This window comes from Methylogaea oryzae, assembly GCF_019669985.1.
Classification (GTDB): Bacteria; Pseudomonadota; Gammaproteobacteria; order Methylococcales; family Methylococcaceae; genus Methylogaea; species Methylogaea oryzae.
The window spans coordinates 3,898,268-4,013,610 of sequence record NZ_AP019782.1 but is presented as its reverse complement, the minus strand read 5'-3'; the positions used below and the strand labels follow the sequence as shown (position 1 = coordinate 4,013,610).

Genomic DNA, 115,343 nt, shown 5'->3' with positions numbered 1-115,343 from the left:
CCAGGACGACCGGCGTGTTGGTTTCGGAACGGCTCATGAAGTGTTCGCTAACGGTGGAATAACGCGCTAGTTTACCGGCAAGCGACCGGGGAATTAAGCCGAACTTGCGGAACCGGCCCCGTCGGCGCCATCCCGGCGTTGCAATAGTTCGCCGAACGCAGCCGCCGGCAACGGCTTGGCGAACAGATAGCCCTGTCCGTAATCGCAGCCCGCCGCGGCCAACAGCCGGCGCTGCTCGTCGGTCTCCACCCCTTCCGCCACCACCTTGAGCCCAAGCCTGTGGGCCATGACGACGATGGCCTCGCACAAGGCGATGTCTTCGCCGTCCGGCGCCAAATTACGAACGAACGATTGATCGATCTTCAAATAATCGATATCGAATTTCTTAAGGTAGGACAACGACGAGTAACCGGTACCGAAATCGTCGATGGCGATCTGAAGGCCCGCCTCCCGGAACGCCAGCAGCTTATCGCCGCCGCCTTCCATCAGCAGTCCCTCGGTGATTTCCACCACGATGCTTTCGCCCGGCAAATCCAGCTCCCGCAAAAACTCGATCCACGCCGGGTGCATGTCTTGATCGCTGCGGAATTGCGCCGGCGACTTGTTGACGCTGATCTGGAACGCCGGATCGTGCGCGGCGCGCCACGCCGCCGCTTGGCGCGCCGCCTCGCGAAACACCCAATCGCCGATCTCCACGATGAGTCCCGTCTCCTCGGCGATGGGAATGAACGCCGCGGGGCTGACCAAACCGCAGCGGGGGTTGTGCCAACGAATCAACGCTTCCGCCTTGACCACCCGGCCGTTGGCCATATCCACGATGGGCTGGTAATAGACCTCGAATTGCCCCGCCGAAAGGGCTCCCCGCAAATCCGCCGCCAACTGGCCCCGGATTTTCGCCGCCTCCTGCATGAAGCGGGTGAAATAGCGATAACGGCCGCGTCCCTCGGCTTTGGCCGCGTACATGGCCTGGTCGGCGTTCTTAAGCAGCGTATCCACGTCGTCGGCGTCGTCCGGATAGATGGTGATGCCGAGACTGGCCGACACATACACGCGCTCCTGTCCCAATTGGAACGGTTCCGACAGGGTCCGGAGAATGTCCTGGGCGATCAGGTCGATGCCCGCGACCTTGTCGCAGCCGCCCAAAATCACGGTAAATTCATCGCCGCCCAAACGGGCCACGGTGTCCGACGCCCGCACATCGCCCACCAAACGCCCCGCCACCTGCGTCAGCAACTCGTCTCCCATGGCGTGGCCCAGCGTGTCGTTGACCTCCTTGAAGTGGTCCAGATCAAGGAAAAACAGCACCAAGGGCAGGCCGTCGCGCGCGGCCAGCTTCATTTCCTGCGCCAGCCGGTCCTGGAACATGCGGCGGTTCGGCAGGCCGGTGAGGAAATCGAAATTGGCCTGCTTCCAAATCAACTCGTCCGACGCCTTCTTCTCCGAAATATCGGTGAACAACGCCACCCGGCGATGAATTTCGCCGTCTTCGCCGACGATGGTGTTGATGGTGAGCCATTCCGCGTACAACTCGCCGTTCTTGCGCCGGTTCCAAATCTCCCCCTGCCACTGGCCGGTGGATTGGATCGCCTCCCACATGGCCCGATAAAACGCCGCATCGTGCAGGCCGGAACTGAGAATTTTCGGGTTTTTCCCCAACACCTCCTGCGCCGAGTAACCGGTAACTTGGGTAAAGGCCGGATTGACGGACAGTATCGTTCCCTCCCCGTCGGTCACCACCATGGCTTCGCTGCTGTGCTCGTACACCAACGACGCCAAGCGCATGGATTCCTCCGCCTGCTTGCGCGTGCTGATATCGCGCCAGGTACAGTAGAGCGCCGGAGCATCGTCCAGCGTGAACGCCGACAACGTCACCTCCGCGGGGAACGTGCTGCCGTCCCGGCGGCAATGCGTCCACTCGAACCGATTGATGCCCTCTTCGCGCGCGATGGCCAACATGCGGTCAGCCTTGGTTTGGGAATCCTCCCCGTCAGGTTGTTTCGCCGGCGAAAGCTCGGCCGGGCGGCGACTCAGCACCGTCTCCTTGTCGGGATAATCCAGTATCTCCACAGCGGCCTGGTTGCATTGCACGAACCGTCCGTCCTGAATGATCCACAACGGGTCCGGCGAGGACTCGAACAGGGTACGAAACCGCTGATCGCTCTGCCGCAGCAGCGCATCCGCGCGCTTGCGTTCGCTGATATCGCGGATGAACGCGCAGAACTCCTCCGAGCCGGCCTCGCCGACGGCGGTGATCGCCAATTCGATGAAAAATTCGTGCCCCTGCCGATGCAGCGCGGCCACCTCGATGCGGGTATTGAGGATCGGCCCCACCGCCGTCGCCAAGTAAGTCTCCAATCCCTGGACATGGTCGTCGCGAGCGCCGGGCGGGATGATGGTCTCGTGCAGCAGCCGGCCTACGGCCTCCTCCCGGGTCCAGCCGAAAATCGACTGCGCGTGGTCGTTCCATCCGATGATGCGGCCGGCCGCGTCCATTTGCACCACCGCATCCAGCGCCGTATCGATGATCGCGCGCAGCGTCGCCTCGTGGCGCCGCATCGCCAGCTCCGCCGTTTTACGCTGGGTGATATCCTGCGCGATGCCGCGCATGCGAACCGCATTGCCGTCTCGATCGAATTCCGCCGAGCCGGCCGATCGTATCCAGCGTTCCCTGCCGTCGCTTCCGGTAATTCGATATTCGACCTCGTAGGGTCCGCGGCCTTCGATATGAGCCTGGGTCGCCTCCAGCACCAAGCGCCGGTCGTCCGGATGCACCACGGACAAAAAATCCTTCCAACTCGGATTCACCAGCGGCGGGAAACCCAAAACCTGCGTAACGGCGTCCGACCAAATCTGCCGGCCGAAAACGAGATCCGCCTCCCAAGTGCCGATGCCGCCGTAGACATGGCTCCTGGTCAGCCTTTCCTGGCTCTCCGCCAGCGCCACCTGGACCTGCTTACGTTCCGTCACGTCCTGCACGAAACCGTGCCACAAAACGGAACCGTCCGGCTCGCGAATCGGCATGGACTGAGCTTCCAGCCATACCTCGCCTTTGCGGGGATGGGCGATGCGCCACTCCTCGTGCCAAGCGGTGAGCGAACGGGCCGATTCGCCGATACCGTCCAACAGCCCCGCCACATCGTCGGGGTGCGCTATGGCGAACAGCGCACCGGCATCCTCGGCCACCGATTCCCGCGAAACCCCCATGACGTCCTCCAACGCCTGGCTGGCGAACGGCAAGCTGGTGCTCCCATCGGGCCGCCGGCGAAAGGAATAAATCACGCCCGGGACGCTGGCGGCTATGGCCTGCAGCTGGGTCCGCTCCGCCAAGATTTCCCGCAAGCGCAGCTGCCGCCAATGCAGGCGTAGCAATACGCCCACCACGCCGATGGCCAGCAACGCGAAAACGACGCTGACGACAAACAACCGTTCGATGTCGCCGTAAACCTCGTCGCGGTCGATTTTCGCCACCAACAGCCACGGCGTTCCGCCGACGGGGCGGGCGGCCGCGATCACCGGAACGCCCCGGTGATCGCGGCCCTCGTACACGCCGGGACCGTGCAATATCGCCTGGGCGGCGGGCAACTCGCTTAGAACCAAGGGCAGCCGCAAACTGAGCGGCGGCGCTTGCCCGTGGCGCAGGGTGTTGAGAAACACCACCTCCCCACCCTCGCGCCGAACGATGAGGGTTTCCGCGCTAGCGCTGCGCCGCGGCCAGGATTGCACCAGCGGGAACAGCTCGTCGGCGGGATTCATGGTATAGAACAAATATCCCAGCGGCTCCACCTGTCGCGCATCGCCGTCCCGTATAGCCGCGACGAAATGCATCGCCACCGGCCCCCCCTGGGCTTCCAGATGCAAATCGACGAAAACGGCATCCGTCCGCTCCGCCGCCTGGCGCATCAACTTCGGAAAATCGTCGTCGCTGGAGCCGCCGAGTCCGGTGGAAAGCAACGGCTCCCCGTCGGGGCTGAACAGCGCGATGCCGGCGGCGTGAAAGTCGCGGGAAGTGCGCAAAGTCGCCAAGCGCTGCACCAGACGCCGTTCCATGACGGCATCGGGCGTATGCCGCCATTGGCGCACCGCATCGACGAAAAAAGGCATGCGAGCCAAATCGGCGGCCCGTTGGCGGTGTTCTTCGATCCATTCCGCCGTCTGTTTCGACTTGAATTCCGCCACAGCGTCCAATTCATCGCGCAACTGCGACTTCAGCGTGCCGGATACGTGGTGGAACGTCACTCCGGCCACGCCGACTATCACCCCGCAGAGGGCCAACAGCAGTAGCACCGGCCGCCAACCGACCTTCGGACCTCCTCCCACCGGCCAAAGCCCCGGCACTAACGCGCCTCCACTTTGCTGGCGCCGCAGCGGACGCAGCGGTAGACGGACATCAAGCGCCCCTGGCGCACCTCGAACGGTTTGTTTTTATCCACCTCCCATTTGTGGAAGCCGCTGGCGCATAGCCCACGGCCGGCGTGCTTTTCCGACGCCTTGGGCCGCTTGAAACGTATGACCTCCCCCACGGCTACAGCCAATCCTTGCGGCGGAAATATCCCACCATGCCGATCATGACCACCACCATCACCGTCACCACCGCCGGATAGCCGTATCGCCAACCCAGTTCCGGCATGTTCCAAGGACTGGCGCGGTCGAAATTCATGCCGTACAAGCCGGCGATAAAGGTCAGCGGCATGAACGTGGTGGCGATCACCGTGAGGATGCGCATGTTCTCGTTGAGCCGGTTGCTGACGCTGGAGAGATACACGTCCAACATGCTGGCGGCCATATCGCGGTAAGCTTCCAGCAGCTCCATGATGTGGATGGTGTGGTCGTAGCAGTCGCGCAGATAAAGCTTGATGCCCGGCTGGATGAGGCGATCCTCTTCCCGCAGCAATACGTTCAATACTTCCCGGTGCGGCCACAACATGCGCCGCAGCAACAGCAATTCGCGCTTCAAACGGTGAATGTCGTTGAGTGTGCCCTGGCCGGGGTTTTCCAACAATTCGTCCTCCAGGTCCTCAATGCGCTCGCCCAGGATTTCCAGCAAGGGGAAACCTTCGTCGATCACCACGTCGATGAGGGCGTAGTACAAATAGTCCGCCGTGCGCTGGTTGAAACCGCCGTTGCTCGCACCGCGCAGGCGCCGTCGAATGGGCTCGAATGGGTCGCCCTCGCCCTGGTGGAAACTGATGACCAGCCGCTCCAGCAAAAACAGGCTGACCTGCTCCATGGACAACTCGCCATCGCGCCAAACCGGCCGGCCCATGATGACGAAAAACTGCCCGTCGTACACCTCGGCCTTGGGACGCTGGCCGCTGTTGAGCACGTCCTCCAGCGCCAAACCGTGCAAGCCGAACGCCTCGCCCAAAGCATGCAGCAATTCGGGTTCGGGGGTGCCCTGCACGTGTATCCAACTGGCCTTGCTGTCGGACGTATGGCTGATGCAATCGGCCAAGCTGGCGTCCGGCAGCTCGGTGATGCGGTCCTCGTCGTAGTCCAGCAGCGAAATACGCAACGGCCGCTGTTCGGACGTCCGCGTCACCGCGGTCAGCGTGCCGGGGGTGGTGCCGGGCGGATGATAGCGCTTGGTGAACAATCCCATTTTCAACGGTCCTTGCCTCAGCCGATTTCCGCCAACAAGCGTTCAGCCATGCTCGCCGCCTGCTGGCCGTAGCCGCCGCCGAACAAATTGAGGTGGTTGAGTATGTGGTAAAGGTTGTAAAGGGTCTTGCGCACGGCATACCCCGCATCCAGCGGCCACGCATCCCGATAGGCGGCGTAGAAAGCCGGGCCGAAGCCGCCGAACAATTCCGTCATGGCCAAGTCCGCCTCACGGTCGCCGTAATAACAAGCGGGATCGAAAATCACCGGCCGGCCGTCGGCGTCCGCCGCGTAATTGCCGCCCCATAAATCGCCGTGCAACAGGGAAGGCTGCGGGCGATAACCGCCGAACAAGGCCGGCAAACCGGCGATTAAACGCTCGCCCAGTTGCTGCAAACGACCGCCGTGGCCCTGCTCGGCCGCCAAGCGCAACTGGAATCCCAGCCGCTTATCCGCCCAAAATTCGATCCAATCCTCGCCGGCGGCGTTGGGCTGCGGCGTGGAGCCGATGGTGTTGTCGCGTCCCCAGCCGAAATAAGGCCGGCGGACGCGGTGCAGTTCCGCCAACTGTTCGCCCAGCTTGCGGTCCGCCGCGCCGCCGCCGGAACGCAACTCCAGATATTCCAGCACCAGGAACGCACTGCCGCCGGCCACGCCGTGGCAAACCGCCGTCGGAACCTTAACGGCGCCGCTAGCGGCCAGTTCGGCCAAGCCCTCGGCTTCGGCGGCGAACATATCGGCCAAAGCCCCGTCGTTGAGCTTGACGAAATAATCGCGCTCCTCGCCCCGCAAACGCCAAGCCTGGTTGATGCAACCGCCGCCGGCCGATTGCCGGCCCCTGGCTTTAAAGCGAGGATCGCTGCCGCGTATGGCTTGCTCGATGTCGTTCCACATGATGATCGTTAAGGTTGCGTTATCGCCATTGTATGCTCAAAGCTTCAGCAGAAACGGCGGCCAGCGGCCGACTAGAATTAAACTGTCGCAGCATCATTATCCACACCGAGGGCATGATCATGGCCACACTGACATTCTGGGGCGCGGCGCAACAGGTTACCGGCTCCTGCCATTTGCTGGAAACCAGCCACGGCCGGCTGTTGCTGGATTGCGGCATGTTCCAAGGGGAGCCGGCCACCGAACAGCTCAATCACCGGTCTTTTCCTTTCGACCCCCGCGCCATCGACGCGGTGGTGTTGTCCCATGCTCACCTGGATCACTCGGGCTTGCTGCCCAAGCTGGCAGCGGAGGGCTTCAGCGGACCCGTCTACCTTACCGGCCCCAGCTACGACCTGGTGGAACTGATGTTGAAGGACGCGGCCTTTCTGGAAATGAAGGACACCGTCTGGGAGAACAAGCGCCTGGAACGGGCCGGCAAGCCGCTGGTGGAACCCCTCTATACCCTGGAAGACGTGGAGCGGCTGCTGGGCCAGCGGCAGGCGCTGGATTACGAGCAACCGACCGAAGTGCTGCCCGGCGTCACGCTGCGTTTCCGCCAGGCCGGCCACATTCTCGGCGCCGCCTTTGTCGAACTCACTGTCAACGAAGGCAAACATCCGCGCACCCTGGTGTTTTCCGGCGACCTGGGCAATCGATTTTCCCCCCTCATGCAAGACCCGCAAGCGCCGCCCCACGCGGACATGCTGCTGCTGGAGTCCACCTACGGCGACCGCGATCATCGCTCGCTGAACGATACCCTGGAGGAGTTCCGCTCCATCCTGGCGGCCGCCCACGCCAAAGGCGGCAACGTGCTGATCCCGTCTTTCGCCGTGGGCCGCGCCCAAGACTTGATCTACTGGCTGGGCAAGTTCCACCGGGAAGGCGCGCTGCCGCAGCACAACGTGTTCCTCGACAGCCCCATGGCCATCACCGCCACGGCCATCTACCTGCGCCACCGCAAGCACTTCAACCACGACGACGCCGAATTCGACCGCGCCATCGCCCAGGGCTGGCGGGCGTGGCTGCCGCAGCTGACCTATTCGGAAACCACCGAGGACTCCATGGCCCTCAACCGGGTGGACGGCGGCGCCATCATCATCGCCGGCAGCGGCATGTGCACCGGCGGACGCATCCGCCACCACCTCAAGTACAACCTTTGGAAAAAAGACACCCACGTGGTCATCGCCGGATTCCAGCCCAACGGCACCCTGGGCCGCAAGTTGGTGGACGGTGCCAAGCGGGTCACCATCCTTGGCTCGGAAATCGCCGTGAAAGCCCATATCCACACCCTGGGCGGATTTTCCGCCCATGCCGGCCAAACCCAATTGTTGCAATGGGCCAAGGCTTTCCCCGGCGCGAAGCCGGCGCTGCATCTGGTGCACGGCGAACCGGAAGCCATGCAAACGCTACAACAGCGTTTTGCCGAAACCGATTGGCAGGCGAACATCGCCGCGCCGGGACAGACGGTCAAGCTGTGAGCGCCGGCGGCGTCAAGCGGAAAGCCCCGCCAACGCCTGCCGTAACCATCCTCCCACCACGCCGGCCCAATCGGCCGGCGCGGCGCGGTAAGCAGCCGCCAAAGCCAACAACAAAAATACCGTACCGCTGATGCGGTGCAGCAAAGTCAGGGGCAACCGCTGCAATACCGAGCTGCCGGCCCACACCCCGAGGGCGGAAGTAAAAGCCAAAGCCAAAGTCGCCCCCAGCCAAACCGGCGCGGGCGGTGCGGTGCTGCTGAAGCCGGCCACCGCCAGTTGCGTCTTGTCGCCGAATTCCGCCACCACGATGAGCAGGAAGGTGGTGGCGAACAAGCTGTGGCCGCTCCGCTCCGCCTTCACGCCCTCGTCCTCTTCCTCGTCGTCGCCGATCAGCAGCGCATGGATGCCGAACACGCCGAACAATACCGCCACGGCGCAAGCCACCCACTGTTGCGGCACCCAGGCCGCCACCACCGCACCGAACACCACCGCCGCCAAATTGAGCAGCGCAAACGCCGCAATGGCCCCCAGCAGCACCGGCCAGGGCCGGTAACGGGCCGCCAGGGTCATGCAAACCAACTGGCTTTTGTCGCCGATTTCGGCGGCGGCGATCAGCAGGAAAGCTGTGCCGGTGGTGGTGGACCACTGCAGCAAATCGCCGCCGGACAGCCAGGAAGACGGAAGGAAGGATAAATCCATGGAAAAAATCGGGATCGGTTAGTCCCCCTCACCTTGAAGGGAAAAGCGGGCGAGGGGAACCGGTGGATGGCAGTTCAGCGAATGGCGTTGTCCAGCATCATCATGATGATGAACCCGCCCATGATGGCGAAAGTCGCGGCGCGGGTGTCCTTGCGGGTGTGGATCTCCGGGATGATTTCGTCGCAGATGACGAACAGCATGGCGCCGGCGGCGAATCCCATGCCGAAGGGCAGCAGCGGCTTAAACACCGTCACGGCGGCCACGCCCAGCAAGCCGCCGATGGGCTCTACCAAGCCGGTCAGGGTCGCCACCCACACCGCTTTGCGCCGGTCGTAGCCCAACCCCGCCAAAGGCAGAGCCACCGCCAGCCCTTCCGGAATATTCTGCAAACCGATGGCGATCGCCAGGATGGCGCCGTTGCGCCAGTCTTCCGCGCCAAAGCTCACGCCGACCGCCAACCCTTCCGGAAAATTGTGGATGGTGATGGCGATGACGAACAGCCAGATCTTGCGCAGGGAACGGCTGCGTTCCGGCGGCACCATGACACCGACGTGGTCGTGGGGCAACCACTGGTCGGCATAGTGCAAAAACAAAATGCCGATCATCATGCCGAACGCCATGGCGTAAATGCCCTTGCCCGGCCACAGCAGATTGCCGTAGTCGATACCCGGCACCACCAGGGAAAACGCCGTGGCCGCCAACATCACGCCGGCCGCGCCGCCCAGCATGATGCTGAGCAATTTGTCGGAAATTTCCTTGAAGAACAGCGTCGGCAGAGCGCCCAAGCCGGTGGCAGAGCCCGCCAGCAAGCTGGCGATCAAGCCCAGCAGCACCATGCGGTTGTACGCATACATCAAGCCGAAAACAAACAACACCGCCGTCGTCGCCGCCGCGATAGCCACCACCTTTTGCCGATCCTCCGGCAGGCTGCGGAAAGCCTTGTATGCGGGGTGCCGATGCAATGCGGATTGCGAATGCTTAATCAGGCGATGGGCTTTATCGTAAAGCTCGGGCAGTGACATGGCCGATCCTTATAAACGTTGAGGAAATATCCAAGGAGCTTAGCACCACAACTCCCGTGGCGGAATATCGGGACACGCGAACCATAACGCCCTGGTCTATGATGTGCGCCATCCCCTTCGCGAAGGACGCCATGGAACTCCTGCACGACGCCGCCAAGCTGTTGCTGCCCTTGGTCATCATCATGGATCCCCTGGGCAACCTGACGTTTTTCCTGCTGTTCACCCAGGATCAGGACGACCCCACCCGCCGCCGCACCGCCCTCATCGCCGCGGCCGGCGCCGGCGCGATCCTGCTGTTGTTCAGCTTCAGCGGCGAAGCGCTGCTGCAATTCTTCGCCATCGGCCTACCCGCCTTCCAGCTGTCCGGCGGCCTCATCCTGTTGATTCACGCCCTGCAAATGCTGCATCTGATTCCCCAGGGCATCAAAACCACCAGCGAAGAGCAGGAAGAAGGCATCGCCAAGGAAAACGTCGGCTTGGTGCCCCTGGCAACGCCCCTGCTGGCCGGCCCTGGCGCCGTCACCGCCGTGCTGGTATGGCGCCAACAGGCGGCGGAATTCCACGATTTGGTATTACTGAACGGCGCGATCATAGCGGCCTGTATCCTGACCTATTTAGTTTTCGCCTCGGCCCGCCGCCTGCGCGAACTGTTGGGCGTCGGCGGCATCCGCGTCGCCACCCGCTTGATGGGATTGTTGCTGGCGGTAATCGCCGTGCAGTTCATGGTGAATGGGGTACAGGCGCTGCGCTAGCCGCTGCAATGAAAAAGGCCAGCCCGAAGGCTGGCCTTTCGTCCGCGCAGTCGAACCAGGCTCAATCGTCCAACTGCTGGATGCCGTCCAGAAACCAAGTGGGCTGGCGGCTGGCCTTGGAGCGGATGAAGTGCCACACCTCGCGCACCTGCTTGGGCCTTTCGTCGTCGCTTTCGCGCATCAGCACGTCGAACAACACGGAAGCTTCCCGGTCGTTATCCCGCTCGCGCACTTCCAGCAACTCGGCTTCCAGTTTCAACAACTCCGTGCGGTTTTCTCCTTGCCGGGCACGGTATTGATCCTGGATTTCGGCAAACACCCTATCGGTAGCCAAACCGCGGATTTCAGCCAAATCGCCCTGGTCCCAGGAAGTTTGCAAATGGCGATAAGCGGATTTGGCGCCTTCCAAAAATCCCGCCGCATCGAAATCGGCCGGAACGGACGGCTTGGCGCTGGCGGCGCTGTAAACCGACGCTTCGGCGGGCCCCTTGCGGGACAAAATATCCGTATCGAAACCGGCCGGGCCGCCGCCCTCGTCGACTTGGCGCTGATAGCCGGCCACCGGCTGCGGCTGACCGCGGCGCGCGGCGAGCAATTTGAAAGCCAGGAACGCCAGGCCGCCGAACAGCAGGATATCCAGCGGGTTGATGCCGTGGAACCCGCCGCCGAACAGCATCGCCCCCAACAGTCCGCCCATGGCAAGTCCGCCGAGCATGCCCATCAGGCCGCTGCGCTTGCCCGCCGCTTGAGCGGGATTAGGCGCCGGCGCGGCCGTAGGCGCCGTATGCTGCGGCGCGGGGCTAGCGGCCGGCGCTTCGGCGGGACGCTTGTACGGCATGTTGTAAGAAGGTTTGCTGCCGAACGACTTACCGCCGCCGAAGCGCGCGGCTTCCGCGGTTCCGGTCAACGCCAGTATCGAAGACACGGTCAAGGCGATGATAAAAAACTTTAATTTGTTGCTCATAGGACTTCGCTCAATAATGACAATAGGCAACGAAAGGCCACTCTACACCAATGCGCAGCCGAATGTCACCGCAGGCCACCCCCTGTCGTATCGGCCCAGACTGCCTTCCCAACACCGTCCCGATTGCGCCTTGACAAGCCGTGGAGCGTCCAGCAGAGTTGTTTAACATAGGCCATGGCATTCCGACCGTCGCGGCAAACGAGGCGTAATTATTCGCCGTTCACCGGTCGGCACAAATCCGCTAGTCAAGCATGAACACAATCGTTGGCGTCATCGTACTCTTCGGCAGCATCATCGGCGGTTTTATCGGCGAAGGCGGCAACCTGCTCGCGGTCGTCCAGCCCTACGAAGTATTGATCATCGGCGGAGCTGCCGGCGGCGCTTTCATCGTCACGAACCCGTTTTACATCATTAAACAGGTGATGGGTAAGTTGGGGGTGTTGATCAAAGGTTCCAAGTACAAGAAACAACTTTACATGGACAGCCTGGCCATGCTGTTCGAGTTGCTGAACAAAGCCCGCATGCAAGGCCTGCTGGCCCTGGAGTCGGACATCGAAGACCCGGCCAACAGCCCTATTTTCACTAAATACCCCCAGCTGACCTCCGACCACCATATTCTGGATTTCATTTCGGACTATTTGCGCTTGATGGTGTCCGGCACCATGAACCCCATCGAAATCGAGAGCTTGATGGACGTGGAACTGGAAACCCACCACCACGAATCGGCGCTTCCTTCGGAAGCCTTGGGCAAGGTGGCCGACGGCCTGCCCGCCTTCGGCATCGTGGCGGCCGTGCTGGGCATCGTGATCACGATGGGCTCCCTCGGCGGCGACACCGCATCCATCGGCCACCACGTCGCGGCCGCCTTGGTGGGAACTTTCATGGGCATTTTGCTGGCTTACGGCGTTTTTGCCCCAATGGCCGGCGCGCTAGGGCACGAGGCGCGGGAAGAAGGCCAGTATTTCATCTGCCTGAAAACCACGATCCTGGCTTCGCTGCAGGGCTACGCACCGCAAATCGCCATCGAGTTCGGCCGCAAAACCATTTACGCTTCGGAACGGCCCGGATTCCTCGAGTTGGAGGAATACGTGAAAAACGCCAAAGCCTCTTCCTCCGCTTCATCCTGACATAAAGGCAGCCCGTGGAAGGCCAACCGATAGTCGTAAAACGCGTCAAAAAAGTCGTCCACGGCGCCCATGGAGGATCCTGGAAAGTCGCCTTCGCCGACTTCGTCACCGCGCTGATGGCCTTTTTCATGGTGATGTGGCTGACCAGCTCCACCACGCCGGAACAAAAGGCGGCCATCTCCAAATATTTCAACGATCCTTACGGCGTCGGCTCCAACACCGCCGCCGGCGAAGGCGCCGGCGGCGCGAGCACCAATATGATTCCCGCCAGCGGCCAATTGGGCACCGCGAGCAGCGTCATCCAACTGGAAGCCGCCAAAGAAAACCCCGACGACACCGAGACGCCCAACGAAACCATGGCGAAGGCGATCGAGCAACAGCGGCTGGAGGAATTGAAAAGCGAGCTGCAAAACGAAATTCGCGCCAGCCAAGCCTTAGCGCCGTTCAAGGATCAATTGCTCATCGACATTACGCCGGAAGGGTTGCGCATACAAATCGTCGATAAAGAAAACCGCCCCATGTTCGCGATGGGCAGTTCCACGCTGGAGTCGTACACCCGCGCCATACTTCGTGAGCTGGCCGGCACCATCGCCAAAGTACCCAACCGCATCAGCATCAGCGGCCATACCGACTCGACGCCTTTCCTTTCCAATGCGGGCTACAGCAACTGGGAACTGTCGTCCGATCGGGCCAACGCGGCGCGGCGGGAATTATTGAGCGGCGGCTTGCCGGAAAACAAAGTCGCCCGCGTCGTCGGCGTGTCTTCCTCCATTCCTTACGACAAAACCAACTCGCTCAATCCCATCAACCGGCGCATCAACATCATCGTCATGACCAAGGAAGCGGAAGAAGCCGCCTTGAAAAGCGAAGAAGCCACCGCGCCAAAGCGCCAATAACAACGGCTACCGAAAATACGCTGAAAAACAAAGGGGGAAGCGGTTAGCCGCTTCCCCCTTCGTCGTTTAAGGCGATTCGCCCCGCGCTTAGTCGATCACGTTGTGGCCGCGCTTGCGCATGCAAGTTCTGTAGGCGTTCTTGTAATCCTCGTCGGAACTAACGCCTTTGTAGGCGCCGCCGCCGATACCGCCCGCCGCCGCACCCAAAGCTGCGCCGGTGCCCGGGCTGCCCACGACAGCCCCCATGGCCGCACCGGCGGCGGCGCCGACCAAACCGCCCACCGCCGCACCGGTGGCCGTGCTTTTCACGCCGCCGCCAGACGCTTGTTTGGCCAACGCCTTGCAGTCCTGCATATCACCGGTGAGATGTTGCGCATTGGGATCGTTATACGTATCCACCGTCGGCGTATACCCGCCATATTCGGCGCAACCGGTCACACCCAACGCGGCTACAGCCACGATCACCGTAGAACACTTTCTTAACATGGTTGCTTACCTCTTAGCTCTAGGACAAAAAACGGTCGTTCTTAAGCATTGCCAAAAACGACACACAATGCAAGCCGTCTGGAGCCTGTTGAAAACAGGTCGTCAACGGCGTGTATAAACGCTTGGACAAAACATTGGACGGTTCCATGAACACTTCGTCCACAGTCCTCCACAGACTTGTGCACAACTTTGCGACAGCGTCACAAGCCTTGTCTCATCTAGCCTCCAACGGTCTGTGCACAGAATGGGGCTTCCTTAATCAATATAAAATTTCTTTGAAAGTATTTACATTGATTAAGCGCTCATTTTTCGCAAGGTCTTTCCCTCGACCGCCGATTCCACTCGTTTAGTCGAAAAATAAGCTTGAAATTTTTCCGGGATTTTTTTCCAGCGCCCGATGGTAGAAATTCCGTCGCCAGCAATGCCTCTCATGCGGAACCGAAAAATGGTCGGAAATCCTGTTGAGAAAACGCCGTTTTACCTGTGTATCGACCGCCTGAAATCGCTTGCCGGTGTTTTCCGCACAAAGAATCCACACCCTTCCACAACTTTATGCACAGCTTTGCACGCCAGCTGCAGGAAGCGTGGTTCTAAGAACCGAAGGCGATCATACACAGGAGGCGCTTTGCCTTATAAATATAAAAATTCTCTAAAACCATTTAAATTTATTTAAGCCGCCGGACCTTGATCCTCAGCGCTTCCAGCAAGCCGGATCCGCTTTCCCCGCCATACCGCAAGCGCAGATAAATGTCAGTAATTTCATGTGCTTGGCTAGCAAGCCGCGGCAAGTGTCGCGCTATCCTGGCGGCGTAGGCTTGCGGGCCTTCGCTGGAACGACGGGGCAGCCCCAGGCGATCCAGCTTTTTGCAAAAGCGTTGATAACTGCGCAGAGCGGGATCCCGTGTTTGCAGGCGCTCGCTTCGCCATAAGCTCCAAGCGAAAGGGGCGGAAACGCCCAATAGCGCCAGAGACAGCCAGCCGAGCGTCTTCGGCCAATGGCCGCCGTTCAGCCATTGCAGCGCTTTTTCGCGGGCGTTGTGGTCGTAGCCCAGCACCCAGCGATGCCAGCCGTGATCCACATTGGCCCAAAGGGTTTTGGCCGGAAGCACCCATGGCGCCAGGGAGAAGCCGTTGGAATCCGATTCCACGCCGCGTCCGCCATCGACCGAGACGACTTCCGCGACCACCGGTCTTTCCACCCTTTCCGGCGCCACGGCGGCGGTGGGATCCACTCGCACCCAACCGCTACCGTTCAACCAGACTTCGGCCCAGGCGTGAGCATCGCTTTGCCTGACTTCGAGGAACTCCCCCACATCGTTCCACAACCCGCCTTGATAACCGGTAACCACGCGGGCCGGTATGCCGGCTAGGCGCATCAGTACCGCGAATGACGTGGCGTAGTGTTCGCAAAAGCCGCGCCGCGTTTCCAGCAGGAAGCGCTCCACCGGCCGCTCGGTCAACAGCGGAGGATGTAAGGTGTAATGGAAGTCGTTGTCGTGAAAATACGCCAAGGCTTGTCGAACCACCTGGGCGTCGTCGCGGCCTTCGCGCCACTGGGCGACCAGACGATGCAGCGCTTCCGAGCTTTCCTTGGGCAATTGCAGTCCCAGGCGTTTTTCGGCGGCACTCAATTCCGGGTAGCGAAAGTCCGTATAGGAACGCAAGCGCAGCAAGCGCCGGTCGTTGACGGGATTTTTGGCGAGCAGCACGAAGTCGCCGCTCAAATGGCCATCGGCAGGGAATTGCTGCGGCAGATCCAAGGCCAGCAGCCAGTTGCGGCCATGGGGTTCCAGCACCACGGAATAATCCACAGCCGTTCCGGAATAGGCTGCCGCCGCATTGGACAGCGGCGGAAGTTCGCGCATTTCCCAGCGACGCCCGTCGGTCCACCAAAATACCGGGCCGCGCCAGTACAGGCGGTTTTGCGGCGGCGGAGCGCCGTTGAAATTGACTCGGAAAGCCACCGCGTCGGATAGCCCCAGCTGGTTGATGCTGCCCGGTTCCAGTCGATCGCTCAATCCGCTGGTGGCGGTTTTGTCCTGGGGCAGGTTCCACAACGGCCCCGGCAAGCGCGGCGCCAGCACGAACAGCAGCGCGGCCAGTGGCAGAGCCTGCGCCGCCAACGCGGCGCTTTGGCGCAACCGTAGCGGCAACGGCACGGCGGCTTTGCCGCAATGCATGCCGATCAATACGGCCGTCAGCATAACGACCACGGCCACCAAGTAGGCGGCCATGGGAATGGCTTGGCTGAACAGGAACTGGGTCAGGGCCAATAAATAAGCCGCTGCGACAACCACGTACCAATCCCGGCGATCATGCATTTCGAGCAATTTGAGCCCGACGCCGGCCAACAACAACGCGGAACCGGCGCTTTTGCCGAAGATACCGCCGGACTGTTGCCAAACCATCGCTGCGGCGGCCAGGGCCGCGCTTATCAGCAGTTTTTTGCCCGGCAGCAGCGCCGGCCGGTCAATGGCCAGGTAGCGATAGGCCAGCATGAGGTAAAACAGCGCCACCGGCCCGTAGGCCAAATTGGCGGCGTGGGGTAGCCCGGCTAAAGCCAGCGCCGCAATGAGCTCCCGCATTTGGGACGCCGGCGGGATGCGCTTGGGCTCGTTCATCGTTGGAATAGCGCCAGAGCTTCCAGGCAGGCGGCTTGGTGGGCGAGGCCGCGATCCGGCGATATTTCCCGGTTTGGCAGGCGCAAGCCGTAAACCTGGCCGCTATGTTCCGCGTCCAGCACCCAGCGGCATAGACGGCTGAGCTTGGCCTCCACGCCGTCGTCCGTCGCCGCATTCCAATCCAGCCAAAGTTGTTTCTGTCCGCCGTGGCGGTAAACGCGCGTCAGCATGCCGCGACCTTGGGCGTAGCTTTTCCAATGCACGCGTTTCGGAGCATCGCCCGCTTGATAGGCGCGAAAGCCGCTGAAATCGTCCCCACCGTCGTTGCTGCCGGGATCGTCCCCGCCCGATGCAAACGGCAGTGGCTCGGCGGTGGAAGCGGGCGCGGGATATACCAAGCCGTTCCAGTCGAAGGCGAGGCGGCTCCAAACGCGGAACAGTCCCAACGGATAACGGCTTTCCACCACCACAGCGCCTGGATTGCACCGCCCCCTTTGCCGGGGGCGCAGGGTCAGCACCACGGCGTCATCGCCTGCCGGCAACGACAGTTCTTGGCTTACGCCTTCTTTAAAGCCGATTTGCAACGCGAAGCGGGGGCGTTGTCGGGAATCGCCGAGCAGCAGGGTGAACGGCAGTTCTTCTCCTAGAAACGCCGCGCCGGCTTTGCCGGGCTTAAGAACCAGGCCCGCCAGATTGCGCTGGCCATGGACCGCCGAGATCAGCGCCATGGCGGCCAGCAGAAAAGCCAGCAGGAAACTGAGGTTGTTGTTGTAGTTGGTGGCGACTAGCAGGAATAGCAGGATCAGGCCGGCGAAGCTCCAGCCCCAACGGTTGGGAAAGACGTAGATATTGCGCTGGCCCAGCGTCAGCGGCGCGGAAGACGGCTTGCGGCGGCGGGCGAATGGATACCGTGGCAACCGCACCGGAACCGCCTAGGGGATGGCGACGTTTTCCAGCAGCGGAGCCACCCTGTCCGCCGCCGAGCCGCCGTAACCCTTGCTGCGGCGCAGGCGGTGGCCGGCGACGGCTGGCAACAAGGTTTGCAAGTCCTCCGGCAGCACCATGTCGCGTTTCTCCAAAAACGCCCAGGCGCGCGCCGCCGCCAGCAGCGCCAAGCCGGCGCGCGGCGAAAGTCCGTATTCGTACTCGCCGCTGTGGCGGGTGTAGCTTATCAGCGCCTGCAGATAGTCCAGCAGCGCGTCGGATACGTGGATCGCGGCGGCGGCCTCTTGCAAGCCGGTCAGTTGTTCCGGCCCCATGCAAGGCGGCGTGTGCCGCAACAAACTGCGGCGATCTTCGCCTTTCAACAGGGCGCGCTCGGCGCTTTGGTCGGGAAACCCGAGGCCGATGCACATGAGGAAGCGATCCAGCTGGGATTCCGGTAAGGGGAACGTGCCGATCTGCGACAGCGGATTTTGCGTGGCGATAACGAAAAACGGCGTGGGCAAGGGATAAGTGCAGCGCTCCACCGTCACTTGCTTTTCCTCCATGGCCTCCAGCAGGGCGCTTTGCGACTTGGGCGTGGCGCGGTTGATTTCGTCCGCCAGCAGCACTTGGCTGAACACCGCGCCGGGGTGGAAAGTGAAGGTCTGCTTGGCCGCGTCGAAGACGGTGCTGCCGAGAATGTCGGCCGGCAACAGGTCGCTGGTGAATTGCACCCTTTGGTATTGCAGCCCGAGCAAATGGGCCAGGCTGTGGGCCAGGGTGGTCTTGCCGACGCCGGGCACGTCCTCGATGAGCAAATGGCCGCGGGCCAGCAGGCAACACATGGCCAGCTTGATCTGGGCCGGCTTGCCCAGCACGATACGGCCGGCAGCGGAGAAGAAGGAATCGAGCAGGCTGTGCATGGCGTCGTGAGTCGATAAGGGCGACTATGGTAGAGTAATACTAGCGAATTCGCGGGCATCCGACCCGGATCCACCCCTCTCTTCCCGGAACACCAAGCCGTATATGCAGTACCCCACCCCATACGATGTCATCGTGGTCGGCGGCGGCCACGCCGGCGCCGAAGCGGCGCTGGCCGCCGCGCGCAGCGGCGCTAAGACCCTGCTGCTGACGCAGAACATCGAAACCCTGGGCCAGATGAGCTGCAACCCGGCCATCGGCGGCATTGGCAAGGGACACCTGGTCAAGGAAATAGACGCCCTCGGCGGCCTCATGGCCCGCGCCATCGACCAGGCCGGCATCCAATTCCGCATTCTCAACGCCAGCAAAGGTCCGGCGGTGCGCGCCACCCGCGCCCAGGCCGACCGCACCCTGTACAAGAAAGCGGTGCGTCACGCCCTGGAAAACCATCCCAACCTCACCCTGTTCCAGCAATCGGTGCGCGACCTGTTGGTGGAAAACCAGCGCGCCGTCGGCGTGGTGACCGATATGGGGCTGAGTTTCCGCGCGCGCGGCGTGGTGCTGACGGTGGGCACTTTCCTGGGCGGCCGCATCCACGTCGGCCTGGAAAACTACGAAGGCGGCCGGGCCGGCGACCCGCCCGCCAATCGCCTGTCCAGCCGCTTGCGGGAACTGGCCTTGCGCGTCGGACGCCTGAAAACCGGTACGCCGCCCCGCATCGACGGCCGCAGCATCGACTTTTCCGTGATGCAGGAGCAAGAAGGCGACAACCCGACCCCGGTGTTTTCCTTCCTCGGCTCGGCCGACGAACATCCGCGCCAAGTGTGCTGCTACATCACCCGCACCAACGAGCGCACCCACGACATTATCCGCGGCGGCCTAGATAGGTCTCCCATGTATTCCGGCGTCATCGAAGGGGTGGGGCCGCGCTATTGCCCGTCCATCGAGGACAAGGTGGTGCGCTTTGCCGAGCGCGATTCCCACCAGATTTTCGTCGAGCCGGAGGGGCTGGATACCCACGAGTTCTATCCCAACGGCATTTCCACCAGCCTGCCCTTCGACGTACAGATCGAACTGGTGCGATCCGTCCGCGGCTTCGAAAACGCCCATATCGTCCGGCCCGGCTACGCCATCGAATACGATTTTTTCGACCCGCGCGACTTGCGGGCTTCCCTGGAGCACAAGCACATGGAAGGCCTGTTCCTGGCCGGCCAGATCAACGGCACCACCGGCTACGAGGAAGCCGCCGCCCAGGGGCTGCTGGCCGGTCTCAATGCGGCGCGACTGGCTAAAGACCTGGAGCCCTGGTCGCCCCACCGCGACGAAGCCTATCTGGGGGTGATGGTGGACGACCTTATCACCAGCGGAACCCAGGAACCCTACCGCATGTTCACCAGCCGCGCCGAATATCGGTTGCTGCTGCGCGAGGACAACGCCGACCTGCGATTGACGGAAAAAGGCCGCGAACTGGGCTTGGTGGACGATGCCCGCTGGGCGGCTTTCAGTCGCAAGCGCGACGCCATCGAGAGTTTGGGCAAAGAGCTGGGCGCCAGCTGGATGCAGCCCAACAGCGAGCAGGCCGCCCAGTTGAATCAGCAATTGACCACCCCCTTGCAGCGGGAGGCCACTTTGCTGGATCTGCTGCGCCGGCCGGAAGTGAGCATAAGCCAGCTGGCGCCGTTCGCGCCGGCCCTGGCCGGGGAAAGCGACGACAAGGTTCTGGAGCAGGTGGAAATCCAGGCTAAATACGCCGGCTACATCGAACGCCAGCGCACCGAGATCGACCGCTCGCGCCGCTACGAGGACATTCGCCTGCCCGAAGCGGCCGAGTACGCCAACGTACTGGGGCTTTCCAACGAAGTGCGGGAAAAATTGCGCAATCAATGCCCGGAGACCCTGGGCCAGGCGGCGCGCATCCCCGGCGTTACCCCGGCGGCCATATCGTTGCTGCTGGTGCATTTAAAAAAGAAAAGCGCCTGACATGGCATCGACGGAGTTGAAGCAGCCGCTGGAGCAGGGATTGGCGGAACTGGGCATCGCCTTAAGCGCCGACCAAGTGGAACGCCTGCTGGCCTACGGCGCTTTGCTGGTCAAATGGAACAAGACCTACAACCTTACCGCCAAGGACCGCCCGGAAGACATCCTGCGGCTGCACCTGCTGGACAGCCTGGCCGTTTTGCCCTATCTGGAGGGGACGGACATCGCCGACATCGGCACCGGCGGCGGCACTCCGGGACTGCCTTTGGCCATCGCGGCGCCGGAGCGGCGTTTCGTGCTGTTGGACAGCAGCGCCAAAAAAATCCGCTTCGTGCGCCAGGCCCTGTTGGAGCTGGGCTTGCATAACGGCGCGGCGGTTGCCAGCCGGGTAGAGGATTTCAGTTTTGCCGGGGGATTCGATACCATAATTTCCCGAGCATTCGCTTCCACCCCCGATTTCATCGCCAAAACCCGCCACCTGGCGAAGCCCGGCGGCCAATGGCTAGCCATGAAAGGCCGTTCGCCCGAGGACGAACTGAAGGGGTTGCCGTGCTCTTGGCGCATGGAACCCTTGCACGTGCCGGGCTTGGCGGCGGAACGCTGCGTGGTTTGCATCAAAAACAGCGGCTAATCGTAGGACAGCAGCGAAAATCATGGGAAAAATCATCGCGGTCACCAATCAAAAGGGTGGCGTCGGCAAGACCACCACCAGCGTCAACCTGGCGGCGTCCCTGGCCGCCACCAAGCGCCGCGTGCTGCTGATCGATCTGGATCCGCAAGGCAACGCCACCATGGGTTGCGGCGTGGACAAAAGCAAGCTGGAGCAATCCTCCTGCAATTTGCTGCTGGGGGAAAGCGAACCGCAGGGCGTCATCCAAACCCTGCCGGATTTGGGATTCGATCTGGTGCCGGGCAACGCCGATTTGACCGCGGCGGAAGTGGAGCTGATGCAGGCCATCCAGCGTGAAAAGCGCCTGGCCGTCGCTTTGGCATCCTGCCGGGACAATTACGACTACCTGCTGATCGACTGTCCGCCGTCGTTGAACATGCTCACCTTGAACGCCATGGCGGCCGCCGATACGGTGTTGATTCCCATGCAGTGCGAGTATTACGCGCTGGAAGGGCTATCCGCGCTGATGGACACCCTCAAGAAAATCCGCAAATGGGTGAACCCGGAACTGTCCCTGGAAGGCCTGTTGCGCACCATGTACGATCCCCGCAGTCGTTTGGCGCGGGAGGTTTCGGAGCAGTTGTTGGCGCATTTTCCGGACAAAGTGTTTCGTACGGTGATTCCCCGCAACATCCGTCTGGCCGAAGCGCCCAGCCATGGCTTGCCGGTACTGCAGTACGACCGCACCTCCAGCGGCGCCTTGGCCTATTTGGCGCTGGCCTCGGAACTGGCGCGGCGCAACCCCAGCCCCGGCAAGGCCGCTGCGCCGCGGGACAACTAAGGCTTTTGCAAGCCGAGATCGATCAACTTCGTCACTAAAGGTATCGCGTGAAAACACGTCTTGGTCGCGGACTGGACGCCTTGTTGGGCGGATTGGAAGAAAACGAGGAAGGCGCGGTAGCCGCCGCCGCCGATAGTTTCCATACCCTGGCCATCGAACAACTGCAGCCCGGTCGTTTCCAGCCGCGCAAGGACATGGATCCGGTTCGCTTGCAGGAATTGGCCGATTCCATCAAGGCCCAAGGCGTGGTGCAGCCGGTGGTGGTGCGCCCGGTCGACGGCGGACGCTACGAAATCATTGCCGGCGAACGCCGTTGGCGCGCCGCGCAACTGGCCGGCATGCACGACGTGCCGGTGGTGGTGCGAAAAATCAACGACCAGGCCGCCTTGGCCATGGCGCTTATCGAAAACATCCAGCGGGAAGACCTTAATCCGCTGGAAGAGGCCGAGGCATTGCAGCGCCTTATCGCCGAATTCGGCCTCACCCACCAGCAAACCGCCGAAGCGGTAGGAAAATCCCGTACCGCTGTGACCAATTTGCTGCGCCTCAACGAACTGCAACCGCGCTTGAAAAGCCTGCTGGGCACCGGCGCCATCGATATGGGGCATGCGCGCGCTTTGTTGGGTTTGCACGGGGAACTGCAAGTGACGGCCGCCGAGCAGGTAGTGGCCCGTGAGCTGACCGTGCGAGCCACGGAAGAATTGGTTCGGAAATTGCAAAAGGAGGATCGCGAGGTGCGTAAGAAGCCCGCCGCTGACCCCGATGTGAGGCACCTGCAGAATCGCTTGTCGGAAACGTTGGGCGCCCCGGTGAGCATCCAGCACGGCCAGGGCGGCAAGGGGAAACTGGTGATTTCCTACCAAAGTCTCGACGCGTTGGAAGGAATAATTGCCCGTTTGGGTTAAATAAAATTGATCCTATATCGGTGCGTCTGTTAACATTTTTGGGGATAGGGGCCTATGCGTGCGTCACCGTTGTTCCCAGCCATAAGGCAATTACTGCGCGGACAAGCGCTGGTTGTCGCGGCGGCGGTGTGGATAGCTTACTTAGCCGGCGGTGAGCAAGCCGCGCGATCTTCGCTGTTGGGCGGACTGGCGGCGTTTCTGCCCAATGCCTACTTCGCAACACGGGTCGGCAAGAGCCAAAACAAAAAAACAGCACGCGAAATAGTCCACAGCTTTTACGTCGGCGAAACCGTAAAGCTGGTCAGCACAGCCCTGCTGTTCAGCCTGGTGCTGCAACTGCCCAATGTCGTTTTTGCGCCATTGATAGCGACATTTGTCGCGGTACTGACGGTATTTTGGTTCGCCCTGCTTTTAAACGACAACCCAACAAAGTGATCGGCCATGGCTACTGAAGCGCACGGTTCAACCGCCTACATCGTCCACCACCTCACGCCCTTGTCCAGCGGCGAAGGGTTTTGGACGCTGCATTTCGACACCCTGTTTTTCTCCCTGTTCCTCGGCTTGGTGTTTCTCATGGCGTTCCGCATGGCCGCCATCAAAGCCACCACGGGTGTGCCCGGCGGTCTGCAGAATTTCGCCGAAATGCTGGTGGAGTTCGTCGACACCCAGGTGAAGGACAGTTTTCACGGCCGCAATCCCCTGATCGCGCCGCTGGCCCTGAGCATTTTCTGCTGGATCTGGCTCATGAACTTCATGGACCTGCTGCCGGTGGACCTGCTGCCCTCCTTGGGCAAGTGGATGGGGCTGAGCTATTTGCGCGTGGTGCCCAGCACCGACCTGAACGCCACTTTCGGCATGTCGCTTTCGGTTTTCGCCTTGATCATCTTTTATAACCTGAAAGTCAAAGGCGTGTTCCATTTCGGCAAGGAACTGCTGTTCCACCCGTTCGACCACATCGCCCTGGTGCCGTTCAACATCCTGCTCAACGTGGTGGAATACATCGCCAAGCCTGTTTCGCTGGCGCTGCGACTCTTCGGCAACATGTACGCCGGCGAGCTGATCTTTATCCTCATCGCCCTGCTGCCCTGCTACATCCAGCCGGTGCTCAGCTTCCCGTGGGCCGTGTTCCATATTCTGATCATCACGCTGCAAGCGTTTATCTTCATGGTGCTGACCATCGTGTACCTGAGCATGGCACACGAAGAGCACTGATTAAGTTTCGTTAACTCAACCCTAAAAACTCTGGAGGCAATCATGGAAATCGTATACGGCTTGACCGCTGTGGCAGTAGGTTTGATTCTGGGCATGGGTGCCCTGGGTACCGCTATCGGCTTCGGCTTGTTGGGCGGCAAGTTCCTGGAAGGCGCCGCACGTCAGCCGGAAATGGTTCCGATGCTGCAGGTGAAAATGTTCATCGTGGCAGGTCTGTTGGACGCCGTGACGATGATCGGCGTGGGTCTGGCTTTGTTCTTCACTTTCGCCAACCCGTTCGTTCCGCAATAAATCGCGCTTGAACGCAAAACTTTATAAAGTGAGGATGGCGCCGTGAGTATCAATGCTACCTTGATCGGGCAGATGATCACATTCGCCCTTCTGGTGTGGTTCACCATGAAGTACGTGTGGCCGCCCCTGATGCAAGCCATGGAAGAGCGGCAGAAACGCATCGCCGAAGGTTTGGCTGCGGCCGACAAAGGCAAGGAGGAGATGGAGCTTGCCGAAAAGCGGGCGAAAAAGCTGCTGAAGGAAGCCAAGGACCAGGCGGCGGAAATCGTTACCATGGCGCAGAAACGCGCCAACGAAGTGGTCGACGAATCCAAACAGGCCGCGCGAGCCGAAGGCGAGCGCTTGGTGGCTGTCGCTAAGTCGGAAATCGACCAGCAGGTGCAGCAGGCGAAGGAATCCCTGAAGAAGCAGGTTGCGACGCTGGCCGTTGCGGCTGCCGAGCAAATTCTTACCGCCGAGGTGGACGAAGCCAAGCACAAGGCCGTTCTCACCCAGATCAGCAAGCAATTAGGATAGCCCCATGAGCGAGTTGGCTACCCTGGCACGTCCATACGCGGCGGCAGTATTCAAGCGGGCCAAGGAAACCGGCGCCATCGACCAGTGGTCGGAAACGCTAGGATTCCTGGCCCAGTTGATGGCCGCCGAAGGCGTCAAAAACGCGGCGGGCAATCCCAAGCTGGGGCGGCGCGGCTTCGCGGACCTGCTTATCGAATCCTGTCAACAAGGGCTGAGCGAAGAGGGTAAAAACCTCGTTCGTCTGCTGGCCGATAACGGCAAGCTGGTCTTGACCGGCCAAATCGCCGCGCTGTACGAGCAATACCGGGCCGAAGAGCAAGGTTTCCTCGACGCCCGCGTAGCAAGCGCCTTTGACCTGGACGATGCCGAGAAAAAGCAATTGGCCAAGTCCTTGCAAAAAGCATTGGGCAAAAAGGTGCGACTGGACGTGACCGTGGATCGCTCGTTGATCGGCGGCGTCGTCGTGCGCGCCGGAGACAAGGTCATAGACGGTTCCATCAAAGGACAACTTCAGCGACTGGCTAAGCGACTAGACAGTTAAGTGAGATTAAAGTTATGCAACTGAACCCATCCGAAATCAGCGATCTGATTAAAAAGCGCCTGGAAGGAATCGACCTGGGGGCGGAAACCCGCACCGAGGGCACCATCGTCAGCCTCACCGACGGCATCGTGCGCATTCACGGCTTGGCCGATGTGATGCAAGGCGAAATGTTGGAATTCCCCGGTAATACCTACGGTCTGGCGCTCAACCTGGAGCGCGATTCGGTGGGCGCCGTGGTGCTCGGCAGCTACCAGCACCTGTCCGAAGGCGACAGCGTCAAGACCACCAAGCGCATTCTCGAAGTGCCGGTGGGCGAAGCCCTGCTCGGCCGCGTGGTGGATGCCCTCGGCAACCCCATCGACGGCAAGGGCCCGCTGAACACCAAGGAATCCTCCCCCATCGAAAAAATCGCGCCGGGCGTTATCGCTCGCCAATCGGTGGACCAGCCGTTGCAGACCGGCCTCAAGGCTATCGACGCCATGATTCCCGTGGGTCGCGGCCAGCGCGAGCTGATTATCGGCGACCGCCAGACCGGTAAGACCGCCATCGCCATCGACGCCATCATCAACCAGAAAGGCACCGGCGTTAAGTGCATCTACGTGGCGGTGGGCCAAAAGCAATCCTCCATCGCCAACGTGGTGCGCAAGCTGGAAGAGCACGGCGCCATGGCTCACACCATCATCGTCGCCGCCGGCGCTTCCGAATCGGCCGCCATGCAGTTCATCGCGCCCTACGCCGGCTGTGCCATGGGCGAATATTTCCGTGACCGCGGCGAAGACGCCCTGATCGTCTACGACGACTTGACCAAGCAGGCTTGGGCTTACCGCCAGGTATCCCTGCTGCTGCGCCGTCCGCCGGGCCGCGAAGCTTACCCCGGCGACGTGTTCTACCTGCACTCCCGTTTGCTGGAACGCGCTTCCCGCATCAACGCGGACGAGGTGGAAAAGCTCACCAAGGGTAAGGTGAAAGGCAAGACCGGTTCCCTGACCGCGCTGCCCATCATCGAAACCCAGGCAGGCGACGTGTCGGCTTTCGTACCGACCAACGTGATTTCCATCACCGACGGCCAGATCTACCTGGAAACCAACTTGTTCAACTCCGGCGTGCGTCCGGCGGTGAACGCCGGTTTGTCGGTATCCCGCGTCGGCGGCGCGGCCCAGACCAAGATCATCAAGAAGCTGGGCGGCGGCGTGCGTCTGGACTTGGCCCAGTTCCGCGAATTGGCGGCATTCGCCCAGTTCGCTTCCGACCTGGACGAAGCCACCCGCAAGCAGATCGAGCGCGGTCGCCGCGTCACCGAGGTGATGAAGCAGAACCAGTACGCGCCCATGTCCGTGTCGCAAATGGCGGTGTCACTGTTCATGGCCAACGAAGGCTTCTTGGATGACGTGGAAGTTTCCAAGGTTCGCGCCTTTGAAGACGCGCTGCAAAGCTTCATGAAGTCCGAATGCAGCGAGTTGATGAACACCATCGACGCCAAGGGCGATTACAACGCCGACATCGAAAAGGGCCTGCGCGAAGCGATTACCCGCTTCAAGACGACCCATAGCTGGTAAGGACGTGCCATGGCTGCCGGCAAAGAAATACGTAACCAGATCGCTAGCGTAAAAAATACGCAGAAGATCACCCGCGCCATGGAAATGGTGGCGGCCTCCAAGATGCGCAAAACCCAGGACCGCATGAACGCGTCCCGGCCTTATGCGCGTCGTGCGGCCCAAATCATTCGCCATATTTCGCATGCGCACTCGGAATACCAACATCCGTTCATGGTGGCGCGCGACGTGAAGCGCATCGGCATGATCGTGGTGTCCTCCGATCGCGGTTTGTGCGGCGGCCTCAACACCAACCTGTTCCGCATGGCGTTGGCTCGGCTGAAAGAATGGGAAAAAGCCGGTGTGGAAGTGGACTTGTGCACCGTCGGCCAGAAGGGCTCGGTGTTCCTGGCCAATGCCGGCGCCCGCGTGATCGGCCAAGTGACGCACTTGGGCGACGCGCCGAGCCAGGCGGACTTGCTGGGCATCATCAAGCTGATGCTGGACGCCTACGAAGAAGGCAAGATCGACGCGCTTTATCTGTTGTCCAACGAATTCGTCAACACCATGACGCAGCGTCCCACTTTGGAGCGGATGCTGCCCATCAAGGCGGAAGAATTGGACGCGGACCTCAAGCACCACTGGGACTATATCTACGAGCCGGACGCCAAAGAGGTGCTCGACGAAATGCTCAAGCGTTACGTGGAGATCCAGGTGTACCAGGGCGTGGTGGAAAATGTCGCCTGCGAGCAGGCCGCGCGTATGGTGGCCATGAAAAGCGCATCCGACAACGCGGGCAAGGCGATCAAGGAATTGCAGTTGATCTACAACAAAACCCGCCAAGCCGCCATTACCCAGGAACTGGCGGAAATCGTCGCCGGCGCCGCCGCTGTTTAACAACAGTTAGCTTCTACAAGATTTAAGTAAAGAGGACGCAACATGAGTTCGGGCAAAATCGTACAGATTATCGGTGCTGTGGTGGACGTAGAATTCCCCCGCGACGCACTGCCGAAGGTTTACGACGCCTTGCGCGTGGATAGCCAGAACCTGGTCCTGGAAGTGCAGCAACAGTTGGGTGACGGCGTGGTTCGCACCATCGCCATGGGCACCACCGACGGCGTGCAGCGCGGTCTGGACGTGACCAACACCGGTGCCGCCATTTCCGTACCGGTGGGCACGGAAACCCTGGGCCGCATCATGAACGTGCTGGGCGATCCCATCGACGAAAAAGGCCCGATCGGCGAAAAAGCCCGCTGGGGCATCCACCGCAAGGCGCCGGCGTTCCAGGATCAGTCCCCGGCAACGGAACTGTTGGAAACCGGCATCAAGGTGATCGACTTGGTTTGCCCGTTCGCCAAGGGCGGTAAGGTCGGCCTGTTCGGCGGCGCCGGCGTGGGCAAGACCGTGAACATGATGGAGCTGATCCGCAACATCGCTATCGAGCACTCGGGCTACTCCGTGTTCGCCGGCGTGGGCGAGCGTACCCGCGAGGGCAACGACTTCTACCACGAAATGAAGGACTCCAACGTATTGGACAAGGTGTCCCTGGTGTACGGCCAGATGAACGAGCCGCCCGGCAACCGTCTGCGCGTGGCTTTGACCGGCCTGACCATGGCGGAATACTTCCGTGAAGAAGGCCGCGACGTACTGCTGTTCATCGACAACATCTACCGTTACACCCTGGCCGGTACCGAAGTGTCCGCACTGTTGGGCCGTATGCCGTCCGCGGTGGGCTACCAGCCGACCCTGGCGGAAGAAATGGGCGTGCTGCAGGAACGCATCACCTCCACCAAGACCGGCTCCATCACGTCCATCCAGGCCGTGTACGTACCGGCCGACGACTTGACCGACCCGTCCCCGGCTACCACCTTCGCCCACTTGGACGCCACCGTGGTGTTGTCCCGTCAGATCGCCGAGCTGGGCATCTACCCGGCCGTGGACCCGCTGGACTCCACCAGCCGCCAGCTGGACCCGCTGGTCATCGGCCAGGAGCACTACACCGTCACCCGCCGCGTGCAGGGCACCCTGCAGCGCTACAAGGAACTGCGCGACATCATCGCCATCCTCGGCATGGACGAACTGTCGGAAGAAGACAAGCTGACCGTGTCCCGCGCTCGTAAGATCCAGCGCTTCCTGTCGCAGCCGTTCTTCGTGGCCGAAGTGTTCACCGGCTCGCCCGGCAAGTACGTATCCTTGAAGGACACCATCGCCGGTTTCAAAGGCATCGTCGACGGCGAGTTCGACGATATTCCGGAACAGGCGTTCTACATGGTCGGCACCATCGACGAGGCTCTGGAAAAAGCCAAGAAGCTGGCGGCTTAAGTCACTAGAGGCCTAAAGTCATGGCGATTACAATTCACGTCGATATCGTTAGCGCCGAAAGCGCGATTTACTCCGGGCTGGCGGAAATGGTGTTCGCACCGGCCGAACAGGGCGAAGTGGGCATCGGCGGCCGCCACGCGCCGTTCATCGCCAAAATGCGGCCCGGCGAAGTCCGCGTCAAAGTGAGCGCCACGGAGACCTTGCCGTTTTTCGTTTCCGGCGGCATTCTCGAAGTGCAGCCGCACATCGTCACGGTCTTGGCCGACACCGCCGTGCGCGCCCGCGACATCGACGAAGCGGCGGCGCTGGAAGCCAAGCGGGCCGCAGAAGAGGCCCTGGCGGATCGCTCCGGCAAAATCGACTACGCCAAAGCGCAGGCGCAGTTGGCCCACGCGATGCAGCAGCTGCGTACGCTGGAAAAGTATCGCCGCAGCTAAACCGCGCAGCACTTGTCCAAACCGGACGCCTATCGGCCCAGGAGATTGCGCGAGCAGTTTTCTGGGCCTTCTGCTTTTTGATTTCCTACCCACGTAATATCAGCGAGAGCCATCGCCATGGGCGCCAACCTCGAAATCGTTATTCTTGCCGCCGGCCAAGGCACGCGGCTGAAATCCGCCATTCCCAAAGTGCTGCATCAGATCGGCGGCAAACCGCTGCTCGGCCACGTGATCGAGGCGGCAAGCAGCCTGACGGCGCCGCACAACATCACGGTGGTCTACGGCCACGGGGGGGAAACGGTGCGCGAAGCGCTGCAAGCGAGCGGCGTACAGTGGGCCAAGCAAGAGCAACAACTGGGCACGGGCCACGCGGTGGCCCAAGCGCTGCCCCATCTCAAGGGCGAAGGCGGCGGCACGGTATTGGTCTTGTTCGGCGACGTCCCCTTGGTGCAGACCCCGGCGCTGCAGAGCTTGGTCGCCGCCGCGGCGAACGCGTTGGCGGTGCTGACCATCGACCTGGACGATCCCCACGGCTACGGACGCATCGTGCGCAACAGCCAGGGCCAAGTATCGCGCATCGTGGAGCAGAAGGACGCCGACGAGGCGGAAAAAGCGATACGGGAGGTCAACACCGGCGTCATGGCCATGCCCTACGACCTGTTGAAATGGTGGTTGCCGCAGCTGGGCAACAACAACGCCCAAGGCGAGTATTACCTCACGGATCTGGTCGCCCTGGCGGCGAAGGAAAGCGTTCCGATCAAGGCGGAAAAAGCCGCCGATCCCAACGACGTGTTGGGCGTGAACAATCGCGAGCAGTTGGCGCAGCTGGAACGCATTTACCAGGCGCGCCAAGCTCAACGGCTGATGGCGGCCGGCGTTACGTTGCGCGATCCGGCCCGCTTCGATCTGCGCGGCCGAATTTTAGCCATGGGCACCGACGTGGAAATCGACCCCAACGTCATTTTGGAAGGCGATATCCGCATCGGACTAGGCGTGAAGATCGGTCCCAATTGCTTTATCCGTAACGCCGACATCGGCGACGGCGCCTCCATCGAAGCCAACAGCGTCATCGACGACGCCGTGATCGGCGCCGGCTGCCGCATCGGCCCCTTCGCCCGCATCCGGCCGCAGACGGTCTTGGCCGACCATGTTCACGTGGGCAACTTCGTCGAGCTAAAAAAATCCCAAGTCGATCGCGGCAGCAAGATCAATCACCTGAGCTACGTGGGCGACGCCACCGTCGGCGCCGGGGTCAACATCGGCGCCGGCACCATCACGTGCAACTACGACGGCGTCAACAAGTTCCAGACCGTCATCGAGGACGGCGCCTTCATCGGCTCGGACACCCAGCTGGTGGCCCCGGTGCGGGTGGGGAAAAACGCCACCATCGGCGCCGGTTCCACCATCACGCGCGATGCGCCGGAGGAGGTGCTGACCCTCAGCCGCGCCAAGCAGCTGACCGTGGATGGCTGGAAGCGGCCGGTGAAGAAAAACTGACCGGACGTCGCCGCTGGCGCGAGCGAACGAAAAGCGGCCCATTTCTACTTATCAAGGTAACTCACTATGTGCGGCATCGTCGGTTCCGTTTCCCATAGGTCCATTTGTTCGGTGTTGGTCGAAGGCCTCCGGCGTCTGGAATACCGCGGCTACGACTCGGCCGGAGTGGCCTTGCTCGACGGCGAAGGCAAACTGCTGCGCGCGCGCGAAACCGGGAAAATCCGCGAGCTGGAGCAAAACCTGCAGGCCAATCCTATCGACGGGAAAACCGGCATCGCCCATACGCGTTGGGCCACCCACGGCGTGCCGGCCGAGCGCAACGCCCACCCCCACGTATGCGGCGGCGTGGCGGTGGTGCACAACGGCATCATCGAAAACCACGAACCCCTGCGCATCGAATATCAAGCCAAGGGCTATTCGTTTACTTCCGATACCGATACGGAAGTGGCGGCGGTGATGATCCACGATTACATGCAACAGGGCCTCGGCCTGTTCGAGGCCGCAACGCAAGCCATCGCCCGTTTGCAGGGCGCGTACGCCTTGGGCGTGATATGCGTATCGGAACCGCATCGCATGGTGGCCGCCCGCAACGGCAGCCCGCTGGTGGTGGGATTGGGCGAGGACGAAAATTTCATCGCCTCGGACATCTACGCGCTGGTGGGTGAAACCCAGCGTTTCGTATTCCTGGACGACGGCGACATCGCCGACCTGACCCCGGAAAACGTCCGCATCTACGACAAAGCCGGATCGGCCGTGGAGCGGCCCGTCACCGAGTCGCGCATGACGTTGGACGCCGTGGAGCGCGGCGAATATCGCCACTACATGCTCAAGGAAATCTTCGAGCAGCCGGTCGCCCTGGAAAAGACCCTGGACGGCCGCCTGGCGGCCGGCCAAGTGGTGGACGCGGCCTTTGGCCAGGCGGCAGCGGCGGCGTTCGACCATATCCAGGCGGTGCAGATCGTCGCCTGCGGCACCAGCTTCCATGCCGGTTCGGTGGCGCGCTACTGGTTCGAATCCCTCGCCAACCTCCCCTGCAACGTGGAAGTGGCCAGCGAATTCCGCTACCGCAAGCAAGTGGTGCGTCCCGGCACCCTGTTCGTGACCATTTCCCAATCGGGCGAAACCGCCGACACCCTGGCGGCGTTGAAGGAAGCCAAGCAACTGGGCTACGTCCACACGCTGGCCATCTGCAACGTGCCGCAAAGCTCCATCGTGCGGGATTCCGACTCCGTATTGCTGACTCGCGCCGGCATGGAAATCGGCGTGGCTTCCACCAAAGCGTTCACCACCCAGTTGGCCGCCCTGCTGATGTTGGTGTTGGCCCTGGGTCGCCGTCACGGACTCACGCCGGAAAAAGAAGCCGCCATCGTCGCGCAGTTGCAAACCTTGCCGCAACAAGTGGCGGGCGCCCTGCGGCTGGACGCGCAACTCGAGCAATGGGCCGCCCGCTTCGGCGACAAGCACCACGCCCTCTACCTGGGGCGCGGCTCCCAATATCCGGTGGCCATGGAAGGCGCGCTCAAACTGAAGGAAATATCGTATATCCATGCCGAAGCCTACGCCGCCGGCGAACTCAAGCACGGTCCCCTCGCCCTGATCGACGCCGACATGCCGGTGGTGGCGGTGGCGCCCAACGACGAGCTGCTGGACAAGCTCAAATCCAACCTGCAGGAAGTGCAGGCTAGAGGCGGCGAACTGTACGTGCTGGCCGACGAAGACGTGGATTTCACCGGTAGCGAGCGCGTCCACGTGTTGCGGGTGGGCAAAGCCGCCGAGGAAATCGCCCCCATCGTCTTCAGCGTCCCTTTGCAACTGCTGGCCTATCACGTGGCGGTGATTCGCGGCACGGACGTGGATCAGCCCCGGAATCTCGCGAAATCGGTGACGGTGGAATAGTTCGTAAAGTGGCCTCCCCGCCCATGGAACCGATTCGCTGCCCCTGGTGCGAAGGCTTCGGCCTGTACCGCGACTACCACGACCGGGAATGGGGCACGCCCCTGGTGGACGACCGCGCCTTGTTCGAGTTATTGATCCTGGAAGGCGCCCAGGCCGGCTTGTCCTGGTCCACCATCCTCAAGAAACGCGAAGCCTATCGCCTTGCCTATGAAGGCTTCGACCCCGCCGTCATCGCCGACTACGGCGAGGCCGACGCGGCGCGGCTGCTGGCCGACGCCGGCATCGTCCGCAATCGCGCCAAGGTGGCGGCCTCCATCCGCAATGCCCGTGCCTATCTGGAGCTGGCCGCAACGGCCGGATCGTTTACCGATTACCTGTGGGCCTTCGTCGACGGCGAGCCTCTGCAGAACGCCTGGACCAGCATGGCGCAAGTGCCCGCCTCCACCCCCCAGTCGGAATCCATGAGCCGCGCTCTCACCCAGGCCGGCTTCAAGTTCGTCGGCCCCACCATCTGCTATGCCTTCATGCAGGCTGCCGGGATGGTCAACGACCATTTGGTAAGCTGCTTTCGCCATGGGCAGGTAAAAGGCCTGCGGCGTATTGCCTGAACGGCAAAACTTTCAGCGCGGATACGCGATCAACGCCACCACCTCGCGGGCGTGGTTGCTCCAGGCGAGTTCGTGCAGGTCGAATTCGTTGGCGCATTGCCGGTCTTCTTCGGCCAGCTTGATGCCCAGCTTGCTCAGCTTCAGGTGGGATTGCTCGATGCTCAGCAGCTTGGCCGGTTCTTCCAGGTATTCCAGCAGCGCTTTCACGTACACGTCCGGGTTGGCCAGGCTGTTGACGCGGGTTTCGTAGGAGGCCGCCACGGCGGCGAACGGGTTGGCGTTCATGCGCGCCGCCAGGTCCAGGCGGATCGATTCCACCACGCGGTTGAACAGGTAGTGCCGCAGCGCCGTGTGCAGCTCCGTGGCGCTGGCGCAGGGGGCGTGAATCTTATGCTGCGAGAAATTGACCGCGTCCTGCGGCACGTCGTGAACCACCACGTCCCCCTGCATGCCCACCCCCAGCGTTCGCTTGACGGTTTTGGCTGCGGTCATCAGGCCGTACATGACCGGGACTTGCAGCCGGTGGTAGGCGCGGCAAAAGCTGTCGGCCTCCGGACCGCCGCGAAACAGTCCTTCTATTTCGCTGCTGTCGGCGAACAGGGCGTTGACCAGCGGGTCGCGGCCGAACGCGGTGGCGCTCAGTTCGATCGGCGCGGGGATGGCGTCGGCCACTTCCAGCACATGGTTGTATAGCTGCCGCACGTGGGGGCGGAGCTTTTGCGAATAGCCGTTGACCGCGCGAATTTTCCGGTTGGAGGCATCGACGAAACTTTCCACAATCTGCCGGTCTTCTTCCGTCCGCCGTGCCTCTTCCGGGCTGGGGCCGCCCAAGCCATCGACCAGTTTTTGCAGGTGCTCGATTTGATCGTCGAAAAATTGCCTGAGGCTGGAGGAGGCGCGTGATCGTCTTTCTTCGTTCATGACAGGCTTATCCGCGATGGCGAGATGGGCGGGGCCAAGTTTACGCCATCGGTTGCCCTATGGGCTGCCTGCCGGGAAGCGCCAGCGCGCGGCCGCCGAATTCCCCGGCAATAACGCCTGATCGGCCGGTTGTTGAGCGTCCATCCCCTCTTCCGCTCTGCGGGGATCCGGCATCATGCTCGAGCCAGCGAAGATCATTTAAGCTTGCCATAATCTTATCGACTCGATAACATCGTCCGGGGTTTCGGCGTCTGCGCCGGAAACCGAAGTTGGCCGCTTAATCCCATCGGGCAATTGGCCTCAACGGTCCATCGTAAAAGCGCTATTCACTATGCGAGCCTCGGGGAGTGACTTGTGAATTATTCAGGCTGTGTTTGGATCATGGAAAGCGATCATTCCGTCCGCACGAAACTGACCAAGGCGTTGGGGAAGGCCGGCTACGACGTGCGCTACGTGGCCGATCCCGGCGTATTGACCGGCGAGCTGGCACACGGTCAAAACGGCGTGCTGGTGGCCGAGGCCGAGGCGCTGGGCGAATTCGGATCGGGTTGGCGCACGCCCAATCATGTGCCTGTGATCGCCATGACGGAGCCGTCCGGCTCGCCGGAGTCAGAGCCGACGTGGCGAAACGGCGCCTACGGATGCTTGCCCAAACCGGTCAACGCCAAGGAACTCGTCGCCCTGGTGAATCGCGCCTTGAGCCTTGCCAAGCGGCAAAGCTACGGTATTCCCGCACAGGAGGTGGTGGAGGCGAACCCGGAAATTGTCGGCAGCGCGATGCTCATGCAGGAGGTGTTCCGCGCCATCGGACGTTTGGCCTACTCCAGTGTTACCGTGCTGCTCAACGGCGAATCGGGCACCGGGAAGGAATTGGTCGCCCGCGCCCTGCATCGCCACAGCCCCCGCGCCGGCAAGCCGTTTATCGCCTTGAACATGGCGGCGATTCCGCGTGATTTGCTGGAATCGGAGCTGTTCGGCCACGAGCGCGGCGCGTTCACCGGCGCGCTGACGCGCCGCGTCGGACGTTTCGAACAGGCCAACGGCGGCACCCTGTTTCTGGACGAAATCGGCGACATGCCGTTGGATCAGCAAACCCGCTTGCTGCGCGTGCTGGCCGACGGGGAGCTCTATCCGGTCGGCGCCCATACGCCTCTGAAGGTGGACGTGCGCATCATCGCCGCCACCCACCAGAACCTGGAGCAGCTGGTGGCGGAAGGCCGGTTTCGCGCGGACGTGTTTCATCGCTTGAACGTCATTCGCATTCACTTGCCGGCCTTGCGCGAACGCCGGCAAGACATTCCCTTGTTGCTGCAGCATTTCCTCAGGAAAACCGCCGCCGAATTGGGCGTCGAGCCCCGGACGGTGCATCCGGATATCGTGGAACACCTGTGCGGCTTGCAATGGGAGGGCAACGTGCGGCAATTGGAAAACGTCTGCCGCTGGCTGACCTTGATGGCCATCGGCCAAGTCGTGCACATGGAGGATCTGCCCATCGAGCTGCAGCAAACCAAGCCCCTGGCCCCGACGGAATCCTCCGACTGGGTCAGCATATTTCGACAATGGGCGGTATTCAGGCTGCGCGTGGGCGATAGCGACATCGCCAAGGACGCCCTGGAAGAAGCCGAAAGCACGCTGATCGAGGCGGCGCTGCAATTCACCAACGGCCACCGGCAGCGGGCGGCCAAGTTATTGGGCTACGGCCGCAATACCCTGAGCCGCAAAATCAAGGAACTGAACCTCGAGGCATAGACGCCGATGATCGCGCGTCCTCGTAAAATCTATTGCCTTAAGGATTTATTAACTATATCTTGGTGGCCGTCCATGGTTTCGACCCGATACACAAGCGAGGCGGCCCTAGGCAGCCGGCCCAAATGACCGGCCCGACCCAGGATGTACTGGGATCTAACGCGTAACGCACACGCCACAACGGCGAATGAAAACAAGAGAGGTCGGCATGTTGATCAACCGCTTGAAACAGTTTTTCCACCTATTCGACGCCCGCTACGAAGACTTGTTGGCGGGTAACGTGGCGTTGAACGGTTTACGCGACGTGACGGCCGGCCTGGTGGTCGCGGCCGTCGCCATTCCCCTGGGCATGGGCATCGCCATGGCGTCGGGCTTGCGCCCCGAACAGGGCATCGTGCCCGGCGCCATCGCGGTGCTGCTGGGGTCGCTGTTCGGCGGTTCCAAGTACCAGGTATATGGTCCCACCGCCGCCTTCATCCCCATCATCGGCGCCATCATGGCCGAACACGACCAAGGGTTTCTGGTGCTGTGCTCGCTGATCGCCGGCTTCATCCTTTGGTGCCTGGGCGTCACCGGCATGGGGCGCATCGTCAAGCAAGTGCCCCACTCCATCATCGTCGGCTTCACCATCGGCATCGCCGTCTCCATCGCCGTCACCCAAGGCACCGAAGTGTTGGGCGTGCAGGCCACCGCCGAGGGGCATGGGGCGTGGCCCAAATTGCAGGCCATGCTGGAGCATTTCGGCCACCTGAACTTGTGGGCGGTGGTGCTGGCGGTCGGTTCGGTGCTGTTCATCAAGCTGCTGCTGCGCGTTTCCGTATTCATCCCCGCCCCGCTGCTGGCCATCGCCGCCGCCATCGGCTTGAGCCAAACCTGGCTGGCCGACGCCAACCTGGACTTGGTGGTGACCAAGTACGGCGCCATTTCCGCCAAGTCGCTGCAATTCGCCGCGCCGTCGCTGGAATCCCTGGACATTTCCATGTTCGGCGACATCGCCTACTACGCCATCGCCATCGTTTTCGTCGCCGCCATCGAGAGCCTGCTGTGCGCCCACTTGGCGGACCGGTTGGCCGGCAACCGCGGCACGCCGTTCAACGCCGACAAAGAGCTGTGGGGCCAGGGCCATTTGATGGTGCTGGTGCCCTTGCTCAACGGTTTCCCCAGCACCGGCGCCCTGGCGCGCACCGCGACCAACATCAAGCTGGGGGCCGTTTCCCCCCTGTCCGGCGTGTTCAATTTCGTATTCCAGTTGCTATTGGCCTATTACGTGGCCCACTACCTGGAACTGGTGCCCATGGCCTGCATCGCCGGCATCCTGCTGTACGTTGCCATGAACATGGTGAAGCGGGAAGAAGTGGAGGAGGTGCTGTCCATGGGCCACGGCCACACCGCCTTGATGCTCTATACCGCTGCGGCCGTCGTGGCCACGGACTTCCTGCGCGGCGTGTTGTCGGCCTTGGCCATCTATTTGGTGTGGCGCTTCGTCGAGCATTCGCGGGCGCGCATCGCCGAAACCGAGCTGGAAGTGCCCAGCCTTTCCACCGCGCTGCGCGCCAGCATCGAAGAGGCCAAGCAACGTCCCCGCGCCGTGGTCAACGGCCACCACGCCCATGGGGTGGAGCGTCGCAAGTGGCTGGCGCACATCCGCCAGCCGGCCCTGATGGCGCGTTCCGCCTTCGTGCACCATCAAGCCAGCGTCATCGGCCGCGTCGTTCTGGGCGACTCGGTGCATATCGCCGCCGGCGCTTCCGTGCGGGCCGACGAGGGATCGCCGTTCTATATCGGCGCCAACACCAATATCCAGGACGGCGTCGTCATCCATGCCCTGCAGGACCGTTACGTGATGGTGGGCGGCGGTTCCTGGGCTGTCTACATCGGCAAGAACGTCTCCATCGCCCACGACGCCCTGGTCCATGGTCCCAGCTACGTCGGCGACGAGACCTTCATCGGCTTCAAGGCGGTGGTGCACGACGCGGTGGTGGGCGAGGGCTGCTTCATCGGCATCGGCGCCATCGTCGCCGGCGTGGAGCTGCCGGCCGGCCGTTTCGTGCCGCCCGGCGCGGTGATCGACAGCCAGGCCAAAGCCGACGCCCTGGGGCCGGTGCGTCCGGAACACCGCGAGTTCAACGCCGACGTGGTGGAGGTCAATCGCGGCCTGGCGGCGGCTTACCACGAGCACAACGGCCATGGGCACGGCCTGGCGTTGGGCAAAAGCGGCCACGGCCCGGTTCCCGCCTTCGCCGCGGATTGGGCGCCGATAGCCGGCACCGGCGGCGTGTTTTAACCCTGTCACGGACAGCACATCCATAGAAGTTGAGAAATATGCACACCATAGGCATCGGAATCATCAGCGGTTTGGGCGCGTACCTGGCCTACGCCGTCGCTCGCTGCACTTTTCGCATCGGCGAGGGACACGTCGGCGTCCTCACCAGCTTCGGCGCCGCCGAGCGGGTCGGCGGGGATCGCCTGCGCCTGTACCGGCCCGGACTGCATTTCAAATGGCCCTGGCAAGTGGTGCATTGCGTGCCGTTAATGGAGCAGATCATCGAGTTGTCCGGCAACGAGCGGGGCCGCACGGTCATGATGGCGGACGGCACCTTGCTGCACGTGGACTCCATCCTGCGCTTCATGCCGCTGGAATCCGAGCTGGAGCGGTTTTTGTTCGACTTGAAGGACCAGCGCAAACATATCGCCGATTTATTCTCCTGCCTGCTGCGCAAGGAGCTGGCCAACGTCAAACCGCAACCGGGTTGCCACGACAACCACAAGCTGCACGGCCCCGGCGGTTCCCTGGCCCTGGTGCGACGCGAACGCCGCCACGTCAACGCAGAGATCAAGGACTTTTGCCAGAAAGAAATCGGCGACGTTTACGGCGTGCATTTCAGCGCCGTGGACTTGGTGGACGTGCGCCCGCCCGACGAGCTGGACGAAGCCTTGAACGGCGTGATGAGCGCCCGCTCCGAGGTGGAGGAAATGCTGGCTCGCGCGGAAGCCGCGTGCGAACGCCGCATCATCGCCGCCCAGCGGGGCGTCGAAGTGGCCAAACTGAAAGCCAGCGCGGTGGAACGGGAGATCGCCGGCTTGGCCGAGGCCGTGGCCGAACTGGACCGCCAGGGGACTCTGGAGCTCTACATCAATCGGCGCCGCGCCGAAGTGCTGTCCCAATCGAAGCTGCACTATGTGCGGGTGGGCGCCAGCGCCGCGGTATCGTCGCAAACCCACGCCGCCGCTTGATCGGCCTGTCACCGTAACGGAGAGATTCTATGAACGACGATGCTCAATTGGTCCTCGGGGTTCTCATCGGCCTGCTCAGCATCCCTTTGGCCGCCTGCGTGGCGCGCGCCCTGCACGTTTCGGTGCAGGAGGGCGAAACGCTGCTGGTCTCGCGCTTCGGCAGGCTGACCAACGTGCTGACCCGGCCGGGCTGGCACTGGGTGCCGGATCGCTTGTTGCCTTGGGCCCAGGTCGACCACGTTTCCACCCGCCGCGACCACCGCATCATCCGAGACATCGTCGTCAACGACGCGGGCGGCACCACGGTGATGGTCGACGTGTTCCTGGAACTGCGCGTCACCGACCCGGTGAAAGCCAAGTTCAGCGTGGCCGACTGGGAACGGGCGCTGACCAATGTGGTGACCCACGACGTGATTTCCATCCTCGGCACCATGGATCTCAAGGATATCGTCGCCGACCGCACCGAACTGCACGGCCAGCTGGAGCGGGACATCGCCGAGGAAACCGCCCGCTGGGGCGTGCGCATAGAGCGGGTTCTGCTGCACGACGTCAGGCTGCTGCCGGAGCTGTCGGAGCAAATGCTGCGTTCCGTCGCCGCCAAGCTGGAGCGCTGGAAGGCGGACGTGGACGAGGAAGGCCGCCAGCGGGTCGCCATGATCGAAGCGGAAACCACGGCGGAAGTCGCCTCGCTGCTGGCGGAAGCCAAGGCGCAACATCCCCTGGCGGTGGGGCGCGCCTATGCCGCTTTGCGGCGAACGCCCCATATTCGCGCCGCGTTCGACGAATTGTACGAACTGTCCCTGCTGCACCCGCAACGCACCATCGCCTTCGCCGGCTTCGCCGACGGCGAGCTGCGCGCGGTGGACGCGGCCATGCTGGCGATCGAGGAAGAAGGCCGAGCGCAACATTAAATCCCCCCTCCTAACCGATGCTTTATGCCTCCAGAAGCAGCGGTGTCGGTTAGACTTTTGCGGCGCCCCGGTGAGTGTCCACCGGCGTGCCGTTTTTTTTTGAGGCCCCTCCTGCCGGCCGCTGCCGAACCTGGCTTTCCGGCGTGCAACGGCGGCTGTTGGCCCTAGAGGCGACGCCGTTATTGCGTTAACGTACCTTGGCATCCATGCCGATCGTCTGTCCGCGGCTCGACCACAGCCGTCACGGGTTCATTTTGGTGAAAACTGAATAATGCCATGTCACATTTATTTGAATTATTACTCGAGCTAATTGAAATCCTAGAGCCCTATCTGCTTTTCACCACGATTTTTATTATCCCGTCGACTATTGCGCTTACTTCGCTGCCGAAGTTTTTCTTTAAATACAAGTTCACCCAATATTTATTCTCCGACCTGTTTTCGGCTTATGAACGAAACAAGGCGACGCTGGAGCGGATAAATTCCGCAACGCAGATACTCATGTGCGTTATTTTGCTGGTCGATTTATTCGGTTTTGTGGAGTTTTTCGTCGGCAAGCACGGCGGCGAACACAGCGGTCCCCATCTCGAGGGGGCGCACTCCGCCGAGGGCCAGGCGCAAGCCGCCCCGGCGGAAACCGAGCACGCCCTGCACTGAATTCAGCGCCTTAGCCGTTTCGCGGCCCGGCCTCCGGAGCGAACCGGGGTTCCCGCGCGCACCGAATTTCCATCAAGATGAGCCAAAGCATGATCGAAACCATGAAGATCGCCGACATTCTCACCGAGCTATCCAAAGATCCGGCGGGGAGAATGGCCATTCTTACCGACCGCTACCTTTCCGCCGACGAGTTTGCCCAGCGTCACCAGCACACTATTTTCAATCATTATGAGCATAGCGGCCGCCATTTGGAGCAGGCGGAATGTTTTGCGCTTGCGACGGGACTTTGGTGTTATCTGCGGGAAACCGATTATTAGCCTTTAGTTCCCCCCGCGTCATTCCGCGCCGCCAACGCGCGGAATAACGGCCGCCGCCTCGCCCCGCCAAAGGCGCCCGTCCCCCGGGCGCCGACAACCGGCCGCACTAGCGCTTCGCTAGCTTGGCCGGATTTCGAGCCAGCCCTTCTCCCGCTTGCTTCCCCCACGCCGCCGCGCCCAGCCGATCCCGGCCGTCGCCGACACAAGGATTGACAAACCGCTTTATCGTCGTTTAGAGTCGAAACTATCGGGTCGATACAACGGTGGCGGCGTTCCGCTTGGCCGTCCCGACCGGGCGCGTCGTTTTCTACGTGCCGGTTCGGCGCTCGGTTTTGTTGAAAGTCCCGACGACGGGGATGCCGAGTGATTCGGAGCCCCAATAACAACAATAGGCTCAGGAGAACAAGCAATGAAAAGATTCGTTTTGGCGATGTTGCTGGCCGCTGCGGGCGTCGCCCACGCCACCGAGTACGAAACCCAAGCCATTAAGGTCGACGCCAAGGCTTCGCGCTGTCTGGAACAGTCGGCGGGGGAAAAGGAGGCGAGGGATAGGGTCGCGGCCGATGCCGCCAATATTTGCCGGGAAAAGGGTTATGGCTGGCACGTGCAGGAGGTTAAAAGCGCGGGCAACGTCGCCTGCAGCCCTTGCGAAAGCGACAAGACGCGCTGCCAGGCCACCAACGTGGAACTCATTTGCCGCCGCTTGAAGCCGGGCTCCACCGGCATGGGCATGCTCCCGTTCCTTGGCACCGGCTTTAAAGACTGAGGCTGGGAAGGCAACCCGATGAGTCCGCAAGCCAATTTTATCGCTCCGGTATTGCTCGCGCTGTCCTTGTCCTGCGTCGCGGCGGAGGAAGTCCCCGATTACATGCGGCTCAAGAGCGCGCGCGCGGTGTGGCACTCGAGCGCCAAGGATAAAACCTTGAGCATTCAGCTGGAAACGCGCCAGGAAGTGCCCATGGACGGCAAAGCCGGGGCATTTGGCTTCGCGGCGCTCACGCGCGACACCAACAACGTCCTGGTGCTGGTGACGCATTTGCCCATCGACGACAGCTCCTACGAGCAAACCCCCAGCGGTTTCCATACCCATGTGCTCGATCTTAGGGCGCCCACGCCGGCCTGCAAGGGCGCGACGTTCGAGGTGGATTTGGAAGGATCGGGCAAAAACCGCGCGTTTGACGCCGATTATGCGTGGTCGATTACGAGGGATGCGATAAGCATCAAGAATATTCCAGTCGCCGATCTGGGGGACGCGGGCGTCGAAAGAATTGCCTCCTTCCAGGTCGCGCCAGTGCTCGACGAACAAGGGAAAGCCGCCAACCTTTGCATTCAGGTGATGGAGCAAATTTAACGGCGTTTCGCGTCCCGGCCCTGGCGACGCCCCGGCCGGCAATCTCAATCGAACTCGGGAGGAGCGGATGCATCGCTCAAGACATTTGTCCCGCGACAAAAACCAGCAAACCGCCTCGGCCGCCCAGCCCTGCCGACATGCCGGCCGGTCCTTTTGGCCTTTGGCGGCCTGTCTGGCGATAGCTTTGGCGGAGATCGGCGATTTGCCGCCGATCGCCGGAGATCCCCAATCCGCCGACGCGGCGCAAGAGCTGCCCCGGCTGGAGCGGTTCGTGGCGGCGTTGCGCGACGAGGGGTCGGTGGGCGACATCAAGCGCTGCCACGGTATGGCGATGTGCGTGCAGGTTACCCGGCAATTCACCGGGCTGGAAGGCTCCGACCGGGATCGCATCGCCGCTTTGTTGCAGCGCTATTTCCAATTGGCGCGCCTCGACGACGCCCCGGTGCTTTCCATTCGTTTCGTCGACGCCGATTCCGGCGCGGAACTGGGCTATTACCTCGATCGCCGCCTGCAGTGGCGGGATTTCCAAGCCGGGCGCAACGCGCAGGGCTAACGCGGCCCGTAATGCGTCCGGCCAACCGGGCCGAACGGAGCCCGCCCATCCCCGCGGCGCGCCGACTTCCGCCGCGCGAACGCTATATAATCGCGCAAGCCTCTCGCGGAACCCCTTGCCTATGCTGCGCCCCGCCACCCTGTCCGACCTGCCCGTCCTGCTGCGCATCGAAAACCAGTCGTTCGAGGGCGACCGCATCACGCGCCGGCAATTCCGCTATTTGCTGACCAAGGCCAATGCCGCCACCCTGGTGGAGGAGTCCGACGGCGTCATCCGCGGCTATGCCATGCTGCTGTTCCACAAGGGGATTTCCTTGGCGCGGATGTATTCCTATGCGGTGGATGCGGCGTTTCGCGGCCAGGGCATCGGCGCCGCGCTGGTGCGGGCCTGCGAGCAGGCCGCGTTGGACAGGGAGTGCGTCTCCATGCGGCTGGAAGTGCGGCGCGACAATGCCGCTTCCTTGGGCGTGTTCCAGAAACTCGGCTACCGCTACCTGGAGGCGGTGCCGGACTATTACGAAGACCATGCCGAAGCCCTGCGCTTCGAAAAATACCTGGCGCCGCATTTGAAGCCCGAACTGGCGCGGGTGCCTTACTACCAGCAGACCCTGGATTTCACCTGCGGCCCGGCTTCCTTGCTGATGGCGATGAAGACGCTGCAACCGGATCTGCCCCTGGACCGCAAGCTGGAGCTACGCATCTGGCGCGAATCCACCACTGTGTTCATGACCTCCGGCCACGGCGGCTGCGGGCCATACGGCCTGGCCTTGTCCGCCTACCATCGCGGCTTCGGCGTGGAGGTGTACGTCAACGACGAAGGCGCGCTGTTCGTCAATTCCGTGCGCAGCCTGGAGAAGCGCGAGGTGATGCAGCTGGTGCAGGAGGACTTCCTCGACGAATTAAGCGGCCTGCCGGTGAAAATCGTCCACGGCGCCCTCAGCGTGGACGACATGCAGCGCCAGTTCGAGAGCGGCGGCATACCCGTGGTGCTGATCAGCTCCTACCGCATTTACCAGGAAAAATTCCCCCACTGGGTGGTGGTGACCGGTTTCGACGAGCGCTATATCTACGTGCACGATCCCTATGTGGACAGCGACGCCGGCAAGACCGCCACCGACTGCGTCAACATGCCCATCCTGAAGAAAGACTTCCAGCTCATGGCGCGCTACGGCAAGTCGGGCCAGAAAGCGGTGGTGATTTTGCGCCGCCGCGCCGCCGGCTAAAGGGACGGCGCTATCGTGGTAAAATAGCCGTATTGAGCCAGTTTGCTGCCAAAGCCCGCCCATCACCCGTAATCCGACCGGTTCGGCGCTCGCGCCAAGCCTAGCCCACAGCCCATGCCCTCCCACATCGTCCTCGTCGAAAACCTCAAGGATTGGAGCCCCGACTATCCGGAAGTGCCGGTGGTCACCGCCCGCGACTACTTGTCCCAGCCGGATTTCCTTAAATACCGCGGCACGTCCATCATCAACCTGTGCCGGGGATACCGTTACCTGAGCGTCGGGTATTACTGCTCCCTGCTGGCCGAGCCGCGCAGGCACAAAGTCATTCCCACCGTTCGCACCATCGCCGATTTGTCGAGCCGCTCCATCTACAGCCTCAACGTGGAGGACTTGGAAGCGCAGGTGCAGAAGAGCCTGAAGAAGCGCAGCGGCAACGGCGACAGCACCACCCGCTTCGAGCAGCACATCTTCTTCGGCCGCTCCGACCTGCCGGAATTGCAGGACTTGGCGCGGCAGATTTTCGACCTGTTCCGCTGCCCCCTGCTCAAGGTGGAGTTTCGTTTCGAGCGCCGCTGGGACATCGCCACGGTCAAGCCCCTGGCGCTCAACGGCTTGACCAACGGCCACAAGGAACTGTTCAAGCAGGCCCTGAGCGAATACCTGAGCAAGCCGTGGCGTTCGCCCAAGGTGAAGAACACGCCCCGTTACGATCTGGCCATCTTGCACAACCCGCAGGAAAACACGCCGCCGTCCAACCCGCAGGCCTTGCAGAAATTCATCAAGGCCGGCAAGAAGCTGGGCGTCAACGTGGAGCTGATCGAGAAAAAGGACTACAGCCGCCTGGCGGAATACGACGCGCTGTTCATCCGCGAAACCACCGCCATCGACCACCACACCTACCGCTTCGCCCGCAAGGCGCGCATCGAGGGCATGGTGGTGATGGACGACCCGGATTCCATCGTCAAATGCGCCAACAAGGTGTATCTGGCCGAGCTGTTCGCCACCCACAACATTCCCTGCCCGAAAACCCGCATTCTGCAAAAAGGCGTCAGCGAGTCGGTGCGGGGGGAAATCGACTTTCCGGTGGTGCTGAAAATTCCCGACGGCTCGTTTTCGCGCGGCGTGTACAAAGCCAACGACGAAGCGGAATACAAGGCGCTGACGGAAAAGCTGTTCAAGGAGTCGGACTTGATCCTGGCGCAGGAGTTTCTCTACACCGAGTTCGATTGGCGCATCGGCATCCTCAACAACCAGCCGCTTTACGCCTGCCAATATTTCATGTCGCGCAAGCACTGGCAGATTTACAAGCACGACGAATCCGGTAAAGCGGAGGAAGGCGGCTTCAAGACCTGGATGGTGCGCGACGTGCCGCGCAAAGTGGTGGACACGGCGCTGTCCCTCGCGCGCCTCATCGGCGACGGGCTGTACGGCGTGGACATCAAGGAAACCCCCAAGGGCGTTTACGTCATCGAAATCAACGACAACCCCAACCTGGACGCCGGCATCGAAGACGACTGGCTGGGGGACGAACTCTACGCCACCGTCGTGCGCGAATTCCTGCGTCGCATCGAAATGCGCCGCTGGAGCTGATCCAGCCCAACCGTTCCGCTCATGGTCCTACCGAAAAATTCCGCCGGCTTGTTCGCCGCTTATACCGCTTTGGCCGGCGATGCCAAAACCCTGTTGGACTTGCTGGCCGTCGCCTACACGCCGCTGCCCCAAAGCGAGCTGGATCGCGCGCTGCGGTCCCTGAAAATCAAGCAACCGGCTAAAACCCTGGCCGTGCCCCTGGCGCAGTCCGGCCTGGTGCTGGTGGAATCGGCTTACGGCAATACCCGCTTATACAGCTGCGCCCTGCCCATCGTGGAATTGGTGGCCCGGCGCTTGGCGCAAACCGGCGACTTCGACTTGCTCGCCCAGGCGGTGGAAGCGGTGGCGCCGTTGCCCACGCCCTACTTCCAGGCGCAGAAATACGATTTTTACAGCCCCGACCAGCTCATCCGCGCGGTGCGTATCGCCCTCTACCGGCGCGACTTCGCCCTCATCGAGGACTATTACGCCACCCTGCGCAACGATCGCTTCGGCCTGGTGAAGGCCCGGGGATTGGGCGACTGGCGCGATCCGGCCGACGTCTATCGGCTGATTTGCGGCAATCCCTTCGACCGGGACTGGCTGCTGAGCCTGCCGGCGGACATCGTCGACGCGGCCTTGCCCGGGCTGGCGGCCTGCGCCGTCAACGATTGGCGACACGACGCGGCGCTGTTCCAGCTGCTGCAAGAGGGCTGCGCCGGCGAACTGGGACGGGAAGTGCCGCGCCGCTGGCACTTTTTCCTGGGGATATGGCGGTTGCTGCGGGGCGAATTCGAGGATTGCGCCGCGCCCATGGCGCAATCCCGCGAGCTGGGCTTGCCGGCCTGGTTGGCGCTGCTGCGGGAAGGCAGCGACAGCGGCATCGCCCGGTTCGACGCCAGCCTGGCGGAACTGAGGAAACTCACCGGCAAGCGCAAGGCGTTTTTCCCGGCCACGCTGGGCGCCATGCATCTGTTGGCCTTGTGGTTGCGCAACCGGGGCGGCGACGCCCGCGACGCGGAAAGCCTCCTGGCGCTGTGGCTGAAGCTGAGCGGCGGCGTGCCCGTCGGTCCCTGCTTGGCCAGCGTGCCGGGCCTGATCAACAGCCACGCGCCGGCCGCCGTGGCCTTCGCCGGCGATCTCGACCGCTTGGCCGGCCTTTGGCGCGGCGCTTCCATGGATTTCGTGCTGGTCTATTTGTTGGCGACTTGGTTGCAGCGCGAAGCCGCTCAGCGGCATCTCGACACCGCCCTGCAATGTTTGGCGTTGGCCGATGCGGCCGGTTTCGCCTGGCCGGCGGCGGAGCTGGCGGCGTTGATCGCCTTGGCCGACCCGGCGCAAACCGGCTGCAAGGAGCGGGCGGACGCTTTCGAGCAAGCCCGCGGCATGACCCTGCTGGCGCGCCGCTTCCATTACGAGGAGCCCTGGGAGCGCGCTTTGCGCTCCCTGGCCAATCTGGGCGCGGCCAAGGCGGAGTCCGACGAGCTGGTCGCGCCCGCAGTGGAAACCCGGCTGGGGTGGCTGGTGAGCAGACCGGCCGGCCCTGGCGGAGCGCCGTCCTATGGGCTGGAGCTGCGCGAGCAAAAGCGCGGTCCCAAGGGCTGGGCCAAGGGCAAGGCGGTTACGTTCAAAAAGCTGGCCGAAATGGCGGCGGCCGGCGAAAGCTGGTTGATCGAGCAGGATCGCCAAGTGGCGCGCCACGTCAAGCAGGATCGCCACGGCAACGGTTACGTCATGTCCGAGCGCGGCTGGCTGGCCCTGGCCGGCCATCCCCATTTGCAGTGGGCCGACACCGGCCAAACCATGGAGCTGGCCCTGGGCCGGCCGGAACTGCTGGTGCAGAAACTCAAGGACGAGCAAGTGCGCATTACCCTTGAGCCGCCTTTCGCCGACGACCGGAACATCGTGTTGTGGCCGGAAACCCCCAACCGTCTCAAGGTGGCGGAAATTCTCGGCGAACATCGCCGCATCCGCATGGCCTTGGGCGAGGACGGCATCGTCGTGCCCTTGTCCGCCCGCGAGCGGGTGCTGGAAGCCCTGGGGGCCGTGTCCTCCGTGGTCACCGTGCAATCGGATATCGGCGGCGCGGTGGCGGACGGCGAAACCGTCGCCGCCGATCCCCAGCCGCGGGTGCACCTGCTGCCGGAAGGGAGCGGCCTGCGAGTGGAAATCCTGGTGCGCCCATTCGGCGAAAGCGGGCCGTATTACCCTCCCGCCGTCGGCGGCCGCTCGGTGGTCGTCGAAACGGACGTCAAACGCCTGCATACCGACCGTGACCTGAAGGGCGAAAGCCAGCTGGCTCAGGCACTGGTGGACGCTTGCCCCATCCTGCTGCACGCGACCGGCTACCAGGACTACGCCTGGCATGTGGAAGAGCCGGAAGCCTGTTTGGAGCTGTTGCTGCAATTGCAGTCCCTTGCCCCGCCCGCCCGCATCGAATGGCCCCAGGGGGAAAGCTTCCGCCTGGCCGGCCAAGCGGGGTTGAAGCAGCTCAGCGTCAATGTGCGCCAGTCCCGCGATTGGTTCGTCCTGAACGGCGAGTTGCGCCTGGACGACGGTCAAATACTCGACATGCAGCGCCTGCTGGAGCTGGTGGGACAAAGCCAGGGCCGCTTCATCCAACTGGACGACGGCCGATTCCTGGCCCTGACCGACGCTTTCCGCAAGCGGCTGGCGGAGCTGGATAGCCTGGCGGAGGGCCACGGCAAGGAACGGCGCCTCCACGCCCTGGCCGCGCCGCTGTTGGAGGACTGGGCGGAAGAGGCCGGGGAGTTCGTTTACGACGACGCCTGGCGCGACCGCATCGCCCGCCTGCGCGACGCGGAAGCGCTGCAGCCGATATTGCCGAGTAATCTGCAAGCCGAATTGCGCGACTACCAGGTCGAAGGCTACAACTGGCTGGCGCGCTTGGCGCACTGGGGCGTGGGCGCCTGCCTGGCGGACGACATGGGCTTGGGCAAGACCCTGCAAGCGCTGGCCCTGATTTTGAGCCGCGCTCCCGGCGGCCCCAGCCTGGTGGTCGCGCCAACCTCGGTCTGTCTCAACTGGCACAGCGAAGCCGTCCGTTTCGCGCCGTCGCTCAACGCGCAGGTGCTGGGTGCCGGTGATCGGCAGAAAGTGGTGGAGGGGTTGGGTCCCATGGACCTGCTGGTGTGCAGCTATTCCCTGCTGCAACAAAGCAGTGTGGCGGAGTTGCTGGGCGCGATCACCTGGCGCACCATCGTGCTGGACGAGGCCCAGGCCATCAAGAACATGGCCACCAAGCGCTCCCAGACCGCCATGAGTTTGCAGGGAGAGTTCAAGCTCATCACCACCGGCACGCCGGTGGAAAACCACTTGGGCGAGCTGTGGAACCTGTTCCGCTTCATCAATCCCGGCCTGCTCGGTTCCCTGGAAAGTTTCAACCGCCGCTTCGCCGCCCCCATCGAGCGGGGCGACAAGGAGGCCCGCCACCGCCTCAAGCGCCTGGTGCAGGCCTTCGTGCTGCGGCGGCTCAAGTCCGACGTGCTGGACGAGCTGCCTTCCCGCACCGAGATCACCCTGACGGTGGAGTTGAGCGAGCAGGAGCGGGCTTTCTACGAAGTTCTGCGCCGCAAGGCCGTGTCCGATTTGGCCAACAGCGGCGCCGGCCAGGGCGAAAAGCACCTGCAAGTGCTGGCGGCCATCATGAAACTGCGCCGCGCCTGCTGCCACAGCTCCTTGGCGCAGCCGGGCATGGCCTTGCCCAGCAGCAAGCTGGCCCTGTTCGGCGAGACCCTGGACGAGCTGTTGGACAACCGCCACAAGGCCTTGGTGTTCAGCCAGTTCGTCGATCACCTGGGCCTGTTGCGCGATTACCTGGAAGAAAAAGGCATCGCCTACCAATACCTGGACGGCCAGACGCCGGCGGCCGAACGGAAGAAACGGGTGGACGCCTTCCAGGCCGGCCAGGGCGACGTGTTCCTCATCAGCCTCAAGGCCGGCGGCGTCGGCCTCAATCTCACCGCCGCCGACTACGTCATCCACATGGACCCCTGGTGGAACCCGGCGGTGGAAGACCAAGCCTCCGACCGCGCCCACCGCATGGGCCAGCTGCGTCCCGTCACCATCTACCGGCTGGTGGCCAAGGACACCATCGAGGAAAAAATCGTCGCCCTGCACCGCCACAAGCGCGATTTGGCCGACAGCGTGCTGGCCGGCGGCGAGGCCGGCGGAAAGATCGGCACCGAAGAGCTGTTGCAGCTGATCCGCGAAGATTGACGGCGTGCCGCGTCAGCGGCCGGGCCGATTCCCGCCCTCCTGTCTCCCGGCGACGGCGCTTGCGCCGCCGCTTACATAAAACTGTCATCAAACATCGTTATGTTACCGCTCCGTAGTGGCTGGGAGCGGCCGCATAAAATCCGCCGCTCCACCCGATAACCCCTGTATAGCGGTGGAAAAACATGACCTCCCATAGCGCTGTCGAGATTTCTCCCAAACCAAGCGCCCACGCCCGGCCGGGGTTCGCTAAGGATTTGCTTATCAATGCGCCGGTGGCGAATCCGGATCAGACCACCGAAGAGGTGCTGCAAATTTTCACCGACCACGCCGGCGTGGCGGCGCTGCCGGTGGTGGAAGGGCGGCTGCCCATAGGCCTGATCAACCGCAACATGTTCATGGACAATCTGGCGAAGCCCTTCCGCCGGGAAATTTTTGCGCGCAAAAGCTGCATCGCCTTCATGGACAAGTCGCCCCTCTTGGTGGATCAGCACACGACGCTGCAAGACCTGAGCTTCATGGCGGTGCAAGCCGGCAGCAAGGCGCTGAACGACGGCTTCATCGTGACCGACGGCGACGACTACCTGGGCATCGGCACCGGCTTCGACCTGATGCGGGCGTTGTCCAGCCTGCAGGCCCATAAGAACCGGCTGGTGATGGAAAGCATCGACTACGCCAGCTTGATACAAAAATCCTATTTACGTCCCTTCAAGCAGCAAATGAAAGCCGCTTTGGGCGACCACTTCATCCACTGGGCGCCTCGCGACGTGGTGGGCGGCGACTTCTACCACTTCGCCCAACACGCCGACGGCTTTTTCGCCGCCGTCATCGACTGCACCGGCCACGGCGTGCCCGGCGCTTTCATGACCATGATCATGGCCTCCACCTTGGACCATTTGCTGGACCAGGACAGCTGCCGCGATCCGGCCGGCCTGCTGGGCCGGATGAACGTGACGGTGAAGGAAACCCTGGGACAGTTCGGCGGCGCGGCCCGCGAGGACAACGAACTGCAAACCGACGACGGCATGGACGCCGCCTTCCTGTGGTGCGAACCCCAGCGGCGCCGGCTGGTATATGCCGGCGCCCGCACGCCGTTGTACATCAGCGCGGCGGGGGAGGAAGAAGTGTTGCAGCTGGACGGCGACCGCAAAGGGGTGGGATACCGCGACACGCCCCCCGACTACGGCTGGACCAACCAGGAGATGCGCTTGGCGGAGGATTGCTGCGTTTACGCTACCTCGGACGGCATCGTCGACCAGATCGGCGGCGAGCGGCGCATCGCCTTCGGCAAAAAGCGCTTGAAACAACTGATTCAAACGCACCGGGGGCAACCCATGGCGCGACAGGAAGCGGCCATCATCCAGGCTTTTCACCAATACCAGGGCCAGGAAGAGCGGCGCGACGACGTTACCTTGCTGGGGTTTCGCGTTTAACCGCCGATCCGGCTCGGCCAATATAGGCATGACTCATGGAAATCAACGCATTAAATACGTTCAATCAAGCGGCGCAAAACGCCGGCGTGCTGTTTTATTACACGGGCGGCTTTTCGCAAAGCATCGTCACCGCCATGTCGGATATGTTGAAACATAAACTGCAAGCCAACGGCGTTACCGGTTCCACGGCGAGAAAGATTTTTTCCGCTTTCGTGGAAATGGCGCAAAACGTGGTCCATTACTCGGAAGATCGGGTAACCGATGCCGACGCGGTGGATCGCGAAGTGCGTTACGGCACCATGGCGGTCGGTGTCGGCCAGGCCGGCTATTTCGTGTTGTGCGGCAATTCCGTCGCCCGCGCCAGGGTGCCGGTGCTGCGGGAACGCCTGGACCCCATTTGCCAAATGACCACCCAGGAAATCAAGGAGGCATACAGGCAGCAGCTGAGAGGCGCGACCGATGCGGACAGCAAAGGCGCCGGACTGGGTTTTTTGACCGTGGCGCGCGAGGCCACCAGCCCCATCGAATATTCCTTTGTCGATGCCGGGGAAACGGCGGGCGACCACGTATCTTTCTATCTGAAGGCCAATATCTGAAGGAGAATAGCCATGACCGATTTACATATTCCCGCCACCGAGTGTTCGCCGGAAGTGGATTTTCGTTTTTCGCAAAACTCCCTCGTGCTTCGCGGCGAATCCTTTCCGGAAAATGCGGCGCAATTCTACGAACCGATTCTGACCCGCCTGGAATCGTTTTTGGGCGCCGCCAACGGCCTGATGATCGACGTGGTGGTGGAGTTGAAATACTTCAACAGCGCCAGCACCAAAATGCTGTTCAATCTGTTCGCCCTGTTGAACGGCGCCAGCGATGCCGACAACGTGGTGCACGCGCGCTGGCTGCACGACCCGGAAGACGACATGATTCTGGAGTTCGGTGAAGAATTGCAGGAAGAATTCGATCAGGTCAAATTCACCATGGCGGCGCTCGAACCGGCTTGAGTCGGCGGCGACTTTAATTCCGCCGTTCGGCGGCAGGAGGGAGCCGCGCGTTGTTCGCTCGGTTGGTTCGGCCGCGTCGCCTTGCGGCAATCCGTGGGGCCTGCGGCCCGCCATGGCATAATGCCGCCACGGTGCCGGGGGCGAAGGGCCGCTGCGCCGGATTTTCCTCCAACCAACCGGGGTGGCAATGATCGAAGATCTCAAGGGCAACGAATCCTGGCGCATGTTCAGGATCCTTAGCGAATTCACCGAAGGATTCGACAAACTGTCCGATGTCCGCTGGGGCGTTTCCATTTTCGGTTCCGCCCGCATCAAGCCCGACCATCCTTACTACCTCGCCGCCCAGAAAGTGGCGGAACTGCTGGCCGACGACGGCTATACGGTCATCAGCGGCGGCGGTCCCGGCATCATGGAAGCCGCCAACAAAGGCGCTTTCCAGCAGCACGGCGGCTCGGTGGGCCTGAACATCGAGTTGCCCCACGAGCAGCACCCCAATCCCTATCAGTCCATCGGCCTGACGTTTCGCTATTTCTTCGCCCGCAAGGTGATGTTCGTGAAGTATTCCATGGGCTACGTATGCATGCCCGGCGGCTTCGGCACCCTGGACGAATTCTTCGAAGCGCTCACCTTGATGCAAACCCACAAAATTTACCCCCTGCCCCTCATCCTGTTCGGCTCCCAGTTTTGGGGCGGGCTACTCGACTGGGTAAAAGGCACGCTGCTGACGGAAGGCCTGATCTCCGAAGACGAGCTGGAGGTGATCTCCGTCACGGATAGTCCCCGGGAGGTGCTGGAGATCATGAATCGGCACCGCGACTGGAAGATGCAGAAGATCGCCGAGGCCCAGGCGCGGCGGAATAGGGGCGAGCAGCGGTGACGGTCGGGCTGGGCCGCTGTGCGCCCAGCGGGCTACGGCGGAAAGGCCGTGATTAGGCCATAAGCGCCGGGGGATGCCGCGAGTCTCCCCCGTGCTTGACGGGCGGTCCCGCCCTTCGGCCTCTCGGGCTATCGCCTCACGCCCAGATATCGATGGGAGCGCTCGGGGTGTCGCTGCTGCTGCTGCTTCTGACTTCGCTGCCGGGAAGGTTGGGGTGTTCGACGACTTGCTGGATGGCCGCCGCCTGCCGATGAACCCGGTTTTGGACTTGCTGCGCCGCTTGCAGCAAGGCGGCCGCGCCGGAGGACGAAACATGGCTGGTACTCATATGTATCGGTTCCTTGGTTCGGTGAACGGGGCGTGGAATGTTTGAGGCGCAACGGCTCAAGCCTCGGTTATCCGTCTGTCGATGGGAGACAAGCATACGACAGGATCCCTGCCGGTGTCTCCATTTCCGCTCGGGAGGATTCTCCCGCGCCGCCGCCAAGCGCTCGGCGCGGGCGTATTGCATCATAATACCCCGGCCCGTCCGCGAAAAAGCCACAAGGAGCGTTCCATGTTCGACAACCCGATCAATAGCAAAATCGCCGAATTTTTGACCGGCATCGGTATCGGGGTCGTCCCGGGGGAAATTGCCGAGCAAACCGTGCTCCCCGGTATCTTGGTGGATCACGGCACGCTGCGGATCGACGAGGCGAAGCTGGTTTCGCCGGGGGATATCCTGCACGAGGCGGGGCATTTGGCGGTGGCGCCGGCGGAAAAGCGCGGCCGGCTGTACAACGACGTCAGCAAGAACGCCGGCGACGAGCTGGCCGCCATCGCCTGGTCCTGGGCGGCGACTTTGCATCTCGGCCTCGATCCGGCCCTGTTGTTCCACCCCCACGGCTACAAGGGCGCCGCCGCGTCGTTGCTGGAAAATTTCTCCGAAGGCCGCTATTTCGGGGTGCCGCTGTTGCAGTGGATGGGATTGACCTGGGAGACGGAGCGGGCCCAACAGCACGGCGTTCCCCCTTTCCCGCACATGGTGCAATGGCTGCGGGATTGACGCCGTCGGCCACGTTGACGTCCAAGCGGCGCCGGGCTAAAAAGCGCCGGTATCCCGTCTAATGCCCCGGCGGCAATCGAGGTTCCCGATGAATAAGATGAAAGACGGCGATGGCATAACGTGGCTCGACGATGTCGAGGAGCATGACTATCCCGCCGCAAAATCCTATTTGCTGCTTCTCTTCGGGGAAGCGGAGACCGCAAAACTGGTCTCCCGGCTCAAAGCCGCGGAAATCGTTCAATTCAAGGCGAAAGACATATTCCGGGCGTCGCAGCTGTCGCTACTGGGGGTCAGCAACTCCCACGTGGAGAAAGACAGGAAGAAGATCAAGAACGGAACGCCGCTTTCGCCGTTGCTGCTGGTCAGGGACGAGAAGAACGGCAAAGTCGTCATCGCCGACGGCTACCATCGCCTGTGCGCCATTTACGGCTTCGACGAGGACGCTTGGATCCGCTGCAAGATCGTTTAGACCAGTGGCAGGGATGCGCCGATCCTTTTCGCCCCTCGCTGCTCGCGGCGACGAAATCCATGGCGCCTTTGCAAACGATCGTAAGGCCCGACTTTTAGTCGGCTGGTTTTCCCACTAAACTACTCGGCCATTGCCAACCCATTGATCCCACCCTACCTAGCGGGATCGATCTCCCTTGGGGCGGTTGCTTAGGCAACCGCCCATTTTTTGGAGCCGGATCGTGATCGACATTGAGCAATACCGCATTTCCCAGGCGCCTTATTACCGGGCCCAGGGCGAAGAAATCGCCCTGTACGAAGCCGCCTACGCCGCCCGCTTGCCCGTCATGCTCAAAGGCCCCACCGGCTGCGGCAAGTCCCGCTTCGTCGAATACATGGCCTGGAAGCTGGGCAAGCCGCTCATCACCGTGGCCTGCAACGAGGACATGACGGCTTCCGACCTGGTCGGCCGTTACCTGTTGGACAAGGACGGCACCCGCTGGCAGGACGGCCCGCTGACCCTGGCGGCGCGCATCGGCGCCATTTGCTATCTCGACGAAGTCGTCGAGGCGCGCAAGGACACCACCGTGGTGATCCACCCCCTCACCGACTACCGCCGCACCCTGCCCCTGGACAAGAAGGGCGAGCTGATCGAAGCCCACGCCGATTTCCAGCTGGTGATCTCCTTCAATCCCGGCTACCAGACCTTGATGAAGGACTTGAAACAGTCCACCAAGCAGCGCTTCGCCGCGCTGGAATTCGACTATGCCGACGCCGAGACGGAACAGGCCATCGTGACCAAGGAAACGGGTATCGATAGCGACACCGCCGCCAAGCTGGTGCAGATCGCCCACCGCGCTCGCAAGCTCAAGGGCCACGGCCTGGAGGAAGGCATCTCCACCCGTTTGCTGGTGTACGCCGGCCAGCTGATCGGCCAGAACATCGCCCCCCGCGCCGCCTGCCGCATGGCCCTGTCGCGCCCCATCACCGACGACGCCGACATCCGCGACACGCTGGAGCACGCCATCGACAGCTATTTCGACTGACGCCGCCGTTCCGGCCAGCCAGGGCGTGACCATGCTCGAAACCCGCCTCATCCAGGAATACCGCCAAAAGCTGCGCTGCAACGCGCCGCGGGTGGAGGAAATTTTTCCCGGCTGCCTGGAAGAAGCGCTCGGCGTCATGTCGCCGGCCGGGGTGGACGCCTGGCTGGAAGGCGCTTCGCTCATCGCCGGGCTGGGCCGCGGCCAGGAGCTGCCGCTGATTTTCCTGCAGGAAATGCCCCAGGTGGCGGCCCTGGCCGGCGAGGCGGTGATCGCCCCGGTGGCGGAGCTGGCCCGGCATTTGTCGCGGGCCGGCGCGCCCAAGGCCATCGCCCCCTTGCTGGCGCGGCTGCCGGCCTGCGCCCGGCGGCTGGTGGAGCCGGCCCTGCTGGGCGATTACCTGGGCCTGGTGGAACGGCTGGCCGGCCAGGCGCCGGCGGTGTTGCCGCTGCTGCTGGAACGCAGCGATTATTTGCTGGGCCAGCTGTCCCTGGGCGGCTTGCGCAACTGGGTCGATTACGGCCTGCGCGCCTACCGCGACCAGCCGCACCGCATCGGCGACTACTTCACCCTGCAATCGGCCGACAGCCGCGCGGCGTTGCAGCGGGAACGCCACGGCACGCTCTTCGCCGACCACGAACGGCGGCTGCGCCTGTACCTGCGGGCGTTCTGGGACAGCGACGCGGAGCTGCATCCCTATTCCCTGGCCTTCGACATCGAGCGCCGCCCCCGCCCTCATCTGGATAAACGCGGCATCCACCTGCCGGACGTTTACGACGACGTTTTTAGCACCCTTATCCCTAACTCTGCCCAGGAGCCTAGGAACGGAGACAACCCCTTCTCCCCTCGGGAGAAGGCCGGGATGAGGGAATTAGAAAGCCGTGGCCCTTTGCCCCCCCTCACCCCAACCCTCTCCCGAGGGAAGAGGGAGCCACTCATACGCGGCATCGACCGCTACCGCGCCCTGCTGGCCCACTTGTCGGCCCATCGGCTGTGGAGCCGGCCTTTCATCGCCGACAACTACAACCGCTACCAGCAGATTTTCATCGAGGTGTTCGAGGACGCCCGCGTCGAGCACCTGGCCATGGCGCGCTATCCGGGCCTGCGGCGGCTGTGGCAGGCGCTGCATCCGATACCGAAGGAAGGCGCCTGCCCGGCCGACCATTCGCCCATCCGCCACCTGGCGGCCATGCTGTCGCGGGCGCTGCTGGACCCCGGCCATCCTTACACCGATCCGGTATTGTTGGAATTCGTGCAGCGTTTCCATCAGCGTATGGCCGCCGCTCCCCACGACACCGCCATCGCCACGGACTTGGGCGTGGAGTACCTGGTGCGGACGCACAATGAGACGTTCCGGTATCCCAAGGTATATTTCACCGACACCGAGGCGAGCTACCGGGACGACAACCGCTACTTGTGGATATTCCTGGAGGATACCGAGGAGGAGGACGATTTCCACTCCGACCACGCCGCCGCCAATCCCAAGGCCGAAGAAGATCGCCAGCCCGCCGGCCTGGCGCGGCATCACCCGGAGTGGGACCGGGAAGCGCAGTATTACCGGCCGGACTGGGTGACGGTGTATGAGTCCCTGCAAACCGCCGGCGAGGCGGGGGCCATCGACCGGCTGTTGGACAAGCACAGTCCGTTGCTGAAGCGGCTGAAGCGCGTGGTGGACCTGATCAAGCCGCAGCAGCACGCGCGGGTGCGTTATCAGGAGGAAGGCTCCGAGCTGGATTTGGACGTGGCCATCCGCGCCGTCATCGACTACAAATCCGGCGGCACGCCGGACCCCCGCATCCATTACAGCCATAAACACGACGGCCGCGATTTCGCCGTGATGCTGCTGTTGGACCTGTCCCAGTCCGTCAACGAGACGCCGGCCGGCTGCCGGTCCTCCATCCTGCAACTGAGCCAGGAAGCCGTGTCCCTGCTGGCGGAAGCGGTGAGCGCCATGGGCGATCCCCTGGCCATCGCCGGCTTCGCTTCCAACACCCGCCACGAGGTGCGCTATTTCCACTTCAAGGGGTTCGGCGAACCCTGGGACGACACCGTGAAAGCCCGCCTGGCCGGCATGCAGGGCGCGTTGTCCACCCGCATGGGCGCGGCCCTGCGCCATGCCGGCCACTACCTGGCGGCGCGTTCCGCCGGCAAAAAGCTGCTGTTGCTGCTCAGCGACGGCGAACCGGCCGACATCGACGTGGAAGACCCCGCCTACCTGTGCGCCGACGCCCGCAAAGCGGTGGAGGAACTGTCCATGCGGGGCATCGCCAGTTATTGCATCACCCTGGATCCCCTGGCCGACCAGTATGTGGCTGACATTTTCGGCCGCAACAACTACACGGTGGTCGATCGCATCCAACGGTTGCCCGAGCGGTTGCCGCAGTTGTTTTTGTCCCTCACCCAGTGAAACCGGCGCGCCGTCGCGCCGGACGGCTTGGCTTGGCCGGCCGAGCGGTTTGTTCCGTTCCGGCGATTCCACTACAATAACCGCATTCCCGCACCATTGCGCCGCTGGCCCTCTCGAGGGCGAGGGGCTGGAAAAGCCGTCCCTGCGATTTGGGGGTGCATCTACGCCTCGCCACGAGCGGCGGGCAAAGCCCGCGAGTTAAGACAAAAAAACCAACGGATAACGAGCTTATGGCTTCCGACCCCACGCAAGCGCCGGATGGCGCTCTGCTGTTGAGCGAACAGGTGAAGCGCGCCCTGCAAGGTTATTTCGCGCAATTGGACGGCTATCCAGTCAGCGACCTCCATGCCATGGTGTTGCGCGAAGTGGAAAGGCCGTTGCTTCAGACCGTGCTGGAGCAGTCCGGTTATAACCAAACCAAGGCCGCGCAAATGCTCGGCCTGAGCCGCAGCACCCTGCGCAAGAAAATGGCCCAACTCGGTCTGGAATAAGGAATCCCCCATGTCCCACAGCGCCCCCATCACCATCCAACGCGCCCTGGTCAGCGTTTCCGATAAAGCCGGCGTGGCCGATTTCTGCCGCGAGCTGCACCGCCTGGGCGTGGAAATCCTTTCCACCGGCGGCACCGCCAAGCTCCTGGCGGCGGAAGGCATCCCGGCGCGGGAAGTGTCCGACTACACCGGCTTCCCGGAAATGATGGACGGCCGCCTCAAGACCCTGCACCCGAAAATCCACGGAGGCATCCTCGGCCGGCGCGGCCAGGACGAGTCCGCCATGGCGGCCCACGGCATCGCCCCCATCGATCTGGTGGTGGTGAACCTCTATCCCTTCGAGGCCACCGTCGCCAAGCCGGACTGCACGCTGGAAGACGCCATCGAGAACATCGACATCGGCGGCCCCACCATGGTGCGTGCCGCGGCCAAGAACCACGCTTCCGTCGCCATCGCGGTAGATCCGGCCGACTATCCGGCCCTGTTGGCGGAAATGGCCGCCAATAAGGGCGCCTTGGGCGCCGACACCCGCTTCCGCCTGGCGGTGAAAGCGTTCGAGCACACCGGCCGTTACGACACCACCATCGCCGCCTACTTGGGCAAGGCGCCGACGCAAAGCTTCCCGCAGCGCCTCGATCTGTCGTTCCGCCTGGCCCAATCCATGCGCTATGGCGAAAACCCCCACCAGGGCGCCGCTTTTTACACGGAAGACAGCCCGCCCGCCGGCAGCATCGCCAGCGCCCGCCAACTGCAGGGCAAGGAACTGTCCTACAACAACATCGCCGACGCCGACGCGGCGCTGGAATGCGTCAAGGCTTTTCCGGAAAGCCCGGCCTGCGTCATCGTCAAGCACGCCAACCCCTGTGGCATCGGCTTGGAAGGGAGCTTGCTGGCCGCTTACGACAAGGCTTACGCCACCGACCCGACCTCGGCCTTCGGCGGCATCATCGCCTTCAACCGCCCGTTGGACGCCGCCACGGCGCAGGCCATCGTCGGCCGCCAGTTCGTGGAAGTCATCATTGCCCCGTCGGTGGATAAGGACGCCCAGGCGGTGCTGGCCGCCAAGCAGAACGTGCGGGTGCTGGAATGCGGACTGTGGCCGGACGTGCCCGCCGCCGCCTGGGACTTCAAGCGCGTCAACGGCGGCCTGCTGGTGCAGGACCGCGACGACTCTTACGTCAAGCGCGAGGACATCCGCGTGGTGAGCCGCCGCCAGCCCACGGCGCAAGAGCTGGAAGACCTTTGGTTCGCCTGGCGCGCCGCCAAGTTCGTCAAATCCAACGCCATCGTCTACGCCAAGAACCTGCAAACCGTCGGCATCGGTGCCGGCCAGATGAGCCGCGTCTATTCCGCCAAAATCGCCGCCCTCAAGGCCAGCGACGAAGGCTTGGAAGTGAAAGGCTCGGTGATGGCTTCCGACGCCTTCCTGCCGTTCCGCGACGGCCTGGACTCCGCCGCCGCCGTGGGCATCACCGCCGTCATCCAGCCGGGCGGCTCGGTGCGCGACGAAGAAGTGATCGCCGCTGCCGACGAGCACGGCATCGCCATGGTGTTCACCGGCATGCGGCATTTCCGCCACTGAGTGGATGAAACGGATCGCCGGCCGGCGATCCGCCTTCGTTGCCAGTCGTTGCGAAACGCCCTATACTTCAGCCCCTTAGGGAATTCACGTGCCAATGGGATGGCGCCACCGTAGCGGATTCCTCGCGTCACGCGGCAGTGCTGCGTACGTTTGTCCCCTTTCCGGCGCAGCACTCCCGCCGCGCTGATGTCGGTATGCCCCTTTCTGTGTTCCGGTTAGCGTCGCGTTAGACGTTTCGCGCGCGCCAGCCGACTCAGGCAATCGCCTATTTTTCCTCTGTTCCGCTTGCCGGTGTCGGCCAATTGTTCGGCCAACCCGCGCATCTCGCAAATATCCTCTACGCTGGCGTTAGTTTTAGGGACGCGCGCGGCCGTATCGGCGTTTCCTTGATTCGTTCCATCGTTTTGGTGCGGCGACCTCGTCCCCTTGACCGTTGCCGTGGGCGCAGCAAGGGGTGTGCCTTGTTGACTTAGGAATTCATCGATACAAAGGATGATTAAGCGCTTTCCCGTCGAACAACTCCAAGTGGGGATGTACGTCTGTCGTATAGAACGCGGTTGGGTGGACACGTCTTTTTGGTCCGACGGCCGCACTATCGACTCCGAGGCCGAGTTGTGCCGCTTGCGGGAATGTTGCCAATACGTCTACGTGGACACGGCGAAAGGCAGCGATCGCGCCAAGACGCCAACCGCGCCGGCCAGTAACGTGGACGGCCAGGGCGACGCTCCGCAGGGGAGCGCCGCCGCGTTGTATCGGCACAGCTACAGCGTGTTGGAAGAGGTGTTCGAGGACGCGCGCCTGGGCGGCAGCATCGACGGCAATGCGGCGCGCGCCGTGGTGCGGGACCTGACGCTGAGCGTCCTGGCCGACAGCAACGCCCTGCTTTGCCTGACGTCGCTCAAGGACAAGCACGACAGCTTGGCGCGCAAGTCCGTCAATGTGTGCATTTTGACGTTGGCCTTCGGCAAGGCGATCGGCATACCCAAGGCCACATTGCACGACCTGGGCTTGGGCGCCTTGTTGCACGACGTCGGCATGCTGCAGGTTCCCGACGAGATCTTGCACAAAACGGACAAGATGTCCGCGGAGGAACGCGCCGTATTGGAGAAGCACGTTTTGTACGGCCTGCGCATGCTGGCTGCCTCGCGCGCCTGCTCCGAAAGCGTCCTAAAAATCGTCCATTGCCATCATGAGTGGGTGGATGGCAGCGGGTATCCCCAGGGGCTTAAGGCGAATGCCATCGGCCTGTTCCCCCGCATGGTGAGCATCGTTTCCGTTTACGAGGCGCTGACGCGGGAGCGGGGCTACAGCAAGCCCCTCTCCCCCGCCGCCGCCTTGCGCCACCTTTACGGTTTGAAAGGGGTGCAGTTCGACGCCAGGCTGGTGGAGAAATTCATCAGCACATTGGGAATTTATCCCAGCGGTTGCCTGGTCAAGCTCAGCAGCGGCGAAATCGCCCAAGTGGTTTCCGTTTCCGAGCAAAACCGCCTGCGCCCCAGGGTGCTCATCGTCCTGGACGCCAACGGCAGGCAGCCGCCAAGTCCTTTGACGAGGGATTTGGCGCAGACGCAGGGCTTATTCGTCAAGCAGGCGGTGGAGCCGGCGCAGTTGCCTGATTATTTGTGGTCGCCGCTCAAGGAAAATATAAATAAATTAGAGGATGATTCATGCAGGCTTTAATTTCTCTGAACGACAGCGCTGCGTTTTGCGGCGAAGAGGAGGATATTCGCTTCCATATCGCTCGGCAGCCTATTTGCGACCAGAAAACCAATATTATCGGCCACGAGCTGTTGTGTCGTCACCAGTCCGGCGCGAGCCGCGCGTGGTTTGACGATTCCGATTTGGCGACGGCGGAAGTGTTCATTACCGCGCTAATCGATGCCGGAATAGAAAAGTTGTCGCAGTACGTGCCGCTGTTCGTCGCCTGCCCGGCCTTGGACAGCGGCTGCGGGCGACACGGCGTACTCGCCGGGCTGTGCTATTGGCCGGCGGTTTATTGGGCCGACGGGGTGATGCGCGAAGCCCGCGGCGCATCGGCGTGACTATGCGCGAAGCGACCGCCGTCGATTGCCAGCACCAGGACGCGCCGTTAGGGGAATGCGCCACGGCGAAAACCTCCAACTACGTTCGGGGCTGCTTGGAGCGGGACACCTTTGGCTTGCCCCTCGACCATCCCTGCCGTGATTGCTCGTTGGAATATCGGCTTAGCCTCATGAATCGACTGACGGTTCGGGAACTGTTCCGCTGGGCGCGATAAGCGACGCGGACGCCCCGCCGGCTCTGCTCCGAACGGCCCGGGCGGCGCCAGCGCCGGGTTCCGCCGCAGCGGCGGCGTATAATGGCGTTTTCCCATCGCCAGTCTCATGTCCTGCTTTTCCCCGCCTCCCGGCGCTTTCGCCGCCGCCGATTTGTGCGTCAAATGCGGCCTTTGCCTGCCGTACTGCCCTACTTACCGGTTGAGCCGGGACGAGGCCGAATCGCCGCGCGGCCGCCTGGCGCTGATGCAGGGTTGGGCCGAAGGCAAGCTGCAAGCCACGCCGGCCCTGCGAACCCATCTGGGCAACTGCCTGTCTTGCCGGCGCTGCGAGGTGGTGTGTCCGGCCAAAGTGCCCTATGGCCGCTTGCTCGACGATTTCCGCGCCGCCCAGCCGCAAGCCGCCGACGGGCCGAGGGGGCGCCTGGCGCGCAAAATCCTGGGCGACGCCGTTTGGCGCAGACGGCTGGCGGACTTGGCGCGCGGTTATGGGCGGTCCGCTTGGCGGCCATGGTTGCGCCGCTGGGTACCCGCCCCGTTGGAAGCCTTGGCTAACCAGCCGGCACCCCTGCAACGGCGGACGTTCTATCCGGCGCAAGGGCCGGAAACGGCGCGGGTAGCGTTGTTTGTCGGCTGCAGCGGCGATTGGTTGGATGCGGATACCGTGCGGGCCGCCATCGTTGCGCTCACCCGGCTGGGCGTGGCGGTGGCGCTGCCGGCCGGTCAAGATTGCTGCGGCGCCCTGCACTGGCACGCCGGGGACAGGTCCGCGGCGGAGCCTTTGCTGGCGGCCAATCGCCGCGCTTTCGCCGGGACCGATGCGGTCGTGTCCTGCGCCAGCGGCTGCGGAGCGTTCCTGGCGGAGCAAGGCGGGCTGGGGCGGCCGGTGCTGGACGTCAGCCGTTTCCTGCTGGACTTGTCCTGGCCCGGCGACGTGGCGCTCAAGCCCGTGCCGGTCAACGTGGTTCTGCACACGCCCTGTACGTTGCGGGATGCGGCGGCGCCGGCGGGGTTGTTGCGCAAGATTCCGGGCTTGGGGTTGTCCCTATTGCCCGACCAGCCGGCCTGCTGCGGCGCCGCCGGTACCTACGGCTTGGATCGCGCCGATTGGGCCGCGCGCTTGCGCGACGAGATCGTCGGCTCAGTGGCGGACGCGGATGTCGTCGCCACCTCCAATGTGGGATGCGCCGGACACTTGCGGGCCGGGTTGGCGGAAGCGGGAAAGGGCGCGGTGGAGGTGCTGCACCCGGTGGCCTTGCTGGCCAGGAGCTTGTAGGCGTGGGCTTCGCGCGCGATCGCCGCGCGCGAAGCGAGTCCCCGACGGTTTAGCGGCGCAGCTGGTAATTGCGGCCGTAGAAGATTTCCGCCATTTCCTGATTGAGCTGGCGCTGGATTTGCTCCCGCTCGTCCTTGTCCAAAGCGCCTTGATCGGTCTCGAACAAGTAGTTGTCCAGGTTGAAGTCCTTCAACATCATCTTGGTGTGGAAGATGTTCTCCTGGTACACGTTCACGTCGATCATCTGGTAACGGTCCGCCGTGGCGTCGGCGATGTAGTTCTGGATCGAGGTGATCTCGTGGTCGATGTAGTGCTTCTGGCCGGCGATGTCGCGGGTGAAGCCGCGCACCCGGTAGTCCATGATGACGATGTCGGACTCGAAGCTGTGGATCAGGTAGTTCAGGGCCTTCAGCGGCGAAATGCGGCCGCAGGTGGACACGTCGATGTCGGCGCGGAAGGTGCTGATGCCGGCGTGGGGATGGCTCTCCGGGTAGGTGTGCACCGTGATGTGGCTTTTGTTCAGGTGCGCCACCACGCTTTCCGGCAGCGGGCCGGGCGTTTCGGCATTGGTCACCGTTTCCGGCACGTCGTGGCCTTCGGAAATCAGCATGGTCACGCTGGCGCCCTGGGGATCGTAGTCCTGCCGGGCGACATTGAGGATTTCCGCCCCGATGATGCTGGTGACGTCGGTGAGGATCTGCGTCAAGCGCGTGGCGCTATAGGCTTCGTCGATGTATTCGATGTAACGGCGCTGGCCCTGTTCCGATTTGGCGTAACAGATGTCGTAGATGTTGAAGCTGAGCGACTTGGTCAGGTTGTTGAAGCCGTGTAATTGTAACTTGTCCATCGACTTGCCAGCAGCCTCCAGTGGATGGTTGTAAAACGAGCCGGGACGCCTGTGTCAGCCTTCGACGATTTCGAAGTCGTGGCTGATTTCGGCGGTTTTGCCCAGCATGATGGAAGCGGAACAGTATTTTTCCGCGGAAAGGTTCACGGCGCGGCTGACGGCGCTTTCCGTCAGGCCGTTGCCGCTGACCACGAAGTGCAGGTGTATTTTGGTGAACACCTTGGGTACGGTGTCGGCGCGCTCCGCGCTGATGTGCACTTCGCAGCCCTTGATCGGATGGCGGCCTTTCCTGAGGATGTCCACCACGTCGAAAGAACTGCAGCCGCCCACGCCCATGAGCAGCATTTCCATGGGACGCGGGCCAAGGTTCTTGCCGCCGGCTTCCGGCGGGCCGTCGATGACCACGGCGTGGCCGCTGCCGGACTCGGCGACGAACAAGCTGTCCTCGATCCATTTGACTCGCGCTTTCATACCATTTCCCAAGGAAAAATAGCGGCATAGCCTACCACAAAAACGCGCTGCCGGCGTAGATGCGCCGCGCAAGCCGGGGGATGCCTTGCAATTGGCGCCGTAATGCAGGAAATTAACCGGATAAACCGCTAAAACCCTATTTAGAACAACGCACTGAAGGCGCATGTATGGAAGACTTGGTAAACGCAGTGGCAACCACCCATCCAGACATGGCGGCCTTTATCCATCATTGCCATTTGCGTCGTTTTCCGGCCAAGTACACCATCATCAAGCCGGGCGACAAAGGCGAAACTTTCTTCTACATCGTCGAGGGTTCGGTTTCCGTCAGCATGATTGACGCGGACGGCCACGAACTGGTGCTGGCCTACATCAACAAAGGGGAGTTCGTCGGCGAGGTGGGCGTATTCCTCGGCGAAATGGTGCGTTACGTGACGGTGCGCACTCGCGAGCCGTGCCAGTTTGCCGAAATCAGCTACCAGCGCTTCCATCAGCTGATCCATACGGACTTGGCGCCCCACGCCACCGGCGTGATGTTCATGATGGCCAAGCAGTTGGCGGGGCGCTTGCTGACCACCAACCGCAAAGTCGGCGACTTGGCTTTCACCGACGTCACCGGGCGCATTTCCCACACGCTGATGGACTTGTGCAAGCAGCCGGACGCCATGACCCACCCGGAAGGCATGCAGATTCGCATCACCCGCCAGGAGTTGGGGCGCATCGTCGGCTGTTCGCGGGAAATGGCCGGTCGTGTGCTGAAGGAATTGCAGAACCAGAAGCTGATCGACGTCAAAGGCAAAACCATTGTCGTTTACGGTACGCGCTAACGTTCCTGCCCCCTACCTGTATTGCCGGCACCCATGATCGGCCGCTTCGCGGTATTTCTCGCTTACCATCTGGAAGGCTCGGCGGCGTACAAGCGCTGGAAAGGCTTTTTCCATAATCTGCTGATTAACCCCCGGTCGCGCATGCGGCCCTATTTCGACTTGTCCATGATGGCGCTGGTGACCCTCAGCGTCTTCCTTTATATCTACGATACGAAACACGGCGGCGGCGTCGCCGGCGAATATCTCGAATATTTCGCCGTCAGCGTGTTTTGCGTGGAATACCTGCTGCGCCTGTGGCTGCACGACGACAGCCATAAGATCGTCATCGAGCACTACGAAAAAGCCGAGTTCCTCAACCTGCGCTTCCGCCTGGGGCCGGCGCTTTGGCACATCCTGTTGCGCAAGTGGCAATACGCCACCACGCCGTTCGCCGTCATCGACCTGTTGGCGATCCTGCCGGTATACCGTCCCCTGCGCATTCTGCGGGTGTTCATCCTGCTGCGCCTGTTCAAGCTGTTCCGTTACGCCCAGAGCTTCAACGAATTCGTGCGGGTGCTGTCGGAAAAACGCTTCGAGCTGTACACCCTGGCGTTTTTCCTCGGTTTCGTGATTTTGGCGTCCAGCGCCGCCATGTACGTGTTCGAAGGCGAGCTCGAAGGCGGGCAGATTCGCGGTTTCAGCGATGCCCTTTATTGGTCGTTCGTCACGCTGTTCACGGTGGGCTACGGCGACATTACGCCGCAAACGCCGGAAGGGCGGATCATCACCTACCTGCTGGTCATCTCGGGCGTGGGCCTGGTGGCGTTCCTGACCTCGCTGTTGATCGCCGCGTTCGCCGAAAAAATGGACGAGCTGCGCGAGCACCGCGTCTATGTCGAGGTGGAAAAGTGCGAGGGCTTGATCGTGGTGTGCGGCTATGGCCGCATGGGCCAGGTCGTGGTGCAGAAATTGGAGGAGGACGGCGCCCGTTTCGTCATCATCGACCGGGACCGGGATCGGGTGGATTTGGCCAAAAAGCGCGGTTTTCTGGCCATCCTGGGCGACGCTTCGAGCAACGAGATCTTGGTCCGGCTCGGCATCCGCGATCAAGTGGGCACGGTGTTATGCCTCACCGGCGACGACGTGCTCAACGTCTACATCACCCTCACCGCCCGTTACCTGAACCCCACGCTCAACATCATTTCCCGCGCCGCCAAGCCGGAATCGGCGCGCAAATTGGAGCAGGCCGGCGCCAATTACGTGATCCAGCCGTTTGAGATGGTCGGTCTCACGGTGGCCGAATACGTCGGCCAGCCGGTGGCGTTCGAAGCGGTTTACGGCATGGCCGGCGGCGACAAATACACGCGGGTCGAGGCGGTGATGGCGGCGGAAGGCTCGGTTTTGGCCGGGGCCCACATCGGCGACATCCGTTTCGACGACATCCGCTTGATTCTGCTCGGCGTGATCGGCGTGCCCCACGACAGCCGGGAAAACCGTCCGGGATACAGCTTGCGCAGCCGGTTTTTCTATTTCAATCCGCCTGCCGATTTCCGTTTGCACGCTGGAGACATCCTGGTGGTGTTCGGCCACGAATACAGCATCGCCCATTTCAAGGAACTGGCCGACAAGGGACGGCTCAACCTGTTGAGGAAGCGGGCGTGAAACACGACAGCATCGTTTTATTCGGCTGCAACAACCTGGGGCTGGACGCGGCGCGCCGGCTCAACTCACGCCAGCATCGCTTCATCCTGGTGGACAACGACGAAGCCCGCGTGCGCAGCGCCACGGAGCGGGGCTACCAAGCGGTGCTGGCCGATCATCGCAACGACGACGCCTTGCGCGCCATCGGCATCGGCCGGGATGTCGACACGATATTCTGCTTTTTCCCGGAAGACTCCGAAAACGTTTTCCTCACCATTTCCGCCCGCGCCCTGGCGCCCAGGCTGACGATCGTGTCGGTGGTGGATTCGCCCGAATCCGCCGACAAGCTGCGCGCCGCCGGCGCCGACAAGATCATCGACCCGTACGAGGTGTCGGGCCGCCGCATCTACGAGATCATCAAGCGGCCGGTGATCGTCGATATCCTGGACGAAACGGTCTACGGCCGCCACGATTTGAAAATGGCCGAAATCGAAATTCCCAAAGGCTGCTGCCTGGACCAGCGCCGCCTCAGCGAACTGCATTGGAAGGAACGCTACAACCTGGTTTTGCTGGGGGTGGTGGACAAGGCGCTGGGCAAGGAGCTGCGTTTCGTCACCGGTGAGGTGGATTACCGGCTGGATGCGGGGGACATTTTGGTGGTGCTGGGGCCGTCCCAGGAAATTGTGGCGTTCAAGCGGGAGATTTGCGTAAATTAGCCGGTTGACCTCGGGGCGGCCCAGACGGATTACTAATAACATCAAGGGCGGAAAATCATGCAGAAGCTGTTTCACACCAAATCCATCGACGACATGCTGGCTTCGCGCCACGACCTGAAGCGTACCCTGCACGCCAAGGACCTGGTGTTCCTGGGCATCGGCGCCATCATCGGCGCGGGCATTTTCGTCATCACCGGCGTGGCGGCCGCCAAATACGCCGGGCCGGCCATCATGCTGTCCTTCGTGCTGGCGGGCATCGCGTGCGGCCTGGCGGCGCTGTGCTACAGCGAGCTGACCGCCATGATCCCCATTTCCGGCAGCGCGTACAGCTACGCTTACGCCACCATGGGCGAGCTGGTCGCCTGGATCATCGGCTGGGACCTGGTGCTGGAATACGCCATGTCCGCCAGTACCGTGGCCATCGGCTGGTCGGGCTATTTCACCAGCCTGCTGGGAGGGTTGGGCATCCACTTGCCGAAGATGCTGACCGCCTCCCTGTTCATGGCGGAAGGCGGCTTCATCAACCTGCCGGCGGCGCTGGTGGTGGGGGCGCTCACTTATGTGTTGATCATCGGCATCCGCGAATCGGCCTCGGCCAACAACATCATGGTGCTCGTCAAGGTCGCCATGGTGGTGCTGTTCATCCTGGCCGGCATGGGTTCGGTCAAGGCCAGCAATTGGACGCCTTTCATGCCCTTCGGCTTCTCCGGCATGATGACCGGCGCCGGGGTGATCTTCTTCGCCTACATCGGCTTCGACGCCGTTTCCACCGCCGCCCAGGAGGCCATCAACCCGGAAACGGACGTGCCCAAGGGCATCATCACCTCGCTGGCCATTTGCACCGTGCTGTACCTGCTGACGGCGGCGGTGCTGACCGGCATGATTTCCTATAAAGAGCTGAACGTGCCGGCCCCCATCGCCGCCGCCCTGCACCACATCGGCCAGGGCGATCTGGCTTTCATCATCGAAGTGGGCGCCCTCATCGGCATGACCTCGGTGATCCTGGTGCTATTGCTGGGCCAGAGCCGGGTGTTCTACACCATGGGTCGCGACGGCTTGCTGCCGCCTTGGGCTTCGGAAGTGCATGCCGAATACAAGACCCCCCACGTTTCCACCTTGACGGTGGGCGCCGCCGTTGCCCTGGTGGCCGCCTTCGTGCCCCTCAATGTGCTGAGCGAGCTGGTCAGCCTGGGCACGCTGTTCGCCTTCGGCGTGGTGTGCGGCGGCGTGCTGCTGCTGCGCCGCAGCCGCCCCGACCTGGAACGCCCCTTCCACTGCCCCGGCGTGCCTTACGTGCCGGTGGCCGGCATGGCGGCCTGCGCTTACCTGATGTTCAACCTGCCGTTCACCACTTGGCTGCTGTTCGTCGTGTGGATGGCGGCGGGCTTGGGGGTTTATTTCAAGTACAGCATTCACCACAGCGAGATGCGCAAGCCCGGTTGATTCACCGGAGGGTTAAGGCCTCGCCGGCGGCAAGCCGGCGAGGCCTTTTTGTTGTGCGTGTGAGTCTGTCGGCCGACGGCTTTCGGTCGTGGGCCGTCGCCGCCGCGGTTCGTTCGACGCCGAGCGGCGCGTGGGTTGCGCGACCCGCGGGGCATGCCGCGGCGCAATAAAAAAGCCCCGCCGGGGCGGGGCTTTTGTTTTCCTAAGGCGCCCGTCGTTCTAGGTCAGCCGCCTACGGGCGGCCAGCGGATGGCTGGAAAACGGTTCGTGGTTGTGGAGGCCGTGGATGGCGCACTGACCGCCGCGGCTGTTGTAGTCGTGGCAATAGTGGTCGATGAATTCCATCACCGTGTGGTCGATCAGGTAGACGTCGGACAAATCGAACACGACGGTCTTCCCTTGCGGCAGCTCGGCGGCGGCGCTTTTCAGCGCCATGAAGTTGGAGAACACCGCCGCGCCTTCGATCTTGATCACGTAATGGTCGGCGTCTTTCTGCTCGACGTGATAGAACAGCTTGAACAAATTGGTCAGGCTGACGCCGCGCAGGAGGTGCAGGGCGAACTTGGCGGCGATGCCCATGGCGACGCCGATCAACAGGTCCGTGGCCAGCACGCCGGCGATGGTGACGACGAACAGGGTGAGCTGCTCCCAGCCGATCGCCATGGTCTTGGCGAACTCCTTGGGGGAGGCCAAGCGGAAGCCGGTGTAGACCAACAGCGCCGCCAGGGACGCCAGCGGGATCTCGTGGATGAAGTGGGGGAACAAGGCCACGAAAATCAGCAGGAACAGGCCGTGGAAGAAGTTGGCCCAACCGGTCTGGGCGCCGTTGTTGACGTTGGCCGAACTGCGCACGATCTCCGCGATCATGGGCAGGCCGCCCAACAACCCGCAAACCACGTTGCCCATGCCCACCGCCGCCAAATCGCGGTTCAAATCCGAACAGCGCTTGTAGGGATCCAGCTTGTCCACAGCGGCGGCCGACAACAGGCTTTCCACGCTGCCCACCAAGCAGATGCTGAGCACGGCCGACCAGAACTCCACCGTAGCGATCTTGCCGAAATCGGGGAAATAAAAGCCCGCCAGGAAATCGTCCGGGATCGACACCAGGAACTTCGGACCGATGCTGAACTCGTGGTGGGGCAGGAACTCCTGATCCGGCAGGAACATATAGACGTGTTCGTGATCCAGATCGAAATACCGCTCCAGCAGCATGCCCACCGCCACCACCACCAGCGGCGCCGGGATCATCTTCAGCACCCGGTTCTTGATGAGCGACCAAGCGATCAGCAGCGCCAGGCCGGCGAAGCCGATGCAAGCGATTTCCGGATTGAGCTCGACGACACTGTGGGGAATGGCCAGGATGGTGTCGATCAATTCCTTGGCCTCCGGCTTCACCCCCAGCATGACGTGGATCTGCTTCGCCATGATGATGATGCCGATGGCCGCCAGCATGCCGTGCACCACCGACGAAGGGAAGAAGGCCGACAAGCGTCCGGCCTTGAACAGCCCCATCAAAGTCTGGAACACGCTGGCGACGACGATGGCGGCCAAGGTATAGCGGTAGCCGGCCATGGCATCGCCCTGCCCCAAGGACTGCACGGCGCCCAGCACCACCACGATGAGGCCGGCGGCGGGCCCGTTGATGGTGACGAAGGAACCGTTGAGGCGGGACACCAGCACGCCGCCGACGATGGCGGTGATGATGCCGCCCATGGGCGGGAAGCCGGAGGCCATGGCGATGCCCAAGCACAAGGGCAGGGCGATCAAAAACACCAGAAAGCCGGAAAGCAAATCGCTGCGCCAGTTTTGCTTGAGGCCGGCCAGGCCGGTGAGCGGCAGGGAGGGAGCGGAAACGAATTTAGGCATGGGAGGTATCGCCATAGTCACATACATTGTGAGCCACGATACCCGACGGGTTTTATGGGGTACTTAATAGAACATTAGTAACGGATTAAAAGGGAGCGGTCATCGGCGGTAGCGGGGCGAGTCAGGCGAAGAACGCCGTGACACCCTGCTCGATGAAGGCCCAGGGCATGATGAGGGGCTTCTTGCTGATGGTGATGGACAGCGTGTCGCCCGCCACCGCGTATTGGCCTTGGATGCCGGAACCGGCGAAGCGCCCGCCGGCGGCGTCTCCCTCCATGGTCACGCCGTTCCTGGCGGCCGCCGCCTTGGCTTGCTGGATCAGTTGCTCGGCCGGTTGCTTGAGGGAAATGTGGATGGTTTTGCTCATGTCGGGCATCGTTGGACTGGTGGAAGGCTGAGGCGGCGCATCATACCACCGGCGCCGCCCCGCTTTCGCCGGTCAATGCGCCTCGTCCCAGTTGCTTCCCACGCCCACGTCCACCACCAGCGGCACGTGCAGCTCGGCGGCCCGGCCCATGCGCTCGGCGATTTCCGTCTTGGCCTGCTCCACGTAGCCTTCCGCCACTTCGAATACCAGTTCGTCGTGCACCTGCATGATCATGCGCAGCGGTGCGCCGCTTTGTTGTATCCAACCGTCCACCGCCAGCATCGCCCGCTTGATGATGTCGGCGGCGGTGCCCTGCATGGGGGCGTTGATGGCGGTGCGCTCGGCGTACTGGCGGCGCTGGCCGTCGCGGGCGTTGATGTCCGGCACGTACAAGCGGCGGCCGAACACCGTTTCCACATACCCGCGCTCCTTGGCGGCGGCGCGGGTGTCGTCCATGTAGGCCTTCACGCCTGGGTAGCGGGCGAAATACAGCTCGATGTAGCGCTGCGCCTCTTTCTGCCCCACGCCCAACTGCTTGGCCAGGCCGAAGGCGGACATGCCGTAGATCAGGCCGAAGTTGATGGCTTTGGCGGAACGGCGCTGCTCGCTGCTGACGCTGTCGGGCGCCAGGCCGAACACTTCGGCGGCGGTGGCGCGGTGGATGTCGTCGCCGTGGGCGAAGGCGTCCAGCAGGCCTTTATCGCCGGAGAGGTGGGCCATGATGCGGAGCTCGATCTGCGAATAGTCGGCGGCCAGGATGACGTGGCCGGGCGGTGCGACGAAGGCCTGGCGGATTTTGCGGCCTTCCTCGGTGCGCACCGGGATGTTCTGCAGATTGGGGTCGGAAGACGACAGCCGCCCGGTGGCCGCCACCGCCTGGTGGTAGGAGGTGTGCACCCGGCCGGTCTTGCGGCAGACCTGTTTGGGCAGGTTGTCGGTATAGGTGGACTTGAGCTTGTTCAAGGAGCGATGCTCGAGCAGCAGGCGCGGCAGTTCGTAAAGGTAAGCCAAATCCTGCAGCACCTCCTCGGCGGTGGAAGGCTGGCCCTTGGGCGTCTTCTTGGTGACGGGGATTTGCAGCTTGTCGTACAGGATCGTTTGGATCTGCTTGGGCGAAGCCAGGTTGAAGCGCTCGCCGGCTACCTCGAAGGCTTGTTCCTCGATGGCATACAAGCGGTCGGCCAGCTCCTGGCTTTGCCGGGCCAGTTTGGCGGTGTCGATGAGCACGCCCAAATGCTCCATGCGGCCCAGCACCGGCACCAGGGGAATTTCGATTTCCTCGTAAACCGCGCGCAGCGCGGGCTCGGCCTCCAACTTGGGCCACAGGGTCTGGTGCAGCTTGAGGGTGATGTCGGCATCCTCGGCGGCATAGTCGCTGGCCGCTTCCACCGCTACTTGCGAGAAGGGAATCTGCTTGGCGCCCTTGCCGGCCACGTCTTCGTAGTGGATGGTGTGCACCCCCAGGTAATGCCGCGCCAGGGAGTCCATGTCGTGGCGGGTGGCGGTGCTGTCCAGCACGTAGGATTCCAGCATGGTGTCGTGGCGGATGCCGGCGAGGGCGATGCCGTGGTTGGCCAGCACGTGGCCGTCGTATTTCAAGTGCTGGCCCAGCTTGGCCTTGTTTTCGTCTTCCAGCAGCGGCTTGAGTCTGGCCAACACGGCGTCTCTATCCAGCTGCTGCGGTGCATCCAGGTAATGGTGGGCCAGGGGCACGTAAGCCGCCTCGCCCGGCGTGACGGCAAAGGATACGCCGACGATTTCGGCGCTCATGTAATCCAGGCTGGTGGTTTCCGTGTCGAAGGCGAACAGCTCGGCCTGCTCCAGCTTGGCGAGCCAGGCGTCCAGCTGGGATTCCGTCAGCACCGTTTCGTATTGGGCGCCTCCGGTCCCCTCTCCCTCCGGGGAGAGCGAAGCGAGGGGGGCGGAGCCGCTAGGGTGAGGGGAATTAGACTGGCCGCCCCCCGCCTCCACCTGCTTCAGCCAATTGAAAAACTCCAACCGCGCCAGCAGCTCGCGCAAAGCCTCCACGTCCGGTTCGCCGCGCTTCAACTCGTCCGGCCCCAGCGGCAGTTCCACATCGCAATGGATGGTGGCCAGGTGTTTCGACAGGGGAATCTGCTCCAGGGACGCGCGAAGGTTCTCCCCCACCTTGCCGCCGACCGCGTCCGCATGGGCGATGAGATTGTCCAGGCTGCCGTATTCCTGCAACCACTTGGCGGCGGTCTTGGGGCCGACCTTGGGCACGCCGGGAATGTTGTCGGAGGTGTCGCCCACCAGGGTCAGGTAATCGACGATCTGCTCCGGCGCCACGCCGAACTTGTCCATGACCCCCTGGCGGTCCATGCGGGTGTTGGTCATGGTGTTTTCCAGGCTGATGGCGTCGTTCACCAACTGCGCCATGTCCTTGTCGCCGGTGGACACCACCACCTTGTAACCCGCCGCCGCCGCGCGCACGGCCAGGGTGCCGATCACGTCGTCCGCCTCCACGCCGGTTTCCATCAGCAGCGGCAGGCCCATGGCCTTCACCAGCCGGTGCAGCGGTTCGATCTGCGCCTTCAACTCGTCCGGCATGGGCGGCCGGTGTGCTTTGTATTGTTCGTAAGCCTCGTTGCGGAACGTCTTGCCCGGCGCGTCGAACACCACGGCGACGTGCGGCGTTTGGTAGTCCGCCTCCAGCTTGCGCAGCATGTTGGCGACGCCAAACACCGCGCCGGTGGGCTCGCCGTGGGAATTGGTGAGCGGCGGCAAGGCGTGGAACGCGCGGTAAAGGAAGGAAGAGCCGTCCACCAGGACGAGCAACGGGGCTGGGTCTGCCATGAAAAATTCCGGGTTGGAAAAGGTTAGGCGCTTTGTAGGCGAGAAAGGCGACGAAGGCAAGCGGCTTGGGTCGTTGCCGCGCTCCGCGCAGGAGCGACAAATAAAAAAGCCCCGGACCGGCCGGGGCTTTGCTCGTCGAAGCGGAATCCGCTTATTTGTGCACCTTCAGCGCTTCGCGCCAGCCTGGGAAGAGCTTGTCCGCATCGCCTTGGAAGGTTTCGAAGGCGCCCTTCAGTTCCGGGTGGTCTTTGGCGTATTCCACCAAGTTGATGCCGGCAAGCCAGGCGTCGCGGGCCTGCTTCAGCGATTTGGCGCCGGCCGCGCCGCCTTCCTTGTGGCCGAAAGCGCCGCCGCCGGAGGTCTGGATGACGTTGCAGTGGCCCAGGTTGTCGAAGAAGCCGGGCAGGCGCAGGGCGTTCATGCCGCCGGAGATGATCGGCGTGGTGGGCTTAATGCCCAGCCATTCCTGGTGGTAGAACGGGCCGTCCGCGGCATCGCGCTCCAGCATGTAGGCGATGTTCTTGTCTTCCGCGCCGCCTTCCATCTTGCCGTAGCCCATGGTGCCGGTGTGGATGCCGGACGCGCCCTGCAGACGCGACATTTTGCAGTGCACGAAAGCCGTGTAGCCGCGCTTGGATTGCGGGCTGGTGACGGCGCCGTGGCCGGCGCGGTGGTAGTGCAGGAACTGGTTGGGGAAGTAGCGGCGGCAGGTGGTGACCGCCGTCGGGCCGCCGACGTAGCCGTCCACCAGGAAGGCGACATGGCTGGCGTTTTCGGCGAAGGTTTCCAGGATGTATTCGCCGCGGGCGATCATTTCGAACGGGTCGTCCGCGGTGATGTTGGCGGAGAACAGCTTGGCCTCGCCGGTGGCGTCCTGGGCGCGGCGCATGGCGTCGGCCACCAGGGGGATGGTTTCCTTGAGCGGGGCGAAGATCTGGTTGCCCTGCGGCTCGTCGTTCTTGATGAAGTCGCCGCCCAGCCAGAACTGGTGGCAGGCGTCGGCGAAGGGTTGCGGACGCAGGCCCAGCTTGGGCTTGATGATGGTGCCCACCACCATGCCGCCGTCCACCAGCGGCCGGCCGAGGATGCGCCACATGTCGACGATGTTGATGGCCGGGCCGTCGAACAGCTGCAGATAACAAGGCGGCACGTAGAAGTCCACCATCTTGGCGTATTCCACGTCGCCCATGCCCTGGTTGTTGCCGATGGCCAGGGTCAGGAAAGACACGATCATGGCGCGGCCGTCCTTGATGTTGCGGTCGAACAGCTCCACCGGGTAGGCGATCTTCATGATCTCGCGGGCTTCGTCGATTTCGTACACCAGGGCGTCGACGCCGCGGGTGAATTCATCGGTGGTGCCCACTTCCACGTTGGTGCCGGTGGAGGATTCGGCGGCGAAGTGGGCGGCCGTGGACAGGTAGTCGCCATGGCCCGCTTTCGGCTTCATGATGTAGGCGCACAGCACGTGGCGGCCGCCTTTGATGAGGTCGGCTTCGTTCAGGTCGAGTCGGGCATAGCGGTTGGACTGATCCATGGCGTTCTCTTATTTTGATATGTTGGATTGAGTGGTGGACTACCCGGTTTCAGGCTGGGCGGAACTATAGCCCGCCCATGGCGAGGACACCAGTCAAATGCGTTGATGGCTTGCATTAGGCCGTTATGATGCTAAGGGCGTCCGTTTTGATTTGCATATTATGCATCCACCGGAAAACCTCGGCTTTTTATCCGCCGGCGGCCGCGAATGCCGCGCAACGCGGGTATCGTCCTTTGAGGCGAGATCGCCGGAACGTGCCATGGTCGGCCTAAAGGCCGCCGGAAAAGCCGTAAAATACCTGTCCTTATTCAATAGGAGTTCGAGCATGAACAGCACTCCGTCTGAAGTCAGCGTTTGGGATCCCCTGCTGCGTTTGTTCCACTGGCTGCTGGTGGCCGCTTTTGTCGTCGCCTACGCCAGCGAGGACGATTGGCTGCAAATCCACGTGGCGGCCGGCTACGGCGTATTGGGTTTGCTGGCGTTTCGGTTGGTGTGGGGCTTGGTTGGGCCGCGCCGCGCCCGCTTTACCGATTTCGTTCGTCCCTTGGCGACGGTCAAGGAATATCTCGTTCGCTTGTCGAGGCCCAATCCGCCTCGTTATCTCGGCCACAATCCCCCCGGCGGCTGGATGGTTGTGGCGCTCTTGTCGTTGTTGCTGGCCGTCACGGTCAGCGGTTTGGCCGTTTATGCGGCCGACAAAGGGGCCGGTCCTCTGGCGCCGTGGCTGGGAGATGCCGGCAAAGCGGTGGAAAAAAAGCTGGAACATTGGCACGAAACCTTCGCCAATATCAGCTTGGCGCTGGTTGTCGTGCATGTGCTGGGCGTGCTGGCGGAAAGCTACGTGCACGGCGAGAATTTGGCTAGAGCCATGTTGACGGGCCGTAAGCAACGTCGCGACGGCGATGTGGACTGAAAATCGCTGAGCCACCCGCTGTCGGCGTTCCCTCTTCTTCCCCTTCTCTAGCAACATAGCGGCCGGGCGGCAAATCCGTCCGGCCGTTTTGGCCTCCGCTCCTCCATTTTGACCCGTCCGGTTCGCGGTTTCCCCGGCCGTTCTCTTCCCTGCAATTCATCGTAGCCGTCGCGGCTTACCGCGGGAAAAGCGAATAAGCGCATCTCGCTCGGGTTTTTTTCCAGTCATTCCTCGATAGCCCAATCCTGGCTGACGCCAGGGCGATCGCCGTATTGGCGTCCGTCTCGAATCCCTGCTGGGCGGACGTGTAAGTCGTGGCTTACGCGAACTAAAGCGATGGCCTACACAAGATTCGCCTGTGGATTACAGACGCGATTTCACCAAGACGGTAGCTTAATCGAGCGGGAGATATCCGCTCTTTCCAGGGTTTGTACCGACGTCTGCCACGGATTTGGAAAGCCAATTAAGGCCGATAGCGGAAGCTTGCCGACGAAACCGTAAACGGAATTCATGTTAGGAGGAATCCAATGCCAGTCGCATTAAGCTATCCCGGGGTCTACGTCGAGGAGATTCCCAGTGGCGTACGGACCATTACCGGTGTCGCCACCTCCATTACCGCGTTTGTCGGCCGGGCTGCCCGTGGACCGACCAACAAAGCGTTCACCATCAACGGTTTCGGCGATTTCGAGAAGACTTTCGGCGGCCTTTGGAGCGAGAGCGCCCTGGGGTTCGCCGTGCGCGATTTCTTCCTCAACGGCGGCGGCCAGGCGATTATCGTGCGCCTCTACAAAAACGATGAGGGCGCTTCCGCCGCCGCCATTGCCCCGCTGACGGTGGGCGACTTCGACTTTGTCGCCGCCAGCGAGGGTAAATGGGGTATCGGCCTGCGGGTCAGCGTGGATACGGACAACCTGTCCGACTCGGTCGCCGCCGCCATGGGCGTGACTAAGGCGGATTTGTTCAACGTCAGCGTGCGCGACACCGCCCCCGGCGGCAAGACCGAGCGCTTCGCCAACGTCACGGTCAAGGACAGCTCCCGCCGGGTGGACAAAGTGCTGGAGGCCGGTTCCAGCCTGTTGCGCTATAACGGCGTACCCGACAGCGGAGCCACCATCGCCGCCGGTGTCGACGCGCTGAGCAAGGCGGAAAACGACTACGCTGTCGCCAAGAAAGCCCTGTTCGAGAAGCAGAATTCCGATCCGGCCAATGTGGCGACGGAACAGGCGGCCGTGACCACCACCAAGACGGCCCTGGACAAGGCATTGTCGGACGCCGACAAAGCGGTATCTGATGGATTGCCCCTGACGGCGCTGGACTTGCTGCCGGCCAACGGCGAAAGCCTGAAAAAAGGTATTTACGCCCTGGAGCAGGTGGACCTGTTCAATCTTCTGTGCATCCCGACCCATCATGCTTCGGCCGATACGGTGTTCGTCGACGTGAACGTCATCGCCGCCGCCGCCGCTTACTGCGAAAAGCGCCGCGCCATGCTGATCGTGGATGCGCCCAAGGGCTGGACCGACAAGGACAAGGCCAAGGAGAAATTCCTCGACGCCAACAACGACGACGTGGGCACCCGCAGCCGCAACGCCGCTTTGTTCTTTCCGCGCCTGCGCCAACCCAACCCGCTGCGCGACGGCCAGATGGAGGATTTCGACGCCTGCGGCGCCGTAGCCGGCATCTTCGCCCGCACCGACGCCCAGCGGGGCGTTTGGAAAGCGCCGGCGGGCCTGGACGCCACCCTGGTCGGGGTGCCTTCCCTCAGCGTGGTGCTGACCGATCCGGAAAACGGCGAACTGAACCAGCTGGGCATCAATTGCCTGCGGGCTTTTTCCACCGGCGGCCGGGTGGTATGGGGTTCCCGCACCCTCAAAGGAGCCGACCAACTGGCGGACGAATACAAATACGTCCCCGTCCGCCGCACCGCGCTGTATATCGAGGAAAGCCTGTTCCGCGGCTTGAAGTGGGTGGTGTTCGAGCCCAACGACGAACCGCTGTGGAGCCAGATCCGCCTGAATGTGGGCGCGTTCATGCACAACCTGTTCCGCCAAGGCGCGTTCCAGGGCAGCTCGCCGCGCGACGCCTATTTCGTCAAATGCGATAAGGAAACCACCACCCAAAACGACATCGACCTGGGAATCGTCAATGTCGTGGTCGGGTTTGCGCCCCTGAAACCGGCCGAGTTTGTCGTCATCAAGCTCCAGCAAATCGCCGGCCAGGTTGAGGTTTAACCACAAAAACGGATTTCGCCAGGAGTAAGCCAATGGCACAGTTCACTGTAAACACCCAGCGCTTCGACCCTTACAAAAACTTCAAATTCCAGGTGTTTTTCGAGGGCAGCACCACGGCGGTGGCCGGCGTCAGCAAAGTCAGCAGCCTGAAACGCACCACCGAGGTGGTGAAACACCGCGACGGCGGCGATCCCAGCAGCAGCCGCAAATCGCCGGGCCGCACGGAATACGAGGCCATCACCCTGGAACGCGGCGTGACCCACGACAAGGACTTCGAACAATGGGCCAACAAGGTGTGGAACTTCGGCGCCGGGCTGGGCTCGGAGGTGTCGCTGAAGGACTTCCGCAAGAACATCATTGTCAAGGTCTACAACGAAGCCGGCCAGGTGGCCATGGCTTACAAGATCTTCCGCTGCTGGGTGTCGGAGTTCCAGGCCCTGCCCGATCTGGACGCCAACGCCAACGCCGTCGCCATTCAGCACATCAAGCTGGAAAACGAAGGCTGGATCCGCGACACGGAAGTGGCCGAGCCTAGCGAGCCGAGCTACACCGAACCGGCTTAAATCGGATAAGGCCGGTGCCGGCGGTGATGGTGTTGAACGCCGCAACATTGCTTGACGCCTGGGAGCGGGGGGCGGCGCAAGCGCCTTTGCGCAGGGCGTTGACCCTGCTGTCCGCAGGCTGGCCAGAAGCTTCGCCGGAAGAGCTGGCCGGGTTGACCATGGGCCAGCGGGACGGGCGGTTGCTGACGTTGCGGGAGGCTTTGTTCGGCCCCCGTTTCGAAGCCGTCGCGGCGTGTCCGCAATGCGGAGAAAAGCTGGAGCTGGCTTTCAGCGCCCAGGAAATCCGTGTACCGGCCGCCGAACTTGCCGAAAGCCATTGTGTGGAGATTGACGGCCACCAAGTGCGGTTTGTTCCGCCCGCCAGCGCCGATTTGCTCGACGTTGCGGAAACGGCGGCCGGCAGCGGCCAGCGCGAACGGTTGCTGGGGCGCTGCGTGCAAAGCGTAAGCCGCCAGGGCGGCTCGGTCGAGATTGCGGCTTTGCCGGAGACGGTGCGGCAAGGCGTGATGGAGGCCATGGCCCAGGCCGATCCGCAAGCGGACGTACAGGTGGCGTTGGATTGCCCCGCCTGCTTGCACCGCTGGAGCATGGCCTTCGACATTCTGGCTTACCTGTGGGGCGAAATCGAGGATTGGGCCGCCCGCTTGCTGCTGGATGTACACACGCTGGCGTCCGCCTATGGCTGGAGCGAGCGGGACATCCTGGCGATGAGTAGCCGGCGGCGGCGCTTTTATTTGGATAGGGTGGGAGGTTAAGGCAATGGATACCGTGGCCCCGGGTAGTTCCCCGATCGCAACGATGGCCGTATCACGTCCGCCGATGCGTCCGAATCCGGTGTGACGGGGGCGCCGCCGTGTCCGATTTCTTCAGCCATTTATTGGATTGCGCCCAGGAACGGGCGCCGACGTTGCAGCGGCGCCGCCCGTCGCTGTTCGAGCCGCGGCAGGACGCCGGTTGGAACGCTTCCCCGTGGGGCGGCACCCAGCTCCCCGATGGCGAGGATGCGCAGGCGCAGCCGCTTGGGTTTGCGGAACCGCAGCCGCCCGCTGCCTCCGCCCTGTCGCAGCCCGTTGCGGCACAGCCCGCGCAAGCCCCGCAGCCAAGCGCGCCCCGCCAAGAAGCCATGTCACACGTGATTCGGCGCCAAATCGACACAGACAACCGGGGCGCCGTTGGCAACGCCGCGCCGCAAACGGTGGCCGCCAACCCGCCCGCGCTCTTGCGTGTGGTCGAAACCCGCGTGGAGCACACGGTGGAGCGTTTGCAGCCGATCAATCCGTTCGCCGCCCAAGAGCGTCAGGTGGAAAAGGCCGCGCCCGCTTCCGTGGCTGCGCCAACCAGCGCGGCTAAGCCTTCTGCCGTTCCCACCGTTCAAGTGGATGCCAGCATTGGCGCACCTTCGGGCGCGCGGCCTTCCCAGCCGGAAGGGGATGGAACGGAAGGCAAGGCGACGCCGCCGCCTTTCGCGCCCAGCCCGCCGCAACCAAGACGGGCGGCGCTTTCTTCCCCGCAGCGTCGCCAGTCGCCGCCGGAACGCCCGGCGGCAAGCGCTCCCCCCACCATCCAGGTCACCATCGGCCGGGTGGAAATCCGCGCCACGGCGGGCAAGCCGGCTGCCGCCCCCACGGCTCGTCCCGCCGCGCCTAAGCTGAGCCTGGAGGACTATTTGAAATCCCGTAGCGGAGGTGGCCGATGAGTGGCCCCCTGGCGATCGCGGCGGTGACCGCTGCGCTGAAGGATTTGCTCAACGACGGCTTGCTCAACCACGACTTGTCGTCGGTGGGGAGCTTTTCCGTCACCGCCATGCCGCCCGACCGGGTGGAAACCGGCAGCAACGAGCCCAACCAGCTCAACCTGTTCCTTTATCAAGTTACCCCCAACCTGGGTTGGCGCAACGTGGGCCTGCCCGCCCGCGACGTGGCCGGAAACCGCGTCGCCAATCCGCCGCTGTCGCTGGACCTGCATTATTTGCTGACCGCCTATGGCTCGAAGGACATGAACGCCGAAATCCTGTTGGGCTATGCCATGCAACTGCTGCACGATACACCGGTGCTGACGCGGGACCGCTTGCGCATCGTGCTGGGCGGGGTGTCACCGGTGGACGGCTCCATCCTGCCGTCGCCCTTCGGCAGCCTTGCCGCCGACGATCTGGCCGACCAAGCGGAGCTCATCAAGCTTTCGCCGGTGTATCTGAACGCGGACGAACTGTCGAAAATGTGGACGGCGATGCAGGCCCGCTACCGCCCGACCATGGCCTACACGGCTTCGGTGGTCTTGATCCAAAGCACCGCCGGCACGAAAGTGGCGCCACCGGTACTCAAGCGCGGCCAGGACGACCGCGGCCCGGTGGCTTTCGGCTCACCGGCGCCGACGCTCAGCGGCGTGCATCCGGCCGCCTCCGATCTGCTGCCCGCAATGCGCTTGGGCGACGACTTGGCGGTGGCCGGCGCCCATCTCGACGGCCCCGGCACGGTGACGGCGCTGCTGGAAAACGAACGCTCGGCGGTTTTGCAAGAGCTGTCTCCGACAGCCGCCCCCTCACCGACCGGACTGTCGGTCCACCTGCCGTCCGTTGCCGAAGACGCCGACGCCATGCACCAATGGGCCATCGGCTTTTATCGCCTGTCCCTGCGCGTGGCGCGGCCGGACGCGCCAGCGTGGACCACCAACGGCGTCCCTATCGCCCTGGCGCCGCTGATCAGCGTGTCTCCCCTCAATGCCGCGCCGGGCAATCTCGATCTGGAGCTGACCTGTACGCCGCGCCTGCGGCCGGAACAGGAAAAACGCGCCACGCTGTTGTTCGGATCGGACGAAATCGCGCCGACAGCCGTGACCAATCCCGCCGATCCCCAGCAACCGACCACGTTAAGCTTCAGCCTGCCCGGCGTCGCGGCCGGCGAATACCTGGTGCGCCTGCGGGTGGAAGGCATCGACAGCTTGCCGGTGACGCTCACCGGGTCGCCGGCTAAATTCGACTTCGATCCGCAACAAAAGGTGGTGGTCGCATGAGCGCCGCAACCTGGCAGGAAAACAACAACCGCTACCTGGCGGCATCCCTGCATTGGCTGCGCTTGAAGCTGCAACAGCCGGGGGCGGAGGCCAAACCGGCGGAACAAAGCGCTGCCGGCCTGTTCGGTTTGGGCAAGTCGGCCAGCGCCGGCAAGACCAAGGGCGCGCCCACCGCGCAACAGCTCAAACAGGCCGCCGAGGAGCGAGACAAAGCCGCCGCGGTGGATCCCAAGCCGGCCCTGCTGTTCCTGGCGCAGCAATTCCGCCTGTCCGCCTTCGAGCGGGACACTTTACTGCTGTGCGCGGCCATGGAATTGGACCCGGCTCTGGCCGACCTTTGCGCCAAAGCCCAAGGCGGCGCGGGGCGCAACTACCCCACTTTCGGCCTGGCCCTGTCGGCATTTGACGATCCGGCCTGGGACGCCCTGTCGGCGGAACGGCCGCTGCGTTACGCCCGTTTGCTGGAAATCAACCAGCCCGGCGCCACGCCGCTCATCGCCAGTCCGTTGCGGGCCGACGAGCGCATCGTCAATTTCATCAAGGGTCTCAACGTCCTCGACGACCGGCTGGGCATTTTGCTCAGCCCGGCCGATGCCGCCGCCGCCCTGGCGGATTCCCAGCAAGCGCTGGTGGATGCCGTCCTGCAACGCCTGCGGCAGTCGGCGGCAGAATCCGTTTTGCCGGTGGTGCAGTTGGTGGGAAGCGACGGAGACAGCAAGCTGGCCGTCGCTGGCCGGATCGCCACCGCCTTGGGACGCAGGCTGTACCGCGCCGCTGCGGCGGAGTTGCCGGCCGCCATGGCCGACAACGAAACCCTGACGCGTCTATGGCAACGGGAAAGCCTGTTGCTGCCCGTGGCGCTATACATCGATGCCGACAACCTGGACGCGGGACCCGGTGAAGGCGCCGCCGTGCAGCGTTTCCTGGCGCGGGAGTCGGGGGTGGTTTTGCTAGGGGTACGTGACGCGCCGCTCAGGATAAGCAGCGCCAGTTTTGCGGTGAACGTGGACAAGCCCACGGCCGCCGAACAGCGCGATGCTTGGTTTGCCCTGCTACAACCCGCCGTGCCGGCGGCGCAAGCCGACGAGGCCGCCCACCGCTTGGCCGGCCAATTCGATCTGAGCCTGCACGACATCCAAACCGCGGCCGCCGCGGCCAAGGCCGAGCAGGGCAACCGTGCTCCGGCGGACGATCTGTGGAGCCGCTGCCGCGAGCTGACGCGGCCGCGCTTGGATGCGCTGGCCCAGCCCCTCGTGCCGAAAGCCATCTGGGACGATCTGGTGCTGCCCGAGGAATCCGCCAAGCTGCTGAGGCAAATCGCCGGACAGGTGCGCGGCAGGCACAAGGTTTACGAAGATTGGGGGTTCTCCAGCCGCATGAACCGCGGTTTCGGCATCAGCGCGCTGTTTTCCGGCGAAAGCGGCACCGGCAAAACCATGGCGGCCGAAGTGATCGCCAACGACCTGCGGCTGAACCTCTACCGCATTGATCTCTCCGCCGTGGTCAGCAAATACATCGGCGAAACGGAAAAGAATCTGCGCAAGCTGTTCGACGCCGCCGAGCAGGGCGGCGCCATCCTGTTCTTCGACGAAGCCGACGCCCTGTTCGGCAAGCGCAGCGAGGTCAAGGACAGCCACGACCGCTACGCCAACATCGAGATCAACTACCTGCTGCAACGCATGGAAGCCTTCCGCGGCCTGGCCATTCTCGCCACCAACATGAAAAGCGCCCTGGACACCGCTTTCATGCGGCGATTGCGCTTCGTCGTCAATTTCCAATTCCCCGGCGTTCAGGAACGCAAACTCATCTGGCAAAAAGCCCTGCCGCCGCAAACGCCGCAGGAATCCCTGGATTTCGACCGCCTGGCCCGCCTCAACCTCACCGGCGGCAACATCCACAGCGTTGCGCTCAATGCGGCTTTCCAGGCGGCGGCGGCCGGCCTTCCGGTTTCCATGGGCCTCATGCTCGATGCCGCGCGCAGCGAAATGCGCAAGCTGGACAAGCCGGTCAACGAAGCCGAGTTTCGGCTGCTGGATGCGGTAAAGGGTCGGCCGTGAACGTCAACCTGCACATCGAGCGACTGATACTGGAGGGACTCGACCTTCCTCCCGGCCAGAAACGCTTGCTGCACGCTGCCGTCGAAGCCGAGCTGGCCCGGCTGCTGAGCGAGGGCGGTTTGTCTTCCCCCCTCACCGGCGGTGGTGCAATGCCGTCCCTTGCCGGCCCTTCCATGCAGTTCCAGGCCGGTAGCAGCCCTTCCGCGCTGGGGCGGCAGATCGCCGGGGCGCTGTATCGAGGTATCGGCTCATGAGCAAGTCGGCTTCGCTAGCGCTACAACCCGCCGCACCATCGGCGTCGGTGAAATCCAGCGTTTTGCAACGCCAGAGTGAGTGCCGTAACCCCACGTTGGAGGCTGACGAGTGCGGGGCGTTTGGGAGTAAACACGGTGTGTTGCAGCGTAAGGCTATGTCGCAACATCCGTCGATAGTCGTTCCATCCAGCGTGTATGAGGTCTTGAACTCGCCTGGTCAGCCGCTGGACGCTGCGACCCGCGTTTACATGGAATCCCGGTACGCGCAGGATTTCAGCGATGTGCGTGTCCATACGGATGGAAAAGCGGCGGAATCGGCACAAGCGGTCAACGCTTTGGCCTATACGGTAGGCAAAAACGTGGTGTTCGATTCCGGTCAATATGCGCCCAATACAGCGGAAGGGCGGCGCCTAATGGCGCACGAGTTGGCTCATGTAATCCAGCAACGCTTTACCGCACCCGCAGTAGCGCCATGTTTACGTATCGGTGACGCCAACGACCCCGCCGAAGCGGAAGCGGATCGGTTGGCGCAGCGCGTGGTTGCCGGACAGGCAGCCAGCGTGGGGTGGGCATGCGGAGCATACCTTGCTCGCTCCGAGAAAGAGCCGGCGACCTTCGATGAAAAAATACTGCAACGCCTGAAAGCCAAGCCCAAAGGTAACGACGCCGCCAGCCAGGATGCTTGGCAGCAAAGCCTGCGCGCCTTGTTCAAAAGCGTCCCTGAGAACTTACGGAATGGATTGGCGAAGCGGCTTGCACCGAAAAGCAAGGACGCTTTGGGCCAGTATTTCCGGGCTCAAATCGCCGACGAATCGTTGCGCGCCGAATTGTTGGAGTTGCTAGGGCTGCGCACCACTGTCGAGGCGCCCAGCAACCCTGGCCCTACCGCCGCTGCCGCCAAGGGTAAAGTTCCGGCCGATTCGATCGCGCAACGAATACAGAAGGGGCTGTTCGGCGCGGTATTGCAGGAGCTCAACGGCATGTCGATGGCGGCGATGTTGAAGACGCTCAAAGATGTGCAGGACGCGAACCTTGAATCGCTGATGCTGCATATCGATGCCGCCAACCCGCTCGGGGAGGCAAGCAAGAACCGGATGGCGGCTGCTATCGGCGCTGTGCACATGAGCCGCAATGGCGTTACCACCGGCAAGTTGGACGCGCTAGACGACGCCATGGATAAAGCCGCGTTACCCGAGGACCAGCGCGCACTGATCCGCGCCATTTTGCCGGCTTTGCCCGGCGGGGCGGCCACTCGTGTGCACACGTATTTTGAGCCGGCCAACCAATCCTTGCCGCAGGGGGATGGCGGGAAGATCGTCGAGAAATGGTCCACTGCCAAAGCCTATCGCGTACTCAAGGATTTGCCGGCCAAGGAGCTGGAAACTACCCTCGCGCAGATAGACAAGAGCCAGTTGCAGGCGCTGATGATGAGCTCGCGCCAAGCGGAGCAATACGGTGAGATGAAGTTGGAGCAACTGCGGCAAGCGCTGTATGTCGCGTGGGTAACGCGCTTCCCCGAGGAACGAGCCAAATTCGACGTCGGCGAAGAGGAAAACCCCATATTAAAAATGTCCACGGGCGCCAAAATCTTCGAGTCCATCACCCGGTCTTTCCGCAAACTGCCCGGTCAGGGTTGGGAGCGGCTCAAAGAGCTGCTGACCCCCGAGGCCATCGCGATGATGGTTGGGTTTACTGCCGCTTACGTCGTTTCACAGACCACGCCGGTGGGGTGGGTCGCCGACATCATCGTTGGGGGATTGATTGCCGCCACCGTATTGATGGTCGGGCGTGAGGCCATCGACATTGTCAAACTGCTCATCGCCTTTTCCAAAAAAGCCTCCGGCGCGACTTCGGAACAGGATCTCGATCAAGCCGCCGAATTGTTGGCCACAGCGGTCAGCAAGGCCGGCGTCGACATCATCCTGGCGATACTGTTCCACAAAGCCGGCAAAGCGGCCAATCTCAAGCCGCCGGGGCCCCGTTCCCCCGGATTGTTGGAGGTCATGCAGAAAGGCGGCGGCAAAATCAAAACCACCTTGTTGGACACGCCCGCTACGGCGGATTACGTGACGGAGGGCGGTATGGTGATCCGCATGCCGGTTGAGCAAGTTCCGGGAAACATCATGATGATGGAGGGGACTTCAGGCGGTGCCAGTGCGCCTAGGGGAGGCGTTGGAGCCCCTGGCAAGGGCGCCCCCGCAAAAGGGCCTGTCATGGAAGCGGCCGGCAAGCCAGCTAAGAACTTGCCCGGTAAAAAACTCGCTGCCGCAGATGCAGTGGCCAAGAAAAAGCCCTCCTCTCCTGGCGAATTGCTGGCCGAAGCGAAAAAGGTCGCCGCCAACGAGGAGCCCGCCGCAGCGGCGGAAAAACCTTCTGCCGCCGAAAAAACCGCATCGGCTGAACCTGCCGCTAAGCCGGTGGCTATAGATCCCAAGGTTGCCGCCAAAAACCGTGTTTTGTCGCAAATCGCCGACAACCAAGCGCTTAAAACCCAGATTTACAGCGAGATTCAGGAGGCGGTGCAACGCGGCAAACAGCGTTTGGCCCCGGAGGAAAGGACGGCATTGGACCGTCAGAAAGCCCAACTGGCCAAAGAGGCGGAAAATGCTGCGAAAGAGGGGACCGAGCTACAGAAACAGCTCGCCGAACTGGAAGTTAGTCCTTACCAAAAAGCCCGCGCTTACTCGTTTTCGGATGCAGCGGCCAAGGAGGTGATCCGTAGAGCTCGGGGCCTGGACGAAATGTCCGGGAAGAAAGCCCAGGAACCCAGCATCGACCATATCGTACCCATCGAAGAAATCGTCGAATTCGAGCGTTACAACGACCTGTTTTGGGACGACCAGCAGGCGGTTCTCAGCCGTGTGGACAATTTGCGGTTGATGGAAAAGGTACTCAACTCTTCCAAAGGCAGCCGGCGCTGGGCGAATTGGAGGGAAGGGTTACGGGCTTACGGGAAGGAGGTGTGGGAAAAAATGGTGCAAACCGAAGGCGAGTTGCGCCGCCTGATCCAGGAAGACATCAAGGCTAGGGCGGCTAAGAGGCATCGCTGATCGTGATATTACTTGCACGGCTAACCATGGCGATTGGAACCATCGACAAAAAGCGGTATTTCCCTAAACGGAAATCTTCGACGTGTCGCGGCAGTGGATTGCCGAGGGCATAAGTTATGCGCGCCGCCATCACCAGCCAAAGCACAAGCGCTCTAAACGCAACGACGGCTTCTGCTGCCAACGCAGCCTTGCTGCGGCGGCAGCCGAGCGAAACAGCCGTGGTGCAACGTAAAGCGGACAGCTCGTCTGCTTCAGGCAACGCTTCTGTCGCAGCGCTGACGGATGTTTTGAACTCCCCCGGTCAACCGCTGGATGGGGGGACGCGGGCCTTGGTCGAGTCCAGGTTCGGGCGGGACTTCAGCCAGGTGCGGATCCATGCGGACGCCAAAGCCGCCCAAGCAGCGCAATCGCTCAATGCGTTGGCTTTTACTTCCGGCCGTGACGTGGTTTTCGGTGCCGGCCGCTATACGCCCAAAACGCCGGCCGGTCTTAAGCTGCTGAGCCATGAATTGACCCATGTGGTGCAGCAGCAGGGAGCGCCCGATGCTGCCGTGCAGCGCTTGAAGGACCCTGCAGCCGACGAGTCCGAAGCCAGGCAAGAGAAAGACGATGATGCCACGCCGAACGTGGCCTCCGAGCAAGTCGATCTGCCCGCTGCCGCCGGGGCAGAAGTCCCTGCGCAACCGCCGGACCAGACGGAAGAACCCGCACCGGCCATCGCTGCCCAGCTCGCCGGCCCGTTACCGGCACAATTCAAGCGATTCGTTGCCGCCGCCGACGGCGCGCCGGAACGCGAAGCGGATGCCATGGGCGACTGGATGGTGGCAAACAACCCGGCTCTGCCGCGGCCGAGCATCAACCGTTATAGCGCATTGCAGCAAGTCGCCCGCAAAGCCGCGCCACCGGCCCCCGTGGCGCAGGGCAAGCCGCGCCGCCGGCTGAACCTGGTGTTCATTATGGGCGCCGACCGGCGCGGTAACGCCAACCGCTTTTACACGGCGGCACACGATTATTTTTCCAGCCAGGTGAAGAACGACGCTTTGATCGACGATGCCAGTCATCGCAATTTGGAGTCCGTCTTCGATTATCTGCGCGGGCTCAACCCGCGCGAGGTTGCCATCGGCAATATTTATCTGGTGTCCCATGCCGCCGAGGACGGCACCCTGTCGTTTCCCTTGACGGCCGGCGACGAGGCGAGCCGGGACAAGAACGCCCACCATATCACCTACGCCCAGTTGAAAAACGCGCTGGCCACGCAGCCGCGGCTGTTCACCCTGCCGGCTGGCCTGATCGACCGCAATTCCACCATTCATATCAAAGGCTGCAACATCGGCCGCAGCACGGCAATGCTCGATCAACTGGATCAAGCTTTCGGCGGCGAAGGCCAAGTGACCGCCCCAACCCATAAGCAGCAATACAGTTCGACCAAGAACGCCAGGCGGGAGGTCATCAAGGCGGAAGAAGCCTTGGCGGTTTATTACCTGGAAATTCCCGGCGTGGCCAATCTTACCGCTGCGCAGCAGCTCGCCCAATTCCGCGCAAAGTACCCCTTCCTATCGGAAAAAAAATGGAAGGCGCTGTTGGGCCGCGGCGCCAAACGCACCGTGCTCAATCCCTACAAGTTTCGCGTTACCGCCCCGCCGGGTAGCGACCAGCAGGCCTTGGCCGAGGCCCAAACTTGGGGTGATCCACAGATGGCGCGTCCGGACATGTACCCCTGGCGCATCGTCAGCCGAACGCCGCAGCCAAAAGGCCTCGTTCTCTACCAATTGGAAGTCAACAAGACCAACTACACGGTGGATCGGGTGCTGACGGACGAAGCGGACCAGCCCCTGAAACCCGACGAAAGCAATGCCGACTTTTTTGGAGCGTCCACTTATGAGCAGCCGGCACATCAGCCCACGGTTTCGGTCAAGCCGGCCAGTATGGCCATGCCCGAGGTTTTCACCAGCATCGCCAGCGTGAGCCGCCGCATCAAAAAGCTGCCCAGCGACGACGCCGAAATGATTCGTGACCTGACGGCGGACTGGCAAACGCTCGAAGACGATTTGCGCCAACGTCCAGCCAAGATGACGGCAACGGAAATAATCGGCGTGATTACCCATTTGGCCGGCGCTATCGGCCAATTGGCCGGCGACGACGAGTCTATCCGCACCGACCTGCTGGCCGCCGGAGACACCTTCGGCGAGGAGTTGCAGCAACGCCCGCCGGCGCTGGAGGGGCCGGAGATCGTCGCGCTGTCCGGCCAGCTCACCACCGCCATCGATGCCGCCAAGGGTGACGTCCGCGTGCTGGAAAACCTGGTTAAGGCGCGTAGCGCTTGTGAAGACGCCCTGGGCAAGCGCGCCATTATGATCGACGTGCAGGTGGTCAAAACGGAGGATTGGCTGGGTGCGGACGAGGTCTATTCCCGCGTGGCCGCCAAGGGGCATACCGAAACCACCAAAACCGTGAAGCTCAACGACGGGCAGTCCTACGCATTCACGCTGTCGCCCGCCGGTTATTTGCCCATGGCTGCGCCGTTGTCGGTGCAGGTCTTCGATGCCGATTGGCCGGATGCGGACGACTTGATCGTGCAGATGGAGTGGAAACCGCCGTTTCGCCCGCTGGTTAACAGCGAGTCTCTCGACGGCGCCAATTACCGCGTTCACGCCCACTTCGACAGGTAAACGCTATGAGCTCCTTCCCCAACTCCCCCCGTCTGCTCAAAGGCGGCCTCGCTTTGCTGGAGCCCCAGACAGGTACGGTGCTGAGCGTCATTCCGCTGCAATACAACCCGGACACGCTCAGCCGCACTTTACAGATCAAAGGCGTCGGGCAGGAAAGCGGCGACCACATCGAGGCGTTGCGTTTGAAGGGGCCGCCGACGGAGACCATCAAGTTGGACGCGGAAATCGATGCCACCGACCAATTGGAAACGGCCGACAGCCAGACCGTGCAATTGGGCCTGCACCCCTTGCTGGCGGCGTTGGAGGTCATCGTTTATCCCAGCAGCGCCCATTTGACGTCGAACAATGCGGAGGCGGCTTCCGGTTCGCTGGAAATCCTGCCGGCCCAAACACCGCTGACGGTGTTCATTTTCGGTCCCAACCGCATCGCGCCGGTGCGGATCACCGAGTTCAGCATCACCGAAGAGGCTTTCGACACTTCGCTCAATCCCATCCGCGCCAAGATCAGCCTGGGCATGCGCGTGCTGACGGTGGACGACCTGGGATTCGACGTCAAGGGCGGCAGCTTGTTCATGGCCTATCTCCAGGCCAAGGAGCAGTTGGCGGCGAAGAACCGGGCCGGATCGTTCGGGGCCTTGGGCATCACGGGAATTCCATAAGGACAGGCCATGACCACCTATAACTTTCTTCCCACCAGCCGTTACTACGGCGTCGAAACCGCAACCCTGCAAAGCGAGGACGGCCAAACGCGGGTTTATCTGCGCCGCCGTTTCCTGCCGGCGCCGGAACGCTTTGTCCTGCTGCAAGAGCATGTCGTGAACGAAGGCGAGCGCCTGGACCAGGTCGCGGCGAAATATTTGGGCGACCCCGAGGCTTTCTGGCGCATCGCCGACGCCAACGGCGCCATGCGTCCGCAGGCTTTGACGGAGACCGCCGGGCGGCGGCTCCGCATCACCCTGCCGGAAGGCATACCGGGCATGCCCAATGCTTAAAGGCGTCCACCTCACGCTGCTCATCGGCCCGGCGGTGCCCGTGCCGGCGCCGGAGTCGGTGATGAACGCGCTGCAAAGCGTGCAGGTGACCAGCTCCAAGGACCGCAGCGGTTTCCAGATCGGCTTTGCCGTCAGTAAGAACTCGCCGCTGCTGACCAGTATGCTGCCGGCGGGTTATTTCGATCCCATGGTGACGCGGGTCGTCATCGTGGCGACGGTGAACGGCTTTCCCAATGTGTTGATGGACGGCATCGTCACCCGCCAGGAGCTCGCCCCCAGCAACGAGCCGGGGCAATCGACCCTCACCATCACCGGCGAGGATTTGAGCGTGCTGATGGACATTCTGGAAATGCCGTTCATGCGCTATCCCGCCATGCCGGAGGTGGCGCGGATTTACGTCATATTGGCCAAGTATGCGGTGTTCGGCATCGTGCCCATCGTCATCCCGCCCATACCGCCGGATGTGCCGATCCCCACCAACGAAATCCCGACCCATATGAACGGCACCGACCGGGGCTATATCCGGCGCCTTGCCCAGGACGCCGGCTACGTGTTCTACGTGGAGCCGGGGCCGGCGCCCGGCCAGAGCATCGCCTATTTCGGGCCGGACATCCGTATTCCGGTTCCGCAGCCGGCGCTCAACGTCAACATGGATGCCCATACCAATGTGGAGTCGCTCAGCTTCAGTCTGGACGGGCTGGCGAAAAAGGTGGTGGTTTTCACCATCATGGACCCGGTGACTCACAAGATACCGATCCCCATTCCCGTTCCCGACATCAGCATTCTGCGCCCGCCCATGGGCGCCCGGCTGACGCCGCCGGCCAAAATCGAATTCGCCAAGGACGGCGCCTCGCAGAATCCCCTCAAGGCGGCGCAGAAGATTCTCGGCATGATGTTCGAGGCGTCCGACGCCATCAGCGTTTCCGGCTCCCTGGACGTACTGCGCTACGGCCAGGTGCTGCGTTCGCGCATGATGGTGGGGGTGCGCGGCGCCGGTCTGGCCTACGACGGTCTCTACTACGTCAACAGCGTTACCCACAACATCAAGCGCGGCGAATACAAGCAAAGCTTCCAGCTCAGCCGCGACGGGCTGATTTCCAATACACCGAAGGTGCCGGTATGAGCGATTCCGACGGCAAATTCTGGGGTAAATACCGCGGTACCGTGGTGCAGAACATCGACCCGGAACTGCGCGGACGCATCATGTGCATGGTGCCGGACGTGCTGGGGCCGGTGCCCTCCAGTTGGTGCGAGGCCTGCGCTCCCCTGGCTGGCCCCACCGGCGCGCCCATGGGGGTCTACATGGTGCCGCCCATCGGCGCGGGGGTGTGGGTGGAGTTCGAGCAGGGCAATCCGGGAAAACCCATCTGGACCGGCTGCCGCTTCGCCACCGGCGATGCACCGACCCTCGCTTTCGCCGGCCTGCCCATATCGCCCAGCATCGTCATGCAGACGGCCGGGCAAAACACTGTGGCCATCAGCGACCTGCCCGGTCCCACCGGCGGCATCATGCTGAAAAGCACCACCGGCGCCACGCTCATCGTCAACGACACGGGCATCTATATCCAGAACGGCAAGGGCGCCATGATCACCCTGGTCGGGCCGTCCATCGATTTCAACGGCGGCGCGCTCACCATCGTCAAATAGGAGGTAGGGAATGCCCGGATTTTTGTTGCATGTGAACGCGGTGGCGCAGTGCACCCACGGCGCGCCGGCCACCATCGCCCCGTCCCAGCCGCGGGTGCTGGTCAGCGGCCAGCCCGTGGCGACCATGGCCGGCGTGATAACCGTCGCCGGTTGCCCGTTCCAGATTCCCGTCGGCGCCGGCACCAAGCCGCAGCCCTGCGTGACGGTGAAGTGGCTGATGCCTTCCACCCGCTTCCTGGTGGGCGGCCAGCCGGTGGCTTTGCTGCCGGCGCCGGGGGCCGGCCCTGGCCTGTGCCAGAGTGCCGAGCAAATCCCCCAGGGACCGCCCATGGTCAGCACCGTGCAGACCCGCGTGATTGGAAGCTAAGCCTATGGACATCGATTTCCCCTTGCATTTCGACAGCCGCGGCCGCACCGCCGCCTGCGACGAAAGCGGCCACATCCGCGACCTGATTGAGCAGTTGATCTTCACCAGCCCCGGCGAGCGGGTGAACCGCCCCGACTTCGGCAGCGGCCTGCTGCAATTGGTGTTCGCGCCCAACAGCCCGGAGCTGGCGGCCACCGTGCAGTTCACCCTGCAAGCCGCCGTGCAGCGCTGGCTGGGCGACGTGATCGAGCTGCGCGCCCTGGAGGTGCGGGCGCTGGATTCCGCCTTGACCATCGACATGCGCTACGCCATTCGCCGCAGCGGCGAAGAGCAGACGGCGAGTTTTACCCGCAGCGTTTAGGCCGGAGGACTTATGGAATTGTGTTGCCAGCAGGACGGGCGCCGCGAAGCGGTACGGCGCATGAATGGGTGGAACGGCCTCGACTATGTGGAGGTGAGCTGCGACCAGCGCACTTTGACGGCGTATTTCCTCGGCAAGCTGCCGCCGGAGCTGCGGGAGAACCAGCCGGGCATCGAGCGCTACCTGCGCGTGGAGGGCGGCCGCCGCATCACCGGCATAACCATCACCGACGTGGACCCGGTGGTGGAAAGCGACCCGGAAAAAGACGATTACCTGGTGGTGCAGCTGGACAAATACGGCGATTTTTCCACCTATACCTTGCGGCTGGTGGGCGTGGAAAACATCGATCCCCGCTACGACCACGCCGATTTTTCCTTCAAAGTCTCCTGCCCGTCCGAGTTGGATTGCGTGCCGCCCTGCCAATGCCAGCCGCCGGCGCTGGAAGAGCCGGAACTCAACTACCTGGCCAAGGACTATGCCAGCTTCCGCCAACTGATTTTCGACCGGCTGGCCCTGCTGCTGCCCGATTGGCGCGAACGCCACGTGCCCGATCTGGGCGTGGCCCTGGCAGAAGTGCTGGCCTACACCGGCGACTACCTCAGCTACTACCAGGACGCCGTCGCCACCGAAGCCTACCTGGACACCGCCCGTCAGCGCATTTCCGTCCGCCGCCATGTCCGCTTGGTGGACTACAAGCTGGACGAAGGCCGCAACGCCCGCGCCTGGGTGTGCGTGGCGGTGGGATCGGACCTGACGCTGGACCGGGCCGGGCTGGCGTTCATCACCGGCCTCAACGACGGTCTGGCGGCGCAGCAAACCGTGCTGGACTGGGACAAGCTGCGCGATGTGCCGGCGCGGGACTACGAAGTGTTTGAACCTTTGCCGAGCGGGGGCGCCGCCATTGCCCTGTACAGCGCCCACAACGAAATCCATTTTTACACTTGGGGTTTACGGGAGTGCTGCCTGGAGCGAGGCGCCACCTCCGCCACCCTGCTGGACGGTTGGGTCGGCGAATCGGGCCGTTGGCTGGACGCGCTCAAGCCGGGCGACGTGCTGATTTTCGAGGAAGTGCGCGGCGCAGTCACCGGCCTGCCGCAGGACGCCGATCCCACCCGCCGCCACGCCGTGCGTTTGACCGGCTTGGAGCGGGGCGTCGATGCCGCCATTCCGACGGCCCAGGGCCGGCCGACGCCTTACGTGGAAATTCGCTGGAGCGAGGAAGACCAACTGCCTTTCCCTTTCTGCATTTCCGCCCTGGGCACGGCGCCGGACTGCCGTTACCTGGACAACGTCAGCGTGGCGCGCGGCAACGCCATCCTGGTGGACCACGGCAGGAGCCTGGATTGCGAATGGCTCGGCCAAGTGCCGATGCTGCACACCGAGGCGGACTGCCTGTGCGAAGGCCATCCCGGCGACGGCAGCACGGTGGCGGGGCGCTTCCGCGCCGCCCTGGCGAAAGCGCCGCTGACGTTCAGTTTGCCTCTGCCGTTGGAGCGGGCCGGATGTTTTGTGTCGGCGGCCGGTTTGATGGCTGCGCCGGAGGACGACGAAGCCGCGGCGTTACCGCAGTTGCGGTTGGTGTCGGTGCCGGGCGACGCCTGGGAACGGCGTTACGACCTGATGGAGGACGGCGGCGGCGAGCGCCAATTCACCGTCGAAATCGGCCCGGCCGGCGACGCGTTGCTGCGCTTTCCCAAGGGCGACATGGCCGCACTATGCTGGACGCCGCGCTACGATTTGCTGGAAAGCGGCCCTGACGACCGCCATTTCGTCGCCGAAATCGACAACGACGGGCTGGCGCAACTGCGCTTCGGCGACGGCGAGCTGGGCAGCCTGCCGCCGGCCGGCGCGGTGTTTTTCGCCCTTTACCGTGTCGGCAACGGCGCGCGGGGCAATGTGGGCGCCGTAGCCATTTCCCGGCTGGTGCTGGACAACGCCAGCCTGGACGGCGTCGACATCGCCGTGCGCAATCCCCTGCCCGCCGCGGGCGGCCGCGAGCCGGAACCCATGGCGGAAGCCAAGTTGTATGCCCCCCACCTGTTCCGCAAGAGGCTGGAGCGCGCCATCGTCGCCGACGACTACCGCCTGCTGGCCGAGCGCAGCCCGCACAGCCGCGCCAAAGTGCAGCGCGCGGCGGCGGCGCTGGCGTGGACCGGCAGTTGGTACGAAGCGGACGTGGCTGTCGATCCCATGGGCCAGGAGGGCGCCGACGCGGCGTTGTTGGACGACATCGCCGGCTACCTGCACCGCTACCGCCGCATGGGCCACGACCTGCACGTCATGCCGGCCCGTTATGTGCCGCTGGATTTGCAATTGGAAGTCTGCGTGCAGCCCCATTACCAGCGCGGCCACGTCAAGGCGGCGCTGCTGGACGCGTTCGGCAACCGGCTGTTGGCGGGCGGCCGGCGCGGCTTTTTCCATCCCGATAGCCTGACTTTCGGCGCAAGCATTTACGTCAGCCGCATCGTCGTCGCCGCCCGCGCCGTGGCGGGGGTCGATTGCGTCAAGGTGACGCGCTTGCAGCGCCTGTTCGAAACGCCCAACCGGGAAATCGAAAACGGCCTGCTGCCCTTGGCCGGCCACGAAATCGCCCAGCTCGACAATGATCCCAGCTATCCGGAACGGGGCAAGCTGGACATCCGCCTGTTCGGAGGACTATGACATGAGCGGAAACACCTGCGGTTGCACCACCGAGTCCTGCGGCTGCTGCGAAGGCAGCCGCAAGCTGACGCCCATGCCTACCGCCAACCGGCGCGGGTTGGACGCGCTGCGTTATCGCGTCGGCACCCACGGCGCTTTCCTGCAAACCATGAAAGCGCGCCTGGCCGATCTGTCCGTGGAAGCGCCGGGAGCGGACGGCCAGACGTTGGAAACCTTCCTGCCTTTGAGCGGACTCACCGCCCGCGACGGCGGCGATCCGGCCATCGCCCTGCTGGACGGCTGGGCCAGCGTGACGGACGTGCTGACGTTCTACCAGGAGCGCATCGCCAACGAGGCCTATTTGCGCACCGCCACGGAGCGCCGCTCCGTGCTGGAGCTGGCCAAGCTGGTGGGATACAAGCTGCGCCCCGGCGTGGCTGCCAGCGTGTATCTGGCCTACACCCTGGACGACAATCAAACCGATCCGGTGGAAATCCCCGCCGGAGCCCGTTCCCAGAGCATTCCCGGCCCGGACGAACTGCCCCAGTCCTTCGAAACCAGCGAAACGCTGGAAGCGCGCGCCGCTTGGAACAACCTGCAAGTGCGGCTGACCAAGCCGCAAAACATCACCTACGCCAACGTGCTGGCCACCGACAGCCTGTACCTGGCCGGGACCGCTACCAATCTCAAGGCCGGCGACCAACTGCTGTTGCAGTTCGACGACCAGGCCGAACAGGCGGCCGTGCGCACGGTGGCGCAAGTGGAGGCGGAACATGCGGACAATTACAGCTTGATCCGGTTGCAGCCGGTGCCGCCCCTGTTGCTGGCCATCGTGCCGGCGCTGGTCCAGGCCATCCAGGCCCTGAGCGCCTTGTCGCCTTCCACGCATCCACAAGCCGAGCCGCGAATAGCGGCTTTGCAAAAGCTGCTGTCCAATATTTATCTCGGCGTGACTGCCCTGCCCGATTGGTTGAAGCAACTGCTCGTCAGCCAGGGCATTGCTTTGCCGTCCAAAGCCGATGGCGCACTGGTCGCCACGGCGGTGTCCATCCCCGTCGATCCCGAGGTAAAGGCGATCATCGACGCATTTGTCGCCGAAATCGGCAATATCGCCAAACAGCTCCATGGGGCGGCGTCCGGTGCCGAGGCGACGGATCCTTCGTTGTTTGTGGAGGGCTTGCTGCTGGGCCCCAACGCGCAAGCGGCCAACAGCCTGGCGCTGGCTCGTAGCCTGAGCCGGTCCTTCGCCAAAGGCTCGGACGCCCATCCGCAACTGCTGGTCAATTTCGCGCCGCAAATCAAGGACAGCTACTACGCCGCCTGGGCCAACGCCAACGTCAACGCCGCTGCGGCCCATCTAAAAGCGGTTTATGCCCTGCGCATCAACGCGCCGCTGTTCGGCGCGAACATCGCCAAACGCGCGACGTTTTCCGGAAATCCATTGAAGCAGGATCCGCCATCGTCCTGGGAGGAATGGCCCACTGTGGCCGGCGACGAGCAAAGCGACGCGCTGTTTTTGGACCAAGCCTACGACGCGGTGCTGCCGGACAGCTATGCCATGGTGCAAATCCAGGAAAGCAGTGGCCCGACCCGGATGCTGCGTGCCGTGACGGCCACGCAAACCACCCAGCGCAGCGCCTACGGCATCAGCGGCAAGACTACCCAGCTCAGCTTGAATCAAGATTGGTGGAAGGGGGCGAGCGACTCCATGAGCACGCTGCGCGGCACTCTGGTGTATGCCCAGAGCGAGGCGCTCAGCCTGGCGGAACAGCCCATGCCGGCCAGCATCCCGGCCCAAGACGCCGTCGGCGACGACGGGAAGGCCGAAATCGAGCTGGCCGGCTTGTACCGGGAATTGAAGTCCGGCCGTTGGGTGATTTTTTCCGGTGAGCGGGACGATATTCCCGGCGTCAGCGGCGTCAAATCCAGCGAGCTGCTGATGGTGTCCGCCCTGAAGCACGGCTACGATGCCGCCCTGCCCGGCGACCAGACCCACACCACGCTGACCCTGGCGACGCCGCCGGCCTACCGCTATAAGCGCGACACCCTCACCATCTACGCCAACGTGGTCAAGGCCACCCACGGCGAAACCCGCCAAGAAACCCTGGGCAGCGGCGACGGCGCCCAGGCCTTGCAAACGTTCACGCTGAAACAGCCGCCGGTCACCTTCGTATCGGCCGCTAATCCAACCGGCGTGGAAAGCACGCTGAAAATCTACGTCAACGACGTGGAGTGGCGGGAAGCGGACACCCTGGCGCTGGCCGGTCCGAAGGAGCGCCGCTTCGTCAGCAAGACCGACGACAACGCCAACACCAGCGTCGTGTTCGGCAACGGCAAGGAAGGTGCCCGCTTGCCGACCGGGGTGGAGAACGTCAAAGCGGTGTATCGCAGCGGCATCGGCAAGGGCGGCAATGTTCGCGCCGAGCAGATCAGCCTGCTGCAAACCCGCGCCCTGGGCGTGAAAAGTGTCGTCAACCCCCTGCGCGCTTCGGGCGGGGCGGACAAGGAAAGCCGCGACCAGGCGCGGGACAACGCTCCCCTGGCGGTGATGGCCCTGGACCGGCTGGTGTCGGTGCAGGACTACGCCGATTTCACCCGCACGTTCGCCGGCATCGGCAAGGCGGCGGCGCGGCGCTTGAGCGACGGCCGCCGCGAGCTGGTGCACATCACCATCGCCGGCGCCGACGACATCCCCATCGACCGCGATTCCGACCTGTACCGCAACCTGCTGGCGGCTCTCTACCAGCTGGGCGACGAGGGGCTGCCGGTGCAGGTGGAGATGCGGGAGCTGGTGGCGCTGATGCTGAGCGCCAACATCAAGCTGGCGGCGGGCTACCGGTGGGAGCCGGTGGTGACGGAAATCCGTGCCGCCTTGCTGAACGAATTCGGCTTTCAAAAGCGCGCCCTGGGGCAGGCGGCGCAGCTGTGCGAAATCGTCAGCCTGATCCAAGGCGTGGCGGGGGTCGAGTATGTGGACGTGGATGCCTTCGGCGGCCTGCCGGAAAAGCGGCTGGATCTTTGCTTGCAAGCGCCCCGGCTGCTGACCCTGGATGAATTGGCGCTGGCGGCGAAAGTCATCGTCACGCCGGCCCTGGGCGCCTACTTGCTGCGGCCCGGCGACATCCCGGACGTGGCGGCTTTTCGGCAGGTGTTCGTGGACGACGGCTACGAGGGCGGCTATGCGGTGGCGCAATACCTGCTCGGCCGTTTTTCCAAGGGCTTGGCCGACAAGCTGAACGACGAGGCTGCGGCGCAATCCCAGCCCCTTTGCTTGCAAGCGGCCCTGGTGGCCGAGCTGAACGCGATTTTGCAGGGGGTGTCCCTCTACGACGCAAACCTGTTCTACAGCGTGCCGCTGGATGCCGAAACCCTGGCGCTGGTTGTGTCCCAGCCCCAGGGAATGGCGCTGGTGCGGCTCAACCGCCTGCTGTTGGACCAGGCCTTTTCCGGCCAGATCACGCCCATGGGGCCCGTGCCGCCGCCCGGCCCGGCGCGGCGGGTGGAGGCGGGCGTGGCGGAGTTCTACGCCGGCGTCGTGCGCCCGGCGCGGCTGGCGATATTCACCGCCGCCGTGCCGGACACCATCACTTTGAATCGGATTTCCTGAAGGCCCGCCCATGAGCACCGTCACCACCGATACCCGCACCGACCGGCTCTACCAACTGCTGCCGGCCATTTACCGCTTGCGCGACGCGGAACAGGGCTATCCCCTGCAAGCCCTGCTGCGCGTCATCGCCGAGCAGGTCAACCTGATCGAGGACGACATCGGCCGGCTTTGCGACAACGCTTTCATCGAAACCGCCGAGGACTGGGCCGTGCCCTATATCGGCGATCTGATCGGCTACCGGCCGGTGGCCGACACGGCGGCGGAGCAGGAGAGCGGCGCCTTGAATCGGGTGCTGGTGCCGCGCCGGGAAGTGGCCAATACCATCCGCTACCGCCGCCGCAAAGGGGCGCTGTCCCTGCTGGAAGTGCTGGCCGGCGACGTGGCGGGCTGGCCGGCGCGGGCGGTGGAGTTCTTCAAGCTGCTGGGCTGGCACCAAAACCTCGATCACCGCCATATGGAACGGGCGCGCACCTGCGATTTGCGCAACGTGGAGGCGCTGGAGCTGTTGGACGGGCCGTTCGACCGGCTGGCCCATAGCGTGGACGTGCGCCGCATCGACTCGGCGCGCAGCCGTGGACGCTACAACATCCCGTCGGTGGGCGTGTTCGTCTGGCGCTTGAAAACCTACACCGTCAGCCACACCCCGGCCTATTGCATGGAAAACGCCGGCCCGCACTGCTGCACCTTCAGCGTTTTGGGCCAGGATGCGCCGCTGTTCACCCGGCCGGAGCCGGAAACCGAGCCGACCCATATCGCCGAGGCGATCAACTTGCCCGTGCCGGTGCGCCGTCTGGCGTTCGAGCGGGATAAGGCGCTGTTTTACGGCGAAAACCGCAGCTTCGCCATCTGGGCGGAAGGCTGGGCCGGCCTGGACGGCAGCAGCCCGGTGCCGGTCGAACAAATCATTGCGGCGGACTTGTCCGACTGGCGCTATGCGCCGCCCGCCAACCATATCGCTCTCGACCCTTTGCTGGGCCGTTTTGCTTTCCCGCCCGGCCAGTTGCCCAAGAAAGGCGTGCGGGTCGCTTACCGCTACGGCTTCAGCGGCGACCTGGGCGGCGGCGAGTATTCGCGCACCCTGTACGATCCGCCCACGCTGAAAGCCGCCGCGGCCGATTCTGCGCAGGCTGTAGCCCCCAGCTTTTACCGGGTCGGCAGCGGCCAGGCCTATGCCCGCATCGGCGAGGCTTTGCAGCAGTGGACGCAGGACCGGCCCCGGCGCGCGGTCATCGAGCTGACGGACAGCGGCGTCTATGTGGAGCCGGTGGCCATCGAGCTGGCGCCGGAACAGAGTTTGCAATTGCGCGCCGCCAACCGCGCCCGGCCGGTGATACGGCTGCTGGATTGGCAGACCGACTTGCCCGACGCCCTGTCGGTGGGGATGGCGGCAGGCAGTCGCCTGACCCTGGACGGCCTGCTGGTGACCGGGCGGGCGGTGCGGATCACCGGCCGCGCCGGCGATACGGCGTCGGCTTCCGGCGTGGAATCCTGCGGCGCCGAGGTGGTGATCCGCCACTGCACCCTGGTGCCGGGCTGGGCGCTGGATTGCGACTGCGAGCCGAAACGGCCGGCCGAACCCAGCCTGGAGCTGTACGGCGTGCGGGCCAAGGTGCGCATCGAGCACAGCATCCTCGGCTCCGTCCAGATCAACCAAGACGAAGTCCGCAGCGATCCCCTGCCCCTGGAAATCAGCGACAGCATCCTGGACGCCACCGCCCCGGACAAGGAGGCCATCGGCGCGCCGGGCTACGCCGTGGCCCACGCCGTGCTGAACATCAAGCGCAGCACGGTGTTCGGCATGGTCGACGTGCACGCCATCGGCTTGGCGGAAAACTGCGTTTTCAACGATTGCGTCAACGTGGCCCGCCGCCAACTGGGCTGCATGCGGTTCTGTTACGTGCCGCCCCGCTGCCGGACGCCGCGCCGCTACCACTGCCAGCCCGATTTGGCGGTGCAAGCCGCGCAGGAGGATCTCGCTGCCGGCCCGGCTCGGGATGCGGCCGTCGCCGGCGAGCTGCTGCGCTTGCGGCCGCAATTCACCAGCCGCCGCTACGGCAGTCCCGGCTATGGCCAGCTGGCCGTGTCCTGTGCCGAAGAAATCAAGCGCGGCGCCGAGGACGAATCGGAAATGGGCGCCTTCCACGACTTGTTCCAACCCCAGCGGGAGGCCAATTTGCGCGCCCGCCTGGAAGAGTACAGCCCGGCCGGCATGGACGTAGGGCTGATCTTTGCCACCTGAGCCGTACCCGTTTATTTCAGTAAAAACAGCGACCCCGAGGAAAGCGACCATGAAAGGTGATTTTACCCGCGACACGTTCGACGCCAGGAACCAGTTCAGCCGTGTGCTCATGCAGCAGGGGCGCGTCACCCTCGACGCGGACCATAACGAGCAGGCGGCCATCCTGCTGCATTATTTGCGCACCTTGGCGCGGGACCTCATCGGCCCCCACGGCGCGCCGGCCCAGGGGGGCGAGGGCGGCTTCGCACTGGAGTGGGACGGCCAGGCGGCGGCCTTGAAGATCGGCGCCGGCCGTTATTACGTGGACGGCTGGCTGGTGGAAAACCACGACCAGAACTGCCTGTACACCGCCCAAAAGGACTATCCCCTGCCGGACGACGACGCCTTGCTGCTGGAGCTGAAGAAAAACACCGGCCAGTGGTTTTGGGTTTATCTGGACGTATGGGAGCGGCACATCACGCCCCTGGAGCAGGACTCGATCCGGGAGGCCGCCCTCAACGGCGTCGACACCTGCACCCGGGCGAAAGTGGTGTGGCAGGTGAAGGCCTTGCCGGTGAAGGGGGGGCGCCAGGTCGCCGCCGACACGGCCAAGCTGTTGAAGGAACTGAAAGCGCAGCAGGCGGCGCTGAAGAAGCAGCTGTCGGTGGAGACCGACCCGAACAAGATTCAAGACTTGAAAACCTCGCTGGATAAGGTCTCCACCGAAATCGCGGTGCTCGGCACGGCGACGGGCGAAGCCGCCGGGGCCGGGCCGGGAGTGAGCTGCGGCACGCCGCTGAAGGATTTGCCGCCGTTCGGCCAAGCTTGGCTGGCGGCCGGTTTGGCCGATCCCACCGGCAAAGAAGATCCCTGCGTTACGCCTCCCGATTCCAAATACCGGGGGGTGGAAAACCAGCTCTACCGGGTGGAAATCCATCGCGGCGGCCCGGCCGACGTCGCCACGTTCAAATGGTCGCGGGACAACGGCAGCGTCGCCACCCGCTGGCTGGGCAGCCAAGGCAGCGACCTGCTGGTGGCCAACACGCGCGGCTTTGCCGCCGGCAACTGGGTGGAGCTGTCCGACGATGCCAAGGAGCTGCAAGGGGGCGACGCACAGGGCAAGCCCCGCAGCGTCCTGGTGAAGCTGGTTAAAGTGGAAAACGGCGTGTTGACGGTGGATCCGGCTACCGCTTCGGACAGCTCGGCATTGGCGTGGCGCGCGTCTTTGCCGAATCCCACCGTGCGGCGCTGGGATCAGGTGGAGCGCGGCGATGTGCTGCTGGACGGCGGGGCCGTGCCGGTCAAGGAGCCGGCCGGAGGCCAGCAGGGATGGATCGATTTGGAAGACGGCGTGCGGGTGCAGTTTTCGCCCGGCGGCCAATACCGCTGCGGCGATTATTGGCTGATTCCCGCCCGCGTCGCCACCGGCCGGCTGGAATGGCCCGCCGACTCGGACGCGTCCGGCAAGGAAACGCCCAAGGCGCTACCGCCGCGGGGGATCGCGCATCACTACGCGCCGCTGGGCTTCGTCAGTTGGCAGGACGGCGAGTTCCAGTACCAGACCTGCCGCTGCGAGTTCTCCCCCATGAGTGTCTGCCCGGGCGATCTCGCCGCCTGATTTTTCCGCCAGCGCCAGGCCGTAATAACAAAAAACCCCGCCGTGGCGGGGTTTTTCGCTATCAGTATTCTTGAGACCTTAGTTGGGATCTACTTTGGTCGTCTGGAAGCCCTTCGGGCCTTTCTGCGACTCAAATTGAACGGTCTGGCCTTCGGTAAGAACCTTGAAACCACTGCCGCTGATGGTGGAGTGATGCACGAACACATCGTCGCCGCCGTCCTGCGGAGTAATGAAACCGAAACCCTTACCTTCGTCGAACCACTTAACAGTACCAGTACGCATTTATTTACAAACTCACTAAATTGAAATTACTACTATCTTGCGTTGTTTCAGCCCTCGTTGAAGGGCTGCCGCGGCGACAGTATAGGCCTTCCCGCTGGCCTTTGCTCAATAATTTCCGCAAAGTTTTTTCGTGTTCGGCAGCGAGGCGCGGAAGGCTCTCCGCCGCTGACTTCCGGGCCTGGGAGGGTGCTAATCTAGGCGTTGTGACAGGGTGGGAATACGCCCCATCGAACCCAACGGAATACGGACACACGCGTTATGTTCAAGAGCTTCGTGCGCTGGTTGCTGCTGATTCTTTTCCGGACTCGGGCAACCGGCTTGGATCACTTCGCCGCCGCGGGGCCGCGCGTACTGGTGGCGGCCAATCACACTTCCTACCTCGACGCCCTGTTCCTATGGGCCTTCCTGCCCGGACCGCTCACCTTCGCCGTCAACACCTACGTGGCGCGCAAATGGTGGGTGCGATGCGGCTTGCGCTTCGCCGATACCCTCACCTTGGACCAGGCCAACCCGCTGGCCACCAAAACCCTCATCGCCTACCTCAAGCAAGACCGCAAGGTGGTGATTTTTCCTGAAGGCCGCCGCACCACCACCGGCGCGCTGATGAAGATTTACGACGGTCCCGGCCTGATCGCCGACAAATCCGGCGCCACGCTGCTGCCGGTGCGCATCGACGGCCCGCAATACACCCGCTATTCGCGTTTGCAGGGCAAGGTGCGCCACCGCTCTTTTCCGCCGGTGCGCTTGGCCGTGCTGCCGCCGGTGCGGCTGGAGCTGCCGGCGGAGCTGAAAGGCCGGGCGCGGCGCCGGTTGGCCGGCCATAAGCTGACGGACATCATGGTGGACATGATGTTCGAAACCAGCGGATATCGGCGCACTTTGCTGTCCGCGTTGTTGGAGGCGCGCGGCATTCACGGCGGCAAGCACGAGATCTTGGAGGACGTGGACCGCAGGCCTTTGACCTACGACGGTTTGCTGCGCAAAGCCGCCGTGCTGGGCGCGCGGTTGGCGCGGGAAAGCCGGCCGGACGAGGCGGTGGGCCTGATGGTGCCCAATTCCCTCGCCACGGTGGTATCCCTAATGGGCCTGCAAATGGCCGGGCGGGTGCCGGCCATGCTCAATTACAGCGCCGGCGCCGGGGTGATGCTGGCCGCCTGCGCCACGGCACAGATCAATACCGTCGTCACCTCGCGCCGCTTCGTGGAGCAGGCCAAGCGGCAGGATACGGCCGCGCGCCTGGCGCAACAGGTGCGGCTGCTGTATCTGGAGGATTTGGCCCAGGACATCCCTCTGGCGGACCAGGCGCACGGCTTGGCGCGGCTGGCCCGTTTGCGCTGGTTTCATCGGGAGCGGCCCGAAGATGCCGATCGGCCGGCGGTAATCTTGTTCACGTCCGGTTCGGAGGGGACGCCGAAAGGCGTGGTGTTGAGCCATGCCAATCTCATGGCCAACCGCGAGCAACTGGCCGCCGCGATAGATTTCGGCGCCGGCGACACCATCCTCAACGCCATGCCGCTATTCCACTCCTTCGGCCTGACCGCCGGAACGCTGCTGCCGCTGCTGTCGGGCATCAAATCGTTCCTATACCCCACGCCGTTGCACTACCGCATCATTCCCGAGCTGGCCTACGACATCAACGCCACCATCCTATTCGGCACCAACACCTTCCTGGCCGGCTACGCCAAGTTCGCCCATCCCTACGATTTTTATTGCGTGCGCTACGTGTTCGCCGGGGCGGAAAAGCTGCTGGAGGAAACCCGCAAAGCCTGGGCGACCCGTTTCGGCATCCGTATCCTGGAAGGCTACGGCGCCACGGAAACCGCGCCGGGCTTGAGCCTCAACACGCCCATGCGCTACCGCGAGGGGTCCGTGGGCGGTTTGCTGCCGGGCATCGAGTACCGCATCGTGCCGGTGCCCGGCATCGCCGAGGGCGGTCGGCTGCACGTCAAAGGCCCCAACGTCATGCTGGGGTATTTGCTGGCCCGGGCGCCGGGCAAGCTGGTGCCGCCCAGCTCGGCCGAAGGCGAAGGTTGGTACGACACCGGCGACATCGTGCGCCTGGACGAGGAGGGTTATTTGCACATCCAAGGCCGCGCCAAGCGCTTCGCCAAGGTGGGCGGCGAGATGGTCTCCCTGGCGGCGGTGGAGGAGCTGGCCCTGCGCGTTTGGCCGGAATACGCCCACGCCGCCGTGATCGTGCCGGACCCGCAGCGCGGCGAACAGGTCGTCTTGCTCAGCGAAAATCCCGCCGCGGACCGGGCGCGCTTGGCGGAGCAGGCCAAGCGCGACGGCATCGGCGACGTGCAAGTGCCGAGGGTGTTGCTGCCCTTCAAGGCGCTGCCGCGGCTGCCCAGCGGCAAAATCGACTATGTCGACGCCACGGAACAGGCGCGCCGGGCGCTGGGCGGCGAGTAACCCAGCCCGGCGGCGTTTCCTTTAAGGAAGAGTTTCCTTAAGCGAAGCCGCAGCTGCTGGGGCCGCAACAAGGCGCCCCGGATTGGCAAGGCGGGGCGGAGGGATTCTTGAGGGAGCTGGCGCGCACCACGCCGCCGCCGGTGATGAGTTTGGTGACCGGGCTGTCGGCGGGGGTATCGGCCAAGTCTTGGCCGCTCAGGGCGCAGAGCTCTCCCCAGGTGGCCAGCCGCTCGCTCATGGCGTGGCTGACTTCCACCACCTGGCCGTTGGCTTCGCACAGATAATCGTATTTTGGCATGAGCTCTCAAGCGGTTGTTGTTCCGGCGCGCCAGTGTAGCGGTTGCGGAAAACGCCGCGCAAGCGAACAGGCCTTCCCTTCTTCGCGTCCCATGGCGTAATGTGGCCGCATGGATTGGTCATCGTTCCACCCCGCCGTCGCCGCCTGGTTCCAGCAGGCGTTTGCCGCGCCTACCCCTTGCCAAATCCAAGCCTGGCAAGCTTTCAAAGCGGGCCGCCACAGCCTCATCGCCGCGCCCACCGGCTCCGGCAAAACCCTGGCCGCTTTCCTGGCCGCCATCGACGATCTGGCCCACCTGGCCGAGGCCGGCCGGCTGCGGGAGGAAACCCGCATCCTCTATATCTCGCCGTTGAAGGCCCTCAGCAACGACGTGCACAAAAACCTGGAGTTGCCGCTGGACGGCATCAACCAGCGCTTGTTCGAAGCGGGCAGCGGCGGCATCGCCCTGCGCAGCGCCGTGCGCACCGGCGACACGCCCCAGGCGGCGCGCTCCGCCATGGGCAAGTTTCCGCCCCACATTCTGGTGACCACGCCGGAATCGGCCTATGTGCTGCTCACCAGCGATGGCGGCCGACGCATGCTGAAGGGCGTGCGCACGGTGATCGTCGACGAAATCCACGCGGTGGCCGGCAGCAAGCGGGGCTCGCACCTGGCATTGACGCTGGAGCGGCTGGAGCGATTGGTATCAGCGAGCCCCTCTCCTGTCGGCGGGGAGAGCGTAGCGAGGGGGGCGCAGCCGGTTGGGGAGAGGGAAAACGGCCTGGCCCGCATCGGCCTGTCCGCCACGCAAAAGCCCATCGAGGAAGTGGCCAACTTCCTCACCGGCGGCGGCGATTGCCGCATCATCGACACCGGCCACCGGCGCCGTCTGGACTTGGGGCTTGAGTTGCCGGAATCGCCGCTGGAAGCCTTGCTGTCCGGGGAAGCCGCCGGCGAGGTCTACGACCGCATGGCGGCGCTGATTCGCGAGCACAAAACCACCCTGGTGTTCGTCAACACCCGCCGGCTGGCCGAGCGGGTGGCGCGGGCGCTCAGCGATCGATTGGGCGAAACCGCCGTCACCGCCCACCACGGCAGCTTGGCGCGGGAACAGCGCTTGGCCGCGGAGACGCGGCTGAAGGCCGGCGAGCTGCAAGCGCTGGTGGCGACGGCTTCCCTGGAGTTGGGCATCGACGTGGGCGACGTGGATTTGGTGTGCCAACTGGGCACCACCGGTTCCATCGCCACGTTTTTGCAGCGGGTGGGGCGGGCCGGGCACTTTTTGGGGGGCACGCCGAAAGGCCGGCTGTTTCCCACCAGCCGCGACGAACTGATCGAATGCATCGCCCTGCTGGACGCGGTATCCCGGGGCGAGCTGGACCGGCTGCATATTCCTCCGCAGCCGTTGGACGTGTTGGCCCAGCAGATCGTCGCTATGGCCGCCTGCGAGGACTGGGGCGAAGACGAGCTGTACGACGCCGTGCGCCGCGCCTGGCCGTACCGCGACCTTCGGCGGGAAGCTTTCGACGCTGTGGTGGCCATGCTGGCGGAGGGCTATACCAGCCGGCGCGGCCCGCGCGGCGCCTACATCCACCGCGACGCCATCAATCGGCGCTTGAAGGCCCGGCGCGGCGCTCGCCTGACCGCCCTCACCTGTGGCGGCGCCATTCCCGACAACGCCGATTACCGCGTGGTGGTGGAGCCTTCCGGCGAGTTCGTCGGCAGCGTGCACGAGGATTTCGCCATCGAAAGCCTGCCCGGCGACATTTTCCAGCTGGGCAACACCGCTTGGCGCATCCTGCGCCTGGACGCCGGCACGCTGCGGGTAGAAGACGCGCAAAGCCTGCCGCCCAGCATCCCCTTCTGGCTGGGAGAGGCGCCGGGGCGGACCTGGGAGTTGTCGGAAGGCGTGGCGCGGGTAAGGCTGGCTTTGACGGAGCAAGCCGATCCTTACGCCTGGTTGGCTCGGCTCGGCGTCGCGGGGGCCGCCGCCGAGCAAGCCGTCAATTACATGGCCGCCGCCAAAACCGCCCTGGGTGTGGTGCCGACCCTGGATACCGTCATCTTCGAGCGCTTTTTCGACGAAGCCGGCGGCATGCAGTTCATCATCCACGCCCCCTACGGCAGCCGGGTCAACCGCGCCTGGGGGCTGTCCTTGCGCAAGCGTTTCTGCCGCACGTTCAATTTCGAGTTGCAGGCCGCCGCCACCGAGGACGCGGTGATTTTGTCCCTGGGGGCGTCGCAGAGCTTTCCCCTGGAGGACGTGGCGCGTTTCCTCAACAGCAACACCGTGCGCGACATCCTGGTGCAGGCCTTGCTGGCCGCGCCCATGTTCACCGTGCGTTGGCGCTGGAACGCCGCCTGCGCCCTGGCCATCCGCCGCTTCCAAGGCGGCCGCAAGACGCCGCCGCACCTGCTGCGCATGCAGGCGGAGGACTTGGTGACGGCGGTGTTTCCCGACCAGCTGGCCTGCTTCGAGAATATCGAGGGCGATAGGGAGGTCCCGGACCATCCCCTGGTCAACCAGACGGTGTACGACTGCCTGCACGAAGCCATGGACTTCGACCGCTTCCTGGAGGTGATCCGGGGCCTGGAATCCGGCCGCATCCGCGTGGTGGCCAAGGACCTGGTGGAGCCCTCCCCGCTGGCGGCGGCCATCCTCACCGCCCGCGTCTACAGCTTCCTCGACGGCGCCCCGGCGGAAGAGCGCCGCACCCGCGCCGTCGCCAGCCGCCGCTGGCTCGATCCCGCCACCGCCGACGACCTGGGCAAGCTGGACCCGGCCGCCATCGCCAGGGTGCGGGAAGAAGCCTGGCCCGAGGCGCGCGATGCGGACGAGCTGCACGACGCCTTGATGCAAGCGGGGTATGTGCTGGCGGCGGAAGCGGCGCCCCATTGGCCGTGCTTGTTCGAGCAACTTGTTGCCCAGGGCCGCGCTGCTGTGCTTTTTCTTGCCCAGGAAGCGGCTCCTTCCGGCTCCCTCTCCCTCAGGGAGAGGGTTGGGGTGAGGGAGTTAAATCCAGTCCCGGCCTTATGGATCGCCGCCGAACGCTGGCCGCAATTCCGCGCGCTTTATCCCGATCAGACGCCGCAGCCGCCCTTGCGCCTGCCGCCGCAACTGGAGGAACGGCGCTGGACGTCCGAAGATGCCCTGGCGGAAATCGTCCGCGCCCGCATGTGCTGCTCCGGGCCGGTGGCGGCCAGGGATCTGGCGCAGGGGCTGGCTTTGCCGGAAAGCGCGGTGGACATCGCCTTGCTCCAACTGGAAACCGAAGGGCTGGTGCTGCGCGGCAAATTCACCGCCGCCGAGTCGCTCGAATGGTGCGAACGCAACCTGCTGGCGCGCATCCACCGCTACACGGTGAACCGGCTGCGGCAGGAGATCGAGCCGGTTCCCGCAGCGGCGTTCATGGCTTTTTTGCTGCGCTGGCAGCACGCGCACCCGCAAACGCGGCTGCGGGGACGGGACGCCTTGGCCGCGGTGCTGGAGCAGTTGGAAGGCTTCGAGGCGGCCGCTTCGGCCTGGGAGGGCGACATTCTGCCGGCGCGGGTGGCCGATTACGATCCTGCCTGGCTGGACGGCCTGTGCCAATCCGGCCGGTATATTTGGACCCGGCTCAGCTCCGCAGCGGGCTCCGCGCCGGTGAAAACGTCGCCGGTTACTTTTTTGCCGCGCAAGCAACTCGGCCTGTGGCGCGCCTTGCGAGGCGAGGACGGCGGCGCGGAACTGTCGGCCAACGCCAAGCGTTTGCTTCACACCTTGCGCGAGCACGGCGCGCAGTTTTTCGAAGAACTGTGGGAACACAGCGATTTGCTGAAAACCCAGGCGGAAGACGCCTTGGCGGAACTGGTGGCGCAAGGCTGGCTGCGCAGCGACAGCTTCATCGGGTTGCGCGCACTATTGGTTCCGGAAGACAAGAAGCGCCGGCTGCGCCAGCTCAATCCTTTATTCGGCTTGGAGGACGCGGGCCGTTGGACGCTGGCGACGGCCCCGGCGGGCGGCGCGATGCCGGAGGCGGCCGCATCCGCCGAACACAGCGCCCGCGTGCTGCTGCGCCGCTACGGCGTGGTGTTCAAGGCCTTGCTGGGCCGGGAAAACACGGTTCCGGCCTGGCAAGTGCTCTTGCCGGTGTACCGCCGATTGGAAGCGCGCGGCGACATCCGCGGCGGCCGTTTCGTCGCCGGCCAGTACGGCGAGCAGTTCGCCCTGCCGGAGGCGGTGGAAGCCCTGCGCAAGCTGAAGGATGCGCCGGACAACGAAATCGTGGCGCTTTCCGCCGCGGATCCCCTCAACCTGCAAGGCGTGATCCTGCCCGGCGCCAAGCTGCCGGCCCTGCCGTCCAACCGGTTGCTGCTGGAAGGGGGCGTGCCGTTGGCGCTGCTGGCGGGCAAGGAGGCGCAATTCCTCAAGGAGGTGGCGGACGAGCGCCGTTGGGAATTGCACAACCGCCTGCTGCGCCGCAGCTTGCCGCCGCAACTGCGGGCCTATCTGTAAAAGCGCTACTGCGTTACCGGCGCGACGAACTGTTCCTGGGACAGGGTCGGGCTGGACAGCTCCTTGAGCTGGCCGTCCTCGCCATAGATGAACAAAGCTTCCACGCCCTCGGCGGCAGCTACCTTCGGGCCTTCCACTTCGCCCAGGCACAGCAAGGCCGTGGACCAGCCGTCGGCCCAGGTGGGGTCGTCGTGCAACACGCTCACCGACAGGAGATGGTGGGCCACCGGCCGGCCGGTGGCTGGGTCGACGATATGGGAATACACCTTGCCGCCGCTTTCGAAATAATTGCGGTAGCTGCCGGAGGTCATGATGGCGAGGGGGCGCTGGGCCGGCACTTCGATGATGCGCTGCACTTCGCGCCGTTCCGGCACCGGCTTTTCGATGGCCACGCGCCAGGATTTGCCGTTGGACTTGACGCCGCGCACTTTCATTTCGCCGCCGATTTCCACCAGGTAGTTGGCGACGCCTTTGCCTTCCAGCAGCGTCGCCACTTGGCCGATGGCGTAGCCTTGGCCGATGGAGGACAGGTCGACCTGCGCCTCGGGGTCGGTTTTACGCAGTCGCTGGCGTTCGTTGTCTATCTCGATTTTGCCGAATCCCACCTTGGCTTTGGCGGCGGCGATTTGTGCGTCGCTGGGCACTTGGTTTTCGTGCTTGAAAAATCCCCAGGCCTCCAGCAGCGGCTTCACCGTCAGGTCGTAGCAGCCGTTGCTTTTTTCGTGCAGGACTTTGGCGATGGACATCATTTTCACCAGGTCCGGCGTCACCTCGGCCCACTCGGTATCGTGGCGCTGGTTGAAGCGGGCGATTTCCGAGTCATCACGGTAGTTGGAGTAATGCAGGTCGATATCCGCCAGCTTGGCGTCGATTTCGCGATGCAGGGCCTCCTTGTCCAACCCCGCGGCGGGGACGAACTTGATGTGGTAAGTCGTGCCTTGGGCCATGCCGGCCAGTTCCACTTCGGCGGGCGGGGTTTCGCAGCCGGCGAGAGCGAGATACAGCCAGAGGCCCAGGAAAAATCGAAGGTTCGTCATGATGCGGCGCTTGGTAATTCAACGGAAAGCGAGGCCCAGGCCCCGCGCCCCTATTGTACCGGGGCCGCTCCGTCGCGCGTCGATTTGCTTGAAAACGCGCACCCCTCTACAATGGCCGGCCACCTGGGGGCTTGCGCTTTCCGGTGGGCGGCGAGCCGCGCTTGGTCGGTGCCGACGCCGCGGCAGGGTTTTTACCCAAGAATTTTTCACCGTCCCCACTGCGATTGCGGCGAGGGGGCTACTTGCTATTCGGAAGATCGTCAAGTAAGATTGCGCTCTTTTCGATGGGCGCCAGACTGGGAGCACAGCAGCAATGAAAACCTTTAGCGCAAAACCGGCTGAGGTAAAGCGTGATTGGTACGTGATCAACGCCGACGGTAAGACGTTGGGTCGCTTGGCCACGGAAGTAGCGCGCCGTTTGCGCGGCAAGCACAAAGCCGAATACACCCCTCACGTCGATACCGGCGACTACATCATTGTTGTCAATGCCGACAAAGTGCACGTGACCGGCAACAAAGAAAAAGCCAAGGTGTACTACCACCACACCGGTTATATCGGCAATATGAAAGCCACCTCCCTGGGCAAAATGCGTCAGACCCACGCGGAGCGCATCATCGAAATCGCCGTGAAGGGCATGCTGCCGAAGAACGCCCTGGGCCGCGATATGTACCGCAAGCTGAAGGTTTACGCCGGCGCGGAACACAACCACCAGGCGCAGCAGCCGCAAGTCCTGGAATTCTGAGAATTATTTAGAGATCAAGCGTATGGCTGAAACACAATACTACGGAACCGGACGCCGCAAGAGCGCCGTCGCTCGCGTCTACGCCACGCGTGGCAAGGGCAGCATCACCATCAACAAGAAGACGCTGGATCAGTACTTCGGCCGCAAGACCGACAGCATGATCGTGCGTCAGCCCTTGGAACTGGTGGAAATGCTGGACAAGCTGGACATCAACGTCACCGTTGCCGGCGGCGGTCCTTCCGGCCAAGCCGGCGCCATCCGTCACGGTATCACCCGCGCTTTGATCGAATTGGACGAAAATCTGAAATCTCCTTTGCGCAAAGCCGGTTACGTTACCCGCGATGCCCGCGAAGTAGAACGTAAGAAGATCGGTCTGCACGGCGCCCGTAAGCGTCCGCAGTACTCCAAGCGTTAATGCTGGCGCGGGTTCCGCCCGCGCTCCAACGTTTGTTGGGGGATCGTCTAGCGGCAGGACTACGGACTCTGACTCCGTCAACCTAGGTTCGAATCCTAGTCCCCCAGCCAATAAAAACAAAGGGTTACGCTTCGGCGTAGCCCTTTTGTTTTTCTAGGTGTCAACTAAGTGTCAACACGGCCAGCGGATTCATTTTCTTGGCTTCTTCCAGGTGATCCGGCGCTAGATGCGCATAACGCATAGTTACCGTGATGCTGTAATGGCCCAAGATGCGCTGCAAGGTAAGAATGTTGCCGCCGTTCATAATGAAGTGGCTGGCAAAAGTGTGGCGAAGGACGTGAGCCATTTGTCCTTCAGGCAGTTCGATCTTGGTCCTTTGCATCGCTTCACGAAAGGCACCGTAGCAAGGCCCGAAAAGACGGCCGCTTTCCTTATGCGCCCGCAGCTCTTCGGCCAGCCGTGATGCAATCGGCACCGTCCGGTTCTTACCAGCCTTAGTATTGGTGAACGTTACCGCTTCGCCTTGCAGCTGTTCCCGCCGTAAAAACTGCGCTTCAGACCAACGCGCCCCCGTCGCTAGAGCGATCTTAGTAGCAAGCAATACGTCGGCATTTTTGGACTTTTGCAGTTCTTCAAAAAGGTGCTCAATCTGCGGCGTTGTCAGGTAGGACAGTTCCTTTTCCTGGATACGGTAACGCCGAATACTGGTAAGCGGATTATCGCTTTTCCAATACCCCAGTCTTTTCAGCTCGCCAAAAACCGCCTTTAGGTAGGAGTGCTCACGATTCAAGGTATTGGCCGAAACACCA

Annotated in this window: 99 protein-coding genes and 1 tRNA gene (2 of these 100 running past the window's edge); 75 read left to right on the top strand and 25 right to left on the bottom strand. The window is 63.2% G+C overall.

The annotated features are described in order from the left end of the window. The 5 genes in view from K5607_RS17925 to K5607_RS17905 are tightly spaced (at most 56 nt apart) and all read right to left on the bottom strand, a layout consistent with a single transcriptional unit that may run on beyond the window. On the bottom strand, nt 1-37 hold the 5' end (the start) of the coding sequence (locus K5607_RS17925; protein ID WP_054772965.1) for a methyltransferase domain-containing protein. The gene continues 911 nt to the left of window position 1, outside the view; the window shows 37 of its 948 coding nt (coding positions 1-37); the start codon lies at nt 35-37; its stop codon lies beyond the left edge, outside the window. Between the two features lie 56 nt (nt 38-93). Next, complete coding sequence (locus tag K5607_RS17920) at nt 94-4,284, bottom strand: PAS domain S-box protein (RefSeq protein WP_221047822.1); 4,191 nt, start codon at nt 4,282-4,284, stop codon at nt 94-96. 50 nt (nt 4,285-4,334) lie between these two features. Further along, a complete protein-coding gene (locus K5607_RS17915; protein WP_054772961.1) occupies nt 4,335-4,520 on the bottom strand; it encodes a hypothetical protein in 186 nt (61 codons plus the stop codon). Nucleotides 4,521-4,522: 2 nt separating this feature from the next. Next, nucleotides 4,523-5,599, bottom strand: a complete 1,077-nt coding sequence (gene corA, locus K5607_RS17910; RefSeq protein WP_054772968.1) for a magnesium/cobalt transporter CorA — start codon at nt 5,597-5,599, stop codon at nt 4,523-4,525. 17 nt (nt 5,600-5,616) lie between these two features. Next, nucleotides 5,617-6,492, bottom strand: a complete 876-nt coding sequence (locus K5607_RS17905) for a fructosamine kinase family protein (protein ID WP_054772960.1) — start codon at nt 6,490-6,492, stop codon at nt 5,617-5,619. A 119-nt stretch (nt 6,493-6,611) separates the two neighbouring features. Here K5607_RS17905 and K5607_RS17900 point away from each other — a divergent pair, with 119 nt between their 5' ends. Next, nucleotides 6,612-8,009 (top strand): MBL fold metallo-hydrolase RNA specificity domain-containing protein, encoded by a 1,398-nt coding sequence (locus K5607_RS17900; RefSeq protein ID WP_221047821.1) that lies wholly within the window; start codon nt 6,612-6,614, stop codon nt 8,007-8,009. 12 nt (nt 8,010-8,021) lie between these two features. On the opposite strand, the gene K5607_RS17895 is transcribed toward K5607_RS17900, so the two are convergent. Then, complete coding sequence (locus K5607_RS17895; protein ID WP_221047820.1) at nt 8,022-8,708, bottom strand: TMEM165/GDT1 family protein; 687 nt, start codon at nt 8,706-8,708, stop codon at nt 8,022-8,024. A 74-nt stretch (nt 8,709-8,782) separates the two neighbouring features. Continuing rightward, nucleotides 8,783-9,730 carry a ZIP family metal transporter gene (locus K5607_RS17890; RefSeq protein ID WP_221047819.1) on the bottom strand — a complete coding sequence of 316 codons (948 nt, stop codon included), beginning with the start codon at nt 9,728-9,730 and terminating at the stop codon, nt 8,783-8,785. Between the two features lie 131 nt (nt 9,731-9,861). On the opposite strand from K5607_RS17890, the gene K5607_RS17885 reads away from it, so the two are divergent. Further along, nucleotides 9,862-10,482, top strand: a complete 621-nt coding sequence (locus tag K5607_RS17885; RefSeq protein WP_221047818.1) for a MarC family protein — start codon at nt 9,862-9,864, stop codon at nt 10,480-10,482. 61 nt (nt 10,483-10,543) lie between these two features. Here the strand turns inward: K5607_RS17885 and K5607_RS17880 are convergent, their stop codons facing one another. Continuing rightward, nucleotides 10,544-11,446 (bottom strand): Tim44 domain-containing protein, encoded by a 903-nt coding sequence (locus K5607_RS17880; RefSeq protein ID WP_221047817.1) that lies wholly within the window; start codon nt 11,444-11,446, stop codon nt 10,544-10,546. A gap of 251 nt (nt 11,447-11,697) precedes the next feature. Here K5607_RS17880 and motA point away from each other — a divergent pair, with 251 nt between their 5' ends. Next, on the top strand, nt 11,698-12,573 hold the full coding sequence (gene motA / locus K5607_RS17875) for a flagellar motor stator protein MotA (protein ID WP_221047816.1): 876 nt from the start codon (nt 11,698-11,700) through the stop codon (nt 12,571-12,573). A gap of 14 nt (nt 12,574-12,587) precedes the next feature. Next, nucleotides 12,588-13,469 carry a flagellar motor protein MotB gene (gene motB / locus K5607_RS17870; protein WP_054774706.1) on the top strand — a complete coding sequence of 294 codons (882 nt, stop codon included), beginning with the start codon at nt 12,588-12,590 and terminating at the stop codon, nt 13,467-13,469. Between the two features lie 87 nt (nt 13,470-13,556). Here the strand turns inward: motB and K5607_RS17865 are convergent, their stop codons facing one another. The 4 genes from K5607_RS17865 to K5607_RS17850 all read right to left on the bottom strand — a co-directional run bounded on the left by K5607_RS17865 (nt 13,557) and on the right by K5607_RS17850 (nt 18,423). Further along, nucleotides 13,557-13,955, bottom strand: coding sequence for a glycine zipper family protein (locus K5607_RS17865; RefSeq protein ID WP_221047815.1), 399 nt, complete (start codon nt 13,953-13,955; stop codon nt 13,557-13,559). A 665-nt stretch (nt 13,956-14,620) separates the two neighbouring features. Then, nucleotides 14,621-16,576, bottom strand: coding sequence for a transglutaminase TgpA family protein (locus K5607_RS17860; RefSeq protein ID WP_221047814.1), 1,956 nt, complete (start codon nt 16,574-16,576; stop codon nt 14,621-14,623). Continuing rightward, nucleotides 16,573-17,499 (bottom strand): DUF58 domain-containing protein, encoded by a 927-nt coding sequence (locus K5607_RS17855; protein WP_221047813.1) that lies wholly within the window; start codon nt 17,497-17,499, stop codon nt 16,573-16,575. Before K5607_RS17855 ends, K5607_RS17860 begins: the two co-directional genes overlap by 4 nt. A gap of 9 nt (nt 17,500-17,508) precedes the next feature. Continuing rightward, nucleotides 17,509-18,423, bottom strand: coding sequence for an AAA family ATPase (locus K5607_RS17850; RefSeq protein WP_221047812.1), 915 nt, complete (start codon nt 18,421-18,423; stop codon nt 17,509-17,511). Between the two features lie 103 nt (nt 18,424-18,526). Between K5607_RS17850 and mnmG the strand changes: the two genes are divergently transcribed. The 16 genes from mnmG to K5607_RS17770 all read left to right on the top strand — a co-directional run bounded on the left by mnmG (nt 18,527) and on the right by K5607_RS17770 (nt 33,606). Next, nucleotides 18,527-20,401, top strand: coding sequence for a tRNA uridine-5-carboxymethylaminomethyl(34) synthesis enzyme MnmG (mnmG, locus tag K5607_RS17845; protein WP_221047811.1), 1,875 nt, complete (start codon nt 18,527-18,529; stop codon nt 20,399-20,401). 1 nt (nt 20,402) lies between these two features. Further along, entirely contained in the window at nt 20,403-21,029 is a 627-nt protein-coding gene (gene rsmG, locus K5607_RS17840) for a 16S rRNA (guanine(527)-N(7))-methyltransferase RsmG (RefSeq protein WP_054772747.1), read from the top strand. Nucleotides 21,030-21,051: 22 nt separating this feature from the next. Further along, the gene (locus K5607_RS17835) at nt 21,052-21,849 is read left to right on the top strand and encodes a ParA family protein (RefSeq protein WP_054772746.1); all 798 of its coding nucleotides are present in this window, start codon (nt 21,052-21,054) and stop codon (nt 21,847-21,849) included. A gap of 47 nt (nt 21,850-21,896) precedes the next feature. Next, on the top strand, nt 21,897-22,754 hold the full coding sequence (locus K5607_RS17830; RefSeq protein ID WP_054772745.1) for a ParB/RepB/Spo0J family partition protein: 858 nt from the start codon (nt 21,897-21,899) through the stop codon (nt 22,752-22,754). 54 nt (nt 22,755-22,808) lie between these two features. Next, nucleotides 22,809-23,189, top strand: coding sequence for an ATP synthase subunit I (locus tag K5607_RS17825; RefSeq protein ID WP_082411335.1), 381 nt, complete (start codon nt 22,809-22,811; stop codon nt 23,187-23,189). 6 nt (nt 23,190-23,195) lie between these two features. Next, nucleotides 23,196-23,966: a F0F1 ATP synthase subunit A gene (atpB, locus tag K5607_RS17820; protein ID WP_054772743.1), complete on the top strand. Its 771-nt coding sequence runs from the start codon at nt 23,196-23,198 to the stop codon at nt 23,964-23,966. Nucleotides 23,967-24,008: 42 nt separating this feature from the next. Further along, nucleotides 24,009-24,257: a F0F1 ATP synthase subunit C gene (gene atpE / locus K5607_RS17815; RefSeq protein ID WP_221047810.1), complete on the top strand. Its 249-nt coding sequence runs from the start codon at nt 24,009-24,011 to the stop codon at nt 24,255-24,257. 42 nt (nt 24,258-24,299) lie between these two features. After that, entirely contained in the window at nt 24,300-24,773 is a 474-nt protein-coding gene (locus K5607_RS17810; RefSeq protein ID WP_221047809.1) for a F0F1 ATP synthase subunit B, read from the top strand. 4 nt (nt 24,774-24,777) lie between these two features. After that, a complete protein-coding gene (locus K5607_RS17805) occupies nt 24,778-25,314 on the top strand; it encodes a F0F1 ATP synthase subunit delta (RefSeq protein ID WP_054772742.1) in 537 nt (178 codons plus the stop codon). A 14-nt stretch (nt 25,315-25,328) separates the two neighbouring features. Beyond that, nucleotides 25,329-26,870, top strand: coding sequence for a F0F1 ATP synthase subunit alpha (gene atpA / locus K5607_RS17800; RefSeq protein WP_221047808.1), 1,542 nt, complete (start codon nt 25,329-25,331; stop codon nt 26,868-26,870). A gap of 9 nt (nt 26,871-26,879) precedes the next feature. Further along, nucleotides 26,880-27,743: a F0F1 ATP synthase subunit gamma gene (gene atpG, locus K5607_RS17795; protein WP_221047807.1), complete on the top strand. Its 864-nt coding sequence runs from the start codon at nt 26,880-26,882 to the stop codon at nt 27,741-27,743. Between the two features lie 42 nt (nt 27,744-27,785). Beyond that, nucleotides 27,786-29,168, top strand: a complete 1,383-nt coding sequence (gene atpD, locus K5607_RS17790; RefSeq protein ID WP_054772741.1) for a F0F1 ATP synthase subunit beta — start codon at nt 27,786-27,788, stop codon at nt 29,166-29,168. A 20-nt stretch (nt 29,169-29,188) separates the two neighbouring features. Further along, nucleotides 29,189-29,605, top strand: a complete 417-nt coding sequence (locus tag K5607_RS17785; RefSeq protein ID WP_221047806.1) for a F0F1 ATP synthase subunit epsilon — start codon at nt 29,189-29,191, stop codon at nt 29,603-29,605. Nucleotides 29,606-29,722: 117 nt separating this feature from the next. Continuing rightward, nucleotides 29,723-31,102 carry a bifunctional UDP-N-acetylglucosamine diphosphorylase/glucosamine-1-phosphate N-acetyltransferase GlmU gene (gene glmU / locus K5607_RS17780; RefSeq protein ID WP_221047805.1) on the top strand — a complete coding sequence of 460 codons (1,380 nt, stop codon included), beginning with the start codon at nt 29,723-29,725 and terminating at the stop codon, nt 31,100-31,102. Nucleotides 31,103-31,168: 66 nt separating this feature from the next. Beyond that, nucleotides 31,169-32,998: a glutamine--fructose-6-phosphate transaminase (isomerizing) gene (gene glmS, locus K5607_RS17775; protein WP_221047804.1), complete on the top strand. Its 1,830-nt coding sequence runs from the start codon at nt 31,169-31,171 to the stop codon at nt 32,996-32,998. Nucleotides 32,999-33,021: 23 nt separating this feature from the next. Further along, the gene (locus K5607_RS17770; RefSeq protein WP_221047803.1) at nt 33,022-33,606 is read left to right on the top strand and encodes a DNA-3-methyladenine glycosylase I; all 585 of its coding nucleotides are present in this window, start codon (nt 33,022-33,024) and stop codon (nt 33,604-33,606) included. A gap of 12 nt (nt 33,607-33,618) precedes the next feature. Here the strand turns inward: K5607_RS17770 and K5607_RS17765 are convergent, their stop codons facing one another. Next, on the bottom strand, nt 33,619-34,527 hold the full coding sequence (locus tag K5607_RS17765; RefSeq protein ID WP_054772739.1) for a hypothetical protein: 909 nt from the start codon (nt 34,525-34,527) through the stop codon (nt 33,619-33,621). A gap of 381 nt (nt 34,528-34,908) precedes the next feature. Between K5607_RS17765 and ntrC the strand changes: the two genes are divergently transcribed. The 16 genes from ntrC (at nt 34,909) to K5607_RS17685 (ending at nt 53,628) form a co-directional block, all read left to right on the top strand. After that, on the top strand, nt 34,909-36,276 hold the full coding sequence (gene ntrC / locus K5607_RS17760) for a nitrogen regulation protein NR(I) (RefSeq protein ID WP_054772748.1): 1,368 nt from the start codon (nt 34,909-34,911) through the stop codon (nt 36,274-36,276). A 205-nt stretch (nt 36,277-36,481) separates the two neighbouring features. After that, a complete protein-coding gene (locus tag K5607_RS17755; RefSeq protein WP_221047802.1) occupies nt 36,482-38,557 on the top strand; it encodes a SulP family inorganic anion transporter in 2,076 nt (691 codons plus the stop codon). A 38-nt stretch (nt 38,558-38,595) separates the two neighbouring features. Continuing rightward, the gene (locus K5607_RS17750) at nt 38,596-39,507 is read left to right on the top strand and encodes an SPFH domain-containing protein (protein WP_054774517.1); all 912 of its coding nucleotides are present in this window, start codon (nt 38,596-38,598) and stop codon (nt 39,505-39,507) included. Between the two features lie 29 nt (nt 39,508-39,536). Continuing rightward, nucleotides 39,537-40,418: an SPFH domain-containing protein gene (locus tag K5607_RS17745; RefSeq protein ID WP_221047801.1), complete on the top strand. Its 882-nt coding sequence runs from the start codon at nt 39,537-39,539 to the stop codon at nt 40,416-40,418. Between the two features lie 276 nt (nt 40,419-40,694). Next, nucleotides 40,695-41,072 (top strand): hypothetical protein, encoded by a 378-nt coding sequence (locus K5607_RS17740; protein ID WP_054774519.1) that lies wholly within the window; start codon nt 40,695-40,697, stop codon nt 41,070-41,072. Between the two features lie 89 nt (nt 41,073-41,161). Continuing rightward, entirely contained in the window at nt 41,162-41,389 is a 228-nt protein-coding gene (locus tag K5607_RS17735; RefSeq protein ID WP_221047800.1) for a hypothetical protein, read from the top strand. Between the two features lie 409 nt (nt 41,390-41,798). Beyond that, the gene (locus K5607_RS17730) at nt 41,799-42,155 is read left to right on the top strand and encodes a hypothetical protein (RefSeq protein ID WP_054774839.1); all 357 of its coding nucleotides are present in this window, start codon (nt 41,799-41,801) and stop codon (nt 42,153-42,155) included. Between the two features lie 51 nt (nt 42,156-42,206). Beyond that, nucleotides 42,207-42,740, top strand: coding sequence for a hypothetical protein (locus K5607_RS17725; RefSeq protein ID WP_221047799.1), 534 nt, complete (start codon nt 42,207-42,209; stop codon nt 42,738-42,740). Between the two features lie 67 nt (nt 42,741-42,807). After that, nucleotides 42,808-43,293, top strand: coding sequence for a hypothetical protein (locus K5607_RS17720; RefSeq protein ID WP_221047798.1), 486 nt, complete (start codon nt 42,808-42,810; stop codon nt 43,291-43,293). 121 nt (nt 43,294-43,414) lie between these two features. Continuing rightward, on the top strand, nt 43,415-44,515 hold the full coding sequence (locus K5607_RS17715) for a GNAT family N-acetyltransferase/peptidase C39 family protein (protein WP_221047797.1): 1,101 nt from the start codon (nt 43,415-43,417) through the stop codon (nt 44,513-44,515). Nucleotides 44,516-44,629: 114 nt separating this feature from the next. Then, nucleotides 44,630-46,105: a RimK family protein gene (locus K5607_RS17710; RefSeq protein WP_221047796.1), complete on the top strand. Its 1,476-nt coding sequence runs from the start codon at nt 44,630-44,632 to the stop codon at nt 46,103-46,105. Between the two features lie 21 nt (nt 46,106-46,126). Beyond that, nucleotides 46,127-50,323 (top strand): DEAD/DEAH box helicase, encoded by a 4,197-nt coding sequence (locus tag K5607_RS17705; protein ID WP_221047795.1) that lies wholly within the window; start codon nt 46,127-46,129, stop codon nt 50,321-50,323. 182 nt (nt 50,324-50,505) lie between these two features. Next, nucleotides 50,506-51,753 carry a SpoIIE family protein phosphatase gene (locus K5607_RS17700; RefSeq protein ID WP_221047794.1) on the top strand — a complete coding sequence of 416 codons (1,248 nt, stop codon included), beginning with the start codon at nt 50,506-50,508 and terminating at the stop codon, nt 51,751-51,753. Nucleotides 51,754-51,788: 35 nt separating this feature from the next. After that, nucleotides 51,789-52,349, top strand: a complete 561-nt coding sequence (locus K5607_RS17695) for a SiaB family protein kinase (protein WP_221047793.1) — start codon at nt 51,789-51,791, stop codon at nt 52,347-52,349. Between the two features lie 12 nt (nt 52,350-52,361). Further along, the gene (locus tag K5607_RS17690; RefSeq protein WP_054773550.1) at nt 52,362-52,751 is read left to right on the top strand and encodes a DUF1987 domain-containing protein; all 390 of its coding nucleotides are present in this window, start codon (nt 52,362-52,364) and stop codon (nt 52,749-52,751) included. A 187-nt stretch (nt 52,752-52,938) separates the two neighbouring features. After that, nucleotides 52,939-53,628: an LOG family protein gene (locus K5607_RS17685; RefSeq protein ID WP_054773551.1), complete on the top strand. Its 690-nt coding sequence runs from the start codon at nt 52,939-52,941 to the stop codon at nt 53,626-53,628. A 136-nt stretch (nt 53,629-53,764) separates the two neighbouring features. Here the strand turns inward: K5607_RS17685 and K5607_RS17680 are convergent, their stop codons facing one another. Continuing rightward, entirely contained in the window at nt 53,765-53,956 is a 192-nt protein-coding gene (locus K5607_RS17680; RefSeq protein WP_054773552.1) for a hypothetical protein, read from the bottom strand. 228 nt (nt 53,957-54,184) lie between these two features. Between K5607_RS17680 and K5607_RS17675 the strand changes: the two genes are divergently transcribed. The 10 genes from K5607_RS17675 (at nt 54,185) to K5607_RS17630 (ending at nt 64,173) form a co-directional block, all read left to right on the top strand. Continuing rightward, nucleotides 54,185-54,673: a hypothetical protein gene (locus tag K5607_RS17675; protein ID WP_221047792.1), complete on the top strand. Its 489-nt coding sequence runs from the start codon at nt 54,185-54,187 to the stop codon at nt 54,671-54,673. Between the two features lie 88 nt (nt 54,674-54,761). Then, nucleotides 54,762-55,142, top strand: coding sequence for a hypothetical protein (locus tag K5607_RS17670; RefSeq protein WP_054773554.1), 381 nt, complete (start codon nt 54,762-54,764; stop codon nt 55,140-55,142). Between the two features lie 220 nt (nt 55,143-55,362). After that, complete coding sequence (locus K5607_RS17665; RefSeq protein WP_054773555.1) at nt 55,363-56,166, top strand: CbbQ/NirQ/NorQ/GpvN family protein; 804 nt, start codon at nt 55,363-55,365, stop codon at nt 56,164-56,166. A 31-nt stretch (nt 56,167-56,197) separates the two neighbouring features. Beyond that, entirely contained in the window at nt 56,198-58,570 is a 2,373-nt protein-coding gene (locus K5607_RS17660; protein ID WP_221047791.1) for a nitric oxide reductase activation protein NorD, read from the top strand. Between the two features lie 230 nt (nt 58,571-58,800). Next, on the top strand, nt 58,801-59,061 hold the full coding sequence (locus K5607_RS17655; protein ID WP_054773857.1) for a helix-turn-helix domain-containing protein: 261 nt from the start codon (nt 58,801-58,803) through the stop codon (nt 59,059-59,061). A gap of 10 nt (nt 59,062-59,071) precedes the next feature. Beyond that, nucleotides 59,072-60,643, top strand: coding sequence for a bifunctional phosphoribosylaminoimidazolecarboxamide formyltransferase/IMP cyclohydrolase (gene purH / locus K5607_RS17650; protein ID WP_221047790.1), 1,572 nt, complete (start codon nt 59,072-59,074; stop codon nt 60,641-60,643). A 492-nt stretch (nt 60,644-61,135) separates the two neighbouring features. Beyond that, nucleotides 61,136-62,323, top strand: coding sequence for a cyclic di-GMP phosphodiesterase (locus K5607_RS17645; RefSeq protein ID WP_221047789.1), 1,188 nt, complete (start codon nt 61,136-61,138; stop codon nt 62,321-62,323). Further along, nucleotides 62,311-62,685: a hypothetical protein gene (locus tag K5607_RS17640; protein WP_054773860.1), complete on the top strand. Its 375-nt coding sequence runs from the start codon at nt 62,311-62,313 to the stop codon at nt 62,683-62,685. Before K5607_RS17645 ends, K5607_RS17640 begins: the two co-directional genes overlap by 13 nt. Before the next feature lie 2 nt (nt 62,686-62,687). Beyond that, nucleotides 62,688-62,900, top strand: coding sequence for a hypothetical protein (locus K5607_RS17635; protein ID WP_054773861.1), 213 nt, complete (start codon nt 62,688-62,690; stop codon nt 62,898-62,900). A 106-nt stretch (nt 62,901-63,006) separates the two neighbouring features. Beyond that, nucleotides 63,007-64,173, top strand: a complete 1,167-nt coding sequence (locus K5607_RS17630; protein ID WP_221047788.1) for a (Fe-S)-binding protein — start codon at nt 63,007-63,009, stop codon at nt 64,171-64,173. 49 nt (nt 64,174-64,222) lie between these two features. On the opposite strand, the gene speD is transcribed toward K5607_RS17630, so the two are convergent. Together speD and K5607_RS17620 are read right to left on the bottom strand one after the other, a co-directional pair. Then, entirely contained in the window at nt 64,223-65,020 is a 798-nt protein-coding gene (gene speD, locus K5607_RS17625; protein WP_221047787.1) for an adenosylmethionine decarboxylase, read from the bottom strand. A 54-nt stretch (nt 65,021-65,074) separates the two neighbouring features. Continuing rightward, nucleotides 65,075-65,491 carry an OsmC family protein gene (locus tag K5607_RS17620; protein ID WP_054773889.1) on the bottom strand — a complete coding sequence of 139 codons (417 nt, stop codon included), beginning with the start codon at nt 65,489-65,491 and terminating at the stop codon, nt 65,075-65,077. Between the two features lie 167 nt (nt 65,492-65,658). On the opposite strand from K5607_RS17620, the gene crp reads away from it, so the two are divergent. From crp to K5607_RS17600, 4 genes are read left to right on the top strand one after another with little or no spacing between them, the layout of a single operon-like run. Beyond that, nucleotides 65,659-66,315 carry a cAMP-activated global transcriptional regulator CRP gene (gene crp / locus K5607_RS17615; protein ID WP_054773890.1) on the top strand — a complete coding sequence of 219 codons (657 nt, stop codon included), beginning with the start codon at nt 65,659-65,661 and terminating at the stop codon, nt 66,313-66,315. Between the two features lie 33 nt (nt 66,316-66,348). Then, a complete protein-coding gene (locus K5607_RS17610; RefSeq protein ID WP_221047786.1) occupies nt 66,349-67,956 on the top strand; it encodes an NAD-binding protein in 1,608 nt (535 codons plus the stop codon). Next, complete coding sequence (locus tag K5607_RS17605) at nt 67,953-68,651, top strand: potassium channel family protein (protein WP_054773893.1); 699 nt, start codon at nt 67,953-67,955, stop codon at nt 68,649-68,651. Before K5607_RS17610 ends, K5607_RS17605 begins: the two co-directional genes overlap by 4 nt. Nucleotides 68,652-68,708: 57 nt before the next feature. Then, nucleotides 68,709-70,094: an amino acid permease gene (locus K5607_RS17600; protein WP_281427721.1), complete on the top strand. Its 1,386-nt coding sequence runs from the start codon at nt 68,709-68,711 to the stop codon at nt 70,092-70,094. A gap of 219 nt (nt 70,095-70,313) precedes the next feature. Here K5607_RS17600 and K5607_RS17595 read toward each other — a convergent pair whose 3' ends face one another. The 4 genes from K5607_RS17595 to K5607_RS17580 form a co-directional block, all read right to left on the bottom strand. Beyond that, complete coding sequence (locus K5607_RS17595; protein WP_221047785.1) at nt 70,314-71,960, bottom strand: SulP family inorganic anion transporter; 1,647 nt, start codon at nt 71,958-71,960, stop codon at nt 70,314-70,316. A gap of 121 nt (nt 71,961-72,081) precedes the next feature. Next, the gene (locus K5607_RS17590; protein WP_156302411.1) at nt 72,082-72,327 is read right to left on the bottom strand and encodes a hypothetical protein; all 246 of its coding nucleotides are present in this window, start codon (nt 72,325-72,327) and stop codon (nt 72,082-72,084) included. A gap of 72 nt (nt 72,328-72,399) precedes the next feature. Beyond that, nucleotides 72,400-75,144, bottom strand: coding sequence for a DNA polymerase I (gene polA / locus K5607_RS17585; RefSeq protein WP_221047784.1), 2,745 nt, complete (start codon nt 75,142-75,144; stop codon nt 72,400-72,402). A 151-nt stretch (nt 75,145-75,295) separates the two neighbouring features. Further along, nucleotides 75,296-76,678, bottom strand: a complete 1,383-nt coding sequence (locus K5607_RS17580) for a ribulose-bisphosphate carboxylase (protein ID WP_221047783.1) — start codon at nt 76,676-76,678, stop codon at nt 75,296-75,298. Between the two features lie 325 nt (nt 76,679-77,003). Between K5607_RS17580 and K5607_RS17575 the strand changes: the two genes are divergently transcribed. The 9 genes from K5607_RS17575 to K5607_RS17535 all read left to right on the top strand — a co-directional run bounded on the left by K5607_RS17575 (nt 77,004) and on the right by K5607_RS17535 (nt 88,752). Next, nucleotides 77,004-77,591: a cytochrome b/b6 domain-containing protein gene (locus K5607_RS17575; RefSeq protein WP_054773507.1), complete on the top strand. Its 588-nt coding sequence runs from the start codon at nt 77,004-77,006 to the stop codon at nt 77,589-77,591. A gap of 527 nt (nt 77,592-78,118) precedes the next feature. After that, on the top strand, nt 78,119-79,819 hold the full coding sequence (locus K5607_RS17570; protein ID WP_054773503.1) for a phage tail sheath family protein: 1,701 nt from the start codon (nt 78,119-78,121) through the stop codon (nt 79,817-79,819). A gap of 32 nt (nt 79,820-79,851) precedes the next feature. Then, nucleotides 79,852-80,382, top strand: a complete 531-nt coding sequence (locus K5607_RS17565; protein WP_054773504.1) for a phage tail protein — start codon at nt 79,852-79,854, stop codon at nt 80,380-80,382. 32 nt (nt 80,383-80,414) lie between these two features. Next, nucleotides 80,415-81,137, top strand: a complete 723-nt coding sequence (locus K5607_RS17560; protein WP_221047782.1) for a nucleotidyltransferase — start codon at nt 80,415-80,417, stop codon at nt 81,135-81,137. A gap of 98 nt (nt 81,138-81,235) precedes the next feature. Further along, nucleotides 81,236-82,078, top strand: a complete 843-nt coding sequence (locus tag K5607_RS17555; protein ID WP_221047781.1) for a hypothetical protein — start codon at nt 81,236-81,238, stop codon at nt 82,076-82,078. After that, nucleotides 82,075-83,391, top strand: coding sequence for a Pvc16 family protein (locus K5607_RS17550; RefSeq protein WP_221047780.1), 1,317 nt, complete (start codon nt 82,075-82,077; stop codon nt 83,389-83,391). Before K5607_RS17555 ends, K5607_RS17550 begins: the two co-directional genes overlap by 4 nt. After that, on the top strand, nt 83,388-85,448 hold the full coding sequence (locus tag K5607_RS17545) for an ATP-binding protein (RefSeq protein ID WP_221047779.1): 2,061 nt from the start codon (nt 83,388-83,390) through the stop codon (nt 85,446-85,448). The genes K5607_RS17550 and K5607_RS17545 overlap by 4 nt, the downstream gene beginning before the upstream one ends. After that, entirely contained in the window at nt 85,445-85,702 is a 258-nt protein-coding gene (locus K5607_RS17540; RefSeq protein WP_054773468.1) for a hypothetical protein, read from the top strand. Before K5607_RS17545 ends, K5607_RS17540 begins: the two co-directional genes overlap by 4 nt. Continuing rightward, complete coding sequence (locus K5607_RS17535; RefSeq protein WP_082411488.1) at nt 85,699-88,752, top strand: eCIS core domain-containing protein; 3,054 nt, start codon at nt 85,699-85,701, stop codon at nt 88,750-88,752. The genes K5607_RS17540 and K5607_RS17535 overlap by 4 nt, the downstream gene beginning before the upstream one ends. Here K5607_RS17535 and K5607_RS17530 read toward each other — a convergent pair. After that, a complete protein-coding gene (locus tag K5607_RS17530; protein WP_221047778.1) occupies nt 88,736-89,011 on the bottom strand; it encodes a hypothetical protein in 276 nt (91 codons plus the stop codon). The two genes, K5607_RS17535 and K5607_RS17530, sit on opposite strands and share 17 nt — an antisense overlap. On the opposite strand from K5607_RS17530, the gene K5607_RS17525 reads away from it, so the two are divergent. The 11 genes from K5607_RS17525 to K5607_RS17475 are packed head-to-tail and all read left to right on the top strand — an operon-like array spanning nt 88,971 to nt 104,871. After that, nucleotides 88,971-91,421, top strand: coding sequence for an eCIS core domain-containing protein (locus K5607_RS17525; RefSeq protein WP_281427719.1), 2,451 nt, complete (start codon nt 88,971-88,973; stop codon nt 91,419-91,421). The genes K5607_RS17530 and K5607_RS17525 overlap by 41 nt on opposite strands. 5 nt (nt 91,422-91,426) lie before the next feature. Next, nucleotides 91,427-92,080, top strand: a complete 654-nt coding sequence (locus K5607_RS17520) for a hypothetical protein (protein WP_054773472.1) — start codon at nt 91,427-91,429, stop codon at nt 92,078-92,080. Nucleotides 92,081-92,089: 9 nt separating this feature from the next. Continuing rightward, on the top strand, nt 92,090-92,413 hold the full coding sequence (locus K5607_RS17515; protein ID WP_054773473.1) for a LysM peptidoglycan-binding domain-containing protein: 324 nt from the start codon (nt 92,090-92,092) through the stop codon (nt 92,411-92,413). Next, complete coding sequence (locus tag K5607_RS17510; RefSeq protein WP_221047776.1) at nt 92,406-93,536, top strand: hypothetical protein; 1,131 nt, start codon at nt 92,406-92,408, stop codon at nt 93,534-93,536. Before K5607_RS17515 ends, K5607_RS17510 begins: the two co-directional genes overlap by 8 nt. Then, entirely contained in the window at nt 93,533-94,060 is a 528-nt protein-coding gene (locus tag K5607_RS17505) for a phage baseplate assembly protein V (RefSeq protein ID WP_221047775.1), read from the top strand. Before K5607_RS17510 ends, K5607_RS17505 begins: the two co-directional genes overlap by 4 nt. 10 nt (nt 94,061-94,070) lie before the next feature. Next, nucleotides 94,071-94,427, top strand: a complete 357-nt coding sequence (locus K5607_RS17500; RefSeq protein ID WP_221047774.1) for a hypothetical protein — start codon at nt 94,071-94,073, stop codon at nt 94,425-94,427. A gap of 4 nt (nt 94,428-94,431) precedes the next feature. Continuing rightward, nucleotides 94,432-94,788 carry a GPW/gp25 family protein gene (locus K5607_RS17495; RefSeq protein ID WP_054774879.1) on the top strand — a complete coding sequence of 119 codons (357 nt, stop codon included), beginning with the start codon at nt 94,432-94,434 and terminating at the stop codon, nt 94,786-94,788. A gap of 12 nt (nt 94,789-94,800) precedes the next feature. After that, nucleotides 94,801-97,449 (top strand): putative baseplate assembly protein, encoded by a 2,649-nt coding sequence (locus tag K5607_RS17490; protein WP_221047773.1) that lies wholly within the window; start codon nt 94,801-94,803, stop codon nt 97,447-97,449. A gap of 1 nt (nt 97,450) precedes the next feature. Continuing rightward, nucleotides 97,451-101,035, top strand: coding sequence for a putative baseplate assembly protein (locus tag K5607_RS17485; protein WP_221047772.1), 3,585 nt, complete (start codon nt 97,451-97,453; stop codon nt 101,033-101,035). A 10-nt stretch (nt 101,036-101,045) separates the two neighbouring features. Then, on the top strand, nt 101,046-103,274 hold the full coding sequence (locus K5607_RS17480) for a hypothetical protein (RefSeq protein WP_221047771.1): 2,229 nt from the start codon (nt 101,046-101,048) through the stop codon (nt 103,272-103,274). Between the two features lie 49 nt (nt 103,275-103,323). Next, nucleotides 103,324-104,871, top strand: coding sequence for a DUF6519 domain-containing protein (locus K5607_RS17475; protein ID WP_221047770.1), 1,548 nt, complete (start codon nt 103,324-103,326; stop codon nt 104,869-104,871). A 78-nt stretch (nt 104,872-104,949) separates the two neighbouring features. Here K5607_RS17475 and K5607_RS17470 read toward each other — a convergent pair whose 3' ends face one another. Further along, complete coding sequence (locus K5607_RS17470; RefSeq protein WP_082411764.1) at nt 104,950-105,153, bottom strand: cold-shock protein; 204 nt, start codon at nt 105,151-105,153, stop codon at nt 104,950-104,952. A 258-nt stretch (nt 105,154-105,411) separates the two neighbouring features. Here K5607_RS17470 and K5607_RS17465 point away from each other — a divergent pair, with 258 nt between their 5' ends. Continuing rightward, nucleotides 105,412-107,568, top strand: a complete 2,157-nt coding sequence (locus tag K5607_RS17465; RefSeq protein ID WP_221047769.1) for an AMP-binding protein — start codon at nt 105,412-105,414, stop codon at nt 107,566-107,568. Between the two features lie 37 nt (nt 107,569-107,605). On the opposite strand, the gene K5607_RS17460 is transcribed toward K5607_RS17465, so the two are convergent. After that, nucleotides 107,606-107,866: an FmdB family zinc ribbon protein gene (locus tag K5607_RS17460; protein ID WP_054774720.1), complete on the bottom strand. Its 261-nt coding sequence runs from the start codon at nt 107,864-107,866 to the stop codon at nt 107,606-107,608. A 109-nt stretch (nt 107,867-107,975) separates the two neighbouring features. Between K5607_RS17460 and K5607_RS17455 the strand changes: the two genes are divergently transcribed. Beyond that, a complete protein-coding gene (locus tag K5607_RS17455; RefSeq protein ID WP_221047768.1) occupies nt 107,976-112,340 on the top strand; it encodes a DEAD/DEAH box helicase in 4,365 nt (1,454 codons plus the stop codon). A 5-nt stretch (nt 112,341-112,345) separates the two neighbouring features. Here the strand turns inward: K5607_RS17455 and K5607_RS17450 are convergent, their stop codons facing one another. Continuing rightward, nucleotides 112,346-113,377 carry an FAD:protein FMN transferase gene (locus K5607_RS17450; protein WP_221047767.1) on the bottom strand — a complete coding sequence of 344 codons (1,032 nt, stop codon included), beginning with the start codon at nt 113,375-113,377 and terminating at the stop codon, nt 112,346-112,348. Between the two features lie 313 nt (nt 113,378-113,690). On the opposite strand from K5607_RS17450, the gene rplM reads away from it, so the two are divergent. The 3 genes from rplM (at nt 113,691) to K5607_RS17435 (ending at nt 114,644) form a co-directional block, all read left to right on the top strand. After that, complete coding sequence (gene rplM, locus K5607_RS17445) at nt 113,691-114,119, top strand: 50S ribosomal protein L13 (protein ID WP_054772549.1); 429 nt, start codon at nt 113,691-113,693, stop codon at nt 114,117-114,119. A gap of 22 nt (nt 114,120-114,141) precedes the next feature. Next, nucleotides 114,142-114,534 (top strand): 30S ribosomal protein S9, encoded by a 393-nt coding sequence (rpsI, locus tag K5607_RS17440; protein ID WP_054772548.1) that lies wholly within the window; start codon nt 114,142-114,144, stop codon nt 114,532-114,534. A 36-nt stretch (nt 114,535-114,570) separates the two neighbouring features. Then, nucleotides 114,571-114,644, top strand: a tRNA-Gln gene (locus K5607_RS17435). 50 nt (nt 114,645-114,694) lie between these two features. Here K5607_RS17435 and K5607_RS17430 read toward each other — a convergent pair. Then, nucleotides 114,695-115,343: the 3' portion of a phage integrase gene (locus K5607_RS17430; RefSeq protein ID WP_221047766.1), read on the bottom strand. 347 nt of this gene lie beyond the right edge of the window; only the last 649 of its 996 coding nucleotides appear in the window; its start codon lies beyond the right edge, outside the window; the stop codon is at nt 114,695-114,697.

Coding starts and splice junctions, on each gene's coding strand:
- corA (WP_054772968.1), bottom strand. CDS start 5,599: ATGGGATTGTTCACCAAGCGCTATCATCCGCCCGGCACCACCCCCGGC.
- K5607_RS17905 (WP_054772960.1), bottom strand. CDS start 6,492: ATGTGGAACGACATCGAGCAAGCCATACGCGGCAGCGATCCTCGCTTT.
- K5607_RS17900 (WP_221047821.1), top strand. CDS start 6,612: ATGGCCACACTGACATTCTGGGGCGCGGCGCAACAGGTTACCGGCTCC.
- K5607_RS17895 (WP_221047820.1), bottom strand. CDS start 8,708: ATGGATTTATCCTTCCTTCCGTCTTCCTGGCTGTCCGGCGGCGATTTG.
- K5607_RS17890 (WP_221047819.1), bottom strand. CDS start 9,730: ATGTCACTGCCCGAGCTTTACGATAAAGCCCATCGCCTGATTAAGCAT.
- K5607_RS17885 (WP_221047818.1), top strand. CDS start 9,862: ATGGAACTCCTGCACGACGCCGCCAAGCTGTTGCTGCCCTTGGTCATC.
- K5607_RS17880 (WP_221047817.1), bottom strand. CDS start 11,446: ATGAGCAACAAATTAAAGTTTTTTATCATCGCCTTGACCGTGTCTTCG.
- motA (WP_221047816.1), top strand. CDS start 11,698: ATGAACACAATCGTTGGCGTCATCGTACTCTTCGGCAGCATCATCGGC.
- K5607_RS17865 (WP_221047815.1), bottom strand. CDS start 13,955: ATGTTAAGAAAGTGTTCTACGGTGATCGTGGCTGTAGCCGCGTTGGGT.
- K5607_RS17860 (WP_221047814.1), bottom strand. CDS start 16,576: ATGAACGAGCCCAAGCGCATCCCGCCGGCGTCCCAAATGCGGGAGCTC.
- K5607_RS17850 (WP_221047812.1), bottom strand. CDS start 18,423: ATGCACAGCCTGCTCGATTCCTTCTTCTCCGCTGCCGGCCGTATCGTG.
- mnmG (WP_221047811.1), top strand. CDS start 18,527: ATGCAGTACCCCACCCCATACGATGTCATCGTGGTCGGCGGCGGCCAC.
- rsmG (WP_054772747.1), top strand. CDS start 20,403: ATGGCATCGACGGAGTTGAAGCAGCCGCTGGAGCAGGGATTGGCGGAA.
- K5607_RS17835 (WP_054772746.1), top strand. CDS start 21,052: ATGGGAAAAATCATCGCGGTCACCAATCAAAAGGGTGGCGTCGGCAAG.
- K5607_RS17825 (WP_082411335.1), top strand. CDS start 22,809: ATGCGTGCGTCACCGTTGTTCCCAGCCATAAGGCAATTACTGCGCGGA.
- atpB (WP_054772743.1), top strand. CDS start 23,196: ATGGCTACTGAAGCGCACGGTTCAACCGCCTACATCGTCCACCACCTC.
- atpE (WP_221047810.1), top strand. CDS start 24,009: ATGGAAATCGTATACGGCTTGACCGCTGTGGCAGTAGGTTTGATTCTG.
- K5607_RS17805 (WP_054772742.1), top strand. CDS start 24,778: ATGAGCGAGTTGGCTACCCTGGCACGTCCATACGCGGCGGCAGTATTC.
- atpA (WP_221047808.1), top strand. CDS start 25,329: ATGCAACTGAACCCATCCGAAATCAGCGATCTGATTAAAAAGCGCCTG.
- atpG (WP_221047807.1), top strand. CDS start 26,880: ATGGCTGCCGGCAAAGAAATACGTAACCAGATCGCTAGCGTAAAAAAT.
- atpD (WP_054772741.1), top strand. CDS start 27,786: ATGAGTTCGGGCAAAATCGTACAGATTATCGGTGCTGTGGTGGACGTA.
- K5607_RS17785 (WP_221047806.1), top strand. CDS start 29,189: ATGGCGATTACAATTCACGTCGATATCGTTAGCGCCGAAAGCGCGATT.
- glmU (WP_221047805.1), top strand. CDS start 29,723: ATGGGCGCCAACCTCGAAATCGTTATTCTTGCCGCCGGCCAAGGCACG.
- glmS (WP_221047804.1), top strand. CDS start 31,169: ATGTGCGGCATCGTCGGTTCCGTTTCCCATAGGTCCATTTGTTCGGTG.
- K5607_RS17770 (WP_221047803.1), top strand. CDS start 33,022: ATGGAACCGATTCGCTGCCCCTGGTGCGAAGGCTTCGGCCTGTACCGC.
- K5607_RS17765 (WP_054772739.1), bottom strand. CDS start 34,527: ATGAACGAAGAAAGACGATCACGCGCCTCCTCCAGCCTCAGGCAATTT.
- ntrC (WP_054772748.1), top strand. CDS start 34,909: ATGGAAAGCGATCATTCCGTCCGCACGAAACTGACCAAGGCGTTGGGG.
- K5607_RS17755 (WP_221047802.1), top strand. CDS start 36,482: ATGTTGATCAACCGCTTGAAACAGTTTTTCCACCTATTCGACGCCCGC.
- K5607_RS17750 (WP_054774517.1), top strand. CDS start 38,596: ATGCACACCATAGGCATCGGAATCATCAGCGGTTTGGGCGCGTACCTG.
- K5607_RS17745 (WP_221047801.1), top strand. CDS start 39,537: ATGAACGACGATGCTCAATTGGTCCTCGGGGTTCTCATCGGCCTGCTC.
- K5607_RS17740 (WP_054774519.1), top strand. CDS start 40,695: ATGTCACATTTATTTGAATTATTACTCGAGCTAATTGAAATCCTAGAG.
- K5607_RS17735 (WP_221047800.1), top strand. CDS start 41,162: ATGATCGAAACCATGAAGATCGCCGACATTCTCACCGAGCTATCCAAA.
- K5607_RS17730 (WP_054774839.1), top strand. CDS start 41,799: ATGAAAAGATTCGTTTTGGCGATGTTGCTGGCCGCTGCGGGCGTCGCC.
- K5607_RS17720 (WP_221047798.1), top strand. CDS start 42,808: ATGCATCGCTCAAGACATTTGTCCCGCGACAAAAACCAGCAAACCGCC.
- K5607_RS17715 (WP_221047797.1), top strand. CDS start 43,415: ATGCTGCGCCCCGCCACCCTGTCCGACCTGCCCGTCCTGCTGCGCATC.
- K5607_RS17710 (WP_221047796.1), top strand. CDS start 44,630: ATGCCCTCCCACATCGTCCTCGTCGAAAACCTCAAGGATTGGAGCCCC.
- K5607_RS17705 (WP_221047795.1), top strand. CDS start 46,127: ATGGTCCTACCGAAAAATTCCGCCGGCTTGTTCGCCGCTTATACCGCT.
- K5607_RS17700 (WP_221047794.1), top strand. CDS start 50,506: ATGACCTCCCATAGCGCTGTCGAGATTTCTCCCAAACCAAGCGCCCAC.
- K5607_RS17695 (WP_221047793.1), top strand. CDS start 51,789: ATGGAAATCAACGCATTAAATACGTTCAATCAAGCGGCGCAAAACGCC.
- K5607_RS17690 (WP_054773550.1), top strand. CDS start 52,362: ATGACCGATTTACATATTCCCGCCACCGAGTGTTCGCCGGAAGTGGAT.
- K5607_RS17685 (WP_054773551.1), top strand. CDS start 52,939: ATGATCGAAGATCTCAAGGGCAACGAATCCTGGCGCATGTTCAGGATC.
- K5607_RS17680 (WP_054773552.1), bottom strand. CDS start 53,956: ATGAGTACCAGCCATGTTTCGTCCTCCGGCGCGGCCGCCTTGCTGCAA.
- K5607_RS17675 (WP_221047792.1), top strand. CDS start 54,185: ATGTTCGACAACCCGATCAATAGCAAAATCGCCGAATTTTTGACCGGC.
- K5607_RS17670 (WP_054773554.1), top strand. CDS start 54,762: ATGAATAAGATGAAAGACGGCGATGGCATAACGTGGCTCGACGATGTC.
- K5607_RS17660 (WP_221047791.1), top strand. CDS start 56,198: ATGCTCGAAACCCGCCTCATCCAGGAATACCGCCAAAAGCTGCGCTGC.
- K5607_RS17655 (WP_054773857.1), top strand. CDS start 58,801: ATGGCTTCCGACCCCACGCAAGCGCCGGATGGCGCTCTGCTGTTGAGC.
- purH (WP_221047790.1), top strand. CDS start 59,072: ATGTCCCACAGCGCCCCCATCACCATCCAACGCGCCCTGGTCAGCGTT.
- K5607_RS17645 (WP_221047789.1), top strand. CDS start 61,136: ATGATTAAGCGCTTTCCCGTCGAACAACTCCAAGTGGGGATGTACGTC.
- K5607_RS17640 (WP_054773860.1), top strand. CDS start 62,311: ATGCAGGCTTTAATTTCTCTGAACGACAGCGCTGCGTTTTGCGGCGAA.
- K5607_RS17635 (WP_054773861.1), top strand. CDS start 62,688: ATGCGCGAAGCGACCGCCGTCGATTGCCAGCACCAGGACGCGCCGTTA.
- K5607_RS17630 (WP_221047788.1), top strand. CDS start 63,007: ATGTCCTGCTTTTCCCCGCCTCCCGGCGCTTTCGCCGCCGCCGATTTG.
- speD (WP_221047787.1), bottom strand. CDS start 65,020: ATGGACAAGTTACAATTACACGGCTTCAACAACCTGACCAAGTCGCTC.
- K5607_RS17620 (WP_054773889.1), bottom strand. CDS start 65,491: ATGAAAGCGCGAGTCAAATGGATCGAGGACAGCTTGTTCGTCGCCGAG.
- crp (WP_054773890.1), top strand. CDS start 65,659: ATGGAAGACTTGGTAAACGCAGTGGCAACCACCCATCCAGACATGGCG.
- K5607_RS17610 (WP_221047786.1), top strand. CDS start 66,349: ATGATCGGCCGCTTCGCGGTATTTCTCGCTTACCATCTGGAAGGCTCG.
- K5607_RS17600 (WP_281427721.1), top strand. CDS start 68,709: ATGCAGAAGCTGTTTCACACCAAATCCATCGACGACATGCTGGCTTCG.
- K5607_RS17595 (WP_221047785.1), bottom strand. CDS start 71,960: ATGCCTAAATTCGTTTCCGCTCCCTCCCTGCCGCTCACCGGCCTGGCC.
- K5607_RS17590 (WP_156302411.1), bottom strand. CDS start 72,327: ATGAGCAAAACCATCCACATTTCCCTCAAGCAACCGGCCGAGCAACTG.
- polA (WP_221047784.1), bottom strand. CDS start 75,144: ATGGCAGACCCAGCCCCGTTGCTCGTCCTGGTGGACGGCTCTTCCTTC.
- K5607_RS17580 (WP_221047783.1), bottom strand. CDS start 76,678: ATGGATCAGTCCAACCGCTATGCCCGACTCGACCTGAACGAAGCCGAC.
- K5607_RS17575 (WP_054773507.1), top strand. CDS start 77,004: ATGAACAGCACTCCGTCTGAAGTCAGCGTTTGGGATCCCCTGCTGCGT.
- K5607_RS17570 (WP_054773503.1), top strand. CDS start 78,119: ATGCCAGTCGCATTAAGCTATCCCGGGGTCTACGTCGAGGAGATTCCC.
- K5607_RS17565 (WP_054773504.1), top strand. CDS start 79,852: ATGGCACAGTTCACTGTAAACACCCAGCGCTTCGACCCTTACAAAAAC.
- K5607_RS17550 (WP_221047780.1), top strand. CDS start 82,075: ATGAGTGGCCCCCTGGCGATCGCGGCGGTGACCGCTGCGCTGAAGGAT.
- K5607_RS17545 (WP_221047779.1), top strand. CDS start 83,388: ATGAGCGCCGCAACCTGGCAGGAAAACAACAACCGCTACCTGGCGGCA.
- K5607_RS17535 (WP_082411488.1), top strand. CDS start 85,699: ATGAGCAAGTCGGCTTCGCTAGCGCTACAACCCGCCGCACCATCGGCG.
- K5607_RS17520 (WP_054773472.1), top strand. CDS start 91,427: ATGAGCTCCTTCCCCAACTCCCCCCGTCTGCTCAAAGGCGGCCTCGCT.
- K5607_RS17515 (WP_054773473.1), top strand. CDS start 92,090: ATGACCACCTATAACTTTCTTCCCACCAGCCGTTACTACGGCGTCGAA.
- K5607_RS17510 (WP_221047776.1), top strand. CDS start 92,406: ATGCTTAAAGGCGTCCACCTCACGCTGCTCATCGGCCCGGCGGTGCCC.
- K5607_RS17505 (WP_221047775.1), top strand. CDS start 93,533: ATGAGCGATTCCGACGGCAAATTCTGGGGTAAATACCGCGGTACCGTG.
- K5607_RS17500 (WP_221047774.1), top strand. CDS start 94,071: ATGCCCGGATTTTTGTTGCATGTGAACGCGGTGGCGCAGTGCACCCAC.
- K5607_RS17495 (WP_054774879.1), top strand. CDS start 94,432: ATGGACATCGATTTCCCCTTGCATTTCGACAGCCGCGGCCGCACCGCC.
- K5607_RS17490 (WP_221047773.1), top strand. CDS start 94,801: ATGGAATTGTGTTGCCAGCAGGACGGGCGCCGCGAAGCGGTACGGCGC.
- K5607_RS17485 (WP_221047772.1), top strand. CDS start 97,451: ATGAGCGGAAACACCTGCGGTTGCACCACCGAGTCCTGCGGCTGCTGC.
- K5607_RS17480 (WP_221047771.1), top strand. CDS start 101,046: ATGAGCACCGTCACCACCGATACCCGCACCGACCGGCTCTACCAACTG.
- K5607_RS17475 (WP_221047770.1), top strand. CDS start 103,324: ATGAAAGGTGATTTTACCCGCGACACGTTCGACGCCAGGAACCAGTTC.
- K5607_RS17470 (WP_082411764.1), bottom strand. CDS start 105,153: ATGCGTACTGGTACTGTTAAGTGGTTCGACGAAGGTAAGGGTTTCGGT.
- K5607_RS17465 (WP_221047769.1), top strand. CDS start 105,412: ATGTTCAAGAGCTTCGTGCGCTGGTTGCTGCTGATTCTTTTCCGGACT.
- K5607_RS17460 (WP_054774720.1), bottom strand. CDS start 107,866: ATGCCAAAATACGATTATCTGTGCGAAGCCAACGGCCAGGTGGTGGAA.
- K5607_RS17455 (WP_221047768.1), top strand. CDS start 107,976: ATGGATTGGTCATCGTTCCACCCCGCCGTCGCCGCCTGGTTCCAGCAG.
- K5607_RS17450 (WP_221047767.1), bottom strand. CDS start 113,377: ATGACGAACCTTCGATTTTTCCTGGGCCTCTGGCTGTATCTCGCTCTC.
- rplM (WP_054772549.1), top strand. CDS start 113,691: ATGAAAACCTTTAGCGCAAAACCGGCTGAGGTAAAGCGTGATTGGTAC.
- rpsI (WP_054772548.1), top strand. CDS start 114,142: ATGGCTGAAACACAATACTACGGAACCGGACGCCGCAAGAGCGCCGTC.